The organism is Bradyrhizobium zhengyangense (assembly GCF_022012555.1).
Lineage (GTDB): Bacteria > Pseudomonadota > Alphaproteobacteria > Rhizobiales > Xanthobacteraceae > Bradyrhizobium > Bradyrhizobium zhengyangense.
This window is the reverse complement of record NZ_JAKLTZ010000002.1, coordinates 510,052-624,277: the sequence shown is the minus strand read 5'-3', so window position 1 is coordinate 624,277 and position 114,226 is coordinate 510,052. Positions and strand designations below refer to the sequence as shown.

General features: G+C 64.1%; 97 protein-coding genes, 1 tRNA gene and 2 pseudogenes (2 of these 100 running past the window's edge). 47 read left to right on the top strand and 53 right to left on the bottom strand.

All coding sequences use genetic code 11. From position 1 onward, the window contains the following. Positions 1–929: the 3' portion of an FUSC family protein gene (locus tag L6639_RS08135; RefSeq protein WP_237860572.1), read on the top strand. The gene continues 187 nt to the left of window position 1, outside the view; only the last 929 of its 1,116 coding nucleotides appear in the window; its start codon lies off the left edge, out of view; it ends in the stop codon at positions 927–929. 1 nt (position 930) lies between these two features. Here the strand turns inward: L6639_RS08135 and L6639_RS08130 are convergent, their stop codons facing one another. The 13 genes from L6639_RS08130 to rpsT form a co-directional block, all read right to left on the bottom strand. After that, positions 931–1,581 carry a 2-hydroxychromene-2-carboxylate isomerase gene (locus tag L6639_RS08130; RefSeq protein WP_237860570.1) on the bottom strand — a complete coding sequence of 217 codons (651 nt, stop codon included), beginning with the start codon at positions 1,579–1,581 and terminating at the stop codon, positions 931–933. Further along, the gene (locus L6639_RS08125; protein ID WP_237860568.1) at positions 1,578–2,066 is read right to left on the bottom strand and encodes a DUF2867 domain-containing protein; all 489 of its coding nucleotides are present in this window, start codon (positions 2,064–2,066) and stop codon (positions 1,578–1,580) included. Before L6639_RS08125 ends, L6639_RS08130 begins: the two co-directional genes overlap by 4 nt. Beyond that, complete coding sequence (locus L6639_RS08120) at positions 2,063–3,454, bottom strand: MATE family efflux transporter (RefSeq protein WP_237860567.1); 1,392 nt, start codon at positions 3,452–3,454, stop codon at positions 2,063–2,065. Before L6639_RS08120 ends, L6639_RS08125 begins: the two co-directional genes overlap by 4 nt. A gap of 208 nt (positions 3,455–3,662) precedes the next feature. Beyond that, positions 3,663–4,958 carry a UDP-N-acetylglucosamine 1-carboxyvinyltransferase gene (murA, locus tag L6639_RS08115; protein ID WP_237860564.1) on the bottom strand — a complete coding sequence of 432 codons (1,296 nt, stop codon included), beginning with the start codon at positions 4,956–4,958 and terminating at the stop codon, positions 3,663–3,665. 235 nt (positions 4,959–5,193) lie between these two features. Next, entirely contained in the window at positions 5,194–5,832 is a 639-nt protein-coding gene (locus tag L6639_RS08110; protein ID WP_271607731.1) for an LURP-one-related family protein, read from the bottom strand. A gap of 374 nt (positions 5,833–6,206) precedes the next feature. Beyond that, positions 6,207–8,642 carry a DNA topoisomerase (ATP-hydrolyzing) subunit B gene (gene gyrB / locus L6639_RS08105; RefSeq protein ID WP_237860560.1) on the bottom strand — a complete coding sequence of 812 codons (2,436 nt, stop codon included), beginning with the start codon at positions 8,640–8,642 and terminating at the stop codon, positions 6,207–6,209. Between the two features lie 282 nt (positions 8,643–8,924). After that, entirely contained in the window at positions 8,925–9,611 is a 687-nt protein-coding gene (locus tag L6639_RS08100; protein ID WP_237860559.1) for a hypothetical protein, read from the bottom strand. Between the two features lie 137 nt (positions 9,612–9,748). After that, positions 9,749–11,920, bottom strand: a complete 2,172-nt coding sequence (locus L6639_RS08095) for a hypothetical protein (protein WP_237860558.1) — start codon at positions 11,918–11,920, stop codon at positions 9,749–9,751. A gap of 99 nt (positions 11,921–12,019) precedes the next feature. After that, on the bottom strand, positions 12,020–12,769 hold the full coding sequence (locus L6639_RS08090; protein ID WP_237860556.1) for a hypothetical protein: 750 nt from the start codon (positions 12,767–12,769) through the stop codon (positions 12,020–12,022). A gap of 119 nt (positions 12,770–12,888) precedes the next feature. Further along, positions 12,889–14,025, bottom strand: a complete 1,137-nt coding sequence (gene recF, locus L6639_RS08085; RefSeq protein WP_237860554.1) for a DNA replication/repair protein RecF — start codon at positions 14,023–14,025, stop codon at positions 12,889–12,891. 134 nt (positions 14,026–14,159) lie between these two features. Beyond that, complete coding sequence (gene dnaN / locus L6639_RS08080) at positions 14,160–15,278, bottom strand: DNA polymerase III subunit beta (protein ID WP_128963055.1); 1,119 nt, start codon at positions 15,276–15,278, stop codon at positions 14,160–14,162. A gap of 300 nt (positions 15,279–15,578) precedes the next feature. Further along, positions 15,579–16,991, bottom strand: coding sequence for a chromosomal replication initiator protein DnaA (gene dnaA / locus L6639_RS08075; protein ID WP_237861308.1), 1,413 nt, complete (start codon positions 16,989–16,991; stop codon positions 15,579–15,581). A 1,320-nt stretch (positions 16,992–18,311) separates the two neighbouring features. Beyond that, a complete protein-coding gene (gene rpsT, locus L6639_RS08070) occupies positions 18,312–18,578 on the bottom strand; it encodes a 30S ribosomal protein S20 (RefSeq protein WP_092289289.1) in 267 nt (88 codons plus the stop codon). A gap of 389 nt (positions 18,579–18,967) precedes the next feature. Between rpsT and L6639_RS08065 the strand changes: the two genes are divergently transcribed. From L6639_RS08065 to L6639_RS08055, 3 genes are all read left to right on the top strand, one after another. Further along, positions 18,968–19,285 carry a hypothetical protein gene (locus L6639_RS08065; RefSeq protein ID WP_237860553.1) on the top strand — a complete coding sequence of 106 codons (318 nt, stop codon included), beginning with the start codon at positions 18,968–18,970 and terminating at the stop codon, positions 19,283–19,285. A 198-nt stretch (positions 19,286–19,483) separates the two neighbouring features. Further along, positions 19,484–20,140: a peptide-methionine (S)-S-oxide reductase MsrA gene (msrA, locus tag L6639_RS08060; protein WP_237860551.1), complete on the top strand. Its 657-nt coding sequence runs from the start codon at positions 19,484–19,486 to the stop codon at positions 20,138–20,140. A 228-nt stretch (positions 20,141–20,368) separates the two neighbouring features. Next, on the top strand, positions 20,369–21,073 hold the full coding sequence (locus tag L6639_RS08055) for a polysaccharide biosynthesis/export family protein (RefSeq protein ID WP_237860549.1): 705 nt from the start codon (positions 20,369–20,371) through the stop codon (positions 21,071–21,073). 18 nt (positions 21,074–21,091) lie between these two features. Here the strand turns inward: L6639_RS08055 and L6639_RS08050 are convergent, their stop codons facing one another. From L6639_RS08050 to L6639_RS08035, 4 genes are all read right to left on the bottom strand, one after another. Next, positions 21,092–21,574, bottom strand: a complete 483-nt coding sequence (locus L6639_RS08050) for a hypothetical protein (RefSeq protein ID WP_237860547.1) — start codon at positions 21,572–21,574, stop codon at positions 21,092–21,094. A 217-nt stretch (positions 21,575–21,791) separates the two neighbouring features. Next, positions 21,792–22,466 (bottom strand): dienelactone hydrolase family protein, encoded by a 675-nt coding sequence (locus tag L6639_RS08045; protein WP_237860545.1) that lies wholly within the window; start codon positions 22,464–22,466, stop codon positions 21,792–21,794. Between the two features lie 50 nt (positions 22,467–22,516). After that, a complete protein-coding gene (locus L6639_RS08040) occupies positions 22,517–22,858 on the bottom strand; it encodes a hypothetical protein (protein ID WP_237860543.1) in 342 nt (113 codons plus the stop codon). A 24-nt stretch (positions 22,859–22,882) separates the two neighbouring features. Continuing rightward, positions 22,883–23,647 (bottom strand): alpha/beta fold hydrolase, encoded by a 765-nt coding sequence (locus L6639_RS08035; RefSeq protein WP_237860541.1) that lies wholly within the window; start codon positions 23,645–23,647, stop codon positions 22,883–22,885. A 342-nt stretch (positions 23,648–23,989) separates the two neighbouring features. Between L6639_RS08035 and L6639_RS08030 the strand changes: the two genes are divergently transcribed. The 3 genes from L6639_RS08030 (at position 23,990) to L6639_RS08020 (ending at position 28,119) form a co-directional block, all read left to right on the top strand. Then, entirely contained in the window at positions 23,990–24,481 is a 492-nt protein-coding gene (locus L6639_RS08030) for a (2Fe-2S)-binding protein (protein ID WP_057754010.1), read from the top strand. After that, entirely contained in the window at positions 24,478–26,772 is a 2,295-nt protein-coding gene (locus L6639_RS08025) for a xanthine dehydrogenase family protein molybdopterin-binding subunit (RefSeq protein WP_237860539.1), read from the top strand. Before L6639_RS08030 ends, L6639_RS08025 begins: the two co-directional genes overlap by 4 nt. Positions 26,773–27,024: 252 nt before the next feature. Further along, a complete protein-coding gene (locus L6639_RS08020; protein WP_237860536.1) occupies positions 27,025–28,119 on the top strand; it encodes an HD-GYP domain-containing protein in 1,095 nt (364 codons plus the stop codon). A gap of 97 nt (positions 28,120–28,216) precedes the next feature. Here the strand turns inward: L6639_RS08020 and L6639_RS08015 are convergent, their stop codons facing one another. Further along, entirely contained in the window at positions 28,217–29,797 is a 1,581-nt protein-coding gene (locus L6639_RS08015) for an AMP-binding protein (protein WP_237860534.1), read from the bottom strand. A gap of 93 nt (positions 29,798–29,890) precedes the next feature. Then, positions 29,891–30,301: a VOC family protein gene (locus L6639_RS08010; protein WP_237860532.1), complete on the bottom strand. Its 411-nt coding sequence runs from the start codon at positions 30,299–30,301 to the stop codon at positions 29,891–29,893. Between the two features lie 123 nt (positions 30,302–30,424). Here L6639_RS08010 and L6639_RS08005 point away from each other — a divergent pair, with 123 nt between their 5' ends. From L6639_RS08005 to L6639_RS07990, 4 genes and pseudogenes are all read left to right on the top strand, one after another. Then, positions 30,425–31,399, top strand: coding sequence for a Bug family tripartite tricarboxylate transporter substrate binding protein (locus L6639_RS08005; protein WP_237860529.1), 975 nt, complete (start codon positions 30,425–30,427; stop codon positions 31,397–31,399). Between the two features lie 105 nt (positions 31,400–31,504). Further along, the gene (locus L6639_RS08000; protein WP_237860527.1) at positions 31,505–31,957 is read left to right on the top strand and encodes an ArsR/SmtB family transcription factor; all 453 of its coding nucleotides are present in this window, start codon (positions 31,505–31,507) and stop codon (positions 31,955–31,957) included. An 11-nt stretch (positions 31,958–31,968) separates the two neighbouring features. After that, positions 31,969–32,301, top strand: a pseudogene (locus L6639_RS07995) (SRPBCC family protein); the annotation flags it as partial. Between the two features lie 21 nt (positions 32,302–32,322). After that, positions 32,323–33,057, top strand: coding sequence for a DUF899 domain-containing protein (locus L6639_RS07990; protein ID WP_237860525.1), 735 nt, complete (start codon positions 32,323–32,325; stop codon positions 33,055–33,057). Between the two features lie 169 nt (positions 33,058–33,226). On the opposite strand, the gene L6639_RS07985 is transcribed toward L6639_RS07990, so the two are convergent. After that, on the bottom strand, positions 33,227–34,483 hold the full coding sequence (locus L6639_RS07985; protein WP_237860523.1) for a S1C family serine protease: 1,257 nt from the start codon (positions 34,481–34,483) through the stop codon (positions 33,227–33,229). Between the two features lie 198 nt (positions 34,484–34,681). On the opposite strand from L6639_RS07985, the gene L6639_RS07980 reads away from it, so the two are divergent. The 5 genes from L6639_RS07980 to L6639_RS07960 all read left to right on the top strand — a co-directional run bounded on the left by L6639_RS07980 (position 34,682) and on the right by L6639_RS07960 (position 37,683). Further along, the gene (locus L6639_RS07980) at positions 34,682–35,299 is read left to right on the top strand and encodes a hypothetical protein (RefSeq protein ID WP_237861307.1); all 618 of its coding nucleotides are present in this window, start codon (positions 34,682–34,684) and stop codon (positions 35,297–35,299) included. Continuing rightward, a complete protein-coding gene (locus L6639_RS07975) occupies positions 35,286–35,660 on the top strand; it encodes a transcriptional regulator (protein WP_237860520.1) in 375 nt (124 codons plus the stop codon). The genes L6639_RS07980 and L6639_RS07975 overlap by 14 nt, the downstream gene beginning before the upstream one ends. Before the next feature lie 31 nt (positions 35,661–35,691). Further along, on the top strand, positions 35,692–36,432 hold the full coding sequence (locus L6639_RS07970) for a di-trans,poly-cis-decaprenylcistransferase (protein ID WP_237860517.1): 741 nt from the start codon (positions 35,692–35,694) through the stop codon (positions 36,430–36,432). Positions 36,433–36,587: 155 nt separating this feature from the next. Then, positions 36,588–37,118 (top strand): GNAT family N-acetyltransferase, encoded by a 531-nt coding sequence (locus L6639_RS07965; RefSeq protein WP_237860515.1) that lies wholly within the window; start codon positions 36,588–36,590, stop codon positions 37,116–37,118. Between the two features lie 76 nt (positions 37,119–37,194). Next, positions 37,195–37,683, top strand: a complete 489-nt coding sequence (locus L6639_RS07960; protein ID WP_237860513.1) for a Crp/Fnr family transcriptional regulator — start codon at positions 37,195–37,197, stop codon at positions 37,681–37,683. On the opposite strand, the gene L6639_RS07955 is transcribed toward L6639_RS07960, so the two are convergent. Continuing rightward, entirely contained in the window at positions 37,622–38,449 is an 828-nt protein-coding gene (locus L6639_RS07955; protein ID WP_237860511.1) for a metallophosphoesterase family protein, read from the bottom strand. The two genes, L6639_RS07960 and L6639_RS07955, sit on opposite strands and share 62 nt — an antisense overlap. A gap of 208 nt (positions 38,450–38,657) precedes the next feature. On the opposite strand from L6639_RS07955, the gene L6639_RS07950 reads away from it, so the two are divergent. Both L6639_RS07950 and L6639_RS07945 read left to right on the top strand, forming a co-directional pair. Then, positions 38,658–39,344 (top strand): DNA-3-methyladenine glycosylase I, encoded by a 687-nt coding sequence (locus L6639_RS07950; protein ID WP_237860510.1) that lies wholly within the window; start codon positions 38,658–38,660, stop codon positions 39,342–39,344. Positions 39,345–39,563: 219 nt separating this feature from the next. Further along, positions 39,564–39,857 carry a hypothetical protein gene (locus L6639_RS07945; protein WP_237860509.1) on the top strand — a complete coding sequence of 98 codons (294 nt, stop codon included), beginning with the start codon at positions 39,564–39,566 and terminating at the stop codon, positions 39,855–39,857. Positions 39,858–39,961: 104 nt separating this feature from the next. Here L6639_RS07945 and L6639_RS07940 read toward each other — a convergent pair whose 3' ends face one another. The 3 genes from L6639_RS07940 to L6639_RS07930 are packed head-to-tail and all read right to left on the bottom strand — an operon-like array spanning position 39,962 to position 42,504. Further along, positions 39,962–40,555: a TadE/TadG family type IV pilus assembly protein gene (locus L6639_RS07940; protein ID WP_237860505.1), complete on the bottom strand. Its 594-nt coding sequence runs from the start codon at positions 40,553–40,555 to the stop codon at positions 39,962–39,964. Continuing rightward, positions 40,552–41,112, bottom strand: a complete 561-nt coding sequence (locus tag L6639_RS07935; protein ID WP_237860504.1) for a TadE/TadG family type IV pilus assembly protein — start codon at positions 41,110–41,112, stop codon at positions 40,552–40,554. Before L6639_RS07935 ends, L6639_RS07940 begins: the two co-directional genes overlap by 4 nt. Before the next feature lie 9 nt (positions 41,113–41,121). Then, positions 41,122–42,504, bottom strand: coding sequence for a TadE/TadG family type IV pilus assembly protein (locus L6639_RS07930; protein ID WP_237861306.1), 1,383 nt, complete (start codon positions 42,502–42,504; stop codon positions 41,122–41,124). Positions 42,505–42,933: 429 nt separating this feature from the next. On the opposite strand from L6639_RS07930, the gene L6639_RS07925 reads away from it, so the two are divergent. Continuing rightward, a complete protein-coding gene (locus tag L6639_RS07925) occupies positions 42,934–43,782 on the top strand; it encodes a GAD-like domain-containing protein (RefSeq protein ID WP_237860502.1) in 849 nt (282 codons plus the stop codon). A gap of 97 nt (positions 43,783–43,879) precedes the next feature. Here the strand turns inward: L6639_RS07925 and L6639_RS07920 are convergent. From L6639_RS07920 to L6639_RS07860, 13 genes are all read right to left on the bottom strand, one after another. After that, positions 43,880–43,956 (bottom strand) — tRNA-Arg (locus L6639_RS07920). Positions 43,957–44,022: 66 nt separating this feature from the next. After that, on the bottom strand, positions 44,023–45,090 hold the full coding sequence (locus L6639_RS07915) for a sensor domain-containing diguanylate cyclase (RefSeq protein ID WP_237860500.1): 1,068 nt from the start codon (positions 45,088–45,090) through the stop codon (positions 44,023–44,025). A 1-nt stretch (position 45,091) separates the two neighbouring features. Then, positions 45,092–48,169: a bifunctional diguanylate cyclase/phosphodiesterase gene (locus tag L6639_RS07910; protein WP_237861305.1), complete on the bottom strand. Its 3,078-nt coding sequence runs from the start codon at positions 48,167–48,169 to the stop codon at positions 45,092–45,094. A gap of 214 nt (positions 48,170–48,383) precedes the next feature. Further along, positions 48,384–49,469 (bottom strand): branched-chain amino acid ABC transporter permease, encoded by a 1,086-nt coding sequence (locus L6639_RS07905; protein WP_237860498.1) that lies wholly within the window; start codon positions 49,467–49,469, stop codon positions 48,384–48,386. Beyond that, positions 49,466–50,476, bottom strand: coding sequence for a branched-chain amino acid ABC transporter permease (locus L6639_RS07900; protein WP_237860496.1), 1,011 nt, complete (start codon positions 50,474–50,476; stop codon positions 49,466–49,468). The genes L6639_RS07905 and L6639_RS07900 overlap by 4 nt, the downstream gene beginning before the upstream one ends. Then, positions 50,473–51,195: an ABC transporter ATP-binding protein gene (locus L6639_RS07895; RefSeq protein WP_237860494.1), complete on the bottom strand. Its 723-nt coding sequence runs from the start codon at positions 51,193–51,195 to the stop codon at positions 50,473–50,475. The genes L6639_RS07900 and L6639_RS07895 overlap by 4 nt, the downstream gene beginning before the upstream one ends. Then, positions 51,192–51,968 (bottom strand): ABC transporter ATP-binding protein, encoded by a 777-nt coding sequence (locus L6639_RS07890; RefSeq protein ID WP_237860491.1) that lies wholly within the window; start codon positions 51,966–51,968, stop codon positions 51,192–51,194. The genes L6639_RS07895 and L6639_RS07890 overlap by 4 nt, the downstream gene beginning before the upstream one ends. A 65-nt stretch (positions 51,969–52,033) precedes the next feature. Continuing rightward, positions 52,034–53,218: a substrate-binding domain-containing protein gene (locus L6639_RS07885; RefSeq protein ID WP_237860488.1), complete on the bottom strand. Its 1,185-nt coding sequence runs from the start codon at positions 53,216–53,218 to the stop codon at positions 52,034–52,036. Positions 53,219–53,317: 99 nt separating this feature from the next. Further along, positions 53,318–55,357, bottom strand: a complete 2,040-nt coding sequence (locus L6639_RS07880) for an acyl CoA:acetate/3-ketoacid CoA transferase (protein ID WP_237860485.1) — start codon at positions 55,355–55,357, stop codon at positions 53,318–53,320. Positions 55,358–55,464: 107 nt separating this feature from the next. Continuing rightward, a complete protein-coding gene (locus tag L6639_RS07875; RefSeq protein WP_237860484.1) occupies positions 55,465–56,769 on the bottom strand; it encodes an MFS transporter in 1,305 nt (434 codons plus the stop codon). Positions 56,770–56,964: 195 nt separating this feature from the next. After that, positions 56,965–58,407: a sigma-54 interaction domain-containing protein gene (locus L6639_RS07870; protein WP_237860482.1), complete on the bottom strand. Its 1,443-nt coding sequence runs from the start codon at positions 58,405–58,407 to the stop codon at positions 56,965–56,967. Between the two features lie 240 nt (positions 58,408–58,647). After that, positions 58,648–60,384 (bottom strand): putative bifunctional diguanylate cyclase/phosphodiesterase, encoded by a 1,737-nt coding sequence (locus L6639_RS07865; RefSeq protein WP_237860480.1) that lies wholly within the window; start codon positions 60,382–60,384, stop codon positions 58,648–58,650. A 300-nt stretch (positions 60,385–60,684) separates the two neighbouring features. After that, complete coding sequence (locus L6639_RS07860; protein WP_237860478.1) at positions 60,685–61,650, bottom strand: sensor histidine kinase; 966 nt, start codon at positions 61,648–61,650, stop codon at positions 60,685–60,687. Between the two features lie 173 nt (positions 61,651–61,823). Between L6639_RS07860 and L6639_RS07855 the strand changes: the two are divergent. Continuing rightward, a pseudogene (locus L6639_RS07855) lies at positions 61,824–62,009 on the top strand (SDR family NAD(P)-dependent oxidoreductase); the annotation flags it as partial. 131 nt (positions 62,010–62,140) lie between these two features. On the opposite strand, the gene L6639_RS07850 reads toward L6639_RS07855, so the two are convergent. Continuing rightward, positions 62,141–63,517, bottom strand: coding sequence for a cytochrome P450 (locus tag L6639_RS07850; protein ID WP_237860476.1), 1,377 nt, complete (start codon positions 63,515–63,517; stop codon positions 62,141–62,143). A 125-nt stretch (positions 63,518–63,642) separates the two neighbouring features. Then, positions 63,643–64,878, bottom strand: a complete 1,236-nt coding sequence (locus L6639_RS07845) for an LLM class flavin-dependent oxidoreductase (RefSeq protein WP_237860474.1) — start codon at positions 64,876–64,878, stop codon at positions 63,643–63,645. Positions 64,879–65,112: 234 nt separating this feature from the next. On the opposite strand from L6639_RS07845, the gene L6639_RS07840 reads away from it, so the two are divergent. Together L6639_RS07840 and L6639_RS07835 are read left to right on the top strand one after the other, a co-directional pair. Continuing rightward, entirely contained in the window at positions 65,113–66,522 is a 1,410-nt protein-coding gene (locus L6639_RS07840; protein WP_237860471.1) for an MFS transporter, read from the top strand. A gap of 141 nt (positions 66,523–66,663) precedes the next feature. Continuing rightward, the gene (locus L6639_RS07835; protein WP_237860469.1) at positions 66,664–67,845 is read left to right on the top strand and encodes an extracellular catalytic domain type 1 short-chain-length polyhydroxyalkanoate depolymerase; all 1,182 of its coding nucleotides are present in this window, start codon (positions 66,664–66,666) and stop codon (positions 67,843–67,845) included. 12 nt (positions 67,846–67,857) lie between these two features. Here L6639_RS07835 and L6639_RS07830 read toward each other — a convergent pair whose 3' ends face one another. Further along, complete coding sequence (locus tag L6639_RS07830; RefSeq protein ID WP_237860466.1) at positions 67,858–68,529, bottom strand: MBL fold metallo-hydrolase; 672 nt, start codon at positions 68,527–68,529, stop codon at positions 67,858–67,860. Positions 68,530–68,695: 166 nt separating this feature from the next. Here L6639_RS07830 and L6639_RS07825 point away from each other — a divergent pair, with 166 nt between their 5' ends. After that, complete coding sequence (locus L6639_RS07825) at positions 68,696–70,300, top strand: alpha-amylase family glycosyl hydrolase (RefSeq protein ID WP_237861304.1); 1,605 nt, start codon at positions 68,696–68,698, stop codon at positions 70,298–70,300. Between the two features lie 143 nt (positions 70,301–70,443). Here L6639_RS07825 and L6639_RS07820 read toward each other — a convergent pair whose 3' ends face one another. Further along, positions 70,444–72,141 (bottom strand): alpha-amylase family protein, encoded by a 1,698-nt coding sequence (locus L6639_RS07820; protein ID WP_237860464.1) that lies wholly within the window; start codon positions 72,139–72,141, stop codon positions 70,444–70,446. A gap of 244 nt (positions 72,142–72,385) precedes the next feature. Here L6639_RS07820 and L6639_RS07815 point away from each other — a divergent pair, with 244 nt between their 5' ends. Continuing rightward, positions 72,386–72,877 carry an MmcB family DNA repair protein gene (locus L6639_RS07815; RefSeq protein ID WP_237860462.1) on the top strand — a complete coding sequence of 164 codons (492 nt, stop codon included), beginning with the start codon at positions 72,386–72,388 and terminating at the stop codon, positions 72,875–72,877. Positions 72,878–73,001: 124 nt separating this feature from the next. Here the strand turns inward: L6639_RS07815 and L6639_RS07810 are convergent, their stop codons facing one another. Next, the gene (locus L6639_RS07810; protein WP_271607750.1) at positions 73,002–73,556 is read right to left on the bottom strand and encodes an ActR/PrrA/RegA family redox response regulator transcription factor; all 555 of its coding nucleotides are present in this window, start codon (positions 73,554–73,556) and stop codon (positions 73,002–73,004) included. Positions 73,557–73,659: 103 nt separating this feature from the next. Beyond that, positions 73,660–74,970 carry an ActS/PrrB/RegB family redox-sensitive histidine kinase gene (locus L6639_RS07805; protein WP_237860460.1) on the bottom strand — a complete coding sequence of 437 codons (1,311 nt, stop codon included), beginning with the start codon at positions 74,968–74,970 and terminating at the stop codon, positions 73,660–73,662. A gap of 141 nt (positions 74,971–75,111) precedes the next feature. Here L6639_RS07805 and L6639_RS07800 point away from each other — a divergent pair, with 141 nt between their 5' ends. From L6639_RS07800 to L6639_RS07785, 4 genes are all read left to right on the top strand, one after another. After that, complete coding sequence (locus tag L6639_RS07800) at positions 75,112–75,915, top strand: ABC transporter ATP-binding protein (RefSeq protein ID WP_237860456.1); 804 nt, start codon at positions 75,112–75,114, stop codon at positions 75,913–75,915. Next, a complete protein-coding gene (locus tag L6639_RS07795; RefSeq protein WP_237860454.1) occupies positions 75,912–76,730 on the top strand; it encodes an ABC transporter permease in 819 nt (272 codons plus the stop codon). Before L6639_RS07800 ends, L6639_RS07795 begins: the two co-directional genes overlap by 4 nt. A 121-nt stretch (positions 76,731–76,851) precedes the next feature. Then, complete coding sequence (locus L6639_RS07790) at positions 76,852–78,180, top strand: polyhydroxyalkanoate depolymerase (protein ID WP_237860452.1); 1,329 nt, start codon at positions 76,852–76,854, stop codon at positions 78,178–78,180. 217 nt (positions 78,181–78,397) lie between these two features. Further along, the gene (locus L6639_RS07785) at positions 78,398–79,237 is read left to right on the top strand and encodes a M48 family metallopeptidase (protein ID WP_237860449.1); all 840 of its coding nucleotides are present in this window, start codon (positions 78,398–78,400) and stop codon (positions 79,235–79,237) included. 177 nt (positions 79,238–79,414) lie between these two features. On the opposite strand, the gene L6639_RS07780 is transcribed toward L6639_RS07785, so the two are convergent. Further along, complete coding sequence (locus L6639_RS07780) at positions 79,415–81,631, bottom strand: transglycosylase domain-containing protein (RefSeq protein WP_237860447.1); 2,217 nt, start codon at positions 81,629–81,631, stop codon at positions 79,415–79,417. Positions 81,632–81,797: 166 nt separating this feature from the next. Between L6639_RS07780 and L6639_RS07775 the strand changes: the two genes are divergently transcribed. Further along, entirely contained in the window at positions 81,798–82,223 is a 426-nt protein-coding gene (locus L6639_RS07775; protein ID WP_060737395.1) for a DUF1330 domain-containing protein, read from the top strand. A gap of 59 nt (positions 82,224–82,282) precedes the next feature. Here the strand turns inward: L6639_RS07775 and L6639_RS07770 are convergent, their stop codons facing one another. From L6639_RS07770 to L6639_RS07760, 3 genes are all read right to left on the bottom strand, one after another. Beyond that, positions 82,283–83,509, bottom strand: a complete 1,227-nt coding sequence (locus L6639_RS07770) for an ABC transporter substrate-binding protein (protein WP_237860445.1) — start codon at positions 83,507–83,509, stop codon at positions 82,283–82,285. Between the two features lie 177 nt (positions 83,510–83,686). Continuing rightward, positions 83,687–84,913: an ABC transporter substrate-binding protein gene (locus L6639_RS07765; RefSeq protein WP_237860442.1), complete on the bottom strand. Its 1,227-nt coding sequence runs from the start codon at positions 84,911–84,913 to the stop codon at positions 83,687–83,689. 169 nt (positions 84,914–85,082) lie between these two features. Beyond that, entirely contained in the window at positions 85,083–85,499 is a 417-nt protein-coding gene (locus L6639_RS07760; RefSeq protein ID WP_237860440.1) for a DUF1304 domain-containing protein, read from the bottom strand. Positions 85,500–85,538: 39 nt separating this feature from the next. On the opposite strand from L6639_RS07760, the gene L6639_RS07755 reads away from it, so the two are divergent. Beyond that, the gene (locus tag L6639_RS07755) at positions 85,539–86,069 is read left to right on the top strand and encodes a methylated-DNA--[protein]-cysteine S-methyltransferase (protein ID WP_237860438.1); all 531 of its coding nucleotides are present in this window, start codon (positions 85,539–85,541) and stop codon (positions 86,067–86,069) included. 115 nt (positions 86,070–86,184) lie between these two features. On the opposite strand, the gene L6639_RS07750 is transcribed toward L6639_RS07755, so the two are convergent. Beyond that, positions 86,185–88,974 (bottom strand): [protein-PII] uridylyltransferase, encoded by a 2,790-nt coding sequence (locus L6639_RS07750; RefSeq protein WP_237860437.1) that lies wholly within the window; start codon positions 88,972–88,974, stop codon positions 86,185–86,187. A gap of 188 nt (positions 88,975–89,162) precedes the next feature. Here L6639_RS07750 and L6639_RS07745 point away from each other — a divergent pair, with 188 nt between their 5' ends. The 6 genes from L6639_RS07745 (at position 89,163) to L6639_RS07720 (ending at position 95,267) form a co-directional block, all read left to right on the top strand. Then, entirely contained in the window at positions 89,163–90,134 is a 972-nt protein-coding gene (locus L6639_RS07745) for an aliphatic sulfonate ABC transporter substrate-binding protein (protein ID WP_237860435.1), read from the top strand. Positions 90,135–90,263: 129 nt separating this feature from the next. Beyond that, positions 90,264–91,109 (top strand): ABC transporter permease, encoded by an 846-nt coding sequence (locus tag L6639_RS07740; protein WP_237860433.1) that lies wholly within the window; start codon positions 90,264–90,266, stop codon positions 91,107–91,109. A gap of 4 nt (positions 91,110–91,113) precedes the next feature. Beyond that, positions 91,114–91,899, top strand: a complete 786-nt coding sequence (locus L6639_RS07735) for an ABC transporter ATP-binding protein (RefSeq protein WP_237860430.1) — start codon at positions 91,114–91,116, stop codon at positions 91,897–91,899. Between the two features lie 54 nt (positions 91,900–91,953). Beyond that, the gene (locus L6639_RS07730; protein ID WP_237860428.1) at positions 91,954–92,463 is read left to right on the top strand and encodes an OsmC family protein; all 510 of its coding nucleotides are present in this window, start codon (positions 91,954–91,956) and stop codon (positions 92,461–92,463) included. A 74-nt stretch (positions 92,464–92,537) separates the two neighbouring features. After that, on the top strand, positions 92,538–93,338 hold the full coding sequence (locus L6639_RS07725) for a hypothetical protein (RefSeq protein ID WP_237860426.1): 801 nt from the start codon (positions 92,538–92,540) through the stop codon (positions 93,336–93,338). 252 nt (positions 93,339–93,590) lie between these two features. Continuing rightward, complete coding sequence (locus L6639_RS07720) at positions 93,591–95,267, top strand: methyl-accepting chemotaxis protein (RefSeq protein ID WP_237860424.1); 1,677 nt, start codon at positions 93,591–93,593, stop codon at positions 95,265–95,267. A gap of 9 nt (positions 95,268–95,276) precedes the next feature. Here the strand turns inward: L6639_RS07720 and mutS are convergent, their stop codons facing one another. Beyond that, entirely contained in the window at positions 95,277–98,015 is a 2,739-nt protein-coding gene (mutS, locus tag L6639_RS07715) for a DNA mismatch repair protein MutS (RefSeq protein ID WP_237860422.1), read from the bottom strand. Between the two features lie 216 nt (positions 98,016–98,231). Here mutS and pcaF point away from each other — a divergent pair, with 216 nt between their 5' ends. The 6 genes from pcaF to L6639_RS07685 all read left to right on the top strand — a co-directional run bounded on the left by pcaF (position 98,232) and on the right by L6639_RS07685 (position 104,845). Further along, positions 98,232–99,440, top strand: a complete 1,209-nt coding sequence (gene pcaF / locus L6639_RS07710; RefSeq protein WP_237860419.1) for a 3-oxoadipyl-CoA thiolase — start codon at positions 98,232–98,234, stop codon at positions 99,438–99,440. 71 nt (positions 99,441–99,511) lie between these two features. Further along, positions 99,512–100,405, top strand: coding sequence for a dioxygenase family protein (locus L6639_RS07705; protein WP_237860416.1), 894 nt, complete (start codon positions 99,512–99,514; stop codon positions 100,403–100,405). Positions 100,406–100,531: 126 nt separating this feature from the next. Then, positions 100,532–101,233, top strand: coding sequence for a protocatechuate 3,4-dioxygenase subunit beta (pcaH, locus tag L6639_RS07700; protein WP_237860414.1), 702 nt, complete (start codon positions 100,532–100,534; stop codon positions 101,231–101,233). 1 nt (position 101,234) lies between these two features. After that, positions 101,235–101,837 (top strand): protocatechuate 3,4-dioxygenase subunit alpha, encoded by a 603-nt coding sequence (gene pcaG / locus L6639_RS07695; protein ID WP_237860412.1) that lies wholly within the window; start codon positions 101,235–101,237, stop codon positions 101,835–101,837. Between the two features lie 178 nt (positions 101,838–102,015). Then, a complete protein-coding gene (locus L6639_RS07690) occupies positions 102,016–103,707 on the top strand; it encodes a methyl-accepting chemotaxis protein (protein WP_237860410.1) in 1,692 nt (563 codons plus the stop codon). Between the two features lie 49 nt (positions 103,708–103,756). Further along, a complete protein-coding gene (locus L6639_RS07685; protein ID WP_237860408.1) occupies positions 103,757–104,845 on the top strand; it encodes an ecdysteroid 22-kinase family protein in 1,089 nt (362 codons plus the stop codon). Between the two features lie 200 nt (positions 104,846–105,045). Here L6639_RS07685 and L6639_RS07680 read toward each other — a convergent pair whose 3' ends face one another. Genes L6639_RS07680 through L6639_RS07670 form a run of 3 tightly spaced genes read right to left on the bottom strand, consistent with a single transcriptional unit; the run spans position 105,046 to position 108,260 of the window. Further along, positions 105,046–106,602 (bottom strand): MDR family MFS transporter, encoded by a 1,557-nt coding sequence (locus tag L6639_RS07680; RefSeq protein WP_237860406.1) that lies wholly within the window; start codon positions 106,600–106,602, stop codon positions 105,046–105,048. 4 nt (positions 106,603–106,606) lie between these two features. Beyond that, positions 106,607–107,782 carry an HlyD family secretion protein gene (locus tag L6639_RS07675; RefSeq protein WP_237860404.1) on the bottom strand — a complete coding sequence of 392 codons (1,176 nt, stop codon included), beginning with the start codon at positions 107,780–107,782 and terminating at the stop codon, positions 106,607–106,609. Further along, positions 107,775–108,260 (bottom strand): MarR family winged helix-turn-helix transcriptional regulator, encoded by a 486-nt coding sequence (locus L6639_RS07670; RefSeq protein WP_237860402.1) that lies wholly within the window; start codon positions 108,258–108,260, stop codon positions 107,775–107,777. The genes L6639_RS07675 and L6639_RS07670 overlap by 8 nt, the downstream gene beginning before the upstream one ends. Before the next feature lie 155 nt (positions 108,261–108,415). Between L6639_RS07670 and L6639_RS07665 the strand changes: the two genes are divergently transcribed. The 5 genes from L6639_RS07665 to L6639_RS07645 all read left to right on the top strand — a co-directional run bounded on the left by L6639_RS07665 (position 108,416) and on the right by L6639_RS07645 (position 112,979). Beyond that, positions 108,416–108,910, top strand: coding sequence for a Fur family transcriptional regulator (locus L6639_RS07665; RefSeq protein ID WP_237860401.1), 495 nt, complete (start codon positions 108,416–108,418; stop codon positions 108,908–108,910). Positions 108,911–108,945: 35 nt separating this feature from the next. Further along, positions 108,946–109,899, top strand: coding sequence for a DMT family transporter (locus tag L6639_RS07660; RefSeq protein WP_237860399.1), 954 nt, complete (start codon positions 108,946–108,948; stop codon positions 109,897–109,899). A 12-nt stretch (positions 109,900–109,911) separates the two neighbouring features. Continuing rightward, positions 109,912–111,189 (top strand): flavodoxin-dependent (E)-4-hydroxy-3-methylbut-2-enyl-diphosphate synthase, encoded by a 1,278-nt coding sequence (ispG, locus tag L6639_RS07655; RefSeq protein ID WP_237860397.1) that lies wholly within the window; start codon positions 109,912–109,914, stop codon positions 111,187–111,189. 99 nt (positions 111,190–111,288) lie between these two features. Beyond that, the gene (locus tag L6639_RS07650; protein ID WP_237860395.1) at positions 111,289–112,185 is read left to right on the top strand and encodes a TauD/TfdA dioxygenase family protein; all 897 of its coding nucleotides are present in this window, start codon (positions 111,289–111,291) and stop codon (positions 112,183–112,185) included. Beyond that, entirely contained in the window at positions 112,182–112,979 is a 798-nt protein-coding gene (locus L6639_RS07645) for an N-acetylmuramoyl-L-alanine amidase family protein (RefSeq protein WP_237860392.1), read from the top strand. The genes L6639_RS07650 and L6639_RS07645 overlap by 4 nt, the downstream gene beginning before the upstream one ends. Positions 112,980–112,990: 11 nt before the next feature. Here the strand turns inward: L6639_RS07645 and L6639_RS07640 are convergent, their stop codons facing one another. Next, positions 112,991–114,226 carry the 3' portion of a Na+/H+ antiporter gene (locus L6639_RS07640; RefSeq protein ID WP_237860390.1) on the bottom strand. 375 nt of this gene lie beyond the right edge of the window, so 1,236 of the gene's 1,611 nt are visible here — the last part of the coding sequence; its start codon lies off the right edge, out of view — the gene reads right to left on this strand; the stop codon is at positions 112,991–112,993.

Here is a 114,226-nt window from a genome sequence, read left to right as displayed (position 1 = left end):
AGGCGACGCGCGACTACATGCTCGGCACCATCGGCGGCGCGATCTATGGCGGCGCGATCGCCATCCTGATTCCGTATTCCAGTGAACTCGGCCTGCTGGGCTTGCTGATGCTGGCCGTGGCGCCGCTTTCCTTTCTCGCAGCGCTCTATCCGAATCTGAGCTCCGCGACGGTGACGGCGGTGATCGTGCTGGTGCTGCCGTCGATGCATCATGCCGATCCCATGGCTTCGGCGATCGACCGCGTCTGCGAGGTTTCGGTCGGCGCGGTGACGGGGCTGCTCGTCTCCTTCCTGGTGCTGCCCTCGCGCGCGGTACGGCAGATTCGCGCCAGTGCGGCGAAACTGCTGGAGCTGATTGCGGAGGCCTTCAACGAACTGCTCGCCGGCCTCACGCGCGGCCGCGACAACGATGCGCTGCATCGGATTCAGGACGGCATCGGCACCGCCATGGTCGGTATGAACACCATCGGCGCCGAGGCCGAGCGCGAGCGTTCGGCGCGGTTGTCGAGCGGTCCGGACACCGGCCCCTTGTTGCGCACGATCCTGCGGCTGCGCCACGACGTCGTGATGATCGGCCGCGCCACCGTGGTGCCGCTGCCGGCCGAGGTGCAGGTGAGGCTTGCAGGTCCCCTGGCAGAGGTGAGCACGGCGATCCTGCGCTTCCTGAAGTCGGCAGCCGAAGCCCTGCGCGAGGGTGCCGGCGCGCCGCCGATCCACCCGGTTCACGTCGCGCTTGCGCATTATTCCGAGGCGGTGGCGGCGGTGCGCCAGGACGGATTGATCCGCGGCCACACGAGCGACACCGCCGAGCGCTTCTTCGCGCTCGGCTTCTCGCTGGAGCAGATGCACCAGAATCTCTGCGACCTCGACCGCGTCGTCGGCGAATGGTCGGAGGCGGCGGCGGATGGACCGGTGAAGGTCGCGGAGTGAGTTACCTCTTCGCGAGCCCCTTGCTCTGCAAGCGCCAGAGCAGCAGGTCGATGCGGTCCTGCCCGAAGAACGGCTCGTTCTCGAACACGAAGGTCGGCACGCCCCAATGGCCTGACGCCGCGTGATCCTTTTCATTCTCCGTGATCACCTGCTCGTAGCGATCGGGATCGGCGCCGATCGCCGCATCCATCGCGGCGAGATCGAACCCGGCCTTCTCCGCGGCGCGCGGGAGGTGATCGCCCTCGTTCCAGCCCGCGACCGAGCCATCCCACAGCACGCGCGCGATCGCATCCGTGAACGCGAGTGCCCGGCCTTCGAGCTGCGCCATCGCACCCAACCGGGTCAGCCGGTGGATGTAGGGCTGCTCGGCCGCGACATCGAACGTCGTCTTGTCCTGCACGACCGGGTCGGGCCGCGGAAAGCGAAACGGAATGCCCTCGTGCTGCGCCACGCGCGTGCTGTCCAGCACCACATAGCGGATGAAGTTCGGGCTGGCCTTCTTGAAGAAGCCGGGTATGCGCACCGCGATCGGATAGACCGGCCGCAGGTTCACCGCGAGGTCGTACTCTTCGACCAGCTTCAGCGTCTTCGGCAGCGCCAGATAGCTGAACGGGCTGCGAAAGGAAAAGAACAGATCGACGGACAGCGTCATCGCGCCGGCTCCGCGATGTCTCCCATCATGCTGCGGGCCACGAGCTTGTGGAACGGTACGATCAGCGCGAGGTAGGTGCGCCCGAGCAGGTTGTTGGTCCGCACCAGGGTGGTCAACGTCACCTGCCGGTCCGCCGCATCGCCGGCGACGTCGACCACGACGCGGAAATCGAGATGGTAGTCGTCAAAGCCGGCGATCAGACGCTCCGGCGTTTCGCTCAGCACGGGAAACAGGCCGATCATGCCGTGCGGAGCCGGAGCGCCCTCGCCCGACGTCTTCAGTCCAAGGGGTTTCACCAGGATGTTGCGCAAGCGGGTCAGCACATCGACCCAGCGCGGCCCGTGCACCACCATTCTTGTGCAGGCCTCGCGGGCGCTCAATGGCCTCGCGCCGACCTCGACACGAAAGGCATCGATGAACTGGGCGCCTGAGAGCAAGGCGCCGGCATCGACCTCGGGGGTGATTTCGCGAACGGATCCTGTCATCCCGCGATTTTGCGCGTCAGCATCCGGAATCGCAAGATCAAGAGTCCGGCATAGACGAACGATCCGACCGACAGCCCGGTCCAGACCCCGACCGCGCCGAGATCGGCGTGGAAGGCGAGCATCCAGGCGATCGGAAAGCCGACGCACCAATAGCCAATGGCTGCGAACACCAGCGTCATCCTGGTGTCATTGATGCCGCGCAGGGCGCCGCCCATGATGGTCTGGAGCGCATCGGCGATGAAGAAGGTCGCGCCGACCAGGAGAAGTCTCGCAGTGAGCTCGATCGTCGGCGCGCTGGCCGCGTCGCTGCCGAAGAACAGCCGCCCCAGCTCATAGCGCCCAAGGATAATGGCGACGGTCAGGGCCGAGACAAATGCAATCCCGAGCACCGCGGCGACGAGGCCCGCGCGCCGCACGCCGGCCGGGTCGTCGCGGCCGAAGGCGTGACCGACCCGCACCGTCGCGGCCATGCCGATGCCGAGCGGGACCATGAACAGCACGGCGGTGACCTGGAGCGCGATCTGGTGCGCGGCGAGCGCGGTGGTCGAGATCAGGCCCATCAACAGCGCAGCCGAAGAGAACAGACCGTATTCCAGCAACAGCGAGAACGAGATCGGCGCGCCGATCGCGATCAGCTGGCGCATCAACGGCCAGTCGATCCGCCAGAGACGCGTGAGCGGATGGTAGTCGGCGAACGGCTTGCGCCATGCCGCAACGGCAAGCGCGGCGATAAAGGTGCCGAGATTGACCAGCGTGGTCCCAAGCCCCGCGCCGAACAGGCCGAGCTCCGGCAAGCCGAACAGGCCATGGATCAGGCAATAGACCAGCGCGAAATTCGCAGGGATCGCCGCCAGCGTAATCCATAGCGGCGGCTGCGGCCGGTTCACCGCGCTCATCATGCTGCGGATCGCGATGAAGCCGAGCGCGGGCGCGATGCCCCAGGCAAGGCCATTCAGATAGCGCTGCGCAAGCGCGGCCGAATGCGGCGCCTGTCCGAGCGCGATCAGGATGTGCTCGCCATACAGCGGCGAAGCCATCATCGGCAGCGAGATCAGCAGCGCGACCCACAGGCCGACGCGCAGGGAGAGGCGGACGCGCCTGACGTCGCCGGCCCCGAACGCCTGGGCTGCCAGCGGCGACACCGCGGCCATCAGGCCGAGCCCGAAGGTGAAGCTGACGAAATAGACGGTGTGCGCAAGTGCCGCAGCCGCGACCGAATCTTCGCCGAGCCGCCCGATCAGCGCGAGATCGCTCGTGATCATCGCGATCTGCCCGAGCTGTGTCAGCATCATCGGCACAGCGAGCCGCAGCGTCTCGACGAATTCCTGCGTGAGATGGCTTTGCACGCCTGTTTGCGGCGGCTGTTGTGGTTGGACGGTGTCGAGCATGGCCGCGTCAATAGCACAGCCGCACGTCGAAAACATGGCTCCGGTGAGGGACTCGATCCGCTAGCTCGGAATCGTAGGGTGGGCAAAGGCGCACTTGCGCCGTGCCCACGACCTATCAATGACTTCAAAAGAGATGGTGGGCACGCTGCGCTTTGCCCACCCTACGATACTGTTGTCGGGGAGAGCTCTCCCACACCCAGGTGAAGACTCACCCCTTCCGCTCCGGCACGCGCCGGATCTTCGCGCCCAGCGCGTTCAGCCGCTCGTCGATGCGCTCATAGCCGCGCTCGATCTGGTCGGCGTTGTTGATGGTGGAGGTACCCTCGCCACAGATGGCGGCGAGCAGCATCGCCATGCCGGCGCGGATGTCGGGCGAGCTCAGCGTCGCGCCGTGCAGCCGGCTGGGGCCGGCGATGATCGCGCGATGCGGATCGCACAGCACGATGCGCGCACCCATCCCGATCAGCTTGTCGACGAAGAACATCCTGGACTCGAACATCTTCTCGAACATCAGGATCACGCCTTCGCATTGCGTGGCGGTGACGATCGCGATCGACATCAAATCGGCCGGGAAGGCCGGCCAGGGCTGGTCTTCCAGCTTCGGCACGTGGCCGCCGAAATCGTCCTGGATCTTCAGCGTCTGGTTCGACGGCACGATCAGGTCGTCGCCCTCGACGCGACAGACGATGCCGAGCCGCTCAAAGCCCATGCGGATCGAGCGCAGATGCTCGACACCCGCACGCACGATCCGCAGCGGCGAGCGCGTCACGGCGGCAAGCCCGATCAGCGAGCCGACCTCGATATGGTCCGGCTGGATCCGATAAGTCGCAGAACCCAGCGTCGCCGGACCATGGATCACCATGGTGTTGGTGCCGATGCCCTCGATCTTCGCACCGAGCGCGACCAGGAAATTGGCGAGATCCTGCACATGCGGCTCGGAGGCCGCGTTGCGCAAATAGGTGACGCCGTCAGCCGCGACGGCGGCAACCAGCGCGTTCTCGGTCGCGGTCACGCTCGGCTCGTCCAGGAACACGTCGGCGCCGGTGAGCTTGGGGCAGCGGAATTCCAGCCGGTCGGTCGCGGTGACTTTGGCCCCGAGCTGCTCCAGCGCCAGCACATGGGTGTCGAGCCGCCGCCGGCCGATGACGTCGCCGCCCGGCGGCGGCAGCATCACCTCGCCGCAGCGCGCGAGCAGGGGGCCTGCCAGCAGGATCGAGGCGCGGATGCGGACGCAGAGCTCGGGATCGAGATCGGCGGCGCGGATGCTCTTGGCATGGATGTGAAGCGTGTTGCGCTCGGTCCATTCCGCGGATGCGCCGACCGAGCGGACCAGCTCGACCAGCGTCTCGGTGTCGCGGATCCGCGGCACGTTCTCCAGCGTCACCGGATGCTCGGTGAGCAGGGCGGCGGCGATGATCGGCAGCGCCGAATTCTTGTTGCCGGCCGGCTCGATCGAGCCTGAGAGCCGGTGACCGCCCTCGACGATATACTGAATGGGCGCCACGTGGATCTCTCCGTCCTGTTGCGGTGGGGCGGGCTGCTTTGGAGGCGGAAACTATAGGGAATTGAGCGCGGTAGCAATTGTGCAGGCCAGCTCCGAATTCGTTATTCGCCCCTCATGGTGAGGAGCGCGGAACGCGCGTCTCGGACCATGAAAGGCCCGGCTTTCCCCGCGGCCATCCTTCGAGACGCCCGTCGCGGGCTCCTCAGGATGAGGACCTGAGCTTGAGGCGGCCGCGTCAACTGCGGAGCAAATTGATCACGCCGCCCTCGCCTTTGACTTCGAAATACATGAGATCGATGTAGATCGCAGCTGCGAGAACCAGCGCTCGCTCATCTTCTGTCAGACTGCGTTCCAGATATTCCACCAGGAAATTGTCGCGATCGGTGAACAGTTCCGAGCCGAGGCCAGACCATTTTTTCGCAACCCGCGCTCGCTCCTGCCCGCCGCGCATGAATGGAAAGGTCCAGACGCGCCAGAATGGCGAGCTGACTTCGAGCACCACTCTGCCCTGCGCATCGTGCACGTGGAAGCTCTTGGTGAGAATCGAAAACTGACGCTCGATGGTTCCCATGAGGCGGCCGTCGCGCGAACGCAGCTCCAGGCACTGAAAGAACCAGCGGAAAGGATGGATCCCGCGCATGACTGGCTGTCGCGCGCTGTCGAAAAAATGCACCTCGAAGGAGCGCCAATGCCCGAATGCCTGCCGCCCCAGGAAGCCGAGAAGTCCCTTTTGCTGTTCAGCCGCATAGAGCAGATCGCGGCCATTTTCATCGCGAATGCGGTACTTGTTGCGGGTTTCGAAACCGAAGAGTTCGGCCATTTCGAAGACCTGCTGCACGTACATTCGGCTCTGTCCAGCTAACGTCGGCAACATTCGTTCGAACCTCTTCCAGGATTTGCCTTCAAGCCATCGCGCCGGCTCTCACTGCGGCTCCGGCGCTCTCGTCCCGCGTGCTGAGTGAAATTCGCGTCGGCAACGCCGCAGTCGTCCGATGGACCTACGCCATTTTGTCGCGATTGGCGGGGGTGAGGTTCAGGGGGGCGGGGGCTTGCTTCACCTCTCCCCAACGGGGAGAGGTCGGATTGCTTTGGCGCGTAATTGCCCGCCTGAGAATCCGGGTGAGGGAGCGCGGCATCCAGTGACGCCAGAATCCCTCACCCGGATCGCATCTGTCGATGCGCTCCTTTCCCTACGGGAGAGGTGATCTGTGCCCGGAGCTCACACCGAGCGTCACAGGCGACAAAGCCTCAGATATCGATCGTCGCGCTGAGCGAATGTTCCTGGATGAAGTCGCGGCGCGGCTCGACCACGTCGCCCATCAGCTTGGTGAAGATGTCGTCGGCCTCGTCGACCTCCTTGACCTTCACCTGCAGCAGCGAGCGCGCATTGACATCCAGCGTCGTTTCCCAGAGCTGCTCTGGGTTCATCTCGCCCAGACCTTTGTAGCGCTGCAGCGTGACGCCCTTGCGGCCGGCGTCGGTGACCGCTTCGAACAGGTCGACCGGACCGTAGACCATGTGCTCGATGTCCTTGCGCCGCAGCCTGCCGGGGCGGGCATAAACGTCCTGGAGCTTCACGGTGTATTCGTCGAGCTTGCGGGCCTCGGCCGACCCCAAGAAAGCGTCGTCGATGAAGGCGGCTTCCTTGACGCCGCGCACCGTGCGCTCGAACTGGAAACCATGGCCTTCCACGTATTGGCCGAGCCAGCCGCGTTCGACCTCTTCGGACTGATTGTCGAGGCGGCCGGCGATGTATTGCGCCGCCGCGGCAGCCTTCTCGGGATCGCCGTAAATCGCCTTGTTCAGCACGCCGGTGATCGCGGCCTGCTCGATCACCTTGCGGTTGTAGCGGCTGTGCAGGTTGCGCAGAATGCTGCGAACCACGCGGGCGTCATCGACCAGCGAACGCAGGTCGCGGCCGGTGCGGTCGCCGCCGGCACCGGGGACGAACACGCAATCATCGAGACCTGTGTCGATCAGATAGTCTTCCAGCGCCCGCTCGTCCTTCAGGTACTGCTCGGACTTGCCGCGTGAAACCTTATAGAGCGGCGGCTGGGCGATGTAGAGATAGCCGCCGTCGATGATGTCGCGCATCTGGCGATAGAAGAAGGTCAGTAGCAGCGTACGGATGTGAGCGCCGTCGACGTCGGCGTCCGTCATCACGATGATCTTGTGATAGCGCAGCTTCTCGACCGAGAACTCGTCGCCGATGCTCGTTCCGAGCGCGGTGATCAGCGTGCCGATCTGCTCGCTGCCCAGCATCTTGTCGGGACGAACGCGCTCGACGTTGAGGATCTTGCCGCGCAGCGGCAGCACGGCCTGGAATTCGCGGTTGCGGCCCTGCTTGGCGCTGCCGCCTGCCGAGTCACCCTCGACGATGAAGAGTTCTGATTTGGCCGGATCCTTTTCCTGGCAGTCGGCGAGCTTGCCGGGCAGCGAGGACACCGAGAGCGGGCTCTTGCGCGTCAGCTCGCGCGCCTTGCGCGCAGCCTCGCGGGCGGCGGCGGCCTGGATCACCTTGCCGACGATCATCTTGGCCTCGGACGGGTGCTCCTCGAACCAGGCCTGGAGCGCCTCGTTGAGGACGTTCTCGACCACGGGGCGCACTTCCGAGGACACCAGCTTGTCCTTGGTCTGCGACGAAAACTTCGGGTCCGGCACCTTCACCGACAGCACGGCGGTGAGGCCTTCGCGGCAGTCGTCGCCGGTCAGCGCGATCTTTTCCTTCTTCGCATTGGCCTCGGCATAGCCGTTGACCTGACGCGTCAGCGCGCCGCGGAAACCGGCCAGATGGGTGCCGCCGTCACGCTGCGGGATGTTGTTGGTGAAGCACAGCACGTTCTCATGGTAGCTGTCGTTCCACCACAAAGCGGCCTCGACGCCGATGCCGTTGGCTTCTGCACGCACCATGATCGGCGCCGGCACCAGGGCCTTCTTGTTGCGGTCGAGATATTTGACGAACTCCTCGACACCGCCGGAATAGTACATCTCCTCGCGCTTCTCGACTGCGTGACGCATGTCTGACAGTGCGATGTTGACGCCGGAATTGAGGAAGGCGAGCTCGCGCAGGCGGTGCTCGAGCGTCGCGAAATCATACTCGATGTTCTTGAAGGTCTCGCCCGAGGCCAGGAACGTGACCTCGGTGCCGCGCTTGCCCGGCGCATCGCCGACCACCTTGAGCGGTGCGACCGCATCGCCATGGGCGAACTCGATGTAGTGTTCCTTGTCGTCGCGCCAGATGCGCAAGCCCAGCTTGCTCGACAGCGCGTTGACGACGGAGACGCCGACGCCGTGCAGACCGCCGGAGACCTTGTAGGAATTCTGGTCGAACTTACCGCCGGCGTGCAGCTGGGTCATGATGACCTCGGCCGCCGAGATGCCTTCACCCTTGTGGATGTCGACGGGAATGCCGCGGCCGTCGTCGCGCACGGTGACGGAATTGTCGGCATTGAGCACGACGTCGACGCGCGTGGCGTGGCCCGCCAGCGCTTCGTCGATCGCGTTGTCGACGACTTCGTAGACCATGTGGTGCAGGCCCGAGCCGTCATCGGTGTCGCCGATATACATGCCGGGGCGCTTGCGAACGGCATCGAGCCCCTTGAGCACGCGGATCGATTCCGCGCCGTATTCGCTCGCGGTGGAGGGCTCGTTTTCGGCAGCTTGCTGCCGAGCAGGTTCTGTCATGAGAGGCCTTCGAGATGTCGCCCGAATCAGCCGCGCAAAAGGCGCTGATTAAGGAGCTATTTGTGCCATGAAAGAGGGTTTGCGCCTAGCGCAAAGTATCTCCCGGCAACCCTTTGATCAGATAGGATTTTTGGGCCTGATTTCAAGGCGTACGAAGGCCGATTCCGGGGGGCTCGAAAAGCCCGATTCGAGGGGCTGTTTTCGAGCCTCAAAGGCGTGGATTTTGCGGGGGTGCAGACGCTCGTTCCGCGGTGTCGTGGTGCCCTGGAACAGGCCAGGGGTTCAGTAGATCTGGGACGGCTTCTTGTCGTCGCTGAGGTCCCAGGTCTCGCCTGCCGCCAGGGTGACGGTATCGGCGCGCAGCAGAAGGCCAAACGCGCGCAGCTCGTAGGGATAGCTGCCTGGCGGCAGATCCAGCGCTTGTGGATGATTTTCGCCACCAGCGATCTCAATGGTTTGATCGTTGATGACAAGCGAAGCCACGTTTGGCCTGAGATAGCCGAATATCAGCCGCGCTTGTCCAGATATCGGCAGGAAGTTGGCCTTGGCCGCGGTCTCTGTATTCCGCTGCACCAGGTCAACCGTGGTTTCGCCCTTGGCGCGGTCGAGCGTCAGCATGCCCGGCCCCTTCGGGGAGGCGAAGACGAGCAGGGCGCGATCGGCGGCGACCATCGTGCCACCAGGTTTTTCCTGCCAGCCGCGCTTTCCGAGCTCTGCGCGGTAGAAGGCGAGCACGTCGCTGAGCTCCGCGGGCACCTGGGCTTTGAGCTCGATCCGGAGCGGGACTTCGATGCCGGACGCGTGCGTGGTGCTGAAACTTGAGTGACTGGCTCGCGTCGGCACGGGCATGTCGGCGTGCGCATCTGCTGCGGTCAGCGGCTCCCGCGAGCAGCTGGCAAGCAGAATAAGGCCGCACAGCAACAGCCGCCATGGTGCCGGGACCTTCGTCCCGCGCCTCAACCTCGTCATGCCCACTCTCCAGGGACGTTGCGGTTGTGATTTTCGCGCCGGCGCGGCTGCGACATAGTCGCCGCCGTCTCCAGACAACTAGTCGCCCCACGAACCTGACGGGTTCAACCCGGCCGTTACAGGCGAAGGCGGCGGGATCAATACATCTGCAGCGGCAGCACCTCGCCGGTCGGGCCCACCATCAGGCCCCAGGCATCGCCGGCGACGAGTTCGATCGTGGCGTTCCAGCCGGGCTGCCCTGCGACCTTCAGCGCGTATTGATACTTGCCCGGCGGCAGATCGAGCATCGGCCCTTTCGGCGATTGAGGGCCACCGGCGCCGGCCGCGACCTTGACGGTCTGCTTGTTGATGGTGAGCACGGCTTCCTGGTTACCCATATTGCCAAGCAGCAGCTTGGCCTGACCTGGCCTCGGCATGATGTCCGCCTTGGTCGCGGCATCCGGGTTCTTCTGCACGAGGTTGACCGAGGTCTCGCCGTTGGCGCGGCCGAGCTTCAACGTCGCCGGCCCCTGCGGCGAGGCGAAGGCGAGCTGGACACGATCGGCGGTCGTGATCGCGCCTTCCGGCTTCTCCTGCCAGCCGAGCTTTTTCAGCTCGCTGCGATAGAAGACGAGCACATCGCCGAGCTCTGCCGGAACGCTGGCCTCGAGCTCGCGGCGGAACGGCACCTCGATGCCCGGCAGTTTTGCCGTGCCAAGCGAGGTCGATGTGTGCTGCTTCGGCACCGGCAGCGCAGAGTCCGGATCTGCTTCCAGCGGGGCGGAGGCTTTGGCTGGCGCGCCTGCGGAATCGTTGCTCGCCGCTTGGCTGGTGGCGGCAGGCTTGGCGGCAGCCATTCTCAGGCCGGATCCGTTGGCGCTGACATTCACCTTCGGGCCCATCTGCATCAAGGTCATTGAGATCGACTTGCCGGCCTTGGAAAATTCCAGCACCGCCATGTTGGGCTGGTTGATGACGGAGGGCTGCTCCTTCCAGCCAGCGGGCTTCATTGAGGCGCGGTAGAACGCGGCCAGCGCCTTCACACTCGAGGTCGAGTTGAATTCGAGCCGGCCGTCGCCGAACTCCACCTCCTGCGCGTTCTCGGGCACCGGCAGCGGCGTGTTGCTGCCTGCGAGCGCCTGCAACGGCGCATCCGACAGCGTGGCGGCCTGCGCCTTGCGCCTGATAGCGTCGTCGGCGAGGACCTGCTTCGTCATCGCCTCGGCATCCCTCATGAATTGGTCGTCTGCGTCCTTCTTCGCCTTGGCGCGGGCGGCGAGCACGCTCTCCTTCACCTGCGCGGTCAGATGAACCATCGTGAAATCGTATTTGCGGCCGAGATGCAGCACGCCGTTTTCCTCCGGCGAGGAGAATTTCAGCGCGACCTCGTCGCCTGGCGCAAGAGGTGCATTTCCCTCTTCCGTCCAGCCCCGCGCTGCAAATTCGCGATGGTAGAAGGCTTCTACGGCGGGCAGGTCGGCAAGGGCTGCAACGATCAGTTCGCGCGTTGATGTTCGGGCGTTGCCTCGGCCCGAGGACGATTTGTATGGCTTCGGCTCCGGTAGGCCGGCCGTATCGCCGGCCTCGAGATCGGTGGGCAGCGCGAACGGTGCGATCCTGATGTCGACATTGGTGCGTCCGTCGTCACGGCGGGTCAGGGTCAGCATCACCGGCTTCTGCTTGTAGAACTGCGTCGAGTCGCCATCGGGATGGTCGTAGTACGCGCGCACGCCGTTCGGGACTGATGCGCTCAGGTCCGCATTCGGCCAGCTTCCAGCCGTCTCGGGCGTCAGCTTGCGCCAGCCGATCGCAGCCATTTCCTTCGCGTAGAAAGCCTGTGCGGCCTCGAGCGTGGCCGGCGCGATGCAGCCGAGATAGGGTCGGGTCTCGTCGAACACGAGATCGACAGCGCCCTCGGGGAAGGGGACGTTCGAATAGATGCGGTTCGGGGAGTAGGTGACTGCGGATTGGTCGGGTCGGCCGAGCCCCTGCGTGAAGGAAACGGACAGTCCCTGGCCTCCCTTCTTGAAAGCGAGGCTGGTGTTGGTCTCGTCGAGCGGGCGGACATAGGGCACCCAGCCCTCGGTGATGAGCATCTTCTTCACGGCAGCCGATGTCACCGCGACCACGGTCGGCACGACATATTGCACCCGGGAAGGGTCGGGACGCGAGGTGTCCTCGATTGCGCCGGGCAGCATCGGCACCGTGTGAGGGTCGATATAGCCGGCGTCGAATTGCGCGGCGCGTGCGGCGCTCGCCATCAGCAGAAGGCTGCAGGCCAGCAGCAGCCCACGTGCCGGGGCTCGCGTCCCGCGTTTGATCATCGACATCGGCAAAGCTCCTGGATTTCGCGAGAATTGGCGCGGCCCAGTCAGCTAGTCGCGGCGGGAACCTGACAGGTTCAACAGCGGTATCCGGCGGCGCCGAGCTCAATAGAGCTGGAGCGGCGACCACAGGTCGCCTTCTGGGCCGACCGTGACCTCCCAGGCATCGCCGGCCGCGAGCTCGATCGTCGTGTCGCGGTCCGCTCCGCCGTCGATCTTCAAGGCGTAGGCGTATTTGCCCGGCGGCATGTTGAACAACGGCGCCTCGGGACGTTCCTTGCCGGCGCGGGCAGGAAGCATGACGATGTGGTTGTCGAGCGTCACCACGGCTTCCTTGTCGCCGAGATTGGTGAACATCAGCGCCGCGCGGCCGGGCCTCGGCATCACATGCGCCATGGTCGCGGCCTCCTTGTTTCGCTGCACCAGGTTGACCGAGGTGCTCGCGCCCTTGCGGTCGAGCGCCAGCGCCGCCGGCCCCAGCGCCGTCGTGTAGGTGAGCCGGACGTGATCGCTGGCGATGACCGCGCCATCGTGCTGCTCCTTCCAGCCCAGCTTGCCGAGCTCGGTGCGGTAGAAGGCGAGCACGTCGCCGAGCTCGGCGGGAATGCGTGCCGTGAGCCTGGTCCGCAGCGGCGCGTCGATGCCAAGCATTTTCGTGGTGCCGATCTCGCGATAGCTGGCCCGGGTCGGCGCGGGCAGCACGGCGTCGGGATCCGGCGTGAGCGCGGACGAGAACAGATGCGGCGTCCATCCGCTCGCGCTTGCCGCGGCCACGCCGCTTGCGAGCAGAGCGAGGCCGCACACGAACAGCCGCCATCGTGCCGGGACTTTCGTCCCGCGCCTTACCGTCGTCATGGTCTTTCTCTCCAGGGATATCGCGCGTGTCGATCGCGCGATTGCAACGGCTGCGACACCGCCTGCGCGGCCTCACAGTCCTAGTCGCGATCCGAATAAGCCGGGTTCAACAAAACGGGCTAGCGCCGGGCGGAAACGCGTCCGCTCTCGACGTCAAAGACTTCGCCGCCCGCGCCGATCTCGGCAAACGCGGCCGGGTCCGCGCCGGTCAGCCAGACCTGCGCGCCGAGCTTGCGCAGCTCGTCGAACAGCGCGGCGCGCCTGTTGGGATCGAGATGGGCGACGACCTCGTCGAGCAGCAGCAGCGGCACGATGGCGGTCATCTCGGCCACCAGCGTCGCATGCGCCAGCACGAGGCCGATCAGCAGCGCCTTCTGTTCGCCGGTGGAGGCATCGCGCGCCGGCATGCTCTTCGGTGCGTAGATGACCTGCAGATCGGTCAAATGCGGGCCGTCGGTGGTGCGGCCGGCGATGGCGTCGCGCGGGCGGTTGTCGCGCAGGATCTGGCGGTAGCGGTCCTCGACCGAGGTCGCCGTTTCGGTCAGCAGCGCGTTCTCCATCCAGCCGTCGAGCGCGATTTGAGCGGAGGGAAACGCCGATTGCCGTGCGCGCGTGTTCAGCATGCCGGTGAGGCGTGCCGCGGTCTGGCCGCGCGTTGCGGCGACCGCGACCGCAAGCTCGGCGGTCTCGCGCTCGATCGCGTCACACCAATGGTCGTCGTAATTGCGCGTCTCGAGCAGGCGGTTGCGCGAACGCAGCGAGCGTTCCAGCGCGTTGATGCGGCTGGAATGCTCGCTGTCGATCGCCAGCACCAGGCGGTCGAAGAAGCGCCGCCGCTCGGACGCCGCGCCCATGAACAGCCCGTCCATCGCCGGCGTGAGCCAGACCATGCGGATATGATCGCCGAAGGCGGTCGCCGAATTCACCGGCTCGCGGTCGATGCGGACGCGCCGGTTCACCGCGGCATCTGCACGCGGCGGGTCAATACCGGTGCCGAGCGTAGCCAGCCCCAATGCGCCCTCGACCTGCGCGGACACCGCCCAGGAGCCGTCGCCCTGGTTGTCGGCGACATCCTCCAGCGTGGCGCGTCGCAGGCCGCGTCCGGGCGACAGGAATGAGATCGCCTCGATGCAATTGGTCTTGCCCGCTCCGTTTGGCCCGACCAGCGCCACCATGTCAGCCGCCGTCTCGAGCCCCGCCGCCCGATAGTTCCGAAAATGCGTCAGCGTCAGGCGATGGATGCGGGAGGGGGTCATGTTAGCTCGTCATTGCCGTCACCCACGTTCTCAGGCTCTCAAGACGTGGATGGCCGGGACATCTCGCGAAGACGCGCTTCGCGCTTTGGCCCGGCCATGACGAATGTAGTCAATGTGTGGCGTGAAGGTAGGCCTCACACCCGCATCGGCATCAGGACGTACAGCGCGCTCTTGTCGTCCTTGTCCTGCACCAGCGTCGGCGAGCCGGGGTCGGCGAGGCGGAGCACTGCGACGTCGCCTTCGATCTGGGCGGCGATGTCGAGCAGGTAGCGGGAGTTGAAGCCGATATCGAGCGCGTCGGAGGCATATTCGACCTCGAGCTCTTCGGTGGCGCTCCCCGAATCCGGATTGGTCACCGACAGCACCAGCTTGCCGGGCGAGAGCGACAATTTCACCGCGCGGCCGCGCTCGCTGGAGATCGTCGAGACACGGTCGACCGCGTTCTCAAAGTCCTTCTTGTCGACCACGAGCTCCTTGTCGTTGCCCTGCGGGATGACGCGGCCGTAGTCGGGGAAGGTGCCGTCGATCAGTTTCGAGGTCAGCACGACGTTGCCGATGGTGAAGCGGATCTTGGCCTGCGACAGCTCGATCGTCATCTCGGCCTCGGTGTCCTCGATCAGGCGCTGCACCTCGCCGACGGTCTTGCGCGGCACAATCACGCCCGGCATGCCCTCGGCGCCCTTGGGCTGCACCAAGTCGAGCTGGGCGAGGCGGTGGCCGTCAGTGGCAACGCCGCGCAAGGTGGCGGCCTTCGCGGTGCCGGCGGCATGCAGATAGATGCCGTTGAGATAATAGCGCGTCTCCTCGGTCGAGATCGCGAACTGTGTGCGGTCGATCAGCCGCTTGACGTCCTTGGCGGCGAGATTGAACGAATGCGAGAGGTCGCCGGCGGCAAGGTCCGGGAAGTCATTCTCGGGGAGGGTTTGCAGCGTGAAGCGCGAGCGGCCGGCGCGGATCGCCAGCACCGCGCGGTCGCCGTCGGCCTCCAGCACGATCTGCGAGCCGTCGGGCAGCTTGCGCACGATGTCGTAGAACATGTGCGCCGGCACGGTGGTCGAGCCGGCGGTTGCGGTTTCCGCCGGCAGCGTCTCGGTCACCTCGAGGTCGAGGTCGGTCGCCTTCAGCGACAATTTCGCGTTCTCGGCGCGCACCAGCACGTTGCCCAGGATCGGAATCGTGTTGCGGCGCTCGACCACGCGGTGGACATGGCCCAGCGATTTCAGGAGTTGCGCGCGTTCGACCGTAACCTTCATTGCACTACTCGCCCGATCCCCGAGAAAACTAAAGCGTTGGAGAAGCCGGGCGGCAGGACGCGCACCACGGCACCGAAGATCCCTGAAAGCCGGATCGTTCAGCCGATATGACCAAAGCCGTCAGGGTCGCGCAAGGTGGCGCGGAAAGCCATCCGTTTCAAGGGATTGGGGAGCAGTTCCCCGACATTTACAGGCAGAAATGAAGGCGGCCGTCCGGGCAAACGAAACCCGCCGCCCGGGCATGCCCGGGTCGGCGGGAGGTGGGGGGAGGAAAGCTTTAGGCGTTTATTCCTTGGGCGTTTATTCCTGCAGCTGGCGCTTGAGCGACTCGACCTCCTCGGACAGCGCATTGTCCTTGGACACCAGAGCCTCGATCTTGCGCACGGCGTGCAGCACCGTGGTGTGGTCGCGGCCACCGAAGCGGCGTCCGATCTCGGGCAGGGAGCGCAGGGTCAGCGTCTTGGCGAGGTACATCGCCACCTGGCGCGGACGCACCACATTGGCGGTCCGGCGCGAAGACAGCAGGTCGGAGCGGCTGACATTATACTGCCGTGCCACCACGCGCTGGATGTCCTCGATCTTGATCCGCTTCGGCTCCGAGGGGCGGATCAGGTCGCGCACCTCGCGCTCGGCCATCTCCAGCGTCACCGGCTGGTTATTGAGTTTCGAGTGAGCAAGAAGCCGGTTGATCGCGCCCTCGAGGTCGCGGCCGTTGTGGGTGATGGCGCGCGCCAGATAATGCAGCACCTCTTCCGGTACGTCGAAAGTCGCATGATGGGTGCGGGCAGCTGCGACGCGCGACTTGAGAATGCCATGCCGCAGCTCCTCACCGAGCGAGCCCATTTCGACCACGAGACCGCCGGCGAGGCGCGAGCGGACGCGATCGTCCAGGCTTTCCAGATCGGACGGCGGACGGTCGGCCGCGATCACGACCTGACGGCCGGCATCGATCAGCGCGTTCAGCGTGTGACAGAACTCGGCCTGCGTCGACTTGCCCTGCAGGAACTGGAGATCGTCGATGACGAGCACGTCGATGCCGCGCAGCGCTTCCTTGAAGGCCAGCGCCGTCTGCGTCTTCAGCGCGGCGACGAAGCCGTACATGAATTTCTCGGCGGTGAGATAGAGCACCTTGCGCTCATTGCCCGAATTGCCCGCCCAGGTCACAGCCTGGAGCAGATGCGTCTTGCCGAGGCCGACGCCGGCATGGATGTAGAGCGGGTTGAACATCACAGGGTCGCCGCGGCGGCCTTCTGCGACCTGACGCGCGGCGGCATGGGCCAGCGTGTTGGAGCGGCCGACGACGAAGCTCGCAAAGGTCAGGCGCGGATCGAGCGGCGAGCCGCCGAGCGCGTCATGGTTGGCGGAAACCGGCGCGGTCGCGGTCGAGCGCAGCTCCGGCGCAGGGGTGCGGCGGGCTTCGACCGGCGCAGGCGCTTCCTTCGGCTGCACCACGGGGCGCACAGCGGAACGGACGGTGAGATCGATGCGATGCACTTCCGGCATCTCCGCCTGCCAGCACGACAGCACGCGCTCGGCATAATGGGCCTGGATCCAGCTCTTCAGGAAGCGCGTCGGGACCGAGAGCCGCACGCTCTCGTCCTGCACGCCTTCGAGATCCATGCGCGCAAACCAGCTTGTATAGATGTCCTCGCCGACGTTCGAGCGCAACCTGCTCTTCACGCGTGACCAGCGATCCTGTTCCGATGTCGTCATCATTTGAAAACTTTTCTTGAGAGATAAGGTTGCGTGGTGGGCGCCATGCAGAGTTCCTGCCATGCACGGCGCGACCTCGAGCGAGTCCATCTTTTGGGCACAGCTCGACCGTTCGGCGGATAGCGCCGCGGTCAGATCAGCGATGTCGGAGATGGAGGGTTCGCGAGGTCAGCGCGTACTCGACGCCCCGTCACAGGGGGGCTGCGCACAGGACGGATTGGAAACGGCATCGTTGGAGGATGAAGCTAAAGTCAATACCGCGTTGAATCCGTAGGACATGATACCTCCCCGTCCTGCCGTGATTGCTCACGGCAAGGTCCTGCGTAAAAGAACCTCCGCGCTGTACTCAAGTCGCGGATGTCCTGCCCGTCTGCTCGTGTCGTCCGCTCGGCCACGCCATCATGCGTATCGGGGTAGTCTCAAGATGTCTCTCACATGTATCTTGCACATGCGCTTGGTGCGAGCGTGATCGCGAAGATCTCGCTTGGAGACGTCAAGACAAAGAGCTACCGTTCCCATATTGCTATGGGTTTTGATCCGACTATCGCTTGTTGAAGCGTCGCCTACGTGCACACCGCCGCCGATTTGCACGCTCGCCCCGTTTCTTAAACCGCGCTGGTCTCAAGATCGTGGGCGCCGCGAACGACTTAAGGAATACACTAAGCGGAAAGACTCGCAACGAAATTGATTCACACTTGAGGCATCAAAAAACTTGACCAGCGTTAACGCCGCGCACGAGTTGTTCACAGCCTTGAGACCAAGTTTTTGGATTCGTGCACAGATTCGAAAATCGCGCGTGTCATGTGACAACGACTCCGCCACCGCCAAAAAATTTTTACAAAATCGTCACGCACGCGACGTGCGAGCGAATTTTCCAAATGCTTGTCGCCGCTATGTCGATAAGTGATTAGCGAGACACCGTTTTTTGAGTCTCGTTTCACAGGGTAACCCGAGCAGAAAACAGGTTCCGGTGAAACTACGGTGTGCAGAACTTTGCTTCGCGCGAATTCAACTTAGGCCCGCGCCGCAGTGGTTTTTCGCACCGCACCGCAGCGCAAACCAAGGTTTCAGCTGTTGCAAAAACAACGGCAGGTAAAACTACGGACACAGCATAGCGAAGACGACGAGACTCTTCCAACGGAAGATGGCGCGCGTCAAAGACTGCAAGCGTGAAGAGACCGCAAGCGTGAATTGTGGCGGCCAACAAAAAGCCCGGCGTGAAAGCCGGGCTGATTGAGGCTTGCGATGTTGGCTTCAACAGATCGAACGAAGCGATCGGCTTCGCGCGACAAACCGACGTCGCGAGCTAGCGTCTCGAACTTACTTGGCGAGCTTGGCGATCTGCGCGGTGAGGCGCGAGACTTTGCGGCTGGCGTTGTTCTTGTGAATGATGTTGCGCTGGGCGGCGCGCATCAGCGCGGGCTCGGCGGCGGCCAGCGCCTTGGCGGCGGCGGCGCGGTCGCCGGTCTTGATGGCTTCTTCGACGTTACGCACGGCGCCGCGCATCTGGGTGCGGCGCGACTTGTTGACGGCGGTGCGGCGGGCGATCTTGCGCGTCGCTTTCTTGGCGGAGGTAGTGTTGGCCATGGTCTCAATGTCCTTTGCGGGTACCGGTCGCGTCTTGGTCGGGTAGCGCCGGCAGCTTGACCGCGGAATCGACGCTCGGATTTAGGGTGTTCGGTTGCTGGGCCGTTCCCGGAACATGAGCGATGAGCCTTGCGGCCATCTCTGAGGCCCCAAAAGAGCCTGCAACTGCTCAAAGAACAGCGGCGGCAGGATTGCGCCCGCCGCCAGTTGGCGCCCTTATAGAGGGGGTCTTTGGCACCGTCAACGCTTTAGGGGCTGGAAAAGCGGGCCCGAGGTGCCGCCAAGGAGGGCCGTAACGCCCTGATGAGGTTGAATTTCTGCCGTCTCTTGGCTATTGGCTGACGGCGTTTATAGGGGTCGTCCGATCGGGTGACCATATTGGGTGGGGCATGATCCGCGGCTTTTTCCGACTGATTGGCTTGCTGCTGCTGGCCGGCGGATTCTTCTTCATGGTCTATGACGGTGCCCGCTGGGTGGCCGACCAGACCCTCCGTTTCACCCGGTTCTGCCAGTTCTGGAATGACATCAACCAGGCCAGCCAGTCCGCCTTCCGGGCCTGGATCGAGGCCAAGGCGCCCTGGCTGTGGACCTCGGTGATCCGCCTGGTGCTGGACCAGCCGGTTTTCGCCGTCCTCGGCCTGCTCGGCATTTTGCTGATGATCCTGTTCCGCCCGCGCAAGCCGCTGATCGGCTATACCCGGGATTGATCTTTCAATTCCCGCCGGGATTGATCTTTCAATTCCCGCCGGGATTGAGCTTCAATTCCCGCCGGGACTGAGCAGCGAGCGGGCGGCGTAACAAGACTGCCGCTTCCTGCGTAGAGACCTATATTCCCACCTGATCGCGAGCCCGCCGCCAGAGCAACGAGTTCAGGCGCGCGCCAGCTCGTTTCTCGGAGATCCATCATGCTGTTCATGCGCAAGTCCACCGCATTGCCGAGCGCAGCTGACGCGCTGCCCGGTCGTGCGCAACCGATCCCCACCGCGAGCATCCATTTCGTCAACGGCAGCAAGTTGAAGCCGCCCTATCCTGCGGGCCTCGAGCAAGCCTTATTCGGGCTCGGCTGCTTCTGGGGCGCCGAGCGGAAATTCTGGGAGCTTGGCGAGGGCATCTACACCACTGCCGTCGGCTATGCAGGCGGTCACACGCCGAACCCGACTTATGAAGAGACCTGCTCTGGCCGCACCGGCCACACCGAAGTGGTGCTGGTCGTGTTCGATCCCGAGAAGATCTCCTACGAGAAGCTGCTGAAGACGTTCTGGGAGAACCACAACCCGACGCAGGGCATGCGCCAGGGCAACGATGTCGGCACACAATATCGGAGTGCGATCTATACCTCCTCCGATGCGCAGAAGCAGGCCGCAGACGAGTCGAAGGCGCTCTATCAGAAGGCGCTCAAGGCCAAGGGTCTCGGCGCCATCACCACCGAGATCGGGCCTGCCGGCGCGTTCTATTTTGCCGAGGACTATCATCAGCAATATCTGGCGAAGAACCCCGCCGGCTATTGCGGCCTGGGCGGCACCGGCGTGTCGTGCCCGATCGGTGTTGGTGTGAGCGCGTAAGGCATCCACCCGTCATTCCGGGGGCGCGCGCCAGCGCGAACCCGGAATCCAGAAATTGCAGCGCGAGATTCCGGGTTCGACGCTGACGCGTCGCCCCGGAATGACACCAAGCGGCTGGCGCCGAGGCCCCCCTCAACCCTTTGTTAACCATAACGGGTGCAAGACTGGAGCTGTCTCGGTTGTAGGGATGGTCCGGTGCGGGTTCTGCGCGCGTTTCGATGGTCGATCATGGCAGCGTCCGCCGCGCTGACCCTGGGCGGCTGCATGCAGACCACAGGCCCCGTCGCTTATGTGCAGCCCCGCCCCGATCTCGACACCATGGCCTATGGCCAGCCCTACAGCGCGCCGCCGCCGGTCGTCGTCGCCAATGGCGGTGGCGCCATCGATGCGCTCACCAATTCCTTTGCCTCGGGTCCCGCGCCCGTTCCGGTCGCCTATGCCGCGCCGATGGTGGCCGCCCCCGTCCGCTACGACGCTTCGTATCATCTCGATGCCGGCGACAAGCTGCGTGTCGTGGTCTACGGCCAGGAAGGTCTCACCAACAGTTACGCCATCGATGCCGGTGGCTCCATCACCATGCCGCTGATCGGATCGGTGCCGGCGCGTGGCCGCACCCCGGCGGGCCTTGCCGGAGAGATCGCTGCGCGCCTGCGCAACGGCTTTATCCGCGAACCGTCTGTCGCCGTGGAGATCGAGTCCTACCGCCCGTTCTTCATCCTCGGCGAAGTCGCAGCCCCCGGCCAATATCCTTACGTGCCCAACATGACGGTCGAGAGCGCGGTCGCGATCGCCGGCGGCTTCTCGCCGCGCGCCAAGCGCGACATGGTCACCGTGACCCACACCGAAGCCGGCGGCGCCATGCGCGCCGTCGTGCCGCTCGGCACGCCCGTCAGCCCCGGCGACACCGTGTTCGTCGGCGAGCGCTGGTTCTAGTCGCGCGCCTCGCGTCGTTCACCGCCTGAAATCAAGCCGCCCGTTCGGAAAGCATCCGTCGATCCTGTTGGTGTCAACCACCAGCCCGATCCATGGCCTGACGATCGCGGGATTGGTCAGGTTGATGTATTTCCCGATCAGCCCATTGCCGCTCTCGCTGATAGCATCGATCAGCCCGTGCCGTCGGCCATTGTCCCAATCGAACCGCAGATAGATCCGCTCGCGCACGATGCGCACCTCTGCGCGCCCCTGTTTCCAAAGCTCCGGTGTATCGCCCGATATGGTCGGGTCAGCACCGCCGTTCCAGCGGCTCGCCCAGGCGCCTTCGAGTGGATCGGAAGGTGCGGGAATGGAGGCCCATTGCGCCGCGTTGACGTCCGCGGCATCGCCGGCAAGCGCAACTGATATCGCGTAGTGCATGACTTCAGCGTCGCCGGGCGCAGGCACATCCATGGTGCCGAACGGGTTGCGAATGACGATATTGGTGTTGGCCTGTTGCATGACGCTCTCCCGGCGTGACCTGGCTTGATCAGCCAGCTCTATCGCCGGGCGGCGTGGTGCAGCCACCCGATTTCCGCTCTCTCCTCTCGTCATTCCGGGGCGCGACGAAGTCGCGGGCCCGGAATCCATCGCGCCACCGACTCCGAGGCCTGATGGATTCCGGGCCTGCACCGCTTCGCGGCGCATCCCGGAATGACGGAGGAGAGAGTTACGCGCGCTACTTCGTCAGATGCTTCGCGAAAAAGGCCATGCTGCGCGGCCAGGCGATCTCGGAGCTGGCCTTGTCGTAGCTCGGCCGCTCGTCGCAATGGAAGCCGTGCTGGGCGCCGGGATAGATGAAGACCTCGACGTCAGGCCGCTTTGCCTTGACGGTCTCGACGTCGGTGAGAGGAATGCCGGCATCCTTCTCGCCGAAATGCAATTGCGTCGGCACCTTCGGCGTCTCGTCGGCAAAGCGCACGACGGCGCCGCCATAATAGCCGATCGCGGCCTTCAGGCCCGTCAGTCGCGTCGCCGCGACAAAGGCGACGCTGCCGCCGAGGCAAAAGCCGATGATGCCGACCGGGCCGACACCCTTTACCGCATCGATCGCGGCTTGCGTGTCTCGCAGCATCGCCGCCCAATCCGGATTGGCGACGAACTTGCGAGCTTCCGCGATCTCATCGGGCGTGTAGCCCGACTGGAAGCCTGGCGACGTCCGGTCGAAGATCGACGGCGCGATCGCGACATAGCCCTCGCCTGCGAGGCGGTCGCAGACCGAGCGGATGTGATGATTGACGCCAAAAATCTCCTGGATCACCACCACCGCGCCCTTCGGCGCGCTGGTCGGATCGGCGCGATAGGCGCCAAGCTGGAAATTGTCCGACGCCGTCAGTTTGATGTCTTGTCCCACGCGGGTTGTCCTTCTTGGTTGATCGTTGATGCGGGGTTCGCAGTTATCAGTCACTCCCACATCCAGTTGTCGCCGTAGTCCTCTTTCCATCCTGCCAGCCGTCCATGACGGAATTGCAGGAACAGGCGGTGACGGGACGGCACCAGTCCGCTGCCACCGAGATCGCGAAGAGCGAGATAGATCTCGTTGCCGGGCCGTCCCTTGACGTATTGCAGGGGCTGGCCGAGCGCATGCGCGGTTTGGTCCGCGTCCATCCCGAACGCCAGGGGCATGTTGTTCGACAAGGTGTCGACGAAGGGACGGCGCAACGGCACCGTGCCGAACGGCTCCGCCTGCGCCGACGCCGCCATTGAGAGAAGCGCCGCGCCCGCAGCCAAGATTGCCCGCTTCATGGTCGTGAATCCTCGTCTCGCCGCCTATGCCGGCAAGTTCTTCAGGAAAGGCACCACGGCGTCAACAAAAGCCTTGGGCTGGTCGATGTTGACGGCGTGTCCGGCCGCGGGGATCACGACCTTTTGTGCGCCGGGGATCTTGGCCGCCATGTAATCCGACGCCGCCAGGAACGGCGTGTCGTCGGCGCCGACCACGATCAGCGACGGCACCTTTATATCAGGCAGCAGCTCCATCACCGCGGCATCGCGCTGGGTCAGCATACCGCGCGCGGCGAGCGCCAGCCCCTTGGCGTTGCGGTGGCTGGCGGTGGCGCGCTCGCGGGTCGCCGCCTTCAGCACAGCGAGACCTTCCTGGTCGAGCTTGTCGGCAGTGGCGAGCGCCCGCGCATTCCAGGCCTCGCGTGCGTCGTCTTTTTTGAAGCCGGGCCCGGTGTCGATGATCAGCAGTGCGCGCGTGCGTGCGGGATGGGCGCGATAGAACGCGAGCGACATGTATCCGCCGAGCGACAGCCCGCCGATGATGGCGCGCTCGGCGCCGACGGCATCGAGGATCGCCGCCATGTCGCCGACCGTCAGCGCTTCGCTGTAGGCTTTGGGATCATCGGGATAGTCGGACTGGCCGTGACCGCGCATGTCCCACAGCACGAGCTTGTGGTCTTTCGCCAGCGCGTCGACCTGCTCTTGCCACATCGCAGACGTCGAGGAATAGCCATGGGTGAGCAACAGCGGCGGCCCGTCGCCATGAACCTCGTAGTAGATGCCGACGCCGTCCCGATCGATCCTTGGCATTGCTTCCGCCTCTTCTTTCTATTGTCGAGAACTGTCGCCGCGAGGTCAGCGTTGGCTGACCTCACATCCTAGCCTGTGCGGTTACTCGGAGGAAACCGTCGCGATTGCGATGGATGCATTCCTCGCCGCGCCATCTTGTTGTGTCCAGTCGCTAACGTCAGCGCCGTTGTCGCAACGCACAACACGTGATTTCCGAGTTTGTCTCGATCGGTTCCAAATTGCATTTGCCTCTGTGCGCGAACACGATCATTCTTGCGCACAAGGCGGAGGCCAGCCCGGTGGGCGTCCGTCACTCAAGTCGCCGCCGTAAGCGGCTTCATGCACCGGCAGGGGAAGACGCCTATGCCAACGCTCACGATCAACGGGCGGAGTATGTCCGTGGATGCGGCAAACGACACGCCGCTCCTTTGGGCCATCCGCGAACAATTGCAGATGACCGGCACGAAATTCGGCTGCGGTGCCGGCCTGTGCGGTGCCTGCACCGTGCACGTCAACGGCGAAGCCGTACGCTCGTGCCAGACCATGGTCGGCGATGTCGCCGGCAAGAAGATCACCACCATCGAAGGTCTTTCCGCCAAGGGCGATCATCCCTTGCAGAAGGCATGGATCGCCGAGCAGGTGCCGCAATGCGGTTACTGCCAGTCGGGGCAGATCATGCAGGCGGCTTCGCTGCTGGCGAAGAATTCCAATCCGACCAAGGAAGAGGTCGTGGCGCATATGGACGGCAATCTCTGCCGTTGCATGACCTATTCGCGGATCCAGAAGGCGATCATGCGCGCCGCCACCGAGATGCGTACTGCATCCGCCGCCGGCAACGAGCGGAGGCCCACATGAACAAGCACGTGAAGAACGTCACACCTGAGACCACTGATTTCAGCCGCCGCTCCTTCCTGGTCGGCACGGCCGCAACCGGCCTCGTGCTCGGCTACGCCGGCGTGCCCGGTGTTGGCGAGGCGCTTGCTGCCGCGCCTGCTAATTTCGAGCCGAGCGTCTGGTACTCGATCTCGCCGGAGGGTCTCGTCACCGTGACCTGCGGCAAGGCCGACATGGGCCAACACATCGCCTCCACCATGGCGCAGATCGTCTGCGAAGAGCTGGGCGCGAAATGGAGCGACATGCGGGTCAACCTCGCCTCCAACGATCCGAAGTTCAACGATCCGGTCCTCGGTGCGCAGATCACCGGCGGCAGCTGGTCGACCATGATGAACTTCGAAGCGATGAGCCGGGCGGGTGCCGCCGGGCGCATGGCGCTGACAGAAGGCGCTGCCGCCGCCATGGGCCTGCCGCCCTACTTCAAGGACGAGCTGGTCGTGCGCGACTCCATGGTCACGCATCCGAAGTCCAAGAAGTCGATGAGCTTCGCCGACATCGTCAAGAGCGGCAAGGCAACGAAGACCTTCACGCCCGACGAGCTGAAGGCGATCAAGCTGAAGACGCCTGATCAATACACCATGATCGGCGTGTCGGTGCCGCAGATCGACATCCCCTCCAAGACCAACGGCACGGCCAAATACGGCATCGACGTGATGATTCCGGGTATGGCCTATGGCGCGGTGGTTACCCCGCCGGTGCGCTACGGCGCCACGGTGAAATCGGTCGACGACAGCGACGCAAAGAAGGTGCCGGGCTTCATCAAGGCCGTCACCCTCGACGACAAGACCCAGACGACAACGGGCTGGGTGGTCGCGGTCGCGAGCACCTACGCCAACGCCAAGAAGGCCGCGGCGGCGCTGAAGATCGCCTACGACGGCGGGCCGAATGCGAAGCTGTCGAGCCAGTCGTTGCTTGACGAAGCCAAGCGGCTTCAGGGGCTCGACGATTCCGGTCAGTTCTTCGTCAAGGACGGCGACGTGTCAGCCGCGCTGGGCTCGGCGGCCAAGGTGCTGGAGGCGGAATACACCACCAGCATCAACATCCACGCGCCGATGGAGCCGATGAACGCCACCGCGGAGTTCAAGGGCGACATCCTGCACATCTATTCCGGAAACCAGTTCGCGACGCGCTCCGGCGCGATTGCGGCGGGCGCTGCCGGGATCGATCCGAAGTTCGTGGTGATGCACCAGATGTGGCTCGGCGGCGGCTTCGGCCGCAGGCTCGACGCCGACATGATGGTGCCGGCGGTGCAGGCGGCGAAGGCCGTGGGCAAGCCGGTGAAGGTGATCTACACGCGCGAGAACGACATGACGATGGATTTCTCGCGTCCGCTCACCTACCAAAAAGTAAAGGCCGGCGTGGACGGCGACGGCAAGCTCGTCGCGCTCAGCCACGACGTGGTCTCGGCCTGGCCGACCCAGCGCTGGGGCATCCCCGACTTCCTGTCGCCCTCGGTCGACAAGAAGGGCCCGCTCGACGCGTTCACGGTGAACGGTTCGGACTTCTTCTACACGGTGCCGAACCATAACGTGCGCGCGATCAAAAACGAGATGGCGCACAACGCCACCCCGTCGGGCCAGCTCCGCTCGGTGGCGCCGGGTTGGACCTTCTGGGCGGTCGAAAGCATGATCGACGAGATCGCGGCGGCGACCGGCAAGGATCCGGCGCAATTCCGCATCTCGCTGCTCGACGGCGCCGGCAAGAACGACGGCGGCGCGCAGCGGCTGCGCAACACGCTGCTCGCCGCGATGGGCCTCGCCGGCTACGGCACCAAGAAGCTGCCGAAGGGTGAAGGCATGGGCGTTGCCTGCGTGTCGTCGCAGGAACGTGCGACCGCAAGCTGGACCGCTTGCGTCGCGCATGTTGCGGTGGCGCCCTCGGGCGAGGTGACCGTGAAGAAGCTCACGGTCGCAACCGACGTCGGCACGCAGGTGCATCCCGACAACATCCGCGCCCAGGTCGAGGGCGCGGCACTGTGGGGCCTGTCACTTGCGATGCACGAGAAGGCGACGCTGAAGGACGGTGGCATCGAGCAGACCAATTTCGATAGCTACAGGCCCTTGCGCATGAGCCAGATGCCGGAGGTCGCGGTCGCCGTGATCGCCAATGGCGAGAAGGCCACTGGTGTCGGCGAGCCCGCGGTGACGGTCGTGGCGCCTGCCATCGGCAACGCCATCTTCAATGCCTCCGGCGCCCGCGTCCGGGCGCTGCCGATCACGGCGGAAGCCGTGAAGGGGGCGATGAAGGCGTAGGCTGCTGCTTGCAGTTGTGAGCTGAGATGATCCGCCGGAGGGGCACCTCCGGCGGATTTTTCTTTGCCAAAAAGCCAGTGTTTTCAATGGCCGTTCTACGGTGCATGGGGTTGTTTTCGCCCTGGGTGGGAACCCGATCCGTAAAATTGCGTGCAATTTTGGCAGGTTCCGTTGAGCACGCCTCTTAAGAGCCGGAGAACCTGATCCGGCTTAGGCTGATGCCAAATACACTCCCGTGCTTTTGGGGAAGCCATGAACGCGCCAGCCAAATCCGCCAACAAACGCCGGCTTCTGCTTGCCTCCGACCGGAGCGATGCGAGCACCGAGCTCGCCAGCATCCTGAAGGCGGTTGGTGAGGTCTCGACGGTGACCACGCAGGAGATTCCCGAGCAGCCCTCGCGCGATCTCTCCGGCCTCGTCGTCGACATCAACCTCCGTTCGCCCGAAAGCGTGCAGCGCGTGCGCAACAAGCTGCGCGGCGAGGCCTACCGTTCGATGCCGCGGCTGTTCGTGCTGGCCGATGCGCTGCATCACGGCACCATGCAGGCCTGGGCGCTCGGCGCCACCGACACCATCTCGCGGCCGCTGCAGGCCGAGGCGATCCTGCAGCGCATCCGCGCCGCCTTCCCGGACACAGCCGTCTATGACGCGACCGATCGCGGCAAGACGCTCAACCGCGGCGTCGAGGCGGCGCACGCGGTGCTGAAGAAGATGTTCGAGAAGCTGCCGCTCGGCATTCCCTTGACCTTCGACGACATCATCGCCGCCGAGAACAAGATCCTGAAGGCGATCAAGCATTCCTCACTGCGCGAGTGGCTCACCACCGTCGGCTGCCACCATGTCGGCAGCTACAGGCACTGCCTGTTCGTCACCGGCTTTGCGGTGTCCTTCGCCCAGCATCTCGGCATGCGCGAGGACGACCAGCGTCGCCTGACACGCGCGGCGCTGCTGCACGATGTCGGCAAGGCCTTCGTTCCGTCCGCGCTGCTCGACAAGGCGGGCAAGCTCACCGACGAGGAAATGGCCGAAGTCCGCCAGCATCCCCGCCGCGGCTATGACGCGCTCGCGGCGCAAGGCGGCTTCCCACCGGAGATGCTTGACGTCGTGCTGCATCACCACGAATTCCTCGACGGAAGCGGATATCCGAATGGCCTGTCGTCGAACCAGATCAGCGATATCGTGCGCCTGACGACGATCGTCGACATCTATGCAGCGCTCGTCGAGAAGCGCGCCTACCGCATGCCCTTCACCCACTCCCGCGCCTTCACGATGATGGAAGGCATGGGCGGCAAGCTCGACCAGCAACTGCTGCAGGCGTTCCGCCCGGTGGCGCTGGGATCGTTCTGACAATTTAGTCCGTCATTCCGGGGCGATGCGTAGCATCGAACCCGCAATCTCGAGGTTCCGGGTTCGGTGCCTTTGCACCGCCCCGGAACGACTGAGGCTACTCCACCATCTTCCGCAGCTCCGCCTTCGCCACCTTCTCCAGGGTCGAGCGCGGCATGTCGTCGACGAGCCTGATCTCGCGCGGCACCTTGAAGTCGGCAAGGCCCTTGCGGCAGGCCGCCATCACGCGGTCCTGCAGATCAGGCGGCGCATCCGCGACGCCGCCATGCGGGATGATGAAGACGACGGGCACCTCATCCAGCATCGGATGCTTCTTCGCCACCACCGCGGCCTCGCGCACGCCCGATACAATTGCGATGACCTGCTCGATCTCGGAGGCCGCGACGTTCTCGCCGCCGACCTTCAGCATGTCCTTGGCGCGGTCGCCGAACTTGATGAAGCCGTTGTCCAGCCGCGTGACGCGATCGCCGGTGAGGAAGAAGCCGTGCTCGTCAAAGCTCTCGCGTGTCGCCTTCTCGTTGTGAAGATATTCGGCGAACAGCGACAGGCCCGGGATTCCCTTGATCGCGAGATTGCCGGTGTCGCCGACCGCGGTCCGCCGGCCGTCATCGTCGGTGACGCGGATCTGATACTCGGGCGCGGCACGGCCGATCGACATCGGGATGTTTGGCTGATCGACCTCGCCGATGATGCCGTGGGTGATGGTCTCGGTCATGCCCCACCAGCCGATGATCTTGACGCCGAATGCGGCAAACGGCGGGGGCTCGTTCACCGCCGTGCCCCACAGGCGGAATTTGTGATCCCGCGGGATCTCCTGCTCGAGCAGCGCCTTCATGCAGAACGGAATGGTCGAGGTCCAGGTCGAGCCGAGCTCGCCCGCAACGTTCCAGAACCGGCTTGCGGAGAAGCGCGGCTGGATCACGCAGGTCGCCCCGACCCACAGCGTCGCCAGCATGGAATAGGCCAACGCATTGGTGTGGAACAGCGGCAGATAGGTCTGGTGCACGTCGCTTGCGTGAAGGTCCTCATGCGCAGCATTGATCTTGGCGCCCCACAGCGCGTTGGCGTGGGTCCACAGCACGGCCTTCGGCCGCGAGGTCGTGCCTGACGTGTACTGCACGCTGCATGGCGCGAGCGGATCGGTCTCGCGCTTCGGCCGATCGGCGCTGTCCGCGAAAAGTGACTTGAAACTGTCGCCGCGCGAGACGACCTGTGCCGGCGCGGCGCCCGCATCGTGCGAAATCACCGCCATCCAGCTGAGGTTGCGGCAGTTCTGCGCGACGACTTCCGCATAGGCCGGCTGCGTGATCGCGGCGACCGCACCGCAATGATTGGAGAAATACTCCATCTCCGCCGGCGCCGAACGCGTGTTGGTGGTGACGGCGATGGCCCCGAGTTCAACGCAGGCAAACCAGGCCAGCAGCGCTTCGATGCAATTGTCCAGGTGAATGAGCACGTACTCGCCCGGCTTTACGCCCCGCTTCGCGAGCCCCGCGGCGAGTGCGCCGACCCGCTCGTGAAACTCGCCATAGCTCCAGTGTCGCGCCGGCGCATCGAACGGCGCCCAGATCAGGAACGGGTGGTCACGCCGCACTTCGGCGCGCATCCTCAGCAGCCAGGGTACGTCGAGCCCGTCGAACGGGCCCACGATACCGGCTGCGGTTTGTTGGATAGCCATGTGTCCTCCCGTGCGGCCTGCATCCTGATGGCGGCCGCTTATGGATTATTGCGTCTTCCTGCCATTGGACGGCGCGGGGCGCAAATGGAGGCGTCAATCCTCGTACGACGAAATTTCGATCAGGCTGCCATCCGGATCCCGGCAATAGACCGAGCGCAGCGTGCCGCGGGCGCCCTGCCTTGGAACGGGGCCTTCCTCGATTGCGACGCCGTGGGCCTTTAGATGCGCCACCACCTCGTCGGGCGTTGAGGAGGTGAGAAAGCATAGGTCCTCGCTGCCGGCAGTCTGGTGGTCGGCCGTGAACCACTCCACCTTGTCGGCGTCACGCGGCCGCACGTTGATCTTCTGCTGGCCAAATTGAAGCGAGGTCCGCGGCGCTTTGCCGCCACCGGGGTCGAATACCTTGACTTCCATCCCGAGGATCTTGCGATACCACTCGGCGGTCGCAGCGACGTCGACAACGTTGATGACGAGGTGATCGAGGGCCTGAACCTTCACCGGCATGCCTTATCCTTTCGTCACCGAGGACCTTGCGGACTTTCCGCAGCAGATGGGCTTTGTTACAACGCCGCCGACGCAGCTTTCAAGATATCAGGCTTCAAGAACAACACTGGGAGAACCCTTGAGATGATCACTCGCCGTACCGCGTTGGGCCTGCTCGCCGCGACTCCGCTTGCAGCCAGCCCGCTGTCGAAGGCTCTTGCAGCGGATTATCCGTCCCGACCGGTGAAGTTCGTGGTGGGTTATCCGCCCGGCGGCGCCACCGACATTTTGGCGCGGCTGATCGGCCAGCGCCTGTCGGAGCGGCTCGGCCAGCAATTCGTGGTCGAGAACAAGCCGGGTGCCGGCAACAATATCGGAACCGAATCCGTCGTGAACGCCGAACCCGACGGCTACACGGTGCTGCTGGTCAATCCGGCGAATTACATCAACGCGACGCTCTACGCCAATCTCAAATTCAACTTCATTCGTGACATCGCGCCGATCGCCGCGTTCCAGCGCGTGCCGAACGTGATGACCGTCAACAAGGATGTGCCGGCCAAAACCGTTGCCGAGTTCATCGAGTATGTGAAGGCTAATCCCGGCAAGGTGAACATGGCTTCGTCAGGCAATGGCACCTCGGTGCATCTGTCGGGCGAGATGTTCATGGCGATGACCGGCTGCAAGATGCAGCACGTGCCCTATCGCGGCGCCGCGCCCGCGATCACCGACATGCTCGGCGGCCAGGTGCAGGTGATCTTCGACAACATGCCCTCGATCATCCAGCATATCCGCTCCGGCTCGCTGCGTGCGCTCGGCGTGACCACGGCGCAGCGCTCGCCGCAACTGCCTGATGTGCCTGCGATCGGCGAGACCGTGAAGGACTACGAGGCGAGCGCGCTGTTCGGCATGGGCGCACCGAAGAACATGCCCAAGGACCTGATCGCCAAGCTCAACAACGAGGTCAACACGCTCATGAAGGAGCCCGAGATGACCAAGCGCCTGGTCGAGCTCGGCGGCGATCCGCTGGTGGAGACGCCAGAGGCGTTCGGCAAGGACATCGAGGCCGAGACCGCCAAGTGGAAAAAGGTCGTCGAGTTCGCCGGCCTCAAGGTCGAGTAGCAGTCTCGTGATCGACACCACGAATGAAGCCCCGCCGAAAGGCGGGGCTTTTTTCTTGCGTGGTTCCCGATTGACAGGAGGGCCTCCGCGCCTATACTAAACCTTATGGTTAAGTATAAAGACGAGGCACTCGATCGCACCTTTGCGGCGCTGTCCGATCCGACGCGGCGGGCGTTGCTGGCGCGGCTTGTCGAGAACGAAAATCTGTCGGTAAGCGAGCTGGCGGCGCCGTTTCCGGTCTCGCTGCCGGCGATCATGAAGCATCTCGACGTGCTCACCGACGCGGGCCTGATCGTGCGCGAAAAGACCGGGCGCACCGTGTCCTGCCGGCTCACCGCGCAGCCGATGGAGCAGGCGATGAACTGGCTCAATCGCTACGCACAGTTCTGGTCCGAGAGCTTCGACCGACTTGCCGCCTTTGTGGAGGACAAACCATGGTCAACGCAGTCGCCAATGCAGCCGAACGGGCAGATGAAGGTCCAAGCCTCACGCTCACGCGCCGGCTCCGCGCGCGGCCGGAAAAAGTCTTCGCCGCCTGGACGCAAGCCGAACAACTAGTTCAATGGTTCGGGCCGCCGAACATGAAGCCGGCGACGCTGAACGCCGAGCTCGACGTTCGCGCCGGCGGTCGCTACCGCATCTCGTTCACCCGCGACGACGGTGAATATTTCGAAGCCGGGGGGATCTATCGCGAGGTCGTGCCGCATGAGCGGCTGGTTTTCACCTGGGCCTGGCACTCGACGCCGGAGCGCGAATCGCTGGTGACGATCACGTTGAAGCCCGACAACATCGGCACGTTGATGATCTTCCATCATGCCCAGTTCTTCGACGAGACCGCGCGCGACAACCACCAGCGCGGCTGGAGTTCATTCTTTAATAAGCTCGATAGCTTCGTCGCCTGATCCCTGTCAGAGGAGGATATTATGCAGCAACATCAGATCGTCTCGCGCGAGCAATGGGTCGCAGCCCGCAAAGCCCATCTGACGCATGAGAAGGAATTTTCGCAGGCCCGCGAACGTCTGGCCGAGGAGCGCCGGGCCTTGCCCTGGGTGAAGGTCGACAAGAGTTATGTATTCGACGGGCCGAACGGCAAGGTGACGCTTGGCGATCTCTTCAAGGGGCGTCCGCAGCTCGTGGTCCAGCACGTGATGTTTGCGCCGGATTGGGAAGCCGCTTGCAAGAGCTGTTCGTTCTGGGTGGATGGCTTCGAGCGCATGGTGCCGCATTTGGTGGCGCGCGACACCACCATGGTCGCTATCTCGCTGGCACCTAGCGCAAAACTCGAGGCCTTCAAGAAGCGCATGGGCTGGACCTTCGACTGGGTCTCATCAGGCAACAGCGACTTCAATTACGATTACGAGGTCTCGTTCACGCGCGAGCAGATCGACCAGGGCGTGCCGAAATACAATTTCGGCACCACGCCGTTCTATGGCCCGGAGCTACCCGGCATCAGCGTGTTCTTTCGCAACGAGGCCGGCGAGATCTTTCACACCTATTCCTGCTTTGCCCGCGGCCTCGACATGATGAACGCGGCTTACCAATATCTCGACCTCACTCCGCTCGGGCGTCACGAGGAAGGCCTGCCCTATCCGATGGACTGGGTGCGTTTGCGCGACCAGTATGAGCCGCAGGCGAAAGGCGCGTGCTGTCACGGGTGAGGGCGATATTCGGTCTACACCAAAGGTGTCATCGCCCGGCTCGACCGGGCGATCTAGTACACCGAGACGGGAGTGACTGAAATCGAGAAGCCGCGGCGTACTGGATTCCCCGCTTTCGCGGGGAATGACAGCGAAGGGCGGCGTGGCGGTGTGCTTCAATCCGTCCTAGCTACTTCTTCGCGTCGGCCTCTTCCGCACCTTTGCACGAGATCAACATCGTGTAAGCCCGCGCGTTGCCGGCGATCTCGGGGGTCTTGAGCTCGCCCTTCGGTTCGGCCGTCTGGTACGGCACCACCGAATTATCGAGGAAGTCGCGCAGCGCGCCGGTCTTGATGGCGAAGTTGATGTTCTCAGGAATATCGCCGGTCAGCGCTGCAATGCGCAATCCGGGGATCTTCCCGGTGACAACGCCCACGATCTGGCCGCTGGTGTCGAACAACGGGCCGCCGCTGTTGCCGGGCTGCACCGGAGCGCTGATTTGCAGGAAACGCGTGTCGTTGCGCATGCCGCTGAGCGAGCCCACGATCCCGGTCGTCACGGTGAAGTCCGACGTCAGCAGGCCATGATAGGGAAAGCCGATGGCCACGACGGAATCGCCGGAGTGGAAGGAGCGATCGCGAATCCGGGCAAAGTCCTTGAATGTCGCCGTTGACGTGGGCTGCAACAAAGCCAGATCGTTGTTCGCATCGGCAGACACGACGCGCAACACCATCGCGGCTTCACCGGTGAGATTGCCCTTGAGCTCTGTGCAACCGTCGATCACGTGGTTGTTGGTGACGATGTGCCCGCTGGCGCTCACCACAAAGCCGGTGCCAAAGCCGCCGCTAGTCCTGGTCCCTTTGCCCGATTTGCTGGCTGGCGGCTGACCTTGCTTCTCTGCCGTGGCTGCCGGCTTCGCCGCGCCTTTGGTGAAGTCACCGGCCTTGTCGAGCCCATCGGCTTTCACCCTGGTCACGCAATTGGCCAATGCGGCGATCACCGGCCCGGTCGACCTTAGGTCGAAGTTCAGAACAACGTGGCCGGCCGTCGCCACCATCAAGCTCGCCTTCTGAAATGTACGCACGACGTTGAGCGGCATGACGGCCGTGAGCATGTCGGGCCGGTACGCCGTGGCGAACAGCCTGGCTTGGTCCTTACCGTCAAAGGTCACGTCGATTGCGGCGTTCTCGCCCTTGTTGAAGTGATAGCTGGGACTTGCAAAGGCGAGCGACCATATGCCGGCGGCATTCTGGCTCACGACGAGGATGACGCCGTTCGCGTAAGGCGCCGTCGCGGCACAATGGGAGAAGGCGCCCGTCTCGTCGTTGCTGAAGGCGCCGCCGACCCAGCCGCCGACATTGGCGGTGCCAAATGGTCCCTTCGCGTGCGCTGTCCCAACAAGACACACCTGCAGCAGAGCTGCAGCGACGAACGACCTTAACCTCATGACTTCCCCCAGGGCACCTTGGCGGCATCTTAGCTGGGCCGACGGCCGAGACGCAACCGGCAGTTGTCCGCGGGCGCCACGCCCCGGGCGGTCGACTTCCGGCTTGCCTTTACTTTGTAACGCGGTATACTTTGCAATACAAAGTGACTGGGCAAGCCGGTCCGTGAGCGTGGGTGGAGCGGAGTTTTGGCATTGCCGATGCGCGATCTCGACAAGGCACTGGCCGACATCGTGGCGATCCGCAGCCAGATTGCGGCCGGTACGGCGTTCCGCGGTTACGGCCCGGCGACGATGGCTGCGACCGGCGCCGTCGCGCTTGTCACCGCCATCCTGCAATTCTGGTTGATCGGCGATCCCACGAGCGAGCCGCTCGGCTTCTTTCTCGGCTGGTTCGCGGCGGCGACGCTGTCCGGCCTGATGATCTGGACCGAGATGCGTGCGCGTTCGCGTCGTCATCATTCCGGCCTCGCCGACGCGATGATTCATCAGGCGATCGAGCAGTTCCTGCCCGCGGGCGTCGCCGGCGTCCTGCTTGCGGTCGTGATGTGGAAGTTCGCTTCCGAGGCGCTGTGGCTGCTGCCGGGGCTGTGGCAGATCCTGGTGTCGCTCGGCATTTTCGCCTCCGTTCGCTCGCTGCCGCGCAGCGTGGCGTTCGCCGGAGCCTGGTACTTCATGTCCGGCTTCGCCGTGGTCGTGCTGGCGAGCCGGACTCACATGTTGTCGCCATGGACGATGGGGCTGCCTTTCGTGATCGGCCAGTCGGTGATGGCGGCCATTCTGTATTTCGCGTCCGGAGACAATGATGTCGAAGACTGACAGCGCGCCTTTTTCTTACGAAGGCCTCGACCGTGTGATCCACGAGAAGGCGAGACTCGGGCTGCTGACGTCGCTGATGGCTCACCCGAAGGGACTTGCGTTCGCCGATCTGAAGCAGCTCTGCGGTCTCACCGACGGCAATCTCAGCCGGCACCTCGCCGTGCTCCAGGACGCCGGCCTCGTCGAGGTGACCAAGGGTTATGAAGGCAATCGCCCGCACACGACCTGCCGTCTGACCAAGAGCGGCCGCCGGCGCTTCCTCGATTATCTCGCCGTGCTCGAACGCCTCGTGCGCGACGCCGCCAAGGCCGCCGGCCGCGAGGCGCCACCGCTCGGCCGTCTCGGCATTCTCCCGACCTGATCGTCCCCCTTTTTTGACTGGAGACTTTGCGATGCAAAGTGACGTCACGTCCCACAACGAGAAGCTTCATGTCGGCATCATCATGGACGGCAACGGGCGATGGGCGACCCGGCGCGGCCTGTCGCGCGTCCGCGGCCACGAGGCCGGCGTCGAGACGATCCGCCGCATCGTCGAGGCCGCGCCCAAGCAGGGCATCGGCACGCTGACGCTCTATGCGTTCTCGACCGACAATTGGCGCCGGCCCAAGGCCGAGGTCGCAGCACTGATGACGCTGCTGCGCTTCTATCTCGCCATTGAAGTGCAGAGCCTGGTGAAAAACGGCGTGCGGCTCAACGTGATCGGCCGTCGCGATCGCCTGCCTGATGGTATCGCCAGCGCCATCGCGCGCGCTGAGGACGCCACCGCAAACGGCAGCACGCTGCATCTGCGGATCGCGGTCGACTATTCGGCGCGCGAGGCCATCCTCAACGCCGCGGCCAAGGCGGCCGCGCTGACCAGCCTCACTCGCGAAGCCTTCTCGCAACTCGTCACCGGCGAGGCCGGCTTGCGCGACGTCGATCTCATCATCCGCACCTCTGGCGAAAAGCGGTTGTCGGACTTCCTGCTCTGGGAGGGCGCCTATGCCGAGCTGCATTTCACAGAGCGGATGTGGCCCGAATTCGACGCGGGCGATCTCGCCGCGGCGTTGGCCTCCTTCCACGGCCGCGAACGCCGCTTCGGTGGCCTCCAGGCCATCATGCCCGAGGAGGTGCCGTCGCTCTCGCGGGCGTAAGGCTGGCTAGGTCGCATGACAGCGGCCCGTGTGTGACGCCTGGCACAGGGCAACGGCAGTTCGTTTCCGACCGCAAGATTGGCGGTCGTGTCCAAGCGGCAGGAGCGCGGCCTCGGTTAAGTGTTCGGTCATTGCAACCTGCCGAGGCCTCGCGCATGTCACAGCTATTTTCAGATACCGTTGTCGGGTCGAACCAAACGAAGGGCACTGTCTGCATCAGAGCCGCCAATGCGTGTGACGTGGAAAGTCTCTCGATCTATTTCACGGGTCTTTCCACGACAAGCCGTAACAAGCGCTTCATGGGCGCGCGAGCCGACGTCGCATTGCTTGCGGCTGAATGCGTCGCCAAGGTCAGCCATCCCGATCACTTCACCCTGCTCGCCGAACTCAGGCAGGAGGAGGGCCAGAGCACGATCATCGGCGAAACGCGATACGCCTACGATGCGGCTGCGCGGTACGGTGATTTCGCCATCTCCGTTGCCGACGTGTTTCAGCGCAAAGGCGTCGGCCTGCAAATGATGAATGCGATGGAACGGCATGCGAGCGATCGCGGTCACGAGGTGATTGCGGCGGAGACTGCGCGGGCGAACGCCGAGATGCGCGGCCTCGCAAAAAAGGCCGGCTTCGAAGATACCGGGCTCGGCGACTGGCAGTCGGTCCACCTCGCCAAGCGCCTGGCGCGATAGCCTTCCGCGCGTTGCCGGGTGGCACGGATCGTGCTCTAGTATCGCCTGACATCCCCAGCAATGGGAGCTTTTGGCGATGCGCGCAGTTCTGGATCATTGCACCGGCGGCACCGAGCGGCAGGTTCCGGCCGGCACGACTGTCATCAGCGAGGGCGGCGCCAGCAGCGGTCACCTTTACGTCTTGATGCAGGGCAGGCTCGATGTGCTCAAGAGCGACATGGTGGTCGCCACCATCGCCGAGCCCGGCGCGGTGTTCGGCGAGATGTCCGTGCTGCTCGGGTTGCCACATACGGCAACGGTGCGCGCCAGCTCGGATTCGGTGATTTACGAGTTCGAAGATGCAGCGTCGTTCCTCGTCCAGCGGCCGGAGGTGGCGCTGATGCTCGCGCGCACGCTGGCGCAGCGGCTCAACGTCGCCAACACTTATCTCGCCGATCTCAAGCGGCAATATGCCGGCCACGGCACGCATCTCGCCATGGTCGGTGAGGTGCTCCAGAGCATGATCAACCTGCCGCCGCTCGAGGTCTCGCCAGGCTCGGATCGGCAATCCGACCCAAGGATGTGAGCCAGTCCGGCGGCTCCTCGATGTAAGACGCGGGCCGTTTCAGCGGCGCGTCGAGATCGATCCATTGCGTCTCACCTGCCGCCAGCCAGAACGCCTTGTCGGCATCGAGATCCAGCACGATATGCGTCGGCGGTCGTCCCGGTTGTTTTCCTGCGTTGAACACCCAGGTCTGGCCCAGCCGATCGAACCAGGAGCCGTCCCTGATGAAGGGCGATTGATGCACATGGCCGGAAATGACCATCGATGGCTGATACTGCATGACCCACTGCACCAACTCGACATCACCGAAGAAGCGCTTGCCGCCCCAGCTTGTCGGCGAATTGGCCGGCGGCGCGTGATGCGCCCAGATCCAGCGTCGTGGATGGTTGAGCGAGGCGTCGCGCAGCTGGTCGGCGATGCGCTGCTTGACCAGCGGCCCGTCCCACCATGGGCACACCGTGAAGAGCGTGTCGCCGATGGTCAGATTGTCGCCGTCGCAAGCGATGCCAAGTTCGCGCACCTCAGAGATCCAGCGCGAGATCTTCTCGCCCTCCGCATTGCGCTCGTCGAGATCGTGATTGCCGGAGCAAAGGATCACGCGGGTCTGCGCCGCGATCAGTGCGAGGTACTTCTTCACCACCACGATCTGCGCGCGGAAATCCACCATCGAGCCGATGTCCAGCGCATCGCCCGCGAAGATCACCAGATCGAATTGCGGCGCGGCGCTGACCAGCCAGTCGAGCTGCGGCAGCGAGTAGTGCAGATCGGCCACGACCAGGCAGCGCATTGAGAGTCCGTCGGTAAGAGAATGAAAATATCCGCGAATTCCAAAATCTTGTGAAGCAAGAAGTAGACCAGCATCGCTGTCGCCGATCCAGGCAAGCAGGAAGCATGCTGCGGCGGCCGGCGGCGCGCAAGCGCAGGTCCGGTTTGCGGGTCTGGACCCGATCGCGGAATTCTGCTGTCGTAGCGTGCCTTCAACCCCGGGTGATCGCATGCCCTCCTTCAAGTCCATTCGCGCCCGCGCCGAGAAGCGCAAAGGTGGGCCCAAGGCGCTCGAAAAGCTGATGCCCGACAAGCCGGACTTGAAGCGTCTGGCAAAACTCGGCGACGACCGCATCCTTGCCGAGATGACGAAGCGAGTGTTTTGCGCCGGCTTTGCCTGGAGCGTGATCGACGCGAAATGGGACGGCTTTGAAGACGCCTTTCTGCGCTTCCAGCCGGCCAAGCTCAGCTTTCAGCCGGAAGATTTTTGGGAAGGCCTGCTGCGTGATGCGCGGATCGTGCGCAACGGCGCCAAGATCATGTCGGTGCGCGACAATGCCGCTTTCGTCCAGGAGATTGCCAAGGAGCACGGCAGCTTCGGCAAGTTTCTGGCCAAATGGCCGCCGTCCAACGAGATCGGCTTGCTCGATCTCCTGGCCAAGCGCGGCAGCCGGTTAGGCGGCAACACCGGCCAGATGCTGCTGCGCTTCGTCGGCTGGGACGGTTTCGTCACATCGAAGGACGTGGTCGCCTGCCTGCGTGATGCCGGCCTCGACATCGCCGAAGAGGTCAAGTCCAAGGGCGATCTCGCCAAGGTGCAGGCGCAGTTCAATGCCTGGGCGGAGGAGACGGGCCTGCCCTACACCCATCTGTCGCGCATCTGCGCGCTTTCGGTCGGCGAGAATAGAAGCGAGTAGCAGGCGGTTGGCGTCCTGCCGCCTCGAACCGTGGACACCGTGTGGCGATCCCGCGCCATTGGTGCGGCAGATGCAACGCGCGATCACGAAATGCATCGTGCAGGAACATTTGTGCGCAGCACCCGTTCGGAAGCTTGAGCCAGGCGATACACGGGAACACGCGCTCCGGCCAAAACCTGGTTCAAGCCACGAAACTCGAACGATAGAACGGAGCAGCTCATGAAGCTCACGTCCGAACAGGTGAAGCAGACCATCAACCAGCTCGGCGCCCAGGTGCTGCCCGACGAGCATCCCGCCATGCCCCAGCTCAACAGCATGTTCGGCGAACACACGTTCTTCGTCGACGAGATGGGCTTGAAGGTCCTCGAGCCGACGCCGTCGCTCAATGCGGAACGACAGACAGGTGAAGTCGTCAGCCTCGCCGACTGGAGCGATGCCGATCTGACGCGGCTGATGGCGCACGAGCCCGAGCCGACCGGCGTGATCGTCGTGTTCGAGCATGTGAGGCACTGACACGGGACACACAAGCAGCCACCCTTCGCGGTGCCGAAGGGTGGTTGGAGACGGGTGGTCGGATCAGGCGTATGATTTATCGCTGATAGATCCGGTCGCCGTCATCACGACGTCGGACAGGACGCTGCCGGGACGGGCGGCGTCGACCCGCTCGTGATGGTCGGGACGAAGTTCGTCTGGCGCGGGTACAGATAGTAGCTGTCGCTGAGCATGACGGTGCCGCTGATCGTGTAGCCGAGATTCGGCGTGTAGGCATAAGTTGCCTCACCGAGGATGAGCCCGCTGTTGGTCGGCACTCCGGTCAGGGATGTCGGCAGGTTGACGGTGGTCCCGGCGGTTCTTGCGGTGCCGTTAAGCGACTGGCTCCAGATCACTTTGGCCGTAACGTGGTCGCCGGTCGGCTGCACCTCCGTGAGGGTCACGACCGCCTTGGTGATGTCGTACGGGGAGAGGACTTTCGACGAGGCGCTGAGAATGCCGGTGACATCGCTGGTGGTCACGCACTTATTCTGCGACAGGATGTCGGCAATGGTGTGTACCGTGGCCGTGACCTTGACGTTGATCGAGAGGGCGTTGCCGAGTTCGACGCCGCCCATGCACAGCAGCAGCATGAACGGCAGCACGATGGCAAACTCGATGGCTGCCACGGCATCTTCGTTGGCTCGAAACCGCCTCAGGCGCACGGGCAAGCGGGTCATTGATAGGGCTCATTCTGGAAAGCGGCGGTCGCCGTGATCTGACGATTGCCGTTCGGCAGGTTTGCCAGGGTGAAGCCGAGCGGCCCCCCGAAGACCGGCCATTGGTAGATTACCTCCAGGACGACCTTGTCTGAAGGACCGCCCGGACTGTAGGGCCAGTTGTTGGAGACAGTGCCGTCGGCATTGAACGTCAATGTCGGTGAAGCCGCGCTCATCGCCGACCAGCTGCTCCCGGACTGGAGGCTGATCATCAGATTGCTGCAGTTGAAGATGATGCGGACCTGCGAGCAGACCAGGGTCGAAAACTGCGTCTGCGTCATCCCGGCCGTCTGCACTTGTCCGGTCATGACCTGCCGGGCGGACTGCTGCACGACCTGCTGAAGCAATTGCTGGCCGAAGAAAACCAGGAAGATCTGGATAATTCCGACCAGCAACGCGATGAATATCGGCGCGACCAAGGCGAACTCGACGGCGTTCGCGCCGTTCTCGTCGTTGCGGAACGCCGCGAGCGTCTTGTGAAGGCGTCGCTTTCCGGATACCGCTCGCAGCTCGGGCATGACGCTCGCTCAGTTGGTCAGGTGAGGGGCCGTTTCCACGACCAACAGGAACAATTGCCTGAGCGCCGCGGAAATGTCGCCGCCCGACTGTACGTCGTAGAACAAGCCGGGCGATGCGCAGGATTTCAGGTTCTGCGCGATCTGTCCGGCTGACGAGGAAGGATTATTGAATGTCGCGATATAGGAATTGTACCAGCCATTGCTCGTGAGCGGCAGGTACTCGGTATAGAGCACCGCGATACGAATTCCCCGGTTCTTGATCGTCGTGCAGTTCGTGGTGTTGACCGGTTGCTGACACCGAAAATTGGAGCCGGTGGCAATCGGCGTTCCGCTACAGGACGAGCTCATCGATACGATCTTGTCGTCAACGCCGTCGGTCACGAGGAACACCACTTCCTGAGGCGTGTCTCCGGTCTGGTTGGATCCCCCGCCGGGTGCGGGCATGATCGCATTGACGCTTGAGAGCGCGTTCTCGATGTCGGTGCCATAGTCGGTGCTGATGGCGCATCCCGAGACCACGCAGTTCTGATGGTCGACGGTGACAAGCGAAATATTGTTGGCGGCCTGGGTCGCGGCCGTCGACAAGTCGGAGGATGGCAGCCCCGACGGCGCATAGATCGTGTTGAAGCCGTAGTCGAACGTGTAGATCGCGGCCTTGTAGGTGTTGTTCTGCGTCGCCTCGGTCTGTTGCGCCGTGGTCATCAGGCTTGCGGTCGCCTGGGCCACGAGGTCGATACGCAGCGTGATGTTCTTGGTGCGTGCGATGCTGAGGTTGTCCTTGGTCGACGCGTTCGCGCCGGAGTCCTTCTCGGGATGCGACTCGTGACAGGCGAACGCGCAGCTCCTCGAGCCGGAGGGCTGGCTAGCGGTCGCGGTGATCATGTTGGTAATATCGGTCGACGTCGCTGCGATGCCCATCGACGGCGAGTCGTCCAGCAGAAGATAGAAGTTGATGTTGGGCGCGCCCGAAGCGCTGGCCGTCGCTGAGCCCTTGATCGGCCACACGGGGGCGCCGAGCAGGGTCGGGAAGGCGTTGCTGGAGTTTGCGGTGTAAGTGACGGTCGCGGTGCGCACCAGGCCGGTATTGCCGACATTGACCGTCAGCGCGGGACTCCCTGACAGGCCGCCGGCGATCGCGTTTGCCGTCGCATTGAAGATGTTCGTGGCGGTCGTCTGCGCGACCGTCGTGCTCTGCGCCATCATCGACGGCGTCACCGCCGCGATCGCGGCGGCATCGGCTGCGGCGTCCAGCTGCGATTGCCGGCGCTGGGCCTGCGTGTAATCGAGCGTCATGCCCAGTAGATAGACGGTCGGGAACAGCAGGATCGCGAATATGACGGCAACGTTGGCCTTGCGATCCCTGATAAAACGACAAAGCGAGGCGCGCAGCATGACCTTCATCCTAATCGCCGTTAACCACGGCACAGGCAATTCCCCGTCAGTTCAGGTATCGCTTGCCGGAAGCGGGCGGATCGAAAAGCCTCCGCCTGTCTCTCGGCAGGGGGAACTTTGAAGGCTGGCTGTTTAAGTAATACTTACTTGCACCGCGCGAACATGGAGTGCCCGATGTCGCCAATGTCAGATTGAAGCGACGCAATTAACCGGCCGTAAAGACGTCACCGCAAAACGGCGGTATTGAAGGCCGGGGGCCGCGGATGCCTGCGGCCTTGTCGGCCATTGGCGTATCACGGCCGAAAGGCCAGACGCTGAAATCAGCGGAACGGAACGTCGTGAGATCAAGTCCCGCGCGGGTGTTGCAGTCGGAATAAATGCGCCGCCGCGATGTTTTGACTGAGTTGGCGTCAGCCAGAACGGCACGGGATGACCTTTAGCGGCTCAGCCGGCGAGATCGAAGGCACGAGGCATTTTGCCTCACGTCGCGCCGTGCTTGGCTGGGCGGCATCCGCCGCTATGCTGACATTCTCGCGGCCGGTATTGGCTCAGGATCCGCCGAAAGCTCCGGGGGAGGTGGATCTACTGGCGTCGATGGTCCAGAAGCTTGGAGAGCCGGAGCACGCAAGCAGGATCAGCCCCGAGGAGGCCGCGCGCTATGCGGATCGCGTGCCGCAGGCCTTGATCCGCTTCTGGCGCGAGCATGGGCGTGGGGCCTATTTTGACGGATTGTACTGGCTCTGCGATCCCGCGCCGTTCGACGCCGTGCTCGACCTCATCTTCAGGAATGATGACGAGTTCAACCCGTCGGATATGACGGTGATTGCCTATACGGCATTTGGTTATCTGAAAGTATGGCACCGGCGTCGGCGCCAGATGAGTGTTTCACTCCTGCTCTCCTCAGTGTTCAACCCGCCAGCGAGTTCGTGGCACGACCGTGTCACAGGTCAGCCGTTCTCCGAGGACTACAGCGTGTCCGCTTTTGCGAGCACCAGGAAATCGGAATCTGATCGGGACGACCTCGAACTCCTTGCCGCTGCCGCCGCCCGGTGCGGCGCCCTCGAACCGGGCGAGGTCTACGGCCTCTTTCCTGCGCTGCAACTGGGCGGGGCCTACGCGGTCGAGAATCTCAAACGCGTGAGAGCTGCCGAGCATTTTCAGATCCTTGCGCAAATCGATCGTTTCAAGCTGACGCGTCTGACGCCACCCGATCCGCCGGGCTATCCCTATGGCCACGTCGAGTTCGTGCGCTACATCGGACAACGGGACAAGCTGTAGGCGCCCGCCGGGCGGCAGAAGCCCCGTTCGCGCGCATTCTGGCTACCGCATCTGGCGCAAGGCGGCGGGTTCTGGAGTAGACGGTCTTCCACCGAGATGGCGCACCCGACACGATTCGAACGTGTGACCTTTGCCTTCGGAGGGCAACGCTCTATCCAGCTGAGCTACGGGTGCAGCGAGGCCTCATTTAGCCTAATGGCGAGGGGCGGGCAACCGGTCCACCGCGGCAATATCAGCGCTTTAGGCCGATTTGCGTGGAGCGGCGGCAGGAACTTGACCGCTAACTGGCCCATTATCGCTGCCGAGAGCCGCAAATTCGGCCAGCACCCGCTCGGAGCAGACCACACGGTTGCGGCCGAGTCGCTTGGCGGCATAGAGGGCTTGATCGGCCGCACCGAGCAGGCCGTTGGGGGCGTCATCGGCCTCGCCGGGGATATGGCAGGCGACGCCGACACTGAGGGTCACATGGTCGCCGGCGCCATGGGCGCCATGGGCGATCTGCAAGGCCATCACGGCCCGGCGAATCTCCTCGGCGATGGCGCAGGCATCGTCGCGGCTCATTTCCGGCAGGATCAGCGCAAATTCCTCGCCACCGTACCGGCCGGCGAGGTCGAGCGGACGCACCGCGTGGCGGCTGACCACGCGCGCGATCGCGCGCAGGCACTCGTCGCCGGTCTGGTGGCCGTGCTCGTCATTGAACAGCTTGAAATGATCGACGTCGACGAACAGCAGCGCCAGCGGCTTCTGCGTCCGCTGCGCGCGCGCCCATTCGCTCATCAGCATCTGGTCGAACGAGCGACGGTTCGACAGGCCCGTCAGCCCGTCCTTGGTGGCGAGCTCCTTCAGCGCCATTTCGGCGCGCTTCTGGTCGGTGAGGTCGCGCAGCGTCTCCACCACGGCGATCAGATTGCCCGCCTCGTCATGGATCGGACCGGCGTCGATCGCGAGATAGAGCTGGCTACCGAGCTTCGGCATCACGCACCAGTTTTCCGCGGAAAAGCCAAGCCCGTTATGGCCGCGCGCGGCATATTCCGAATAGAACTCCGGCAGCTGCTCGGGCTGGTCGAGCGCAACCAGATCGGCAAGGCAAGGGCGCTTGGCCTCGTAGAAGGCCTGCCAATGCTTGTTGGTGCCGATCACCTCGGAGGCGGCAACGCCGGTCAGCCGTTCGCAGGCCTTGTTCCAGATCACGACGCGTCGTTTCGGATCGATCACGAAGGTCGGCACCACCAGATGCTGCATCAGCCGCACTGCGTAGGAATCGGCGACATCGACGGTCTTCGCGGGAGTATTGCCGAGCTTTGCCATCTCAGGCCACCGCCGCTACAGGAATGGCATCGCCAGGGCCGAACAGCTCGCGGACCTCGGCCGCCGGCTTCGGTCTGCTGAACAAATAGCCCTGCATCTCCGTGCAGCCGAGGGCACGCAGCATCTCACGCTGGGCCTCGGTCTCGACGCCTTCGGCGACCGTGGTCATGTCGCTGGCGGAGGCGATGTTCACCACCGCCTGCACGATAACAGGCGCGCCGCCGGCGTCGGCGATGTCGGCGACGAAGCAGCGGTCGATCTTGATCTTGTCGAACGGGAATCGCTTCAGATAGCTTAGCGAGGAATAGCCCGTGCCGAAATCGTCGAGCGCGATGCGCACGCCGATCGAGCGGAGCTGATGAAGGATCGAGAGCGCCGCCTCGTCGTCGCGGATCAGCACAGCCTCGGTGATCTCGAGCTCCAGCCGGCGCGGCTCCAGCCCGGAGGCGGCAAGTGCGCCGGCAATCCGCAGCGCCAGCGTATCGCATTTGAGCTGCACGGGCGAGACGTTGACGGCGAGGCGGATATGGGCGGGCCAGGTCGCGGCCTCGTTGCAGGCCGTGCGCAGCACCCAGTCGCCCAGCTCGTTGATCAGGCCGGTATCCTCGGCGATCGGAATGAATTCGGCGGGCGAGACCATGCCGCGTTCGGGATGGCGCCAACGCAGCAGCGCCTCGCAGCCGGAGACCTTGCCCGAGTGCAGATTGACCAGCGGCTGGTAGTGGATCTCGAAGCCGCCATTGACCAGCGCCTGCCGCAGATCCTGCTCCAGCGAGAGGCGGGCCTTGGCGCTCGCATCCATCTCCGGCACGAAGAAGCGATAAGTGCGCCGCCCTTCCGCCTTGGCGCCATACATCGCAAGGTCCGCGTTCTTGATGAGCTGGTCGAGATCGGCACCGTCCTGCGGCGCCAGCGCGATGCCGATGCTGGCGTCCGTGGAGAGCTGGTGGCCGAGGCAATGATAGGGGCGGCGGATCGCTTCGTGGATCTCAGTCACGAAGGCCAGTACGTCGGTAGAGGATTCGATACCCGTCTGGATCACGGCGAACTCGTCGCCCCCGAGTCGCGCGATCAGATCGCCTGGCCTCAGACAGGCGCGGATGCGGCCCGCGATCGCCATCAACAGCTCGTCGCCGACATGGTGGCCGAGCGAATCGTTGATGCCCTTGAATTCGTCGACGTCGATATAGAGCAGCGCGAACTGGGCGCCGCCGGCGACCTTCTCCAGCTCGCGCTCGATCTGCTCGCGGAACAGCGCGCGGTTGGGCAAGCCGGTCAGCGCGTCATAATGCGCCATATGCGCGATCTTCTCGGCGGCGTTGCGCTGTTCGGTGACATCCTCGATGACGTTGATGATGTAGCGCGGGTCACCGGCCTTGTCGCAGATGCCGATGCGCTTCGAAATGGTATGGCGCTGGCCGTCGGTCGGAGTTTTCCAGCTCTGCTCTCTTTGCAGCAGCCGTTCCGGTGATTGCAGCACGGCGTCATCGTCGCGCGTGACGACGTCGGCGTCCGCTTCGGGCAAAATATCGGCCGCCGTCTTGCCGACGATCGTCTTGCCGCCTTCCCCGAAAATGTCCTCGGCTATCCGGTTGACCAAGAGGTAGCGCCGCGTGTGGGCGTCTTTCACCGTGATCTGCGAGGGAATGTGGTCGATGATCTCGCGGAGAAAGGTGTAGTTGCGGTCGCGCTCCTGCTCCAGATTGCGACGCTCGGTGATCTCCTCGATCGTGGCAACCCATCCGCCTTGCGCGAGCGGCGTGTTGATGACCTGGAAAGCGCGCCCGTTGGGCAATTGATGCTGTTTGGTGGCGACCTTGCCTTCGGCGACGCCCCTGAAGACCTCGGCGCAGAACTCTTCGACGTTGCCGCTGAACGCGTTGCGCTCCTTGCGGTGGTACATCGCCTGGTGGATGTGGCAGCCGGGCTTGATGACGTCGTGGGAGAGACCGAACATGTCGGCATAGCGGCGATTGCAGGTGACGATATAGCCGTCAGCGTCGTACAGGATCAGCCCTTGCGACATGTTGTTGAGGGCGGTGTCGAGCCGCAGCCGTTCCGCTTCCAGCCGCTTCTGAGCCTCGCGGTTCTGCCTGATGATCTGGCGGATGATCATGAACAGGATCAGCGCGATCACCGCCGCCGACAGCGTCGCGGTGGTGACCATGAAGCCGGTCTGCTGTCGCCAGTCGGCCAGCGCGGACGACATCGTGTTGGTGGCGACGATGACAAGCGGAAAATGGGTCAGCGATGCCGCGGAGCCGAGTTTATCGGTGCCGTCGACCGGGCTCTTGACGCGAAGTGTGTGCTGACCGCCGAAGGTCAGCACCTTCTGCATCAGAGGCGCGCTCTTGTAGCTTCTGCCGATCATCGATTCGACGTTGGGGTAGCGCGCCAGCATCACGCCTTCGCGGTCGAACAGCGAGATGGCGGCGCCCTCGGCCAGCGCGACCGAGGCGAAATAGCGTTGATAGCTGTCGGGATCGATCCGCCTCACCAGCGCGCCGACGAAAGTGCCGTCCGGCAGGCTCAGCCGCCGCGCCACGACCGTCGTCCATTTGCCGATCAGAAAGCTGCGCACGGATTCCAGCAGCACCGGCTCCGACATCGGATTGGTCTTGAAGGTCTGGAAGTAGGCGCGCGAGGAGATGTTGATCTTGGGCAGCGGCTGCGCACGTGACCAGGAGATGATCTCTCCGTCAGCGTCGTAGATCGCGATGTCGCCGAGATAGGAGACGGCGCCAATCTTGCTCCGCAGCATCCTGTTCGCTTCGGGTCCGGACATGCGCTCGCGGAACATCTGCGGCGACGTGATCTCAGGCAGGTGCATCTGCCCGATCAAATCGGCCGCGACGACGTCGGAATCTTCAAACTGCTGATCGAAGTGCCGCGCAATCAGCTGCACGGTGTTTTCCAGCTCGCGCTCGCGGTTGGCCAGCGTGCGCTCGCGAAACTCGCCGACGGCCATCGCGGTCACGGCGAAGATGCCGGCGACCAGCAGCATGCCTGAGAGTGTCAACCACAGCACGGGGCCGCGCCGCATGGCGGCGTCCCAGCCGCCTTTCGCGGCCCGGAACATTGCAGCTGCCATCCCTGACAAAAACTGGCGCATCCCTCTCCCCTGGAAGAGCAGAAATACCATCGACAGATGGCGCAATGCTTAGGAAAGCCGGTTACCCATGGCTTAAACCGGTTGCGGATTTCTACGGATATCCAGCAGAGGCGAACCGCTTGGCGTTGCCCCGGTTGCGCCGCGTCTGCGAAGGACGCTGCGCCGCATCGTTACCGGAAGCCTAATGCGAGGCGCCCGCATTCTTCTCGCCACGGCCGTTACGCAGCCGTCCGACCACGCCGGTCGGGAAGAAATACACGCTGGCAATGAAGAGCAGCCCGAGCCAGAGCAGCCAGCGGTCCGGGTGCAGCAGCCCCGGCAGCAGTGGCAGGCCGGCTTCGCCCGCGGCCTTGGAGGCGACGCCCATGAGGGATTGCAGATAATTCTGGGCGAGGATGAAGATCGTGGCGCCGATGATCGCGCCGTAGATCGTGCCCATGCCGCCGATCACCACCATCAGGAGAATGTCCAGCATGATGGAGAAACTGAGCGAGGTGTCCGGGCCGGCATAACGCAGCCACAGCGCGTTCAGGATGCCGGCGCTGGCGGCGACGAGGGCCGCAAGGCAGTTGGCGTAGGTCAGATGGAACACGGTGCGGAAGCCCAGCGCCTCGGCGCGGAATCGGTTCTCGCGGATCGCCTGCAGCACGCGGCCGAACGGGGAGTTCACCACGCGCAGCAAAGCGAGGATCATCAGGGCCGAGATCGCGAACACCAGATAGAAGGTCAGGATGCGGCCGTTGACCTCGAAGCCGAACAGGTTTTTGGAGATCAGCACCGTGCCGGGGCGCAGCAGCTCCGGCAGCTGGAAGCTGCGCCCGTCCTCACCGCCCGTGAGCCATGACAATTGCGAGGCCAGGACCTGGAAGGCGGAGGCGACAGCGAGTGTGATCATCGCAAAGAAAATCGCGGCCACCCGCAACGAGAACAGGCCGATCGCAAGCGCAAGCAGCGCGGCCAGCGGCAGTCCGACGACTATGCCGGTTGCAACCGCAGCCCAGTTCGGACCCATGCCATACAGCGCGATCGCGATCGCGTAGCTGCCGATGCCGTAGAACATGGTGTGCGCGAACGACACCGTGCCGGTGTAGCCGAGCAGCAAATCGTAGGACGCCACCAAGGCGGCAAAGACGCAGATCTTGGCCGCAACGTTCAGTGCCTTTGCACCCGGAAACAGGAACGGCGTCGCCGCCAGCGCCAGGATGATGACGACGAGAATGAGCGTGAGCACGCGGCTCCGCGGCGGATCGCCCGAGAGAAGCATCATCGGCTGGTCACCGCATAGAGGCCGCGCGGCCGCCACATCAGAACGGCGACCATCAGCAGGATGTTGGAGACGAGGGCGAGTTTTGGCACCAGGAAGCCGCCGTAGTTGGCGACCATCGCCACCAGGAGCGCGCCGATGAAGCAGCCGCCGATCGAGCCGAGGCCGCCGATGATGACGACGACGAAAATCAGGACGGTGAGCTCGTCGCTCATCGAGGCATGGACCTGCTCGCGATAGAGCGCCCACATCACGCCGCCGAGGCCGGCGAGCGCCGATCCCGTCATGAACACGCCGAGGAACAGGCGGCGGATGCGATAGCCGAGCGCCTCGACCATCTCGCGGTTCTCGACGCCGGCACGGATCAGGAGCCCGAGCTTGGTGCGGTTGAGCACGAGCTGGATCGCGATGAAGACGGCCAGGCCAATCAGCATCGCCAGCACGCGGTATTTGGCGATCGCAACGTCGCCGAGGATGAAGGAGCCGCGCAAAGAGGCCGGCAGCGGCATCGGAATGATCTGCGGTCCCCACAGCGCATAAAGCGTCTGCTCGGCAACGATGAGGCCGCCCGTCGTCATCAGGATCTGCTTCAGATGCTGACCGTACACAGGAAGGATCAACACGCGCTCGACGACCAGGCCGAGCGCACCTGATACCGCCATCGACAGCAGCGCCGCCGGGGCCAGCACTGCGAGGTTGACCCAGAGCGAATCCGCCTGCACGGAGGCAGCGAACGGCGCGAACACAAGGGTTGCGACATAGGCGCCGACCGCGATGAAGGCGCCATGGCCGAAATTGAGCACGTCCATCAGGCCGAACACCAGCGTCAGGCCCGAGGCCATGATGAAGATCATCATGCCCATGGCGAGGCTTGCCGCCGTCAGCGTCAGCCAGGTCGAGGGCGAGCCGACCAGCGGAATCATGATCAGCGCGAGCGCGATCGGCAGCAGGATCGGCGCAAGGTCGCGCTTCGGCTTCGGCAGCGGATCCGACGCGGCAAGGTCTGTCACTGATGTGCCTCCAGGCTCAGGCCGAGCAACCGTTCCTGCAGCGGCACGTCGGCGGCCAGCGCCGCCATCTCACCGCGATGGACGATGGTGCCGTTGTCCATCACCAGCACGCTGTCGCCGAGTTCGCGGGCTGCAAAGAAATTCTGCTCGACGAGGAGAATGGTCGCGCCCTTGCGCTTGATCTCCTTCAGGCATTCGATCAGCGCCATCACGATGGCGGGCGCCAGACCCTTGGTCGGCTCGTCGATCAAGAGCAGCTTGCGCGGCTCGATGATGGCGCGCGCGATCGACAACATCTGCTTCTGTCCGCCCGAGAGGCTCCCGGCGCGCGACAGCCAGAACCGGCGCAGCGCCGGGAAGAAGCCGAATATCCACTCCAGCTGTCTGTCGTCCATCGCCGCATCGCGAGCCGCCAGAACGAGATTGTCCTTCACCGTGAGATCGGAGAACACCGCCATGCTCTCGGGCACATAGCCGACGCCGAGCCGCGCGATGTCGGGCGTGGCGAGGCGCTCGATGCGTTCGCCACTGAGCGTAATCTCGCCGGAGGAGGCCTGCCACAGGCCCATGATAGTGCGCAGCGTCGTGGTCTTGCCGGCGCCATTGCGGCCGAGCAGCATCGTGACCTGCCCTTGCGGGACGGCGAGGTCGATGCCCTGGAGGATGTGGTAGCGGCTGATATGGGTGTGCACGCCGGAGAGTTTCAGGAGGTCGGTCATGCGGCACTCCCTGCAGCGTTCTTGGGAGCAACGCCGAGATAGGCTTTCTGCACGATTGGCGAGGCGATCACCTCGGCCGGTAGGCCGTCGGCGACGAGCTGGCCGTTATGCAGCACGATGATGCGGTCGGCGAGCGAACGCACCACGTCCATCTTGTGCTCGACCAGCAGGATGATCTTGCTCTTGTCCTGCTTGAGCTGCGCGATCAGGTTCAGCACGACGGGCACCTCGTCGATGCTCATGCCGGCCGTCGGCTCATCGAACATGAATACCTTCGGCTCCAGTGCAATCATCAGCGCGACTTCGAGCTTGCGCTGGTCGCCATGCGACAGCACGGTTGCGGCGACGCTGCGGCGATTGCCGAGCGCGACCTGGTCGAGGATGGCGTCAGCGCGTGCGATCAGATCGCGGCGGACCATCCAGGGCCGCAGCATGTCGTAATGGGTGCCGTTGGTTGCCTGCACCGCGAGGCGGACGTTCTCTTCGACCGTCAGGTTCGGAAAAAGATTGGTGAGCTGGAAGGCGCGCCCCAGTCCCGCACGGGTCCGCAGCGGTGCGGAGTGATGGGTGATGTCGGCACCGTCGAACAGGATGCTGCCGCTGGAGGCGCGCAGCTGGCCCGAGATGAGGTTGAAATAGGTGGTCTTGCCGGCACCGTTCGGCCCGACGATGGCGGTGAGCTCGCCCGGGCGGAACGTGCAGCTGACGTTGTTGACGGCGACATGCCCGCCGAAGCGGATGGTGAGGTCGCGGGTTTCGAGAGAGAGGGACATTGAAGCCAAATTCGTCGCCGGTTGTGACACCTCTCCCGCAAGCGGGAGAGGTGAAGCAAGAAAGCTCAGCGCTTGTTCTTGATCGGAACGTCCATGTCCTCGATCTTCAGCTCGCGCACCGGCTCGAGCACGGCCCAGGCGACGTTCGGATCGACCTTGACCTTGAAGTGATACATGCTCTGCAGCGCCTGATGGTCTTCCTTGCGGAACACCATCTTGCCCTTCGGCGTGTCGAACTCCATGCCTTCCATCGCCGTGATCAGCTTCTCGGTGTCGGTCGACTTCGCCTTGGTGACGGCAGTCACGACCGACATCGCGGCGGTAAAGCCGCCCGCGGTGAAGAAATCCGGCGGCGAGTTGAAGCGCTTCTGGTGCTCGGCGACCAGCCAGTCGTTCACCGGGTTCTTCGGGATGTCGTAGTAATAATAGGTCGCGCCTTCCATGCCGGGCAGGCTCTTATAGGCGGCGAGCGCCGGCAGGATGTTGCCGCCGGTGGAGAGCTCGATGCCGTAGCGCTTCGGATCCATGTCCTGGAGCTTTGCCAGCGGATTGCCGGCGCCGGCCCAGATCACCCAGATCACCTTGCGGCCAGGCTTATCCTTCAGCGCATCGAACAGGCGCTGGCCGACGGCGGTGAAGTCGGTGGTGCTGGTCGGAGCATATTCTTCAGCTCCGAGCGTCGCGCCGGTCTTGGCCAGCGCTTCCTTGAAGGCGGCGACGCCGTCGCGGCCGAAGGCGTAGTCCTGCGCCAGCGTCGCGACAGTGACGCCTTGCTTGCCGATCGCGACCGCGTTCGAGATCGCGTCCTGCGACGAATTGCGCGCGGTGCGGAAGATGTAGCGGTTCCATTTCTCGCCGGTAATCTGATCCGCGACCGCGGGCTCGACGATCAGAATCTTCTTGTTCTCTTCCGCAACGGGGAGAATGGCGAGCGCGGCGGCCGAGGAGGTGGTGCCGATTGCGATATCCGCCTTGTCATCCTGATAGGCTTCGGCGAGCGCGGCCTTCGAGAGGTCCGGCTTGCCCTGGTCGTCCTTGGTGATGATGACGATCTTGCGGCCGTCGAGCGTCATGGTGCCCTTGGTGGCGTATTCGAAGCCCATCTGCAGGCCGGTCTCGGTCTGCTTGGCATAGGCTTCGAGCGGGCCGGTCTTGCCGTAGATCAGCGCGACCTTGAGGTCGTCGGCGTGCGCGGAGGCGACCGCGGCGAGACTGAGAATAGTTGTTGTTATGATGAGTGATCGACGCACGATGGTCCCTCCTGACTTAATGTGTTGGGCAATAGCGATTTGCATAGCCTGATGGACATTGCAATTCGACGTTACGGCTGAGGCTGCTCTGCATTATTTTTAGCCTTGTCGTGCCGCGAGCCGCGTGCCGCCATTCGCGCCGCCGGCCTCGATCTGCCAGTCCGTCCGCGCCTCTTCGGCACTCTCGAAGATGTGCGGCGCGACGCCGCGCTTTTCGAGCGCTTCGCCGAGCTTGATGCGCAGGAAGCCCGAAGTCGTGTAGCGCGACACGCCGGTATAGAAGCGATCGACCAGGCTGCGCACCATGGCCGAGTAATCGTCCAGCAGCTCCGGCAGAATCGAGAAGTTGTCATAATTGACGATGGCGTAGACCTTGCGGCCGAGCGGCGCGAGCCTGGCTTCGACGATGCGCGCGATCGCGTCGATATCGGCCTTGCTGCGTAGCGGATAGCGCTCCAGGTTGATGAAGAACAGGTTCTGCTGCTCGTCCAGCGCAAAGCGCTGGTCGAGCGGAATGGTGAGCAGCCGCTCGCGCAGATCCATGGGACCGTCGCGGAAGATGCGCGCATCCATCAGGGTTGGCTCGCGCGGGATCAGCGGCTTGAAGTCCATCAGGCGCAGGATGTCGCGTTCGATGTCGATGCCGGGTGCGACCTCGGTGAGCTCAAGTCCGTCGGGCCTCAGCGCGAAGACGCAGCGCTCGGTGACATAGAGCACGCGTTGCCCGCGCGTCGCGGCGAAGGGGCCGCTGAACGTCACGTGCTCGACGTGATCGACGAATTTGCGGGATTTCGCTTCCTCGACGACGGCGAGCTTGCCGTCGTTGACCGCGATGCGTTGCCTGCCGGCGGCAAAAGTGCCGACGAACACGACCTCCTTGGCATTCTGGCTGATGTTGATGAAGCCGCCGGCGCCGGCCAGCTTCGGCCCGAACTTGCTGACGTTGAGATTGCCGGTGCGATCGACCTGCGCAAGCCCGAGGAAGGCGACGTCCAGCCCGCCGCCATCATAGAAGTCGAACTGATAGGGCTGGTCGATCACCGCTTGGGTATTGATCGCCGCGCCGAAATCGATGCCGCTTGCGGGGATGCCGCCGATCACGCCGGGCTCCGCAGTCAGCGTGATCAAGTCGATGATGCGCTCTTCATTGGCGACGGAGGCTATGCCCTCGGGCATGCCGATGCCGAGATTGACGACGCTGTTGGCCTTCAGCTCGAAGGCCGCGCGGCGGGCGATCATCTTGCGCTCGCTCATCGGCATCTCGGGCAGCGAGGTCGTGCGCACCTTGATCTCGCTCGAGAAGGCGGGATTGTATTGCGTGCCAAACGTCTGCCAGTGATGTTCGGGCTTGGCCACGACCACGCAATCGACCAGCACGCCGGGGATCTTGACCTGACGCGGATTGAGGCTGCCGCTCTCGGCGACGCGTTCCACTTGGGCGATGACGATGCCGCCAGAATTGTGCGCGGCCATGGCAATCGCCAGCGCTTCCAGTGTCAGCGCCTCCTTCTCCATGGTGAGGTTGCCGTCGGGATCGCCGGTGGTGGCGCGGATGATCCCGATATTGATCGGGAACGTCCGATACAGCAGGCATTCCTCGCCGCGCAGCGTGATCAGCTCCACCATGTCCTCGGTGGTGCGCGCATTCAGCTTGCCGCCGCCATGCCTGGGGTCGACGAAAGTGCCGATGCCGACGCGGGTGATGTGAGCCGGGCGATGCGCGGCGATGTCGCGAAACAGGTGCGTGATCACGCCCTGCGGCAGATTATAAGCCTCGATCTGGTTTGCGATCGCGAGCTGCTGGAGCTTTGGCGCAAGGCCCCAGTGCCCGCCGATGACACGGCGGACCAGGCCCTCATGCGCGAAGTGGTTGAGGCCGCGATGCTTGCCGTCGCCCTGGCCCGCGGCATAGACCAGCGTGAGGTTGCGCGGCTTGCCTTGCGTGTAGGGCGCATCGTCCTCGTTCGCCAGATAAAGCTCCTCCAGCGCGATCGCGATCTCCTCGGCAAAGCCGATGCCGACGAAGCCGCCGGTGGCGACCGTGTCGCCGTCACGGATCAGCATGACGGCTTCAGCGGCCGTGACGATCTTGCCCTTCTCGGAATTGGGCAGGTAAGCCAAGGCAGGATGCTGGCTCATCGCATTCCCTCCCATGTTTTTTGCGGATCCTATGGTCCGCTCTTCTTGCTTTGTTTGATCTGCATCACGGGAGCGGCGCGCCGCTCCCGTGCCGTAAGCATTCAGGGCTAGCCGACCTTGCGCGTTTCAGTGGCGAAATAGACCGAGACCACCGTGATGATCGCGAGCGCGACCATGTAGAGCGAGATTGGCCAGGTCGCCGGCGCGTAAGCCGTCATCAGCCCGGTCGCGATCAGCGGTGACAGCGCGCCAGCGAAGATCGAGGCGAGGTTGTAGCCGAGCGAGACGCCGCTGTAGCGCACCTTGGTGCCGAATAGCTCCGACAGGAAGCTAGCCTGCGGCCCGTACATTGCGGCATGCCCGATCGCGAGGCCGAGCGCGATCGCGATCCAGGCAAGGTGCGGGTTCTTGGTCGCCAGCAGCATGAACAGCGGGAACGACATCAGTGCCGAGAACACCGCGCCGAAAATATAGATCGGCCGGCGCCCAACCTTGTCGGAGAGCGCACCGAACGCCGGAATGGTGAAGGTCTCGATGGCGGCCGCGATCAGCACGCCGTTCAGCATGTCCTGCTTGTTCATGCCGAGCGATTGCGTCGCATAGGCGAGCACGAAAGTGGCGTAGATGTAGAAGAAGCCGTTCTCCGCGAAGCGCGCGCCCATCGCCAGCAGGATGTTCTTGGGATACATCCTGATCGCCTCGAGGATCGGCATCTTCACTTCCTGCTTGGTGTCCTTCACCTTCTGGAATTCCGGCGATTCCGCGATGGTGAAGCGGATCCAGAGGCCGACCAGCACCAGCGCGATCGAGAACAGGAACGGGATGCGCCAGCCCCAGGCATAGAGCTGCGCGTCTGATAGCGTCGAGGACACCACCGTGAACACCAGCGTGCCGAGCACGAGGCCGAGCGGCGCGCCGAGTTGTGGCCAGCTGCCGTAAAAGCCCTTCTTGTCCGCAGGCGCATGCTCGACCGCCATCAGCACCGCGCCGCCCCATTCGCCGCCAAGACCAAAACCCTGAACCAGACGGCAGGTGACGAGCAGCACCGCGGCCCAGACGCCGGCGGTCTCATAGGTCGGAAGGAATCCAATCGCCGCGGTGGCCGCACCCATGATCAGCAGGGTGAGATAGAGCATGGTTTTGCGGCCGATCTTGTCGCCGTAGTGACCGAACACGACCCCGCCGAGCGGACGCGCGATGAAGCCGAGCGCATAGGTCGCGAACGCCAGCAGCGTGCCGATCATCGGATCGAAGGTCGGAAAGAACAGCTTGTTGAAGATCAGCGCCGCGGCGGTGCCGTAGAGGAAGAAGTCGTACCATTCGATGGCCGTGCCGATCAGGCTCGCAGTAGCGACCGTGACGTGCGACGGCTGTCTGGTCTGAAGCTGACGGACTGAGATCGCTTCACTCATCTGGCGTCCTCCCTGGTTGCAAATGCGCATGTGCAGCATGCGTCATTGTGCAAAGCGAAGAGCAAGGTCCGCGCCAGATGCTGTCGCTTTACGCAAAATGGCGGAAAGTCCAGCAGATTCAGTGCAAGCGTCGGGAAAGAGGCGCAACGCGCCGTGTCCGGAATCCGAGACTCCGGACACGCGCTGTCTCGAATCTCAGATCGAGGCGGCGCCCGAGGCGAGGCCGAACTTCGCGAGCTTCTTGTAGAAGGTCGCGCGCGAGATCTGGAGCATCTTGGCTGCTTCCGAGATCTGGCCGTTGCTGGCGGCAAGCGCCTGTTCCAGCGTGTGCTTCTCGAACTCGGCTTCGGCTTCCGCATAGGGCAGGACGAGACCGGTCGGCCGCATTGGTGCCGCTTGTATCATCTCCGCGCTCACGGGGAGAATGCGATCGAAATCGTCGCTGGTGAGGCGTCCCGAATCGCTCAGGATCAACGCGCGTTCCAGGATGTTGCGCAGCTCGCGGACATTGCCGGGCCAGCCGTACCGCGCCAGCGCAGTCAGACCGCTCGGCGTGATCCTGGCATTGAGATAGTCGCCGGATGCGCTGATGTCTTCCAGCAGCCGGCCGCAGATCTCCGGCAAGTCGTCCAGGCAATGACGCAGCGGCGGCAGCACGATCGAGAGCACGTTGAGCCGGTAGTAGAGATCGGCCCGGAATGTCCCCTCGCTGACCCGCTTGTGCAGGTCGACATTGGTGGCAGCAATTACGCGCACATCGACCTTGGTGACCTTGTCGGAGCCGAGCGGTTCGATCTCCCGCTCCTGCAGAACGCGCAGCAGCTTGGCCTGCAATTGCAGCGGCATCTCGCCGATCTCGTCGAGAAACAGCGTACCGCCGTCGGCGACCCGGAATTTGCCGTCGCGGCCCTTGCGGTCCGCACCGGTGTAGGCGCCCGGCGCCGCCCCGAAGAACTCCGATTCGATCAGCGTATCCGGGATCGCCGCGACGTTGACGCTCACGAAAGGCTTTTCGGCGCGCGCGGACGCATTGTGGATTGCCTGCGCCAGCATTTCCTTGCCGGTGCCGGTCTCGCCCGTGAGCAGGACGGTGACGCTTTGGCGCGCTGCACGGCCTGCGAGCTTCTTGGCCTGCGCGATGCCTGCGGTGCTGCCGACATAGTCCTCGAAGGTGAAGCGTGCGGCGCGCGCGTGCGACAATTGTCGTCGCGCCAGCCGCAGGTCGTTCTCGAGCTGGGCGACGCGACCGAGCAGCGGCTTCAGGCCTTCGAGGCGATCGTAGAGCACGAAGCCGATTGCACCGATGATGTTGCCCTTCTCGTCCTCGATCGGCATGCGGGTGACGACGAGCTGCTCTCCCCCAAGCTCCATGATGTCGAGGATGATCGGCTCGCCCGTCTCCACGACCCTGCGCATCAGGCTGTTGGGGATGACCTCCTCGATCGGACGGCCAAGCGCCTCGGATTCATGTGAGAGGCCGATCGCGGTCACGTATTTCTCATTGACATAGACCACGCGCCCGCTGCGATCGATCGCGATGGCGCCCTCGCACAGATGCTCCAGCCGCTCGAACAGCGTCTCCATCGCGCGGGCGCGGATATAGGCGGGGTCACTGACGACGGAAGAGGGACCAGACATGGCGTACCTCGGGGAGGTCTGCCTGTGTATTACCAAAAAGGCTGTAATTTCAAAGAGCGAAAACGGGGTCTAGCCAGCTCGCAAAGTCTGTCCACCGTCACCCTGAGGTGGCCGCTTCTTCAGCGGCCTCGAAGGGCGACGGCCCGGCTGGCAGTTCGGCCTTACATCCTTCGAGGCTCCCCATGCGCCGCGTTGCGCCGCACGGCTCGTACCTCAGGATGACGGATCAGTCTTGCGCCCCTACCGCCGATACCCGCTCGCCCGCGAATAGCCCTGGCGGTTCTGCTGCATCGGGCGGGCGGAGACGCTGCCGCGCGATTCGCTGGACGCGGGGGTGGCGAGCTTCAGCTCCTCCAGGAAGATGGGCCGCGCGAAATAATAGCCCTGCGCGTAGCGGATCTTGGTCGCGGCCTGGAGATAGGCGAGCTCCTCATAGGATTCGATGCCTTCGGCAATGACCGTCATGCCGAGCGCTTCGCTCAAGGATTCGATCGCGCGCAAAATGCCCTGGCTGCGCGGCCGCTTATGGATGTCGGTGATGAAGGAGCGGTCGATCTTGATCTCGTCGGCGGTGATGTCGGCGAGCGCCGACAGCGACGAATAGCCGGTGCCGAAATCGTCGATGGAGATGCCGACGCCGAGCTTGCGGAACATCGGCAGGATCTCGGCCTGGAAGTGGTTCTTGGCGACGAAGGCATCTTCCGTCACCTCGATCATGAATCGCCGGGGAAAGCCGGTGTCATCGAGCGCCTGGGCGAAATTGCGCATGAATTCGGGGTTGCCGGCCTGCTTGGCGGCGACGTTGATGCTGATGGTCGCTTCCGCGCCAAAGGTCTCGTTGATCAGGTCGATCGACTTGACGATCTCGGCGAGCACGAGATGAGTGAGCTCGTCGATCAGACCGAGCTCGCCGGCGAGATTGATGAAGGAGCCCGGTGCCTGGATGACGCCCTCGTCGTCGCGCAGGCGCACCAGCGCTTCGATGCCCTTCACGGCTTGCGTGCGGATGTCGACCTTGGACTGGAAGGCGCAGCAGAAGCGTTTCTCGAGGATGGCCATCCGCAGCGACTGCTCGATCTTCATCCGCGCCAGCGCCTCGCGCTCCATGCCGGTATCGAAGAAGGCGGCGGATCCCTTGCCGTTGTTCTTGATGCGGTACATCGCGATGTCGGCGTTCTGGCGCAGCGTCTCGAAGCTGCTTCCATGGTCGGGATACAGGCTGATACCGACCGAGGTCGAGGCGAACACTTCCGAATTGTCGATGAAGAAGGGAGCCGTCAGCCGCTCCAATGTCGAGGTCATGAATTCGGCGACTTCCTCCTGGCTCCGGATAGGCGAGAGCAGCAGCAGGAATTCGTCGCCGGAGATGCGCGACAGCATATCGGACTCGCGCAAGTCGCGCCCGAGCCGTTTCGAAAGCTCGACCAGCAGCGCGTCGCCGACGGCGTGGCCGTAATAGTCGTTGATGTGCTTGAAATTGTCGACGTCGAGAAAGGCCAGCGCGAAGCGCTCGCCGCTGCGATCGCGGCCGAGCAGGCTGTTGGCGCGATGCTCGATGACGCGCCGCGAGGGCAGTCCGGTCAACTCGTCGAAATAGGCCGAGCGAAACAGCTGGTCCTCGAAATTTTTCTGCTCGGTGATGTCGGCGGACGCCGAGATCAAGAGTTCGCGGCCGGCGAGCTGCACCGGTCGGTGGGTGGTCAACAACACCTGGCGCGCAGGACCGTCCTGAAGCGCTTCTTCGGAGACGACAGGCTGCCCGGCCCGGAGCGCGCGCTCACAGGCCTCGCGACGCTGCGCGAGATCCGGCGACGGACGGCTGCCGTCCATGCCGAGCTGGGCGGCGGCGACATCGTTAACCAGGAGAAGCTTGCCTTGCGCGTCCTGCACGGTGAGGCCGGCAGGCAGCATTCTAACGATTTCCTTGAGAAATCCGAGTTCGGCTTCGCTGGCGCCGTTATGTGTATTGTCGTTCATAGAAGTCATGAATCTTGTTGTTTCAGCGCCTTTGCAATGAGCGCGATCATGCGCAGTTCCCTCTTAGGTTTGGTTAAGGAGTCCGCTGAAATACGGGGGTGTTCCGGGGAGAAACGTCGTGCCGCGAGGCGCGCCGTCGATCGTCATTAACAGAACGTCAACGGCACTTGCGAAAGCGCGGGCGAAGCGCGCGCTTGTCTTTCGTTTGCGGCGAGGTGAGAGGCGTCACGAGCGCTGATTGAATCCGATGTGAGCTCCGGGGGCGGTCCACCTCTCCCCGCCGGGGAGAGGTGACCAGCTCTATTCGCTCCTGGGAATGCGACACTGCATGATGCAGTGCAGCCCAGTCTTCAAATATGAGATCTCGGTCTTGCCGTCGAAGGCTGACAGCGCGGACTTCAAGAGCTTGGTACCGAAGCCCGGCGTGGAGATTTCGCCAACGGTCGGCCCCTCGGTTTCGTCCCACGTGATGGTCAGACGATCGTCATTGAGGGTCCATGACACCTGCAACAATCCGCGCGGTGCGGAGAACGCGCCGTATTTGCCGGCGTTGGTGGCAAGCTCGTGAAACATCAATGACAGTGTCACCGCGAGCTTCGGCGGCAGGAACAGCCGCTCTCCGTTGAGGGTGAAGCGGACATGGCCGTACGGGCCGAGCTCGGAGATCAGGAGATCGCGGATGTCGCAACCGCCCTTGTCGATCCGCGAGATCAGATCGTCGGTCGCGGCCAGCGAACGCAGCCGCGGGTCGATCCGGGCCCAGACCTGCGGCTGGTCGTGCAGCACCTGATGCAGCACGGCGTGCACGGTCGACAGCTTGTTCTTCAGCCGGTGCTGCAGCTCGTCGACCAGCAGCTTGCGATACTCTTCCTCTTCGATCAGCCGCCTGGAGATCCGGCGCTGCTCGGCAAGCATCGTTCGATAGTGCTCGACGCCCCAGATGGTCAGGGCGCAGACGCCCCAATAGAGCGTCAACAGCGCGAAGCGCGCACGATCGGCAGACACATCGTCGAAATTCAGGACGACACCGAGCACGCCGCCGACCAGCGCGGTCACGATACCGACCCGAAATCCTCCGAAGGCCGCTGCAAAGAACACGGCGGGGAAGTACGGCGTGAAATAGACGTCGGGGCGCACATGCGCGAGTCCCCAGCGCGCCAAAGTCGAAAGCAGCAGGCAGGCCAGCGCGAACGCAAGGCTCAGGCCCAGCGACGGCGTCGCCACGCCCCGCCAGCCCTTGCGGAATTCGTCGATTAGCTTCCCCATGCGCGGCCCGGTTGCGATCTCCGTCCGAAAATCGAGAGGCGGGCCACGATGTTACGCATCTCGGATGCGCAAGCAAAGCTTGCCTTGTCGCTATCAGGCTGGAACAGCGATGGTTGCGGCGCTTGATGTCGCAGCGATGTCATCGATCGGTGTCCGCCATTTGGCATCAAATCATTCGAAAACAGGCCCATTCCAGGGCCTGGCTTGACGGCGTGGTTACGGTGATCACGGGTGCGACGAGCGGGATCGGATTAAGTACCGCGCAAGTCTTGGTTGCCGAAGGTGCCAAAATTGTGATCGCGGGCCGGCGTCTACCGGAGAGCGAGGCGGTGCTGTGCGTAAGGCGTTTGATCGGGGAGTGTAGCGGCGCGCGAGGTGCCGTCGGGTGGGCAAAGGCGCGCCCCTCGCGCGCCGTGCCCACCAACTTCCTCTCATTGAGAAATGGTGGGCTCGGCGCTCTGTGCCTTTGCCCACGCTACGAGAGCGGCGGCTACACCGCCTTCATCCTCACCCTCAATCCATCCCGCGGCTTCGGAATCGGCCACATCTGCCACTCCGGCTTGTAGCCAGGCTCCAGCGACACCTCGATGTTCTGCAGGAAGTGCCGCGCGAAGCATTTCGCCTGCATGTAGGCGAAATGCAGGCCGAGGCACATATGGGCGCCGCCGCCGAACGGAATCCAGGCGAAGCGATGGCGATTGCGCTGGGCCTCCTCGGTAAAGCGCAAGGGATCGAAGCGATCAGGCTCCGGCCAGATATCCTTCATGTGGTGCGTGTAGAGTGGATTGACGCCGACAGCGGTTCCGGCGGGAATCGCATAGCCCTTGAAGGTGAAATCGCGCATCGCGCGCCGCGGCATCGAGGGCACCGGCGGCTTGATCCGCAGCGCTTCCTTGAAGGCCATTTCCGACAGCGGCATTTTTTCGAGATCATCGAAGCTGCTGGCTGCATCCGGCGCGAGCCCCAGCGCGAGAACTTCGCTGCGCAGCCGGCTCTGCCAGTCGGGATTGGCGGCGAGCTCACCGATGAAAGACGTCAGCGACGAGGTCAGCGTGTCGTGCGCGGCCATCATCAGGAAGCTCATATGGTCGATGATGTCCTGGTCGGACAGCAGCGCGCCATCCTCATGGGTGGCGCGGCAGAGATGCGAGAACAGATCATCGCCGCCGTGATTGCCACGTCGCAGCGGAATCTGCTCGCGGAAATAGGCGATGATGCGCTTGCGCCCCCTCACGCCTGCCGCCATCTGCGTGCCGGGAAGGGGACGGCGGATCGGGGCGACCGCAGCCGCCACCATGTCGACGAAGGCGCGGTTGATCTCGTCGACCTCCGGTCCGATGTCGGCGCCGAGAAAGGACGTCGCGGCGAGATCGAGCGTGAGCTGCTTCATCGCCGGATAAAGCCGCATCTCGCCCGGCTTGGCCTTCCATTGCGCGACGCGCGCGGAGATGCCGCGGTCGAGATCGCTGAGATAGGACTTCATCGGCCCGGACTTGAACGCGACCGACAACGCCTTGCGATGCAGCCTGTGCTCGTCGAAATCGAGCAGCATCAGCCCGCGCGGAAACAACAGGCCAAGCACGTTGTTCCAGCCATGGGTCGAGGAGAACAGCTTTTGCTGGTCGAACAGCACGAGCTCGTTGGCCTCGGGGCCGAGCAGCACGATGTTGGTCTCGCCGAAAATATGGGTGCGGTAGACCGGGCCGTATTTCGCGCCGTTTCGCTCGATATGCCCCTTGGGATCGGCGAGGACCTGAAACGTCTTGCCGATGACCGGCCAGCCTTCGTCGCCGGGGATGTGCGTCAGCTCATTGCGTTTCGGCGCGGTGTACTGAAGCGCGGATGTGGCCACATTCTGCATCGACATGACGATTGCTCCGGATGGCTGACCCCGACGACATAGCACAAAACCGGCACGATGACGTGGGTGTCGTCACATACTCCGCGGGTCGTCCCGGCCTTCCGGGACGACCACTGGATAGTCTTGCGCGCCTACCGCTTCGCCGCTTCCTTCTGCAAATCCGGCGCGTTGACGGCGGGAATCGCGACCCGGCCGGGGCCGGTGACCTTCAATGCCTCGGCGGCCTTCTCGTTCTGCATGATCTTGGCCATCACGGCCTGACCGGCGCGCTCGAAAATCGCGCGGTTCTCGATCACGAATTTTTGCGACCTGCGCAGGCCGTCGATATAGCCGTTGATTTCCGGCACGACATAGCGCGCCACCATGTCCCAGCTCCGGCGCGTGGCTTCCGGATTGGCCCAATCGTGCACGAAGCCGATGATGGCACCGACGCCGCCTGATACCTCCATCACGTTCTTGATGGTTTTGACGAGATCGTCGGGCGTGCCGATGGTGGACGCGGCACCTTCGACGAAGGCGGTCTTGTCCACGGCCTCGTCAGGCGAGGAGAAGGCGGTGAGGCCCGGCCGCTGCAGCGTGCCGACATTATATTCGTTGTGCCAGCGCATCAGCCCGGCGCCGGCCTCCTTGCGGGCCTGTTCGCGGCTTTCGGCGATGTGGAAGGTCAGCAGCACGCGCCAGTCGGCGCGGTCGACCTTCGTGCCGTGCTTCTTGGCGGCATCCTCGGCGAATTGCCATTGCTGCTGCAGCGACATCAGCCCCTGCGTCGTCATCGAGCCCAGCGAGATGATGCCGATGCCATATTTGCCGGCGAGGGTCATGCCCGACGGCGAGATCTGCGAGGCGACGACAAACGGCATCTCCTCCTGCAACGGCAGAAGCTGGAGCGCGGCGTCGTTCATGGTGAACCACTCGGTCTTGGCGGTGACACGCTCGCCATTGAAGAGGCGACGGATCACGTCGATCGCCTCATCCTGGCGATCGCGCTGCGTCATCGGGTCGATGCCGAGCGTATGTGCGTCCGAGGCCAGAGCGCCGGGGCCGGAGCCGAAGATGGCGCGGCCGCCGGTCATGTGGTCGAGCTGCACCATGCGCTGGGCGACGTTGAAGGGGTGGTGATAGGGCAGCGAGATCACGCCGGTGCCGAGCCTGATCCGCTTGGTGCGCTCGCCGGCCGCGGCCAGGAACATCTCGGGCGAGGCGATCATCTCCCAGCCGGAGGAATGGTGCTCGCCGCACCAGAACTCGTCATAGCCGAGCGCGTCGAGCTGCTCGACCAGATCGAGATCGCGCCGAAACTGGAGCATCGGATGCTCCCCGATCGGGTGATGCGGGGCAAGAAAGGCTCCAAACTTCAAGCGCGCCATGGCGTTCTCTCCGGCTGAGTTTTTTGTGTGTTGGTGGCGAGAGGCTACGTGTCCGACGGCACGAACGCAATCACGCGATGTCCCGCGCAGCGGAATGCAGGCATGCGCTCATCATCTCCCTCTCCCCGCTTGCGGGGAGAAGGCAAGGGGCCCGCAAATCTGACCTCCGAGGTAATGGCGGAGAGACCTGAGGGCTGAAATCATCAGTCCGGCAGTTCGAAGGGGCCCGCGCCGATGCATCAAACCGTCACAAAGCCCGTCGATTCGACCCGGCGCTGGTGGGTGCTGGCGATTGTCGTCGCCGCGCAATTCATGTTCGGCGTCGACGCCTTCATCGTGAACGTCGCCATCCCCACCATCGCGGTCGATCTGCACGCGAGCCCGGCGCAGATCGAATCCGTCATCGCGATCTATCTGATCGCCTATGCGACGCTGGTCGTCACCGGCGGCCGGCTTGGCGATATCCACGGCACCAGGAAGGTGTTTCTCGTCGGCGTGCTCGGCTTCACCGCGACGTCGCTGTGGTGCGGGCTCGCACATTCAGGCATGGAGCTGATCATCGCCCGGCTGGCGCAGGGTGCCACCGCAGCGCTGATGGTGCCGCAGGTGCTGGCGACCCTGCATCTGATGTTCACGGACGAGTCGCGCAGCCGCGCCTTCGCCATCTATGGCATCGTGCTCGGGCTCGCGGGTGCCGCCGGCTTTCTGCTTGGTGGTCTGCTGGTCACGATCGACCTTGCCCATACCGGCTGGCGTTCGGTGTTCTTCGTCAACGTGCCTTGCGGCCTCGTCATCGCCGCGGCTGCCTGGCTGATCATGCCGACGGTGCCGCGGCGAGCGGGCACAAGGCTCGACATCAAGGGCAGCGTGGTGTTGTTCGCAGGGCTGTTGTGCCTGATCGGCCCGCTGCTGTTCGGCCACGATGTCGGCTGGGCGCCGTGGTTGTGGGCGGTGATGGCAGGCGGCGGCGTGATCCTCTTTGCATTCGTCAAGCTCGAACACGCGGTCGCGCGCGCCGGCATGCCGCTGATCGATCTGACGCTGCTGGCGGATGCCGCGTTCCTGCGCGGGCTTGGCGCCGCCTTCTTTTTCTTTGCCGCCAATCTCTCGTTCTATCTGGTGATGACGCTGTTCATGCAGCGCGGCCTGAAGATCCCGCCGCTCGCGGCCGGCCTCGCCTTCATTCCGCTCGCGCTGGCCTTCGTCGTCGCCTCGCGCCATAGCGGCGCGCGGGCAAGGCATCGGGGTACCAGGGTTTTGCTCGAAGGCTGCGCGTTGCAGATCGCGGGCCTCGCCGCGCTTGCGCTTGTCGTAGACGCGCTCGACGCGCCGACGCCGATCGCGCTCGCGCTGATCATGCTCATCTTCGGCTACGGCCAGGGCCTGGTGATGGCGCCGCTGTCGGGCGCCGTGCTCTCGACCGTCAAGCCTGTCGCGGCGGGCTCGGCGTCGGGCATATACGGCACGACAGCGCAGATCGGAAATGCGGCCGGAGTGGCCGCGATCGGCGCGGTGTTCTTCGCAATCGAATCGTTGCAATCAGCGCGCGCAGGTTTTCTCGTCTCGCTCGCGCTGTTTGTGACATTAATCATGATGTCAGCCGCATTCCTGACGTGGATGCGCCGCGCATCTGCACGAAGTTGAGGCATTGGGGTTAATACATGCGGTTTTTCGCGGGATTTGGCGTGATTCCGCAGGGATCGGCAGCACACGGCCTTTTCATTTTGCACTGCAGCAACTATCTGGTCTGGGTAAACGTTGAAAGTCGCCCACCAGGAATTTGCCGTGTCGCTAGCCCGAAATGTCGATCTGTTGAGACGTTTGCCAAGGATGGACGGTCTGCGCCTGCCCGACTTCGGCGCAAGCGCTGACTCGTCCAGCCCGCTGCAGGAGGTCACCGGCTTTGGCGACAATCCCGGCGCCTTGCGCATGTTCGCCTTCGTGCCGGCGCAGTTGCAGAAGCCGCGCGCGCTCGTCGTCGTGCTGCACGGCTGCGGCCAGACGGCAGCGGCTTACGACCTCGGTGCGGGCTGGTCGACGCTCGCGCGTCACTATGGCTTTGCGCTCGTCATGCCCGAGCAGCAGCGCATCAACAATGGCAACACCTGCTTCAACTGGTTCAACCCTGACGACACCGCGCGCGACTCTGGCGAGGCGCGTTCGATCCGCGAGATGATCGCGCATATGGTCGGGGCGCATCGCGTCGATCCCAGGCGCATCTACATCACCGGTCTTTCCGCCGGCGGCGGCATGACCTCGGTGATGCTTGCGACCTATCCGGAGGTGTTCGCGGCCGGCGCGATCATCGCGGGTCTTCCCTACGGCATCGCGTCGAACTTGCGCGAAGCGCTCGACGGTATGTTTCACTCGCCTGAGCGGCCCGAGCGCGAGCTCGGCGATTTCGTGCGGCGGGCGTCCAACCATCGCGGATCCTGGCCGAAAGTGTCGGTGTGGCACGGCAGCGCCGACCGCACCGTCAATCCCGGCAACGCCAACGAGATCGTCAAGCAGTGGCTCGATCTGCACGACCTGCCGATGATCCCGATGGCCGAGACCGTCGTCGACGGCTATCCGCGTCAGGCCTGGTGGAACAGGGACGGCGAAACGCTGGTCGAGTCCTACGCCATCACAGGCATGGCGCACGGCACGCCGCTCGGGCTTGCCGACAACGATCAGCGCTACGGCGTCGAAGGCGCGTTCCTGATCGAGGCCGGCATTTCCTCGTCTTATCACATCGCAAAATTCTTCGGCCTCACCGGCTGGATTCAGGAGGCGAAGAAGGATGAGGCGAAGCCCGTCGCTCCGGCAAAGGCAGCCCCCGTGCGTTCGCCGGCGCCGCATCTCGCCCGCACGATCCGTGTGAAGGTGGCCGAGGAGAAGGCCGAGCCGAAGCGCGAGCAGGCTAGCCGCTTCGATCTCGGCCAGGTCATCACCCGCGCCATGACGGCGGCGGGATTGATGAAGTAGCGCGCGGCGCGCTCACATCTCGCCGGTGATGAACGGATTGGTCATCCGCTCCTGGCCGATGCTCGAGCCGGCGCCGTGGCCGCAGATGAAGCCGACGTCGTCGCCGAGCGGCAGCAGCTTCGTCATGATCGAGTTGATCAGCGTGGCGTGGCTGCCGCCGGGCAAATCGGTGCGCCCGACCGAGCCGGCGAACAAGACGTCGCCGACATGGGCAAAGCGCAAATCCCCGTTGAAGAACACCACGCTGCCCGGTGAGTGACCGGGGCAGTGCAGGATGTCGAACGTCAAGTCGCCGATCGATACGCTGTCGCCTTCGTCGAGCCAGCGGTCTGGCTCGAAATTGCGCACATCAGTCATGCCGAAGCGCGCGCCGCTCTCGACCACGTTGTCGAGCAGATATTTGTCCGCGACATGCGGGCCCTCGATCGGCACTTTCAGTGCATCGCGCAAGTCGGCCGCGCCGCCGACATGGTCGATATGGCCGTGGGTCAGCCAGATCTTCTCCACGGTGACGCCGGTCTGCTTGATCGCGTCCAGGATCTTCGGCACGTCCCCGCCGGGATCGATCACCACGGCCTTCTTGGAAGGCTCGTCCCAGATGATGGTGCAGTTCTGCTCGAACAGCGTCACGGGCACGATGATCGCGCCGGCTTTGGCTTGTTGGGTGTCGGTTTGCTCGCTCATGGCCTCACAATGCCGATTTTTGCTGCGCCGCCAAGCAAAATAGTCGTGGTCGGCCTGCGGAACAGGCTGATGTCACACGGTCGTCCCAATTGGTGTGGCTGTTTGAACCGGGGGCGTTGCTTCCGCGTTCTCTCGCGCGAAGCAGATTTCCAGGCGGATGTCCGAGATGGCACAGGGCGGCGACTTTTGGTGGCGCGACGGCATCTTCTATCAGATCTATCCGCGCTCCTTTCAGGACTCGGACGGTGACGGCGTCGGCGATCTCGCCGGCATTTTGCGACGACTGCCTTATGTGAAATCGCTCGGCGTCGATGCGATCTGGCTGTCGCCGATCTTCCCCTCGCCGATGGCCGATTTCGGCTACGACATCTCCGACTATACGGGTATTGATCCGCTGTTCGGCACCATGACGGATTTCGACGCGCTGCTCGCCGCCGCGCACGACAACGGATTGAAGCTGATCCTCGATCTCGTCCCGAACCACACCTCCGACCAGCATCCCTGGTTCGTCGAGAGCCGCGCCTCGCGCGATAACCCCAGGCGCGACTGGTACATCTGGCGCGATCCGGCGCCCGATGGCGGCGTCCCGAACAACTGGCTGTCCGAGTTCGGCGGCAGCGCGTGGCAATTCGACGAGGCCACCGGCCAATATTACTACCACGCCTTCCTCGCCCAGCAGCCGGACCTCAACTGGCGCAACCCCGATGTCCGCGCGGCGATGTACGACGTGATGCGGTTCTGGCTCGAGAAAGGCGTCGACGGCTTTCGCGTCGACGTGATCTGGCACCTGATCAAGGATGCCGCGTTTCGCGACAACCCGCCGAACCCGCGCTATGTCGAGGGCCGGCCGCCGAACGAGAAGATCCTGACGCAATACTCCACCGACCAGCCGGAGGTGTTCGACGTCATCGCCGAGATGCGGCGCGTCACCGATGCCTATTCCGCGCGCGTCTTGATCGGCGAGGTCTATCTGCCGCTGCACCGCCTGATGGCCTATTACGGCAACGATCTCACCGGCGCGCAAATGCCGTTCAATTTCGCGTTGCTCTCGACCTTCTGGAGCGCGCGCTCGATCGAGAAGATCATCGAGGATTACGAGAAGGCGCTGCCCACAGGCGCCTGGCCGAACTGGGTGCTCGGCAATCACGATCGCCCGCGCGTTGCGAGCCGTGTCGGTCCCGAGCAGGCCCGCATCGCCGCCATGCTGCTGCTGACACTGCGCGGCACGCCGACGCTCTATTACGGCGACGAGATCGGCATGCATCAGCTCGCGATCGCGCCGGAGGACGTTCGCGATCCCTTCGAGAAGAACGTGCCCGGCATCGGCGTCGGTCGCGACGGCTGCCGTACGCCGATGCAATGGGATTCGTCGCAGTTCGGCGGCTTCTCGGACGTCAGACCATGGTTGCCGCTGCCCGACGACCATATCCATGAGAACGTCGTCAATCTCGAAGCCGACGCGCGCTCGATCCTCAGCCTGTGCAAGCGTCTGATCGCGCTGCGGAAGAGTTCGCCCGCGCTTGTCGCCGGCGACTATCATCCGATCGCCGCGCAAGGCGACCTGCTGATCTATCGCCGTGAGGCCGAGGGCAGGGCGCTCATCGTGGTGCTCAATCTCGGCCCCGAGCCGATTGCGGTGACCACCAGTTCGATCCGCTTTGGCAGCGAGATATTGCTGTCGACGTTCCTGGATCGCGAGGGGGAGAGGCTTGAGGGCGTGCTGGATCTGCGTGGCAATGAGGGCGTCGTGGTGGCGCCGCCTCATACCTAGCCGTCGTCCTGGAACAGCGAAGCGCAGATCCAGGATCCATTACCCCAGGGATGAGTTTGGCGAAGGCCGGTGGTTACTAGCTCGGGCGACGACGAACCCTTGGGGTGATGGGTCCTGGCTTTCGCCAGGACGACGCTGTGACACTATCCCGGATGCTTGTTCCCAGCGTTGCTCTCGTCGATATCGCTCCGTTTCAACAGATAGTCCAGCCCGCCAACGCGATACCAGCGATAGCCATACGGCTCCAGCACGACGCGGTGCTGGCCGCGCTTGTCGGCGTGGCTGTGGTCTTCCGCCAGCAAATTGATCAGGTGCTCACCGGCATCGCCGGGCAGTCCCGCCGAGAACGTGGTCTCCCGCGGCTTCTCATCCAGATTGTGCACGAACAGCACGGAATTGTTGCGCCAGTCGTAACGCATGATGAAGACGGCGGGATCGCGCGTCGCGATGATGGCGAAATCGCCCCAGCCGATCTCCGGCACTTCCTTGCGCATGCGCACGATACGCTCGGTCCAGTTCAGCATCGAATTCGGATCGCGCCGCTGTTTTGCGACATTGAGGTGCTCGAAGCCGTAGGGCCCCTTATCGATGACGGGGCTCGCCGGCTTGCTGCTCTTGGTGAAGCCGCCCTGCGGCTCGGTCGACCATTGCATCGGTGTGCGCGCGCAATTGCGCTCCGGCAGCGAGAGATCGTCGCCCATGGCGATCTCGTCGCCGTAGCGGATCACAGGCGTTCCCGGCAGTGTGCACATCAGGCTGTAGGCGAGCTCGAGCCGCCGTCGGTCGCCGCCCAGCATCGGCGCGAGCCGGCGGCGGATGCCACGGTCGTAGAGCTGCATGTCCTTGTCCGGACCAAAGCGCTTGAAGACCAGGTCGCGTTGCGCCTTGGTCAACCGGCCGAGATCGAGCTCGTCGTGATTGCGCAGGAACAGGCCCCATTGCGCCGCGGCCGGCCGCGGCTTGGTCGCCTTCAGCGCCTTCGCCAGCGGACGCGAATCGCCGGACGCTAGCGCATAGAACAGGTTCTGGTTGGCCTGGAAGTTGAACATCATGTGCATGCGGTCGCCATCGCGGCCGAAATAGTCCATGTCGGTTTCCGGCTTCACGTTGGCTTCGGCGAGGATGATGGCGTCGCCCTGCCGCCATTGCAGGAATTCGCGGAAGGTGCGCAGCATGTCGTATTGCTCGACGGGCTTCCTGACCTTCGCGCCCTTGGTGGCGATCACGAAGGGCACGGCGTCCATGCGGAAGCCGGAGACGCCGAGCTGGATCCAGAAGCCCATGATCTTCAAAATCTCGGCCTGCACATCCGGATTCGAGGTGTTGAGATCGGGCTGGAAATCGTAGAAGCGATGGAAGAACCAGGCGCCGGCTTCCTTGTCGCGGGTCCATGTCGACTTCTGGACACCGGGAAACACCATACCGGTGTTGGCGTTGGCCGGCTTCTTGTCGGACCACACATACCAGTCTCGGTAGGGCGAGTTCTTGTCGCGCCTCGCTTCCTTGAACCATTGATGCTGGTCCGAGGTGTGGTTGACGACGAGGTCGATGATGACTCGGATGCCGCGCTGCTTGCAGCCATGGGTGAACTCGACGAAATCGCCGAGCGTGCCGTAACGGGAATCGACGCTGTAATAGTCGGCGACATCGTAACCATCGTCGCGGCCGGGCGAGGTCTGGAACGGCATCAGCCAGATCGTGGTGATGCCGAGCCCGTGCAGATAATCGAGCCGGCGCAGCAGGCCCTTGAAGTCGCCGATGCCGTCGCCGTTGGCATCCATATAGGTGCCGACCGACAGGCAATAGATCACGCCGTTTTTGTACCAGAGATCGTCGATCATGCGCGCGCAGCCTCATTCGCTCCGTCCGCAACTGTCGGCGGCTGCGTGATAAGCGATTTGAGCTGGCCTGGTTCCCACGCTGGAGGTGTCGTCCTGGACAAGCGAAGCGCAGATCCAGGACCCATCATCCCAGACGCAGTTTGGCGAAGACTCGTAATTGCAGCCGGCGTGCTGCACCCCCCGGGGGTAACGGGTCCTGGCTTTCGCCAGGACGACAACGGAGGAATCGGCTAATCTGCCCCACATGGACAGCCCCGCCCGCAACATTGCCCTTGTTCCACCGCCTGACCGCCGTCAGTCGGAGACAGCGCTCGCGATCGCGCGTGGCACGGCGCGGCTGTTACGTTCGCTCGGCTTTTCCTGCATCAGCGAATTGCCGCTGCCGTCGGGCCGGCGCGCCGATCTGGTGGCGCTGAACGAGCGCGGCGAGATCTGGATTGTCGAGATCAAATCGTCGGTCGAGGATCTGCGCGCCGATCAGAAATGGCACGAATACCGCGCTCATTGCGACCGGCTGTTCTTTGCCTTCACGCAGGATCTGCCTTGCGAGATCTTTCCGCAGGACACCGGCCTGATCATCGCCGATGCCTATGGCGCGCACATGCATTGCGAAGCGCCCGAGCACAAAATCGCCGCCGCCACGCGCAAGCAGATGACGGTGCGGTTTGGCATGGCGGCAGGCTTGCGCATCAACCGCCTGCTCGATCCGCAGGGGCACGCGGATTTTTGGGAGTAGCGGCGTCCCAATAAGGGTGCCGTAGGGTGGCCAAAGCGAAAGCGTGCCCACCCAATTCATCGATGAAATTCAGAGAGAAGCGGTGGGCACGGCGCTGTGCGCCTTTGCCCACCCTACGGCAACATTACCTCGGCGCGCGCTTGGCCAGGATCCGCTGCAAGGTGCGGCGGTGCATGTTGAGGCGGCGCGCCGTTTCCGAGACGTTGCGATTGCACATCTCGTAGATGCGCTGGATGTGCTCCCAGCGCACGCGGTCTGCCGACATCGGGTTCGCCGGCAGCTCGGATTTTTCAGCGCTGGTCGAGAGCAGCGCGGCGACGACGTCGTCGGCATCCGCGGGCTTCGAGAGATAATCGATCGCGCCCATCTTCACCGCGGTGACGGCGGTGGCGATGTTGCCATAGCCGGTCAATACGATGGCGCGGGCTTCGGGACGCTTCTTCTTCAGCGCGGAGACGACGTCGAGACCGTTGCCGTCCCCGAGCCTGAGATCAACCACAGCGAAGGCCGGAGCGGACTTGCCGATTTGTGCAAGACCATCCGAGACCGTGTCACATGACGTCACCGCAAAGCCGCGTGTCTCCATGGCGCGCGACAGGCGCTCCAGGAACGGCTTGTCGTCCTCAACGATGAGAAGCGAGCGGTCGGTCTGTTCATTCAGTTCGGCGATGGCGTTCAAGGTTTTGTCCTCTCTCCTGCACATCTACATATGGCGTCGCAATCAGGCGGTGCCAAGGCCGCCAATAGTCGATCGGGCCTCGCATGCGACGCAAGGTCGCGGCCTATCCTATTGTTTCCTCGAAGCTCTCGATAGCCTCAAAACGCTCGCGCGGCCACGCAATCTGCACCACCGCGCCGTGTTCCGGAAAGGTCCGGTTGGTAAACGAGACCTTGGCGCCGGTGCGTTCGAGCAGCGTGCGGGCGATGAACACGCCAAGCCCGAGGCCGCCGCCGGAATCCTGGGCGCGCCGCCGCGACAGATAGGGTTCGCCGATGCGGTTCATGAGATCGGGCGGAATGCCCGGGCCGTCGTCGGAGATCACGATCTCGATCGTGTCGTTGTTCCACCAGGCATTCACTTCCACCGCGGAGTTGGCGAAATCGACCGCGTTCTCGATGATGTTGCCGACGCCGTAGAGCACCGCCGGATTGCGCGATCCGACCGGCTCGGCTGTTGCGGCCACGGCAATCCGCACCTTGATGTCGACGCCGAAATCGCGATGCGGCGCCACCACTTCCTCGATCAGCTCGGACAGTTTCATGCGGTCGAACGGCGCGCCGGTGGAGGAGAGCTGGGTGATCTTGCTCAGGATGTCGCGGCAACGCTGCGTCTGCTCGCGCAGGGTCTTCAGGTCGGCGGCAAACACTGGATCCTTCACCGTCTTCTGCAACTCGCGCGAGATCAGGAAGATGGTCGCCAGCGGCGTGCCGAGCTCGTGCGCTGCGGCGGCGGCCAATCCGTCGAGCTGGGTCAGATGCTGCTCGCGCGTCAGCACCAGCTCGGTCGCGGCGAGCGCGTCCGCCAGCTTGCGCGCTTCTTCGGTCACCTGAAACGAGTAGAGGCTGGTGACGCCGATCGCGAGCACGATCGAAAGCCAGACGCCGACGAGATAAATCGGCGGCAGCACCACCGGATCTTCCGAGTCCCACGGCAGCGGGAAATGAACGAAGAACAGGATCGAGGCGCAGGCGACGGCGAGGATGCCGAGGCCAAAGGTCAGCCGGGCCGGCAAGGCGGTGGCCGAAATCAGGACAGGCGCGAGGAACAGGAACGAGAACGGGTTCTGCAATCCGCCGGTGAAGAACAACAGCCCGGCCAGTTCCACGATGTTGAGCGCCAGCAGCGCGGCTGCGTGGATCGGCTCCAGCCGCTGCATCGGATTGACCGCAGTCTGGAGTACCAGATTGAGCATGGCCGACAGGCCGATGATGCTGACGCAGGGAACAATGGCGACATCGAACTCGAGCCCCTGCGCCACGATGAAGATCGCAGCTAACTGGCCCAGCACCGCAAGCCAGCGCAGCCGCAGGATGGTGTCCAGGCGGATATGTCGTTGCGACGGGCGGAAGTCGGAAGCGGCGGTCTCGGTCATGACAGGCCAATCTAGCGGTGCGCGTGTCCTATCACAAACACGCTGGCCCACGATTCCAACGAGTTACAAGTCCAATGCGTTACAAGCCTTCGAGTTACAAGTCTTGCGCTCCACCGCGCAATGGCGGAGAACGCCTCCAGCATGACTGAGAACTCCAAGGCTTCAAGCTGGCCGACTGTCGCGGAGGGCATTTCGTCCGCGGCCATCGAGGTCGATCGTCTCGTCAAGGTCTACAAGCAGACCCGCGCGGTCGACGGTATCTCCTTTTCGCTTCCCCGCGGCAGCATCACCGGGCTGCTCGGCGGCAACGGCGCCGGCAAGACCACCACCATCGCCATGATCATGGGGCTGGTGCTGCCGACCTCCGGCCGTGTCCGCGTGCTCGGTCATCGAATGCCGGAAGAGAGTGCCGAGGTGCTGGGGCGGATGAATTTCGAAAGCCCCTATGTCGACATGCCGATGCGGCTGACGGTGCGGCAGAACCTCACGATTTTCGGCAAGCTCTATGCAGTCAGGCACCTTGCTGACCGCATCGCAAAACTGGCCGACGATCTCGATCTCAACGATTTCATCGACCGCGCCAACGGCAAGCTCTCGGCCGGGCAGAAGACCCGTGTTGCGCTGGCGAAGGCGCTGATCAACCAGCCCGAGTTGTTGCTGCTGGACGAGCCGACCGCCTCGCTCGATCCTGATACGGCCGACTGGGTGCGGAGCCATCTGGAGCGCTATCGGAAGGATAACAACGCCACCATCCTGCTTGCGTCGCACAACATGCTCGAGGTCGAGCGGCTCTGCGACCGCGTCATCATCATGAAGCGCGGCCGCGTCGAGGACGACGACACGCCCGACGCCATCATGGCCCGCTACAACCGCACCACGCTGGAAGAGGTGTTCCTGGACGTCGCGCGCGGCCGGGTCAATGGTGCGCAGGAGGCAGCGCGATGAGCGAGCTCGCCCTGCACCGCGGCATCTCCGTGCAACGCATCGGCGCGATGATCCTGCGCTACTGGTATTTGTTGATGTCGTCCTGGCCGCGGCTGCTCGAGCTGTTGTACTGGCCGGCGCTCCAGATCATAACCTGGGGCTTCCTTCAGCTCTACATCGCCCAGAACGCCAATTTCTTTGCGCGCGCCGGCGGCACGCTGATCGGCGCTGTCATTCTCTGGGACATCCTGTTCCGCGGCCAGCTCGGTTTCTCCATCTCCTTTCTGGAGGAGATGTGGGCGCGCAACCTCGGCAACCTCATGATGAGCCCGCTGAAGCCGATCGAGTTTCTGCTCTCGCTGATGGCGATGAGCCTGATCCGGCTTGCGATTGGCGTCATCCCGATGACGCTGCTCGCGATCGCGTTCTTTCACTTCAATGTCTACAGCCTCGGCCTGCCGCTGATCGCCTTCTTCTGCAACCTGATCTTCACCAGCTGGTCGGTCGGCATCTTTGTGTCGGGGCTGGTGCTGCGGAACGGCCTTGGCGCCGAGAGCATCGTTTGGACCTTGATGTTCGGGATCATGCCGCTCGCCTGCGTCTATTATCCGGTCAGTGTCTTGCCGCACTGGCTGCAAGCCATCGCCTGGTCGCTGCCGCCGACTTACGTGTTCGAGGGGATGCGCGCACTCCTGATCGAGAGCACCTTCCGAACCGATTTGATGCTGGAAGCGTTAGCCATCAACGCTGGGCTCCTGCTGGCTTCTTTTGGGGCATTCCTTGCCCTTTTGCGCAGCGCCAGAAAGCACGGCTCGCTGCTCTCGGGTGGCGAATAACGTCACTTTCTCGTGGATTCAGGCTGGTTTGGCCGGTCTGGCCACGTAGATGTACGGAACCATGCATTGACGCAATATTACGCATTCGGCAGTATGCTGCGATGCGAAGAGGAATTTGATCATGCCTATTGGTGAGTTTGGCGGCGCGCCGCCCCTGGCGGCAGAAGGCAGCCCGGTCCTGACCACGCCGATGTACTGGATGTACGAGATGGCCCACGCCTCTCTCAATCCGGCGCGCGCAGTCACCGATGCGACAAAGCTGCTGTTTCAGAATCCGCTGAATCCCTGGGCGCGTACCGAAGTCGGCAAGTCGGTCGCCGCGGCCTGCGAATTGTTCGAGCGCACCACGCGCCGCTACGGCAAGCCGGAATGGGGCCTCAACGACACCGAGGTCAACGGCATCCGTGTCCCTGTCGAGGTCCGCTCGGTCTGGGAAAAGCCGTTCTGCAGCCTGCTTTACTTCGATCGCAAATTCGCGCGCCCGCTGCGCAGCCCGCAGCCGCGTGTGCTGATCGTGGCGCCGATGTCCGGCCACTACGCGACGCTGCTGCGCGGCACAGTCGAGGCCTTGCTGCCGGCGCATGAGGTCTACATCACCGATTGGGCCGATGCGCGCATGGTGCCGCTCAGCGAAGGCCGTTTCGACCTCGACGATTACATCGACTACGTCATCGAGATGCTGCATGTGCTTGGTGGCAACACCCATGTGATGGCGGTGTGCCAGCCTTCCGTGCCTGTCGTCGCCGCGGTCTCGATCATGGAAGCGCGGCGCGATCCATTCGTGCCGACTTCGATGACGCTGATGGGCGGTCCGATCGACACGCGCCGCAATCCGACCGCCGTGAACAATCTGGCACAGGAGCGCGGCATCGACTGGTTCCGCAACCACGTCATCACCAAGGTGCCATTCCCGCATCCGGGCATGATGCGCGACGTCTATCCGGGCTTTCTCCAGCTCAACGGGTTCATCAGCATGAACCTCGACCGCCACATGGACGCCCACAAGCAGCTCTTCGCCCATCTGGTGAAAGGCGACGGCGACCTCGTCGACAAGCATCGCGAGTTCTATGACGAATATCTCGCGGTGATGGACCTCTCGGCCGAGTATTACCTGCAAACGGTCGACACCGTGTTCGTGAAGCATTCGCTGCCGAAGGGCGAGATGACCCATCGTGGAACGCGCGTCGATCCCTCCAAGGTGACGCGCGTTGCGTTGATGACGGTCGAAGGCGAGAACGACGACATTTCGGGTCTCGGCCAGACCGAAGCAACACACGCATTGTGCAGCTCGATCCCGGATCATCGCCGCGTTCATTACGTCCAGAAGGGCGTTGGACATTACGGCGTGTTCAACGGCTCGCGCTTCAAGTCGGAAATCGTGCCGCGTATCCACGATTTCATGGTCTCGGCTGCGAATCCGAGCTCGTTGCAGGCGCTTGCAGCCGAATAATCCCGGATTTCGGCTTTCCCGTCGAAATTTCGGGCTCTCCCAGACCTTCCGGGAGGGCCTGGTTCCCGTCAGATTCGAGGTATTTAGGTAGCGTTATAGGAGTGAGTCTGCCCTCACCCCTTGGGGGTGTCGCATGCGTCCAACGGGGGCGAAAAAAGCGGGTTCCAACCCCAGTCTGTAGGGTCTCCCGGACGTCAGACCCCTGTATATTGGGCAAATGATTTGTTTTTGCGCCGAGCGCTTTCCCTGGCGGCGGTTATGGCAGAATCCGGGCGATCTCCTGCTCCCCGGACTGACAGACATGGCCACACGCGCACTCCTTTATCGGCGGCCCCACGAACCGAAGACCCTTGTCATCAGCCATGGATCGCAATTCTTTGCGATTCGGCTGCGCAGACACCGGCGGGCGCGTCGTTACACGCTTCGAATCCATCCGAGTGATCGTGAAGCCATCCTCACGATGCCGCCGCGCGGCACGCTCGCCGAAGCCAAGGACTTCGCGCAGCGTCATGGCGCGTGGATCGCGGCACGTCTCGGTCGTCTGCCGAAGGCTGCGCCGTTCCAGCCTGGCACAGTGATACCGCTCCGCGGCGTTCCCCATCGCATCGTGCATCGCGCAGGCAGCCGCGGCACGGTGTGGGCAGAAATTCGCGACAGCGGTGAACGCATTCTCTGTGTCGCCGGTGGCCATGAGCATGTCGATCGCCGCGTCAACGACTTCCTCAAGCGCGAGGCGCGCAAGGATCTGCAGCGTTCGGCGGAGATCCACGCCGCCGAGCTCGGCGTCAAGGTGAAGCGGCTGTCGATCCGCGATCAGTCCAGCCGCTGGGGCTCCTGCACCTCGGCCGGCTCGCTGTCATTCTCCTGGCGCCTGATCCTCGCGCCGCCCTATGTGCTGGACTATCTCGCCGCGCATGAAGTGGCCCATCTCGTCGAGATGAACCATTCGGCGAAGTTCTGGCGCGTCTGCGGCAAGATCTGCCCGTCCATGGAGCGCGCCAAGAAGTGGCTCGACACCTGCGGCAACGACCTGCACCGGTACGGGGTCGAGGATTAGGCTGCGCAACTAGCATCTTGGAATGTGTCATCGCCCGCCTTGTGCGCATTTGCGCACTGGAGCGGGCGATCGCATTTTTGCCCCATCGCATCAGCCCCTTCGACCGATCCACCTCGCATCACGCCGCGACACGCCGGCTACTGTGCATGGGGTTGTTTCGCGGTCTTGGTTTTGCGGCTACCGATTTCCGCCAAACAGCCGGTCCATCAGCCAGCCGTCAAGCCCTGCAGCCGGCTCCGGCCGCACATTGGCGCGCGTCGGCGGCGGGGCGCGATAGCCGCCATTGCTGACCGGCGCAGGTGAAGCTCCGGGTGCCGCCTGGGTCGGCGGCGATATCTGCGATGAGATCTGCACCAGGTTCGACGGCCCCCAATTGCCTTGCAGGTTCGGCAGGGCCGCGACCTGCACGCCCTCGTGCGCGGCGCGCATGAAGCGGGTCCAGACCTCCACGGGCAGGCCGCCGCCGGTCGCCTTCTTGGTCGGCGAGTTGTCGTCGTTGCCGAGCCAGACGCCGGTGACGAGGTTCGACGTGTAGCCGATGAACCAGGCGTCGCGATAATCCTGGCTGGTGCCGGTCTTGCCGGCCGCCTGCCAGCCGGGGATATCGGCCTTCTTCGCGGTGCCCGAGATCAACGTCTCCCGCATCATGCTGTTCATCATGCCGACATAGCGCGGCTCGACCACCTGGTTGTGCTCGTCGGGCTGGCGCATGTAGAGCAGCTTGCCGTCGAGCGTCTTGATCCGCGTCACCACATGCGGCGTGGCCGCGAAACCGCCATTGGCGAACGGCGCATAGGCGCCGACCAGCTCGACGACGGAGACTTCCGAGGTGCCAAGCGCGATCGAGGCGTTGGGCTCGAGTTTGGAGGAGATGCCGAGCCGGTGCGCGGTGCGCACCACGTTCTTCGGTCCGACCTCGAGGCCGAGGCGGATGGCGACGGTGTTGAGCGACATCGCCAGCGCCTGCGTCAGCGTCACCGGGCCGAAATACTCATGGGTGTAGTTCTCGGGCTTCCACCCTTTGACCTCGATCGGCGCGTCCTGGCGGATGGTGTCGGGCGTCAGCCCCTGCTCCATCGCCGTCAGATAGACGAACGGCTTGAAGGACGAGCCCGGCTGGCGTTTTGCGGTCACCGCGCGGTTGAACTGGCTCTCGGAATAGTTCCGACCGCCGACCATTGCGCGCACCGCGCCGTCAGGCGTCATCGCCACCAGCGCGCCCTGGCTGACATTGAACTTCACGCTCTTGGCCGCGAGCTCGTCGATGATGGCGGCTTCCGCCAGCGCCTGGAGCTTCGGATCGATCGTGGTCTCGACCTTGATGCTGTCGTCGATCTGCCCGACGAGATCATCCAGCACCTCGCCGATCCAGTCGGCGACGTAGTTCACGGTGCCGGCGCCGACCGGCTTCACATTGTAGGAGGGGTGGCCGATCGAGGCCTGCGCCTGGGCTTCGGTGATGAACTTGGCATCCGCCATCGCGGCCAGCACGACCTGCGCGCGCGCTTCCGCGCCTTCCGGATTGCGGTTGGGCGCAAGCCGCGAGGGCGATTTGACCAGGCCCGCCAGCATCGCGGCTTCCGCGATCGTCACGTTCTTGGCCGGCTTGCCGAAATATTTCTGCGCGGCGGCCTCGACGCCGTAGGCGCCGGAGCCGAAATAGACCCGGTTGAGATAGAGCTCCAGGATCTCGTTCTTGGAATGCTTGCGCTCCAGCCAGATCGCGAGCTCCGCCTCCTGCAGCTTGCGCGCCATGGTGCGTTCCTGGGTCAGGAACAGGTTCTTGGCGAGCTGCTGCGTCAGCGTCGAGCCGCCCTGCGACACGCCGTGATGGAGCAGATTGGTGACGAGCGCGCGCAGGATGCCGACGGGATCGATGCCGAAATGCGAATAGAAGCGGCGGTCCTCGATCGCGATGAATGCCTTCGGCAAGTACGGCGGCAGATCCTTCAGCGACACGTTGGCGCCGGCCATCTCGCCGCGCTGCGCCAGCAGAGTGCCGTCGATGCCCACGATCTGGATCGTTGGCGGGCGTTTTGGAATCTCCAGCGACTGGATCGGTGGCAGATGGGCGCCGACCCAGATCACGACGCCGATCACGGCGATGACGCCCCACAGGCTGAGTACGGCGCCCCAATAGACGAGGCGGCCGAGGCCGGCGCTGATGGATGATCGCGACCGGCGCTTGGCGCCGCTGCTCTTGGCCGGGGCCTTGCGCTCGCGCGGGGGCTCGTCGTCGGAGGGTTCGGCCTTGCGCTTGCTGGCCGATTTCTTCGGCTTGTGGTCGCCGCCGCCGGGAATGCGATCCGCCGCCGTCAGGCGCAGATCGGCGAGCGCCGCGGGCAAGCCGAACAACGGCTCCTTCCGCCCACCCTTTTTCTTTGCCGACCCCATACGCAAAACGCCCGGTCACCCCGCCCCGCCGCACGCTAGCGGTCGCTGTTTAAGGCCCGGTTACCCTGAGGTTAACGCGTGATTAGGAGGTGCGGCATTCGCCCGCCGCAGTTCCGCTTCCAGCGCGCGGGCAGTAGGATCGAACGCATAAGAAGAGGAAACGGCTATGGGCCACATCGATCCGACCAAGGAGATCTTCGCGCAATTCCGGGACAACGACCGCCCCGGCCCGATCCACATGCTCAATCTGGTGCGCTTACGCAAAGAGGCCGCCTACCCCGACGGCCGCAAGGCCAGCGGCGCTGAGGCCTATGCGGCCTATGGTCGCGAAAGCGGCCCGGTGTTCGAGCGCCTCGGCGGCCGCATCGTCTGGCAAGGCCGGTTCGAGCTGATGCTGATCGGCCCGCAGGACGAACGCTGGGATCATTGCTTCATCGCGGAATACCCGAGCGTCGCCGCCTTCGTCGAGATGATCCGGGACCCCGTCTATCGCGAAGCGGTGAAGCACCGGCAGGCGGCGGTGGAGGATTCGCGCCTGATCCGCCACGCGGTGCTGCCGGTGGGGAAGAATTTTGGCGAGATACCGGAATAGACGCTCGCAAAGAAAATCGGCGGCCCTTGGGCCGCCGATCGCATTCCAAAGTTCGATCACTAGCCCGCCGGGCCCGCGTCCTCGAGGATCGGGCCAAACAGCTCCCAACGCTCGCCGTTGAACTTCATCATCTGAAGCTGCTTGTTGACGCGATAGTCGGTCGGCGATGTGTTGGCAACGATGCCCGGCAGCGAGAGGTCGAGCTGCACGTCCTTCAGGCTGGTGGCAACCTTCATGACGTTCTCGCGGGTCAGGTTGTCACCGCACTTCTGAAGCACGTAGATCATCAATTGCGAGGTTGAGTATCCGTAGCTGTTGAAGCTCGAGTCCTTGTCGCCTTCGGGATAGTACTTCGCCATGAACTCGAAATACTTCTTCATGCCGGGGTCGTCCTTCCAGGTCGGGTCCAGCGGATCCTTGCCGTAGTTGACGCTGATCACCCCCTTGGACGCCTCGAGCCCTGCGGGCTTCATCACCGCACCGACCGAAGTGGCGTTGATGTCGAGGATCTGCACCGGGTGCCAGCCGAGCTCGGCGATCTTCTTGATCGCCTGCGCGGCCTGTTTCGGCGTCGTCGCGCTGAAGAACAGGTCGGCACCGGCGTCCTTGATCTTGAGGATCTGCGAATCGACCGTGGGATCGGAAACCTCGTAGGACGTTTCCGCGACGATCATGCCAGCCGCCTTGTCGCCGAGGCCGGCCTTGATGCCGTTCAGATAGTCCTTACCGAGATCGTCGTTCTGATAGAGGATGCCGATCTTGGCGTTCGGATGGTTCTTGATGATGTATTGGCCGTAGATGCGGCCCTCGACGAAGTAGTTCGGATTGAAGCCCATCGTCCACGGGAAGTTCTTCGGGTCGGTGAACTTGGAGGCGCCGGTGGCCGCGAAAAGTTGTGGCACCTTCTTGGAGTTGAGATATTTCTGCACCGCCGCGTTCGAGGGGGTGCCGAGAAGCTGGAACGTGAGCAGCACCTCGTCGCTCTCGACGAGCTTGCGCACCTGCTCGACCGCCTTCGGCGGCGAATAGGCGTCGTCGTACTGGATCAGGTTGATCTTGCGGCCGTTCACGCCGCCCTGATCATTTATCATCTTCATATAGGCGGCCTGCGTCTTGCCGATCGTGGCATAGGCCGAGGCCGGTCCGCTGAACGGATTGGTCTGGCCGATCTTGATTTCGGTGTCGCTGGCGCCGGGATCATATTTCTTCTGGGCATTGGCCGCAGAGGCCGAGAGCGCAAGGGTGAGCGCCGTCGCCGTGACCAGATGCAAAAGTCCGTTCCTCATTCGCAATTTCCTCGGTTTGTTATTTGCAGATGGTCTTGCCGGACGGCACTGCCGCGCACCCGACGCCATCGCTGGGCGCGAGTGTGAAGGAACCGTTGTTGCAACGCAAGGCGGGGGGCGCTGGCAGTTCGTAGGGTGGGTTAGCCATGCGGGGCGTAAACCACCCTACGCCGTTAACTAACCTGCCGGACCCGAGTCCTCGATGATGGGTCCGAACAGCTCCCAGCGTTCGCCGTTGAACTTCATCATCTGCATCTGCTTGTTGACCCGGTAGTCGTTCGGCCCGGTGTTGATCTTGATGCCGGGTAGCGCGAAGCTCGGGGTGAAGTCCTTGATGTTGGCGACCTGCTTCATGACGTTCTCGCGCGTCAGGTCGTCACCGCATTGCTTCAAGACCTGCACCAGCAGCTCGGCCACCGAATACCCATAGGTATTGACCGTGTTGAGCTTGTCACCCTCCGGAAAATACTTGTCCATGAAGGCGAAGAAGGCCTTCACGCCGGGATCGTCCTTCCACTGGGGATCGCCGGGCTCCTTGCCGTACTGCGTCGAGATGATGCCCTTGGAGATATCGAGGCCGGCCGGCTTCAATGTCGCCGAGATCGGGCTCGCATTGATGTCGAGGATGTGCACCGGCGTCCAGCCGAGGTCGGCAAGCTTCTTGATCGCCTGCGCCGCGAACTTTGGCGTGGACGCGTCATAGAACAGATCGGCGCCCATCGACTTCAGCTTCACCACCTGCGAGTCCACCGTCGGGTCGGTGACCTCGTAGGAGACCTCGCCGACGATCATGCCGGCGGCCTTGTCGCCGAGCCCGCTCTTGAGGCCAGCGAGATAGTCGCGGCCCATGTCGTCGTTCTGGTAGAGCACGCCGATCTTGGCGTTCGGGTGTTCCTTGAGAATGTATTTCGCGTAGATCCGCCCTTCGGAGATGTAGTTGGGATTATAGGCGATGGTCCAGGGATAGTTCTGCGGATCGTTGAAGCGCGCCGCCCCGGTGGAGGCGAGCAGCTGCGGGACCTTCTTGCCGTTGAGATATTTTTGCACGGCGGCGTTGGCGGCCGTGCCGATGATCTGGAAGGTGAACAGCACTTCGTCGCCTTCGACGAGCTTGCGCACCTGCTCGACGGTCTTCGGCGGCGAATAGGCATCGTCATACTGGATCAGGTTGATCTTGCGGCCGTTGATGCCGCCCTGGTCGTTGATCATCTTGAAGTAGGCCGCCTGGGTCTTGCCGATATTGGCGTAGACGGAGTAGGCGCCGGAGAACGGCACGGTCTGGCCGATCTTGATCTCGGTGTCGCTCGCGCCGGTGTCGTATTTTTTCTGGGCGAGGGCCTGGTTGGCGGAGAACGCGAAGGCGAGCGCCGCCGTGGCAGCTATCAAGGCTCTGCGAGTGCTCATGTTGGGTTGTTCCTCCTGACGGAATTTTCCGGCCGACGGTCTTTTCCCGTTGCTTGCAACGGTCGCCATCGCTGCTGGCGAGTGTGGAGGAACGGCGGACGCCGCGCAAGGATCGCGGCGTCGCGCTGAAGCGTCTCAGGCTAGGCCAGAGTCTTTCGCCGGCAGCGTCTTACGCCAGGAACAACGCAACCAGCGCGATCGCGGCCGGCAGCGCCTGCACGATCAGGATGCGCGTGCTGACGGTGGCCGCGCCATAAGCGCCGGCCACGATCACGCAGAGCAGGAAGAACACCTTGATCTCGAACGCGAAGGCCGGATTGCCATGCAGCAGCCCCCAGATCAGGCCGGCGGCGAGGAAGCCGTTGTAGAGCCCCTGATTGGCCGCCAGCACTTTCGTGATCTCGGCCTTCTCAGGCGTGTTGCGGAATGTCTTCAAGCCGAGCGGCTTGTCCCAGAGAAACATTTCCAGGATCAGGAAATAGGCGTGCAGTGCGGCGACCAGCGCCACCAGGACATTGGCGACAAGAATCAAGTTGAGCTCCCCCAAAAGCGTCAGCTTTCGGGTGGACGTTAGCACGGCCGGCATGGCAAGTGCGATGCCGTGTTTCGATGCAATGGTGCCGCCATGCCCGCGCGATCAACCAGGACTCTTGAACGCTTCGGTCTCGATCGGCTGGCGACGCCGATCGGGACCGCGCTGCTCGTCACCGACGCCGAAGGCCAGTTACGCGCGCTCGATTGGGACGATTACGAGCATCGGATGCGCGAGTTGTTGCGCCTGCATTACGGCGCGGTGGAGCTCTGCGATCAGTTAGCGCCGACGGCGATGAAGACCGCGCTGTCGGCATATTTCGAGGGCGATCTCGATCAGCTCTCGCGTGTCGCATGGCGCATCGCCGGCACGCCGTTCCAGCAAAAGGTCTGGACCGCGCTGGCGCAAATCCCGGCAGGCACGACGATGAGCTATGGCGCGATGGCCGCAAGGATCGACATGCCCAGGGCCATCCGCGCCGTCGGCCATGCCAACGGCTCCAACCCGATCAGCGTGGTGCTGCCGTGCCACCGCCTGATCGGTGCAGACGGTTCGCTGGTGAAGTACGGCGGCGGGCTGGAGCGGAAGAGGTGGCTGCTCAGGCATGAGGGCGTGGAGGTTTGAAGCCTCGGTCGTTCCGGGGCGCCCATAGGGCGAACCCGGAACTTCGAGATTCTCAGGTGCGCAATTGCGCACCATAGTTCGATGCCGCGCATCGCCCCGGAATGACGGAAGAAGATCACGCCGCCGGCTGAACCGCCTTGTCGCCGGCCATCACATGGGTCAGCGCGCTCTTGATCGCGGACTGCCGCGTCGGCGCGTTGATCTGCGCGCCGAGGAGATCGGTGACGTAGAACACGTCGCGGGCGCGCTCGCCGAAGGTTGCGACATGGGCCGAGGCGATGTTGAGGTTGAGCTTCGAGATCGCGGTGGTCAGCTCGTAGAGCAGGCCGGGGCGGTCGAGGCCGGAGACCTCGATCACGGTGTAGCGGTCGGACCATTGGTTGTTGATGGTCACTTCCGGCTCGATCACGAACGGCCTTGCCTTGCTGCGCACGGTGCGCCGCGCCACCACCTCGGGCAGGCGCAGCTTGCCTTCAAGCACGTCCTCGATCATCTCGCCGATGCGGGTGGCTCTGCGGCCTTCGTCCTCGTCACGATCGTATTCACGCGAGATCGAGATGGTGTCGAGCGCGCGGCCGTCGGTCGTGGTGTAGATCTGGGCGTCGACGATGTTGGCGCCGGCCGAAGCACAGGCGCCCGCGATGATCGAGAGCAGCCAGGGATGGTCGGCGGCGAAGATCGTGAGTTCGGTGACGCCGCGCACCTCGTCGAAGCCGACATTGATCGCGAGCTTGTGGCCGGCCTGTTCGCTCGATCGCACGAAGCGTGCGTGGCGAATTTTTCGCGGCAGCTCGACCTTGAGCCAGTAGGCCGGATAGTGCCGGCCGACATAGGCGTCCAGCTCGTCGGCCGGCCATTCGGCGAAGGCGTGACGGAATTCGGCGTAGGCGGCCGTGAGGCGCTTGCCGCGGTCGACCTCCGAGAAGCCGCCGGTCAGCACCGGCTCGGTCTCGTAATACAGCGAGCGCAATAGCTGCGCCTTCCAGCCGTTCCACACGCCCGGACCGACGCCGCGAATGTCGGCAGTGGTCAGGATCGTCAGAAGCTTCATCTGCTCGACCGATTGCACGACGGCGGCAAAGTTCTCGATGGTCTTGCGATCGGAGAGATCGCGCGACTGCGCGACCGTCGACATCGTCAGATGTTCCTCGATCAGCCAGGCCACGAGCTCGGTGTCGGACGCGCTGAAGCCGAGCCGCGGGCACAGCCGCCGCGCCACCTTGGCCCCTGCGATGGAGTGGTCTTCCGGCCGACCCTTGGCGATGTCGTGCAACAGCGTCGTGATGTAGATCACCGCACGGTGCTCGGGACGGATTTTGCGCATCAAATCGCTGGCGAGAGTGAATTCCTCGATGCCGCCGCGCTCGATGTCCTGGAGGAAGCCGACGCAGCGGATCAGGTGCTCGTCCACGGTGTAGTGATGATACATGTTGAACTGCATCATCGAGACGATCTTGCCGAAGGCGCGGATGAAGTGGCCGAGCACGCCTGTTTCGTTCATCCGCCGCAGCACGATCTCGGCGTTGTCGGAGGTGAGAATCTCCATGAACAGCCGGTTGGCCTCGGGATTCTCGCGCATCTGCGCGTTGATCAGGCCGAGCGAGCGCGTCACGTCGCGCATCGCGTCCGGATGGAAGGCGAGGTTGTTCTTCTGCGCCAGGCGGAAGATGCGGATCAAATTGACCGGATCGTGCTTGAAAACGTCGGGCGCGGCGACGTTGATGCGGTTGTTGTCGACGATGAAATCGTCGCTCTCGGGCACGCGCCGCTTCGCTGGCGTCGGGCGCAGCCGCGCCATCATCCGGCTCAGCACCGGGGCGGGCTTGGCCTGCTGGTCCTCGAGCTTGGCGCAGAGGATGGCGGTGAGATTGCCGACTTCCTTGGCGACCAGGAAGTAGTGCTTCATGAAGCGCTCGACGTCCTGCATGCCGGGATGCGAGGTGTAGCCGAGCCTGACAGCGATCTCGCGCTGGAGGTCGAAGGACAGCCGCTCCTCCGGCCGCCCGCAGTAGAAATGCAGATTGCAGCGCACCGACCAGAGGAAGTCGGCGCAACGGCGGAAGCTGCGATATTCCTGCGCGTCGAACACGCCGCGTTCGACGAGCTCGTCGGTGTCGCGGACGCGATAGACGTATTTGGCGATCCAGAACAGCGTGTGCAGGTCGCGCAAGGCGCCCTTGCCGTCCTTGACGTTGGGCTCGACCAGATAGCGCGACTGGCCGCCGCGGCGATGGCGCTCTTCGCGCTCGGCGAGCTTGGCGGTGACGAATTCGGAGGCGGTGCCCTGCACCACTTCCTTGTCGAAGCGCGCGACAAGCTCGTCATAGAGCGGCTGGTCGCCGGTGAGGAAGCGCGTCTCCAGAATGGCGGTGCGGATGGTCATGTCGCCACGCGCCTGCCGGATCGACTCGTCGACCGAGCGCGTGGCGTGACCGACCTTCAGACCCATATCCCAGAGGCAATAGAGGATGGCCTCAGCCACCTGCTCGCCCCAGGCGGTCTGCTTGTAGGGGAGGATGAACAAGAGATCGATGTCGGACTCGGGCGCCATCAGGCCGCGGCCGTAGCCGCCGGTCGCAACCACCGCCATGCGTTCGGCGCCGCTCGGGATCGGTGAACGATAGAGATGGCGGGTCGCGGCCGAGTAGAGAATGCGGATGATCTCGTCCTGCACGTGGCACAAGCGCTCGGCGCAGCGGCGGCCGTGGCGGTCCTTCAGCAGGATCGCCTGCGCGGCGGCCCGCGCGGCGATGAGTTCCGCCTTGAGCAATTGAGCAACTGCGGTGCGGAACGTGTCCTCACGCCCCTGATGCTTCTCGGCAAGCGCATCGACCGCGGCGGTGATCCGCGCAGTGTCGAAACGATCATCCACCTGTGGCTTATGCTCGGTCGCAACGCTATCCATGTCTCACCGGATATAAGAGGCGGCAGGCGCTGTCATCAGCCATTCGCCAGCAATAGTCGTTCCATGCTGGAAATCGCCGGCTGGAAGCAAAATTGTTCTCAGGCCACGCGCTTTCAAGGGCGGGATTTTCTCGTTGACCTCTAGGCATAACTCATTGAAAAACAATGAAGTTTTTGAGGAGGCTGGGCATGGCTGACATCACACGACGTATTCTGCTGGCGGGAGCCATTGCGCTCGCCATAGCCCCCGCGGCGCGGGCGGCCGATCCGCTGAAGGAAATCCGCATCGACTGGGCGACTTACAATCCGGTGTCGCTGGTCCTGAAGCAGAAGGGGCTCCTGGAGAAGGAGTTCGCCAAGGACGGCATCACCATCACCTGGGTGCAGTCGGCGGGCTCCAACAAGGCGCTCGAATTCCTCAACGCCGGCTCGATCGATTTCGGCTCGACCGCCGGCTCGGCGGCGCTGGTCGCGCGCATCAACGGCAATCCGATCAAGTCGATTTACGTCTACTCACGCCCTGAGTGGACCGCGCTTGTCACGGGCAAGGATTCCAAGATCGCTGATGTCGCTGATCTCAAGGGTAGGCGCGTCGCGGTGACGCGCGGCACCGATCCGCACATCTTCCTGGTGCGTGCGCTGCTGGGCGCGGGGCTCACCGAGAAGGACATCACGCCGGTGCTGCTGCAGCATGCCGACGGCAAGACCGCGCTGATCCGTGGCGACGTCGATGCCTGGGCCGGTCTCGATCCGATGATGGCGCAGGCCGAGATCGAGGAGGGCGCGAAGCTGTTCTATCGCAAGGCCGACGCCAACACCTGGGGCATCCTCAATGTGCGCGAGCAGTTCTTGAAGGACTATCCCGACGTCGCCCGCCGCGTGCTCGCAACCTACGAAGAGGCGCGGAAATATTCGCTCGCCAACTACGATGATCTGAAGAAGACCTTCATTGCGGTGACAAAACTGCCCGAGGCCGTCGTCGACAAGCAGCTCAAGGAGCGCACCGAGCTCACCCACAGCCGTATCGGCGTGCCCCAGCGCGAGTCGATTCTCGCCGCCGGCCTCGCGCTGCAACAGGCCGGCGTCGTCGATGCCAAAGTCGACGTGAAGGCGACGCTGGATGCGCTGATCGACGACCAGGTCCCGCTGCCGGCGAATTAGTAAGAGGCAGACCGGCGCCACACACACTGCGTCGTCCCGGGCTCGCGCCGCGCGCGCCCCGGGGACGACAGCGGAGAGCGCGGCAAGAGTCATGTTGCAATCCCTCGCCAGACGCGTTTCCTACCGGGCATGATCTCCGACGCACCAGTGCTGCAACAATCATCGGAACCAGCCGAGAGCGCCGGCGCGGCCTCGCGGTTGTCGCGCCATGCGCGGCCGGTGCTGGGGCTGCTGCTGCCGGTGATCCTCGCGCTCGGCTGGGAGCTGGTGGTCTGGTCCGGCTGGTCCAATGGCCGCCTGGTGCCGCCGCCCTCGCGCGTCTTCGCCACCATCGCTGATCTCGCCCGCTCCGGCGAGCTGCTCCGCCACATCGCCGCGACGTTGTGGCGGGTCGGGCTCGGCTTCGCCTTCGGCGTCGTCGCTGGCACGGTGCTTGGCGCCCTCTCGGGCTATTGGTCGCTGGCGCGGCGGCTTCTTGATCCCACTGTACAAGCGTTGCGCGCGATCCCGTCGCTCGCCTGGGTGCCCCTGTTCATCCTCTGGCTCGGCATTTTCGAGACATCGAAGATCGCGCTGATCGCGGTCGGCGTGTTCTTCCCGGTCTATCTCGGCGTGATGGGCGCGATCCTCTCGGTCGATCGCAAGATCGTCGAGGTCGGCCGCACCTTCCGCCTCTCAGGCTTCGCGATGATCCGCCGCATCCTGCTGCCCGCCGTGCTGCCGGCCTATGTCGTATCCTTGCGCGTTGGCCTTGGTCTCGGCTGGATGTTCGTGGTCGCCGCCGAATTGATCGGCGCCTCCGAAGGCCTCGGCTATCTCCTGCTCGACGGCCAGCAGCTCGGCAAGCCGGCGCAAATCCTCGCCGCCATCGTGATCTTCGCCATTCTCGGCAAGCTGACGGACTGGCTGATCGAGGTCGCCGCGGCACCGTTCCTGCGCTGGCAGGACGCCTTCGGCCGCGCGAAGGGAGCTTGAGGCGATGCTGGCGCTCGACCGGGTCAGCAAGACCTATCCCAACGGCGTCGAGGCGCTGGCGCGCTTTTCCGCCGAGATCAGGCAGGGCGAGATCATCGCAATCATCGGGGGTTCCGGCTGCGGCAAATCCACATTGCTCCGCGCCATCGCGGGTCTTGACCGCGCCAGTTCCGGCACGGTGACGCTCGACAGCGAGGCGATCGCCTCGCCGCACGCCAAGATTGGCATCATCTTTCAGGAGCCGCGGCTGCTGCCCTGGCTCAGCGTTGCCGACAATATCGGCTTCGGTATCGCCGAGTTGCCGGCGGCCGAGCGGCGCGACAAGGTGGCGCGAGCGCTGGCACGCGTTGGCCTCGCCGACAAGGCGCAGGCCTGGCCGCGCGAGCTCTCGGGCGGACAGGCGCAGCGGGTCGCGATTGCGCGTGCGCTGGTGCCGCAACCCGAAGTGCTCCTGCTCGACGAGCCGTTCTCCGCGCTCGATGCCTTCACCCGTCGGGACCTGCAGGATCATCTGCTCGACCTCTGGGCCGACACGCGGCCGACCTTGATCCTCGTCACACATGACGTCGACGAGGCCGTCGTGCTGGCCGATCGCGTGCTGGTGATGCGGCCGCGGCCCGGTCGGCTGTTCGACCAGATCGAGATCAATCTGACCCGTCCGCGCGACCGCAATTCGCCGCTGTTCGAGAATTTCAAGCGAAGTGTGCTGACGTCACTCGACCGTTCGCTCGACCGCAACGTGCCCGACCGTGACGCAACCCAGGGTCCCGGTCAGGCCATGTGGTGGTGACATTTTCGCCCCGAGCCGGTACATCGAGAGACAATTTTCCCGGGAGAGAACAAGATGGATGCCGCAGAGCTGCGCCAGATGCAGGCCCCGATCAAGGAACGCTACAAGTCCGATCCCAAGACCGCGATGATCACGCTGAAGGCCAAGGGCTCGACCGAGAGCGAAGGCATCGCCTGCAAGGTTGAGACCGGCCGCGCCATCGCGACGGCTGGCCTGCATCCGGCCACCGGCGGTTCAGGGCTCGAGCTCTGCTCCGGTGACATGCTGCTGGAAGCGCTCGTTGCCTGCGCCGGTGTCACACTGAAGTCGGTTGCGACCGCGATCGAAGTGCCGCTCAGAAGCGGCAATGTCTACGCCGAGGGCGATCTCGATTTCCGCGGCACACTCGGCATCGACAAGGAGACCCCGGTCGGCTTCGCCGAGATACGCCTCCGCTTCGAGGTCGACACGCCGGCACCGCAAGACAAGCTCGATCTCCTGCTCAAGCTCACCGAGCGCTATTGCGTGGTCTATCAGACCATCAAGAACGGCCCGAAGGTTTCGGTGTCGATGCAGCGGGTGTGAGGCGCAGGTCGTAACCGCAGCAATTGGTGTCGTTCCGGGGCTCGCGCTTCGCGCGCCCCGGAATGACAGACAAAATGTCCCTCGACCTCCACTTCATCGTCTTCCTCCTCCTGCGCATGGCGATCGCGGCGGCGTTCGTCGTGTCGGCGTCTGTCATCACCGAGCGCTCGGGGCCGGCGATCGGAGCGCTGGTTGCGACGCTGCCGGTTTCCGCCGGCCCCTCCTACGTCTTCCTCGCGATCGACCATGACGCCGCCTTCATCGCGCAGGGCGCGTTGTCGAGCTTGCCGGTCAACGCCGCAACGATCTTCATGGGCCTCACTTATGTCGTGCTGGCGCAGCGGCACAGCATGGCGGTGAGCTGCGGCAGCGCGTTCGCGGTCTGGATCGCGATCGCATCGGTCATCCGCATGTTCGACTGGACACTCACCGCGGGCCTCACCGCGAACTTCATCGCGTTCGGCATCTGCATTCCGCTGCTCTCAGGCTATCGCCACGTGAAGATGCCGCTGGTGACGCGCCGCTGGTACGACATCCCGATGCGGGCCGCGCTGGTCGCGACTCTCGTCGCCATCGTCGTCTCGACGTCGAATTGGGTCGGCCCTCGCATCAGCGGCATCATTGCGCTGTTCCCCGTGGTGTTCTCCAGCATGATGGTGATCCTGCATCCCCGCATTGGCGGCCCGCCGACCGCCGCCGTGCTCGCCAATTCCGCGTGGGGCCTGCTCGGTTTCGGCATGGCGATCGCGGTCATGCACGTTGCAGTGGAGAAATTTGGATCGGGGGTTGGCCTTTTCCTGGCGCTTGCAACCTGCGTGACGTGGAACCTGACGCTGTGGTGGAATGGGCGTAGAGCGCGACGCATTGGAACGTAAGCGTTGCGTACGGATATTTTGCGGTGATCCGCCTCGTACTTCTCCGGTGTTCGGCCGCCGGTTTTCGACAGCGTCGTTAATTTAATCTTTGCGCCTTGCCCGTAAATGTACTCGTCGGTTGTTGAGGTGGCCCACGTTGAATGCGGGCCTGCAGTTTCGAAATCCAAGTGGCGAGCGAGCCGAAAATTTTCGAGCGTGAGGGCAACGGTGCCTGCGTCATGCAAAACCATTTCTCATCGAGGAGATATTTGAATGTTCGGTCGCAAGTCCCATTCTGATGCCCAGGCGCGGCTCGATGCCATCGGCCGTTCCCAGGCGATGATCGAATTCAATCTTGATGGGACGATCATCACGGCCAACAAGAATTTCCTCGATGCCCTTGGCTATCGGCTCGACGAAATCCAGGGCAAACATCACTCCATGTTCGTGCCGGCCGACCAGCGCGAAACCGCTGAGTACAAGGCGTTCTGGGCCGCACTGAATCGTGGCGAGTATCAGGCGCGCGAGTTCAAGCGAATCGCGAAGGACGGCCACGAGATCTGGATCGAAGCATCCTACAATCCGGTGCTCGACGGCAACGGCAAGGCGGTGATGGTCGCCAAGATTGCGACCGACATCACCGAGAAGAAGATCCGGAGCATGACGGACGCTTCGAAGATCGCCGCCAGCAGTCGTGCCCAGGCGGTGATCGAGTTCAAGCTCGACGGAACTATTGTCGCCGCCAACGAGAATTTCTGCAATGCGCTCGGCTATTCGCTGGCCGAGATCCAGGGCAAGCATCACAGCATGTTCGTGGCGCCCGCCGAGCGCGATGGCGCGGCCTATCGCGAATTCTGGGCGAAGCTCAATCGCGGTGAGTACCAGGCCGGCGAGTTCAAGCGTATCGGCAAGGGTGGCCGAGAGGTCTGGATTCTCGCCTCTTACAACCCGCTGCTCGACGAGAGCGGCAAGCCGTTCGGCGTGGTCAAATACGCAACAGACGTCACCGCGGAAAAGCTGAAGAACGCCGACCGCGCCGGCCAGCTCGAAGCCATCGACAAGGCGCAGGCCGTGATCGAGTTCAACATGGACGGCACGATCATCACAGCGAACTCGAACTTCCTCGCAGCCCTCGGCTATTCGCTGGCCGAGATCAAGGGCAAGCATCACAGCATGTTCGTCGAGCCCGGTGAGCGCGACGGCGCCGCCTATCGCGAATTCTGGGCCGCGCTCAACCGCGGTCAGTACCAGGCAGGGGAATACAAGCGCATCGGCAAGGGCGGCAAGGAAGTCTACATCCAGGCCTCCTACAACCCGATCTTCGATCTCAACGGCAGGCCCTACAAGGTCGTGAAATACGCCACCGATGTCACGAAGCAGGTGCTGGTACGCATGGGCAACGAACGCGTTCGCGGCATGATGGAATCGGTCGCCGCCGGATCAGAGGAGCTGAATGCCTCGGTGCGGGAGATCTCGGAGGCCATGACAAAGTCGCGCGAGACGGCGATGAGCGCGGTGGATCAGGTCGCTACCGCCGACGCGCAGGCCCAGCGCCTCACCGAAGCCGCGCAGGCAATGAGCGGCATCGTCGAGCTCATCAACAACATCACCGGGCAGATCAACCTGCTCGCGCTCAACGCCACGATCGAATCGGCGCGCGCTGGCGAAGCCGGTCGCGGCTTCGCCGTGGTCGCCTCGGAGGTCAAGAGCCTCGCCAACCAGGCCAAGCAGGCCACGGACAAGATTGGCGCGGAGATCGGCAGCCTCAACGGCATCTCCGGCGACGTCGTCACCGCTCTGGCTTCGATCAAGACGGCCATCAACAACGTCAGCGAATATGTCACGTCGACGGCCGCCGCAATCGAGGAGCAGAGCACGGTCACGAACGAAATGTCGACCAGCATGCAGCGCGCCGCCGCGGAAGCTGCGGCGATCGCGGCGAGGGCGTAAACGGCATCGTCACTGCTTCGGCAGCTTGGCCTTCAGCGCATACAGCGCATCCAACGCCTCGCGCGGCGACATCTCGTCGGGGTGGAGCGCCTTCACGGCGTCCATCAGCAGTTCAGCCTCGGTCGGCGGTGCGGCTTCCGCGGCGGCGCGCGAGGGGACGGCGAACAACGGCAGATCGTCGGCGAGCGCACGGGCGGTCTGGCCGCGGTCTTGCGCTTCCAGCTTTGCCAGCACCGATTTGGCACGCGTAATGACGGCGGGCGGCAGGCCTGCGAGCTTGGCGACCTGGATGCCGTAGGAGCGATCGGCCGAGCCCGGCAGCACCTCGTGCAGGAACACGACATTGCCCTGCCATTCCTTCACCCGCACCGTCGCATTGAACATGCGCGGCAGCTTGGCCGAGAGCGCGGTCAGCTCGTGATAATGCGTCGCGAACAGCGTGCGGCAGCGGTTGCTCTCGTGCAGATGCTCGATCGCGGCCCAGGCGATCGAGAGACCGTCGAAGGTCGCGGTGCCGCGGCCGATCTCATCTAAGATCACAAGCGCGCGCTCGCCGGCCTGGTTCAGGATCGCCGCCGTCTCCACCATCTCCACCATGAAGGTCGAGCGGCCGCGGGCGAGATCGTCGGCGGCGCCGACGCGCGAGAACAGACGGTCGACGATGCCGATCCGCGCGCGCGTCGCCGGCACGAAACTGCCGATTTGAGCAAGAAGCGCAATCAGCGCGTTCTGGCGCAGGAAGGTCGACTTACCCGCCATGTTCGGGCCGGTCAGCAGCCAGAGCTGGCCGGATTTTTGCGCCGGGCTCGGCGAGAGATCGCAGGCGTTCGCAATGAACGGCTCGCCGTTGCGCTTCAAGGCTTGCTCGACCACGGGATGGCGGCCGGCCTCGATCGCAAAGCCGAGCGAGCCATCGACCTCGGGTCGCACATAGTTCTCGTCGACCGCGAGCTTGGCCAGCGACGTCGCGACATCGAGCAGCGCAAAGCCTTGCGCGGCCGCACGCAGATCGTCGCTGATTTCGATCGCCCTGGCGCAGAGCCGCTCGAAGATCTCGAGCTCGAGGCCGAGCGCGCGGTCGCCGGCATTGGCGATCTTTGCTTCGATCTCGCCGAGCTCCGACGTCGTGAACCGCACCTGGCCCGCCAGCGTCTGGCGATGGATGAAGGTCGCATTCAGCGGCGCCGACATCAGCTTGTCGCCGTGCTGCGCGGTGACCTCGACGAAATAGCCGAGCACATTGTTGTGGCGGATCTTGAGCGCCTTGACGGAGGTCACGTCGGCGTAGCGCGCCTGCATCGAGGCCACGACCAGGCGCGAAGCGTCGCGTAGGTTTCGCGCTTCGTCGAGCGCCGGCTCATAGCCGGCACGAACGAAGCCGCCATCGCGCTTGATCAGCGGCAATTGCTCGTCGAGCGCGCGCGCGAATTCGGCGGCGAGCTCGCGCGAGGGACGCTTCAGCGCCGCCATCACTGCCGTGATCTCCTGCGGCGGCTGGTCGAGCTCGCCAAGCCGCGCCAAAACCTGGTCTGCGGCGATGATGCCGTCGCGCAAGCCCGCAAGGTCGCGCGGTCCGCCGCGGCCGACGGAGAGGCGGGCCAGCGCGCGCGACATGTCGGGCGCGCCGCGCAAGATGCTGCGGATGTCCTCGCGCGTCGCCGAATCCGCGACGAAGGCACTGACGGCATCGAGCCGCCGCGCGATCGCCGGCGCGTCGGTCAAGGGCGCGGCCAGCCGCTGCGCCAGCAGGCGCGAGCCGGCCGAGGTGACCGTGCAGTCGATGGCATCGAGCAGCGAGCCGCGGCGTTCGCCGGCGAGCGTCCGCGTCAGCTCGAGATTGGCGCGGGTGGCGGGATCGATCGCCATGGTCGCGCCGGAGGCTTCGCGCGCGGGCGGCGACAGCGGCGGATGCTTGCCGACCTGGGTGCGGTCGACATAGGTGACGGCGGCGGCAGCAGCGGTGGCTTCCAGCCGCGACAGCTGCGCCAGCCCGTCCATGGTCGCGACGGCAAAGTAGTCGCAAAGGCGTTTCTCGGCGGTGGCGCCGTCGAAGACATCGCGGGTCACCGGCGTCACCGCCGGCAGCTCGCGCAAGGTCTGCCCGAGTTCGTTATCGCCATAAAGCGCGTCGGTGACGATGGCCTCGTTCGGGTTGATGCGTGCCAGCGTCGCGGCGAGCTCGCCGCCCGAGACTTCCGTCACCGTGAATTCGGCGGTCGAGATGTCGATCCAGGCAAGCCCGAAACGGTCGCCGCCGGCGGACGAGCGCGCCCGCGCGATCGCCAGCAAATAATTGTTCGCGCGCGCATCGAGCAGCGTGTCTTCCGTCAGCGTGCCCGGCGTCACCAGCCGCACCACGCCGCGGCGCACGACGCTCTTGTTGCCGCGCGCTTTCGCCGCCGCGGGATCCTCGGTCTGCTCGCACACGGCGACCCGGTGGCCGGCGCTGATCAGGCGGTGCAGATAATCCTCGGAGCGCTCGACCGGCACGCCGCACATCGGGATATCGTTGCCCTGATGCTTGCCGCGCTTGGTCAACACGATGCCGAGCGTCCTGGAGGCGATCTCGGCGTCCTCGAAGAACAGCTCGTAGAAATCGCCCATCCGGTAGAACAGCAGCAAGCCCTGATGCGCCGCCTTGATCTCCAGATACTGTTCCATCATCGGCGTCACGCGCGCGGCGGCTTCCGCTGGCGCCGCGGGTGCTTCGTCGGGGGGCGGGACGGGGATGGGCTGTTGTAGGGTCATGGGCGGCGCAACCTACAAAATTTCGCCTCCTGCTCCTATCGCTTTGGCCCGACAGCAGGGGTTTTCCACGTTGTCCGCACCGCGGCATGCGCCGGCGGCGTGCTGGTCCCACGGAACACGCAAGCAACCGTCAATTGACCTGCCGCGGGCGCCCTCCTAAAACTCCGCCGACATTGAAGAATTTCCGCCAAACCGCGGCATTCAGGGAGAACAACGATGCGTGACGTCTTTATCTGCGATGCCGTGCGGACCCCGATCGGCCGTTTCGGCGGCTCGCTGGCCAAGGTGCGTGCCGACGACCTCGCCGCCGCTCCCATCAAGGCGCTGATGGCCAAGCACCCCAATCTCGACTGGGCGCAGGTGGACGAAGTCTTCTTTGGCTGCGCCAACCAGGCCGGCGAGGACAACCGCAACGTCGCGCGCATGGCGCTGCTGCTGGCGGGGCTCCCCGACTCGGTTCCCGGCCAGACCCTGAACCGGCTCTGCGCCTCCGGCCTCGATGCGGTCGGTGCGGCCGGCCGTGCCATCCGCTCCGGCGAGATCGAGCTTGCCATTGCCGGCGGCGTCGAATCCATGACCCGCGCGCCCTTCGTGATGGGCAAGGCGCAGGAAGCGTTCTCGCGTTCGGCCGAGATCTTCGACACCACCATCGGCTGGCGCTTCATCAACCCGCTGCTCAAGGCGCAGTATGGCGTCGACGCGATGCCGGAGACCGGCGAGAACGTCGCCGAGGAATTCCAGGTCTCGCGCGCCGACCAGGATGCCTTCGCCATCCGCTCGCAGCAGCGCGCCGGCAAAGCGATCGCCGCCGGCTATTTTGCGGAAGAAATCACGCCCATCACCATTCCTGGCGGCAAAGCCGGTCCGATCACGGTCGACAAGGACGAGCATCCGCGTCCCGAGACCACGCTGGAAGGTTTGGCAAAACTGAAGCCGATCGTGCGCAACCCCGGCACGGTGACCGCCGGCAATGCCTCCGGCGTCAATGACGGCGCCGCCGCGATGATCCTTGCGTCCGAAGCCGCTGTGAAGAAGCACGGCCTGACGCCCCGCGCGCGCATCCTCGGCCTTGCCTCGGCCGGCGTGCCGCCGCGCATCATGGGCATCGGCCCGGTGCCGGCGACCCGCAGGCTGATGGAGCGGCTCGGCAAGAAGATCACCGATTTCGACCTGATCGAGCTGAACGAGGCTTTCGCCTCGCAGGGCATCGCCTGCATGCGCCAGCTCGGCGTCGCCGACGATGCCGACTACGTCAATCCGCATGGCGGCGCCATCGCGCTCGGCCATCCCCTCGGCATGAGCGGCGCGCGCCTCGCGCTCACCGCCGTGCACGGCATGGAAAAGCGCGGCGGCAAGCTCGCGCTCGCCACCATGTGCGTCGGCGTCGGCCAGGGCGTGGCCGTCGCGATCGAGAAGGTGAACTAAGACTCTGTCCTCTCCCTCTCCCCGCAAGCGGGGAGAGGCGAAGAGTCCTCGGGAGATGAGAGGATCGTTCCATGATCATCGAGCGCGAGCAGGACGTCACGGCCGCGGCACTGGCGGTGATGGAGCGAACGTCCGATCCGCGGATGCGGCAGATCATGGTCTCGCTGGTCAAGCATCTGCACGGCTTTGTCCGTGACGTGCGCTTGACCGAGAAGGAATTTCGCGACGCGACCGCAATCATCGCCGAACTCGGCAAGCTGACCACCGACACGCATAACGAAGTCGTGCTGATGGCGGGCTCGCTCGGGGTCTCGCCGCTGGTCTGCCTGCTCAATAATGGCGATCAAGGCAATACGGAAACCGATCAGTCGCTGCTCGGGCCGTTCTGGCGGCTGAACTCGCCACGGGTGGAGAATGGCGGATCGATCGTCCGCTCCGGGACTCCGGGCGCGCCGCTGTTCGTCAATGGCCGTGTCGTCGACAAGGACGGTCGCCCCGTCGCCGGCGCGGAAGTCGATGTCTGGCACGCCTCGCCGGTTGGGCTGTACGAGAACCAGGACCCCGAGCAAGCCGACATGAACCTGCGCGGCAAGTTCACGACAGATGCAGACGGGCGCTTCGCCTTTCGCTCGGTGATGATGACAGGCTATCCCATTCCGACCAATGGCGTGGTCGGTCGCCTTCTGGAAGCGCAGAGCCGGCATCCCTATCGTCCGGCGCATCTGCATGCCCTGATCTTCAAGCCCGGCTTCAAGGTGCTGATCTCGCAGGTCTACGATCCCAGCGATCCCCATATCGACAGCGACGTGCAGTTCGGCGTGACACAAGCGTTGATCGGCAAGTTCGTGCGCCACGAGGCGCCGCATCCGACCGCGCGTGACGTTTCGACCCCCTGGTATTCGCTCGATCACACCTACCGGCTCGAGGCCGGGGAGGCCGTGCTGCCGCGTGCGCCGATCAAATAGGGCGCTCGTGCCGAATGCCGGGCGCGAAAGGGGTGCGAAAGCCGCTTCCCTAGATTAGTTATATTCTATAATGATTGGCGCAAATTTGGTCCGGCCGAACCGAAATGGCCGGGGAGGAGTTCGCCAATGACGTTCATTTATCCCACAGACAGCAACACGGCGCATCCGCTGCCGCTGTCGCCCGAGTACAAGAGCTCGATCAAGCGCGCGCCGAACAAGCCGTTGATCCCGATGCGCCACACGCTGTCGGAACTGACCGGCCCGGTCTACGGCCACGAGACCGTGCGCGAAGGCGACAACGATCTCACCACCCAGCACAAGGGCGAGCCGCTCGGCGAGCGCATCATCGTGCATGGTCATGTCCGCGACGAGGATGGCCGCGGCGTGCCCAACACGCTGGTCGAGATCTGGCAGGCCAATGCCTGCGGCCGCTACGTCCATGTCCGCGATCAGCATCCGGCGCCGCTCGATCCCAATTTCACCGGCGCGGGCCGCACCGCGAGCGATGCCGCCGGCTACTATCGCTTCGTCAGCATCAAGCCCGGCGCTTACCCCTGGGGCAATCATCACAATGCCTGGCGCCCCGCGCACATTCATCTTTCGGTGTTCGGTCATTCCTTCGTCAGCCGCCTGGTGACGCAGATGTATTTTCCGGGAGATCCGCTGTTCCCGTTCGATCCGATCTTCAATTCGGTGCCGGATGAGAAGGCGCGGATGCGCATGGTCTCGTCGTTTGACCTCGAGAATACCAAGCCCGAATGGGCGCTGTGCTACCGCTTCGACATCGTGCTGCGCGGCAAGAACGCCACCCCCATGGAGAACCACTAACGTGCAGGATTCTGTGAAGCCCGATGGGATCACGCCGTCGCAGACCGTCGGCCCGTTCTTCAAATACGGCCTGACGCCGACAGGCGATTACGCCTGGAACGACGCCTTCACCAATTCGACGCTGACGCCTGACGTCTCCGGCGATCGCGTCCGCATCGAGGGCCGCGTGCTCGACGGCGACGGTGCCACCGTGCCCGACGCCATGCTGGAGATCTGGCAGGCGGATGCGCAGGGGCGCTACGCCGATCCGCAGGACAAGCGCGCGCTGCCGAACGCCAGCTTCCGCGGCTTCGCCCGCTGCGGCACCGACAAGGACGGCAATTATTCCTTCGACACCATCAAGCCGGGCACGGTGCCCGATGCCGACGGCAAGCCGCAGGCACCACATCTCGTCCTGGCGGTGTTCGCGCGCGGCATGCTGCGGCATCTCTATACCCGCATCTATTTCGGCGACGAGGCCGGCAATACAGCCGATCCCGTGCTGGCGCTGGTTCCAGCCGACCGCCGCGCCACGCTGATTGCGGTGCGTGACGCGGGCAAGGCGGTCTACAAGCTCGACCTGCGCCTGCAGGGCGACAACGAGACGGTGTTCTTCGACGTGTGAAGCCAAGCGCATGCCGGCGACATCAGGTCGCCGGCAGACGTCAAAGGATCGATTGCCGTATCGCATTCCCCGTATTTTCCCGGGGTGATCGCGACGCAATTTCCGCGCGAAGAAAGTCCGTGTTTACCGCAATCCTTTAGGCTTCGCGTTGATTTGGCGCTGGCTATCGGATTGTTTCATGAAAATTCGTCTTTCGCTGTCTTCAGCAATCATTGCATTTGGCATTGTTCTGGCCATCGGCTTCACGGCGGTCGTCTCCACCAGCCTCTATGCGCTACGCGAGCTCAAGGTCGGTGGTCCGCTCTACTCCGACATCAAGCTCGGCAACGATTTGATCGCCGACATCCTGCCGCCGCCGGAATATGTCATCGAGGCCTATCTCGAAGCCACGCTCGCCATGCGTGAGCCGGACCAACTGGCAGCCCATGGCGAACGTCTGGTCCAGCTCCGCAAGGATTATGACGAGCGCAAGGCCTATTGGACCGCGTCCAGCCTCGCGGCCGACCTGAAGACGGCCCTGGTGTCCAAGTCCGACGCCGAGGTGCAGAAATTCTGGAAGCTGTTGTCCGATCAGCTCCTGCCGGCGCTCAAGGCCAAGGACGCGGCTGCGTCCGAACGCGCCTATGCGCAGCTCAAAGCCGCCTACACCGCGCATCGCGCCGTCATCGACAGCATCGTCGACAGCGCCAACAAGCAGAACGCCGACATGGAGAAGCTGGCCGCCGAGCGCGACAGCGCGATGCTCTATATTCTGCTTGGCGTCTCCGCGGCCGTGCTCGCCTTCATTGCCGCCGGTCTGCTCGGCGTCGCGTTCGGCGTGGTGCGTCCGATCGTGCGCATGACGGACACGATGCAGAAGCTTGCGACCGGAGATCTCGCCGCCGACATCCCTTTCGCGCAACGTCAGGACGAGGTCGGCTCGATGGCCGGCGCACTCCAGGTGTTCAAGCAGGGAGCGATCGAGAATTCGCGCCTGCGCGAGGAGCAATTGCAGAAGGAACAGGAAGCGGCGCTGGCCAAGCGCAGTGCCCTGCACCAGATGGCCGAGACCGTCGAGCGCGAGACCGGCCGTTCCGTCGATACCGCGAGCTCTGCGACGCAGGGCGTGGAGCGGGCTGCCGTGAGCCTGTCCGAGATCGCGCGATCCCTGTCTTCGGAATCGCAGGCGGTCGCCGCCGCCTCCACCCAGGCCCTCGGCAGTTCGCAGACCGTTTCGGCCGCCGCCGAAGAGCTGAGTGCCTCGATCCGGGAGATCGCAACGCAGGTCGGACGCACCTCGACTGTCACCAAGTCGGCGGTCGCAGGCCGCGAGCAGGCGCGCTCGACCATCCAGGCGCTGGCGGGCGCAGTGAAAAAGATCGCCGAGGTCTCCGACCTGATCGGCGGCATCGCCGGCCAGACCAATCTGCTCGCGCTCAACGCCACGATCGAGGCGGCGCGTGCCGGCGAGGCAGGCCGCGGTTTTGCGGTCGTCGCGGCCGAAGTGAAATCCCTGTCCGACCAGACTGCGAAATCCACCGAGGAGATCGGGCGCCTGATCGCGGAGATCCAGACCTCGACGCAGGCCGCGGTCGATGCCGTCGAGACCATGGGTGGCCACATCGTCGAGATCGACGGCGTGGCGACCTCGGTCGCCGCCGCGATGGAAGAGCAGGATGCCGCGACGCGAGAGATCGCCCGTTCGATCTCCGAATCGGCGTCTGCCGCGAAGGAGGTCTCTGCCAAGATCGCCAATGTCAGCCGCGACGCCGCGTCCGTGAACGACCGCGCCACGGAGGTCAGGCAGGCCATCGCGGGCATGGCGGCCAATCTGGAATCGCTGCGATCGGTTGTGGTCCGCACCGTGCGAGACTCGACCGCAGCGGCTTAACGTCCGACACCAACTCGGCCGCTGGCGCGTGGGGGCGTGATCGTGCAGTATGGCACGGGGCAGGGGCATCAGGGCTATGACACCTCCACAACTGCCGGCGGTCGCTGAACCCGGTTACCTCACGGCCGCATTGCGCAAGGCCGGCGCGCTGGACGCCGGCGCCGTGCGCGAGGTGACGGTGCTGCATGAGCGCGACACCGTGGTGTCGCACATCGCCCGGATCGGCCTGCGCTATGTCGGCGAATCAGCCGGCGCGCCGCAATCCCTGATCCTGAAGACGCCACATGCCGATTTTGCCAAGACGCTCGCCGATGGCGGCCGGCATGAGGTGGCCTTCTACACCAAGCTCGCACCGAACATGCCGCGAGGGCTGGTGCCGCGCTGCTTCGACGGACGTTTCGACGAGCTGGGCGAGACCTGGCATCTCCTGCTCGAAGATCTCACCGACAGCCACGAGATCGTGACCCAATGGCCGCTGCCGCCGTCGCGCGAGCAGACATTCGCGATCGTCGCTACGCTTGCACACTGGCATGCGGCCTGGTGGGACCATCCCGATCTCGGCCACACCATTGGCACCTGGGCGAGCCCGGACGACAGCGCGCAGCATTTGGAGACCTTTGCCGGTCATTACGACCGTTTCGCCGATATGCTCGGCGATCGCCTCAGTGAGGAGCGCCGGCTCCTTTATCGTCGCCTGATCGATCAGTCGGCCCGGCTATCCGACCGTTACCATTCGCGTCGTAACCTCAGCATCACCCACGGCGACGCCCACACCTGGAATTTCTTCCTGCCGCGCGCCGGCGTCGCTGACACCGTGCGCATCTTCGATTTCGACCTGTGGGGCGTCAATGTCCCGACCAACGACCTCGCCTACATGATGGCGCTGCATTGGTTTCCGGAGCGCCGGCAGGCCCTGGAGCGTCCGCTCCTCAATCTCTATCACGAGACACTGCTCGCAAGCGGCATCACCGGCTACACGCGCGGCGCGCTCGATCGTGACTACCGCCTGTCGGTGCTCTGGCACATCACCAAGCCGGTCTGGCAATGGGCCATCAACATCCCGCCAGGGATCTGGTGGCATCATCTGGAGCGGATCATGATGGCGGTCGAGGATCTGGGGTGTGAGGAGTTGTTGTAGGGAGCGCGCTACGCACTCGCTGTCGTCGCCCGGCTTGACCGGGCGACCCAGTATTCCAGAGACGTCTGTGGGATGCGGAAAAGCCGCGGCGTACCGGATGCCCCGGTTCCGGCTCCGCCAAGGCTACGCCGAGGCCCACACGGGCGCTCGGCACGCCGAAGCTTCAGCGAAGGCGGCAGGCCGGGGCATGACAGATGCTCCTACTCCATCACCGCATGTTCCGGCCCGGCCGCCTGCTTGCGCAGCGTGGCCTTGGTTGAGCCGATCATCAGCGCCAGCGGGATGGTGCAGAGGATGAAGACCATCACCAGCATATAGTCGTGCGAAAAGGCGATGATCTGCGCCTGCACGCTGACCATGCGGTCGGCCATGGCGCGGCCGGCGTCGGTGGAGAGGTTGATCAGGCCGCGCACGTCGGGCATCTGGAGCGCGTGGTTGAACGGGTTGATATGCTCCGAGAGGATCGCATAGGTCCTGCGCGTGCCCTGCGTCAGCTGCGCGATGACGATGGAGATGCCGACCGAGCTTGCGACGTTGCGCAAGAGCGTCAGCATCGAGGTGCCGTCGGTGCGCAAATGGTTCGGCAGCGTCAGGAACGACACCGTCGAGAGCGGCACGAAGACGAGGCCGAAGCCGAAGCCCTGCATCACGCTGACGATGACGATCTCCGGCACCTGGGTCTGGTCGGTCCAGCCGGTCATCTGGAACAGCGAGGCCGCCGTCAGCGTCAGGCCGCAGATGATCAGCGTGCGCGCCTCGATGTACTTCATGATGCGGCCGACCATCATCATGGCGAAGAAGGTGCCGAAGCCGCGGCTCGCCAAGAGACCGCCGGCGGTCATGATGGGATAGCCGATGACGTTTTGGAGGTACGGCGAGGCCAGCGCCATGGTCGAATACAGCACCAGGCCCATCACCGTCATGAAGATGCAGCCAGTGAGGAAGTTGCGGTCCTTGAACAGCGCGAACTGGATGAACGGACGCGAGGTCGTGAAGGAGTGGGCGAAGAAGTAATAGAACGCGACGCCCGAGATGACGAACTCGGTCACGATCTCGACCGATTCGAACCAGTCGAGCTGCTCGCCGCGGTCGAGCGCGAGCTGAAGCGCGCCGATCGCGATCGCCAGCGCGCCGAAGCCGAACCAGTCGAATTTAAGGCCGAGGTCCTTCTTGGTCTCATCCATGAAGACCATCAGTCCGAACACGGTGATTGCACCGAACGGCAGATTGACGAAGAACACCCAGTGCCAGGAATAGGTTTCGGTCAACCAGGCACCGAGCGACGGGCCCATGATCGGCCCCATCATCACGCCCATGCCCCAGATCGACATCGCCTTGGCGCGTTCCTGGAGCGTGTAATAGTCGAGCATGACCGACTGCGACAGCGGCACCAGTGCGGCGCCAAACACGCCCTGCAGCAGGCGGAACAGCACCATCTGGTTGATGTCCTGTGCAAGGCCGCAGAGCACGGAAGCAAAGGTGAAGCCAGCAGCGCAGATGATGAAGATGCGCTTGCGGCCGAAGCGGTTCGAGATCCAGCCCACCGGTGCCGTCATGATCGCGGCGGCGACGATGTAGGAGGTCAGCACCCAGTTGATCTGGTCCTGCGAGGCCGACAGCGTGCCCTGCATGTAGGGCAGGGCGACGTTGGCAATGGTGGTGTCCAGCGCCTGCATGATGGTCGCCGTCATGGCGCAGATCGTCACCATGTTCCGGCGCAGGCCGGGGACCATCAGGGCGGGATTGGACTCCGCCATCGGATCAGTCCTTGTCCTGGTCTTTATCTTGGCTTGCGGTCGCCGACAGGCCAAGCAGGCCGGCGAGCGAGCGCTGATGACCGGTGTCGATGGTGGCATAGACGCTCATGCCGGCCTTCAGCTTCTTCACGTATTTGTCGCTCTCGTCGAAATAGATCCTGACAGGCACGCGCTGCACCACCTTGACGAAATTGCCGGTGGCGTTCTGCGGCGGCAGGATCGCGAATTGCGCGCCGGTGCCGGGCGACAGCGAGCCGATCTTGCCCTTGAAGACGTGGTTCGGGAACGCGTCGACCTCGAGCGTGACGGGCTGTCCCTCGGTGACGTAGGTGAGGTCGCTCTCCTTCGGGTTGGCATCGACCCAGGGATGGGCGATGTCGACGATGGAGAACACCGCCGTTCCGGCGGCGACATAGCGGCCAAGCTGGATCTGCTCGACCTGGGTCGCGATGCCATCCATCGGCGCGCGCAGCACGGTGTGATCGAGATTGCGCTGGGCGTCTTCGAGCTTGGCCTTGGCCTGGACGTAAGGCGGGAATTCTTCCAGCGGCAGTTTGGGATTGCCGAGCAATTGCGTCTTGGCGTTGGAGAGCTGCTGCTTGATGAACTGCGCCTGCGCGCCTGCGGTGACCATCGCGTTCGAGGCGTTGTCGAGGTCGAGCTGGGAGCCGAAGCTGTTCTTCACCAGCGCCTGCTTGCGTTCGACATCGCGCTTTTTCAGGTCGACGCCCTGCTGGGCGAGATCGAGCATGTCGCCGTAGATCTTGATGTTGGCGATGAGATTGTCATAGGTCGTCTGCGCCTGGGCGAGTTGCGCCTTGGCTTCTTCAGCTGCGAGGCGGAACGGCACGGGATCGATCTCGAACAGCTCGTCGCCCTTCTTGACCGACTGTCCCTCCTTCACGACGACCTTCTGGATCTTGCCGGAGATGTCGGGCGTCACCAGCACTTTCTGGGCGCCGACATAGGCGTCGTCGGTGCCGACGTAGCGGCCGCCATTGAGATAGAAGGTCAGGCCGGCGATGACGGCCACGATCGGCAGCACCACCATCAGCAGGAAGCGGCGATAGCGGCGCAAGCCCGCGACGAAGCGGCGGCGCGGGTCGGTGCCGGCCTTCTTGGTCGGCTTGCCGCTGTCGATCTTTTGCTCCGGCTGGAATTTGAGAACCTGATCAGCCATAGCGCTGCTCCTTACGTGCTTGTTCCGCGCCAGAGGTCTGAATCGCAGTTCGCACGTTTTCTTTGATGGTTTCGAGTTGGGTGAGGAGGCGGTGGGCGTCCGCCGGGCTGATGCCGTCGAGCGCGTTCGCCGTGAGCTCCGATTTCAGGCCGCTCATCTTGCCGAGCAGTGCACGGCCGGCCTTCTTGAGATAGAGGCGCTTGACGCGGCGGTCGCTGGCGTCGCTGCGGCGCTCGATCCAGTCGCTGTCGCAGAGCTTGTCGATCAGCCGCGTCAGCGTGATCGGCTGCATCTCCAGCAGCTCGGCGAGTTCCGACTGCTTCATGCCCTCGCTGCGCTCGACCTTGGCCAAGACAGCCCATTGCGCGCGGGTGATGCCGAAGCGCGAGGCCTCCTTGTCGGCATAGACGCGCAACAGCCGGTACAGCTCGCCGAGCGTGAACAGGAAATTCTGGTCGACAGACGACCCGCGGGTCATGAGCTTGGTCTCCAATAAGCTTGAATATAATAAGCAAGCTTATGATTATTTCATGGCGGGTTAACGCGGTGCTGTCCCGCAGCAAAAGCATGGCTGACCGCCGCTGCGCCGGTCGTGCTTTGGGTTCCCCGGCCGAAATGCTAGAAGCGGGCCGAATGACCCTCGCAAAGCCCACCTTTCCGACGCCCGACCATGATCACGGACGCTGCACCGCGGATGCGCTGGCGCATGCGGAAGCTGTTTGCGAGCAGCGCGCGCAGAAATTCACGCCGATCCGCCGCCTGGTGCTGGGGGCCTTGCTCTCCAGCCATCGCCCGCTCGGCGCCTATGAAGTGATCGACGAGCTCGCCAAGTCCATGCCGCGACCGGCGCCGATCACGGTCTATCGTGCTCTCGATTTCCTGATGGCGAACGGCCTCGTGCACCGCATCGAGAGCCGCAACGCCTATCTCGCCTGCGCCGCGCACGATCATGACGCGACCTCGGCGGTGGCGTTCCTGATCTGCGAGCGCTGCGGTCTGGTCGGCGAGATCCCGTCAGGGTCGTTCGCCAGGGAGCTCAACGCCGCGGCGCGCGCGTCAGGCTTTGCACCAAAACTGTCTGTGGTGGAGATCGCGGGCGTCTGCACCCATTGTCAGAAAACGTCCTAAAGCAACAACGGCGCAAAGCCGGATTCCAGGAAGACATGTCCTCACCTCAAGCCATCCCGTCCGCCGGCCGCCCTCTCAGTGCCGGCGCCATCGCCCTGATGCTGATGCTGTGCCTGACCTGGGGCTTCAACCAGATCGCGGTGAAGCTCGTCATCCCCGACATCCCGCCGATGTTGCAGGCGACCATCCGCTCGATGGGGGCGCTGCCGGTGCTGTTCATCATCGGCAGCTTGCGCGGAGTAAGGTTCTTCGAGCGCGACGGCACACTCGCGGCAGGTCTGTTTGCCGGCTTGATGTTCGGCGTCGAATTCGTGCTGATCTATGAAGGTCTGCGCTTCACGCCGGCTTCGCGCGCGGTCGTGTTCCTCTACACCGCGCCGTTCTTTGTCGCGCTCGGTTCGTATCAGGTGCTGGGGGAGCGGCTGATGGGCTCGCAATGGTTGGGGCTGGCCTTGAGCTTTGCCGGCGTCGCGCTCGCGATCGGCGTGCCGCAGCCGGATGTCGACGCCAAAGTGCTGCTCGGCGATCTCATGATCGTCGGCGGTGGCGCGCTTTGGGCCGCGACCACGCTGGTCGTCAAGGCGACGCGGCTGCGCTTTGCCCCGCCGGAGAAGGCGCTCGGCTACCAGGTCGCGATGTCGATCCCGATTCTGGGGCTCGCCGCCTATCTGTTCGGGGAGACCATCCCCCACACCCCGAGCCCGCTCTCGATCGGGCTGATGGTGTTCCAGGCGGTCTGGGTGGTGGGAACCACGTTCACGCTTTGGTTCGCGCTGGTGAAGACCTATTCGGCCAGCAAATTGTCGGCTTTTACCTTCATCACCCCTTTGTTTGGCGTGGTGGGTAGCTATTTCATCATGCACGACACCCTGAGTCTGGCCTTTGGGGCGGCAGCCATCCTTGTAATCGCTGGACTTTTCCTGGTTAACCGTCCCAGCCAATCCGCTGCGGCGCCAGCTGATGCATTGCTGAATGTCACCAAAACCTGATATTTGGACCCCATGAACAAGCTCGAAAACCCCCTCGATTCCGACCTCGCGGGCCCCGCGCCCCGGCACAAGACCACCCAGGTGAAGGTGGGCAACGTCGCCGTCGGCGGCGGCGCGCCGATCGTCGTGCAGTCGATGACCAACACCGACACCGCCGACATCGACGGCACCATCGCCCAGGTCGCAGCGCTCGCGCGCGCCGGCTCCGAAATGGTCCGCATCACCGTGGACCGCGAGGAGGCCGCTGCCGCCGTCCCGCACATCCGCGATGGTCTCGCCAAGCGCGGCATCACCACGCCGCTGATCGGCGACTTCCATTATATCGGCCACAAGCTGCTCGCGGCCTATCCGGCCTGCGCCGAGGCGCTGGCGAAGTATCGCATCAATCCCGGCAATGTCGGCTTCAAGGACAAGCGCGACACGCAGTTCGCCGACATCATCGAGATCGCCAACAAGAACAACAAGCCGGTCCGCATCGGCGCCAATTGGGGCTCGCTCGACCAGGAGCTCTTGACCAAGCTGATGGACGAGAACGCCGCCTCCGCCAATCCGCGCGACGTGCGCGCGGTGACGCGCGAGGCGATGGTGCAGTCGGCGCTGCTCTCGGCCGCGCGGGCCGAAGAGCTCGGCATGCCCAAGGATCGCATCATCCTCTCCGCCAAGGTTTCGGCGGTGCAGGACCTGATCGCGGTCTATCAGGATCTCGCCAGCCGGTCCGACTACGCCATCCATCTCGGCCTCACCGAAGCCGGTATGGGCTCGAAGGGCATCGTGGCCTCGTCCGCCGCGCTCGGCATCCTCTTGCAGCAGGGCATCGGCGACACCATCCGCATCTCGCTGACGCCGGAGCCTGGCGGCGACCGCACCCGCGAGGTGCAGGTGGGCCAGGAACTGCTCCAGACCATGGGCTTCCGCACCTTCGTGCCGCTGGTCGCCGCGTGCCCCGGCTGCGGCCGCACCACCTCGACCACGTTCCAGGAGCTGGCACGCTCGATCCAGGACTTCATCCGCGACGAGATGCCGAGCTGGAAGAGCAAATATCCCGGCGTCGAGGAGCTCAACGTCGCGGTGATGGGCTGCATCGTCAACGGCCCCGGCGAATCCAAGCACGCCAATATCGGCATCTCCTTGCCCGGCACCGGCGAAGCCCCGGCCGCGCCCGTCTTCGTCGACGGCAAGAAGTTCCGCACGCTGCGCGGTCCGACCATCTCCGCCGACTTCAAGGCGCTGGTGATCGACTATATCGACCAGCGCTACGGCCAGGGCGCCAAGGCGCCGGCGGCGGAGTGATTCCACTCCGCTAGATGTGACCCGCGTTTAGCCCGGATTGCGCTTCGCTCCATCCGGGCTACGATGCCTCCCAATCAACAATGATTGGGAGCAACACCCATGAGCTCACTCGCCGGCAAGCAAGGTCCGCGTTACCGCCACACGGCTGACGACGGCGCGCCGTACGAGACCATCGCGGTCGAAAAGCTCACCCCCATCATCGGTGCGGAAATCTCCGGCGTCGATATCGGCAAGCTGGTCGAAGGCGACAGCGGCTCCAACCAGCAGATGGACGAGATCCATCGCGCGCTTGCCGAAAACCTCGTCATCTTTTTCCGCGACCAGGCCATCACGCCGAAACAGCATCTCGCCTTCGGCCGCAAGTTCGGCGAGCTGCATTTTCATCCCGCAGCCCCGCACGAGGATGAAGACCCGGCGCTGATGAAGATCTACGCCGATAAGAACTCGCCCCGCGCCAACGGCGAGGGCTGGCACTCCGACGTCTCCTGCGACCTCGAGCCGCCGATGGGCTCGATCCTCTACATCAAGCAGTGCCCGCCGCGCGGCGGCGACACGCTGTTCGCCAACATGTATGCCGCCTATGAGGCGTTGTCCGATCGCATGAGGGCCTATCTCGACGGCCTCACCGCGCTGCACGACGGCGAGCCGATCTATCGCGGCCTTTACGCGAACTATGGCGTCGCCGATCGCCCGTCCTATCCGAACGCCGAGCATCCGGTGGTGCGCACGCATCCGGTCACCGGCAGGAAGGCGCTTTACGTCAACCGCGGCTTCACCAGGCACATCAACGGCATTCCGCGCGACGAGAGCGATGCGATGCTCGCCTATCTCTACCAGCACGCCGAGAACCCCCTGTTCCAGTGCCGCTTCCGCTGGACCGAGAACGCCATCGCCTTCTGGGACAATCGCTGCACCCAGCATCGCGCCATGTGGGACTACTGGCCGCATACGCGCTCGGGCACGCGCGTGACGGTGAAGGGGGAGCGGCCGGTGTGAAAATCTCGTGGCGCATCACCGCCGCTATTGCTGTTGCGCTGATCCCGCTTGTGGCCGTGCCGGCTGACCATGGCGAGGCGGCCGCGCGAGCGAAGATCAAGCCTGCAACGCCCGAGACATGCGATCCCCACAAATTCCGGCTCATTCTCGATGTCGGACACACCTCCGAATCGCAAGGCGCGACCAGCGCGCGCAACGACGTCGAATTCGGCTTCAACCTGCAGCTAACGAAGCTGATCGGAGAGCGCTTGAAGTCGGCCGGTTTCGCTGCAACCCGCGTGCTCGTGACCGACGGCAAGGCGCGTGCCAGCCTGCTCAAGCGCGTCGGCACGGCGAACGACGCGCATGCGGATTTTTTCCTGTCGGTCCACCACGATTCCGTGCCGGACAAGATGCTCGAGGAATGGGAATTCGACGGCGCCAAGAGCTATTTCAGCGACCGTTTCAGCGGCCATTCGCTGTTCGTGTCGGAGCGCAACCCGCATTTCTCCGCCAGCCTCGCCTTCGCCAAGCTGCTGGGACGGGAGTTGAAGGAGAAAGGCCTGCAATACGCCACCCAATACACCCTGCCGCTGATGGGGCATTACCGGCATCCGTTGCTCGACAAGGATGTCGGCGTCTACCGCTATGACGGGCTCGTCGTGCTGTCGCAGACCCGAAGCGCCGCGGTCTTGCTGGAGGCTGGTTCCATCATCAACCGCGACGAGGAGATGGCGATGAACTCGCCGGAGCGACGGGAGCTGATTGCAGCGGCGGTGACGAGGGCGATGCGGTCGTATTGCGAGAAGCGGTAGCGCGCGGGAATCTACAGTGGCGCGCCCCGATATTCCCGGTTCGCCAAGCTTGCCTCTTCCAGATCCAGATCGCGCTCGATCCTGCGCCGCGTCTCGTCGGTGATCTGCCCGTCGCGCAAGAGATCATGGATGAATTTGCGCTCGGCTTCGATCAGGTCGCGCGTGAGCGCTGTGCCGGCGGCGGAGACGTCGTGATGGGCGGGATCGAGCGAGTCAGGCAGCTGGTTGACGCGGATCTCGTGGCGGGCGCGCAACAGCCGCATCACCTCGTCCGACACCTCTTTCTCCTCGGTCAATGCATCCAGCGATTTCAGCGCGGCGTCGAGCGCCTGGCGCCGCGCCGAGATCTCGGCCTCGTGCTCGGCGACATGCTCGACGCGGCCGGCTTCGGCGATGCCGAGCCAGCGCACCACCGGCGGCAGCGTCAGGCCGACGCCGATCAGCGTGATGAAGATGACGCCGAAGGCGACGAACAGGATCAGGTCGCGATAGGGGAAGGCCTCGCCGCCGGGCAGCGTGAATGGCAGCGCCAGCGCGGCGGCCAGCGACACCGCGCCGCGCACGCCGGTGAAGGCGAGCGCGAACGGCCATTGCCAGGGCGGCGACGGGTCGCGCGCGCGCAGCGACTTGCTCAGCATCCGCGGCAGATAGGTCGCGGGGTAGAGCCAGGCAAAGCGCGCCAGAACGATGATGGCCATGACCACCGCGGTCGCGATCATGATGTCGTCGAGCGGGAACGCCTTCGACTTTTCATAGAGCGCGCGCATCTGAAAGCCGGTGAGCAGGAACAGCAGGCCCTCGATCAGGTAGATGATGAGGTCCCAGAAGAAGATGCCCTGCAGGCGCGTCGACGCCGAAATCAGCAACGGTCCGTTCCAGCTGACATAAAGGCCGCAGGCCACGGTGGCGATCACGCCGGAGCCGCCGACATGCTCCGGCAGCCAATAGGAGACGTAAGGCGTGATCAGCGACAGCGTCAGCTCGACCCGCGGCTCGCACGACCATTTGCGGAACCGTAGCGAAAGCCAGCCGACGCCGATGCCGAAGGCAATCTCGCCGGCAACAATCAGGACAAATTCGCCCGCCGCCATCGGCAGCGAGAATTGCCCGACCATGATCGCGGCGAGCGCGAAGCGGTACAGGATCAGCGCGGTGGCGTCGTTGGCGAGCCCCTCGCCCTCGAGGATGACAAGCAGCCGGCGCGGCATGTTGAGGCGCCGGGCGATCGCGAGCGGCGCCACCACGTC

Excerpts from the sequence above, each read along its gene's own strand:
- L6639_RS08130 (WP_237860570.1), bottom strand. The coding sequence starts at position 1,581 with ATGACGCTGTCCGTCGATCTGTTCTTTTCCTTTCGCAGCCCGTTCAGC.
- L6639_RS08125 (WP_237860568.1), bottom strand. The coding sequence starts at position 2,066 with ATGACAGGATCCGTTCGCGAAATCACCCCCGAGGTCGATGCCGGCGCC.
- L6639_RS08120 (WP_237860567.1), bottom strand. The coding sequence starts at position 3,454 with ATGCTCGACACCGTCCAACCACAACAGCCGCCGCAAACAGGCGTGCAA.
- L6639_RS08110 (WP_271607731.1), bottom strand. The coding sequence starts at position 5,832 with ATGTTGCCGACGTTAGCTGGACAGAGCCGAATGTACGTGCAGCAGGTC.
- gyrB (WP_237860560.1), bottom strand. The coding sequence starts at position 8,642 with ATGACAGAACCTGCTCGGCAGCAAGCTGCCGAAAACGAGCCCTCCACC.
- L6639_RS08100 (WP_237860559.1), bottom strand. The coding sequence starts at position 9,611 with ATGACGAGGTTGAGGCGCGGGACGAAGGTCCCGGCACCATGGCGGCTG.
- L6639_RS08095 (WP_237860558.1), bottom strand. The coding sequence starts at position 11,920 with ATGTCGATGATCAAACGCGGGACGCGAGCCCCGGCACGTGGGCTGCTG.
- L6639_RS08090 (WP_237860556.1), bottom strand. The coding sequence starts at position 12,769 with ATGACGACGGTAAGGCGCGGGACGAAAGTCCCGGCACGATGGCGGCTG.
- recF (WP_237860554.1), bottom strand. The coding sequence starts at position 14,025 with ATGACCCCCTCCCGCATCCATCGCCTGACGCTGACGCATTTTCGGAAC.
- dnaN (WP_128963055.1), bottom strand. The coding sequence starts at position 15,278 with ATGAAGGTTACGGTCGAACGCGCGCAACTCCTGAAATCGCTGGGCCAT.
- dnaA (WP_237861308.1), bottom strand. The coding sequence starts at position 16,991 with ATGACGACATCGGAACAGGATCGCTGGTCACGCGTGAAGAGCAGGTTG.
- rpsT (WP_092289289.1), bottom strand. The coding sequence starts at position 18,578 with ATGGCCAACACTACCTCCGCCAAGAAAGCGACGCGCAAGATCGCCCGC.
- L6639_RS08065 (WP_237860553.1), top strand. The coding sequence starts at position 18,968 with ATGATCCGCGGCTTTTTCCGACTGATTGGCTTGCTGCTGCTGGCCGGC.
- msrA (WP_237860551.1), top strand. The coding sequence starts at position 19,484 with ATGCTGTTCATGCGCAAGTCCACCGCATTGCCGAGCGCAGCTGACGCG.
- L6639_RS08055 (WP_237860549.1), top strand. The coding sequence starts at position 20,369 with ATGGCAGCGTCCGCCGCGCTGACCCTGGGCGGCTGCATGCAGACCACA.
- L6639_RS08050 (WP_237860547.1), bottom strand. The coding sequence starts at position 21,574 with ATGCAACAGGCCAACACCAATATCGTCATTCGCAACCCGTTCGGCACC.
- L6639_RS08040 (WP_237860543.1), bottom strand. The coding sequence starts at position 22,858 with ATGAAGCGGGCAATCTTGGCTGCGGGCGCGGCGCTTCTCTCAATGGCG.
- L6639_RS08035 (WP_237860541.1), bottom strand. The coding sequence starts at position 23,647 with ATGCCAAGGATCGATCGGGACGGCGTCGGCATCTACTACGAGGTTCAT.
- L6639_RS08030 (WP_057754010.1), top strand. The coding sequence starts at position 23,990 with ATGCCAACGCTCACGATCAACGGGCGGAGTATGTCCGTGGATGCGGCA.
- L6639_RS08025 (WP_237860539.1), top strand. The coding sequence starts at position 24,478 with ATGAACAAGCACGTGAAGAACGTCACACCTGAGACCACTGATTTCAGC.
- L6639_RS08020 (WP_237860536.1), top strand. The coding sequence starts at position 27,025 with ATGAACGCGCCAGCCAAATCCGCCAACAAACGCCGGCTTCTGCTTGCC.
- L6639_RS08015 (WP_237860534.1), bottom strand. The coding sequence starts at position 29,797 with ATGGCTATCCAACAAACCGCAGCCGGTATCGTGGGCCCGTTCGACGGG.
- L6639_RS08010 (WP_237860532.1), bottom strand. The coding sequence starts at position 30,301 with ATGCCGGTGAAGGTTCAGGCCCTCGATCACCTCGTCATCAACGTTGTC.
- L6639_RS08005 (WP_237860529.1), top strand. The coding sequence starts at position 30,425 with ATGATCACTCGCCGTACCGCGTTGGGCCTGCTCGCCGCGACTCCGCTT.
- L6639_RS08000 (WP_237860527.1), top strand. The coding sequence starts at position 31,505 with ATGGTTAAGTATAAAGACGAGGCACTCGATCGCACCTTTGCGGCGCTG.
- L6639_RS07990 (WP_237860525.1), top strand. The coding sequence starts at position 32,323 with ATGCAGCAACATCAGATCGTCTCGCGCGAGCAATGGGTCGCAGCCCGC.
- L6639_RS07985 (WP_237860523.1), bottom strand. The coding sequence starts at position 34,483 with ATGAGGTTAAGGTCGTTCGTCGCTGCAGCTCTGCTGCAGGTGTGTCTT.
- L6639_RS07980 (WP_237861307.1), top strand. The coding sequence starts at position 34,682 with ATGCGCGATCTCGACAAGGCACTGGCCGACATCGTGGCGATCCGCAGC.
- L6639_RS07975 (WP_237860520.1), top strand. The coding sequence starts at position 35,286 with ATGTCGAAGACTGACAGCGCGCCTTTTTCTTACGAAGGCCTCGACCGT.
- L6639_RS07970 (WP_237860517.1), top strand. The coding sequence starts at position 35,692 with ATGCAAAGTGACGTCACGTCCCACAACGAGAAGCTTCATGTCGGCATC.
- L6639_RS07965 (WP_237860515.1), top strand. The coding sequence starts at position 36,588 with ATGTCACAGCTATTTTCAGATACCGTTGTCGGGTCGAACCAAACGAAG.
- L6639_RS07960 (WP_237860513.1), top strand. The coding sequence starts at position 37,195 with ATGCGCGCAGTTCTGGATCATTGCACCGGCGGCACCGAGCGGCAGGTT.
- L6639_RS07955 (WP_237860511.1), bottom strand. The coding sequence starts at position 38,449 with ATGCGCTGCCTGGTCGTGGCCGATCTGCACTACTCGCTGCCGCAGCTC.
- L6639_RS07950 (WP_237860510.1), top strand. The coding sequence starts at position 38,658 with ATGCCCTCCTTCAAGTCCATTCGCGCCCGCGCCGAGAAGCGCAAAGGT.
- L6639_RS07945 (WP_237860509.1), top strand. The coding sequence starts at position 39,564 with ATGAAGCTCACGTCCGAACAGGTGAAGCAGACCATCAACCAGCTCGGC.
- L6639_RS07940 (WP_237860505.1), bottom strand. The coding sequence starts at position 40,555 with ATGACCCGCTTGCCCGTGCGCCTGAGGCGGTTTCGAGCCAACGAAGAT.
- L6639_RS07935 (WP_237860504.1), bottom strand. The coding sequence starts at position 41,112 with ATGCCCGAGCTGCGAGCGGTATCCGGAAAGCGACGCCTTCACAAGACG.
- L6639_RS07930 (WP_237861306.1), bottom strand. The coding sequence starts at position 42,504 with ATGCTGCGCGCCTCGCTTTGTCGTTTTATCAGGGATCGCAAGGCCAAC.
- L6639_RS07925 (WP_237860502.1), top strand. The coding sequence starts at position 42,934 with ATGACCTTTAGCGGCTCAGCCGGCGAGATCGAAGGCACGAGGCATTTT.
- L6639_RS07915 (WP_237860500.1), bottom strand. The coding sequence starts at position 45,090 with ATGGCAAAGCTCGGCAATACTCCCGCGAAGACCGTCGATGTCGCCGAT.
- L6639_RS07910 (WP_237861305.1), bottom strand. The coding sequence starts at position 48,169 with ATGTTCCGGGCCGCGAAAGGCGGCTGGGACGCCGCCATGCGGCGCGGC.
- L6639_RS07905 (WP_237860498.1), bottom strand. The coding sequence starts at position 49,469 with ATGATGCTTCTCTCGGGCGATCCGCCGCGGAGCCGCGTGCTCACGCTC.
- L6639_RS07895 (WP_237860494.1), bottom strand. The coding sequence starts at position 51,195 with ATGACCGACCTCCTGAAACTCTCCGGCGTGCACACCCATATCAGCCGC.
- L6639_RS07890 (WP_237860491.1), bottom strand. The coding sequence starts at position 51,968 with ATGTCCCTCTCTCTCGAAACCCGCGACCTCACCATCCGCTTCGGCGGG.
- L6639_RS07880 (WP_237860485.1), bottom strand. The coding sequence starts at position 55,357 with ATGAGCCAGCATCCTGCCTTGGCTTACCTGCCCAATTCCGAGAAGGGC.
- L6639_RS07875 (WP_237860484.1), bottom strand. The coding sequence starts at position 56,769 with ATGAGTGAAGCGATCTCAGTCCGTCAGCTTCAGACCAGACAGCCGTCG.
- L6639_RS07870 (WP_237860482.1), bottom strand. The coding sequence starts at position 58,407 with ATGTCTGGTCCCTCTTCCGTCGTCAGTGACCCCGCCTATATCCGCGCC.
- L6639_RS07865 (WP_237860480.1), bottom strand. The coding sequence starts at position 60,384 with ATGAACGACAATACACATAACGGCGCCAGCGAAGCCGAACTCGGATTT.
- L6639_RS07860 (WP_237860478.1), bottom strand. The coding sequence starts at position 61,650 with ATGGGGAAGCTAATCGACGAATTCCGCAAGGGCTGGCGGGGCGTGGCG.
- L6639_RS07850 (WP_237860476.1), bottom strand. The coding sequence starts at position 63,517 with ATGTCGATGCAGAATGTGGCCACATCCGCGCTTCAGTACACCGCGCCG.
- L6639_RS07845 (WP_237860474.1), bottom strand. The coding sequence starts at position 64,878 with ATGGCGCGCTTGAAGTTTGGAGCCTTTCTTGCCCCGCATCACCCGATC.
- L6639_RS07840 (WP_237860471.1), top strand. The coding sequence starts at position 65,113 with ATGCATCAAACCGTCACAAAGCCCGTCGATTCGACCCGGCGCTGGTGG.
- L6639_RS07830 (WP_237860466.1), bottom strand. The coding sequence starts at position 68,529 with ATGAGCGAGCAAACCGACACCCAACAAGCCAAAGCCGGCGCGATCATC.
- L6639_RS07825 (WP_237861304.1), top strand. The coding sequence starts at position 68,696 with ATGGCACAGGGCGGCGACTTTTGGTGGCGCGACGGCATCTTCTATCAG.
- L6639_RS07820 (WP_237860464.1), bottom strand. The coding sequence starts at position 72,141 with ATGATCGACGATCTCTGGTACAAAAACGGCGTGATCTATTGCCTGTCG.
- L6639_RS07815 (WP_237860462.1), top strand. The coding sequence starts at position 72,386 with ATGGACAGCCCCGCCCGCAACATTGCCCTTGTTCCACCGCCTGACCGC.
- L6639_RS07805 (WP_237860460.1), bottom strand. The coding sequence starts at position 74,970 with ATGACCGAGACCGCCGCTTCCGACTTCCGCCCGTCGCAACGACATATC.
- L6639_RS07800 (WP_237860456.1), top strand. The coding sequence starts at position 75,112 with ATGACTGAGAACTCCAAGGCTTCAAGCTGGCCGACTGTCGCGGAGGGC.
- L6639_RS07795 (WP_237860454.1), top strand. The coding sequence starts at position 75,912 with ATGAGCGAGCTCGCCCTGCACCGCGGCATCTCCGTGCAACGCATCGGC.
- L6639_RS07790 (WP_237860452.1), top strand. The coding sequence starts at position 76,852 with ATGCCTATTGGTGAGTTTGGCGGCGCGCCGCCCCTGGCGGCAGAAGGC.
- L6639_RS07785 (WP_237860449.1), top strand. The coding sequence starts at position 78,398 with ATGATTTGTTTTTGCGCCGAGCGCTTTCCCTGGCGGCGGTTATGGCAG.
- L6639_RS07780 (WP_237860447.1), bottom strand. The coding sequence starts at position 81,631 with ATGGGGTCGGCAAAGAAAAAGGGTGGGCGGAAGGAGCCGTTGTTCGGC.
- L6639_RS07775 (WP_060737395.1), top strand. The coding sequence starts at position 81,798 with ATGGGCCACATCGATCCGACCAAGGAGATCTTCGCGCAATTCCGGGAC.
- L6639_RS07770 (WP_237860445.1), bottom strand. The coding sequence starts at position 83,509 with ATGAGGAACGGACTTTTGCATCTGGTCACGGCGACGGCGCTCACCCTT.
- L6639_RS07765 (WP_237860442.1), bottom strand. The coding sequence starts at position 84,913 with ATGAGCACTCGCAGAGCCTTGATAGCTGCCACGGCGGCGCTCGCCTTC.
- L6639_RS07760 (WP_237860440.1), bottom strand. The coding sequence starts at position 85,499 with ATGCCGGCCGTGCTAACGTCCACCCGAAAGCTGACGCTTTTGGGGGAG.
- L6639_RS07755 (WP_237860438.1), top strand. The coding sequence starts at position 85,539 with ATGCCCGCGCGATCAACCAGGACTCTTGAACGCTTCGGTCTCGATCGG.
- L6639_RS07750 (WP_237860437.1), bottom strand. The coding sequence starts at position 88,974 with ATGGATAGCGTTGCGACCGAGCATAAGCCACAGGTGGATGATCGTTTC.
- L6639_RS07745 (WP_237860435.1), top strand. The coding sequence starts at position 89,163 with ATGGCTGACATCACACGACGTATTCTGCTGGCGGGAGCCATTGCGCTC.
- L6639_RS07740 (WP_237860433.1), top strand. The coding sequence starts at position 90,264 with ATGATCTCCGACGCACCAGTGCTGCAACAATCATCGGAACCAGCCGAG.
- L6639_RS07735 (WP_237860430.1), top strand. The coding sequence starts at position 91,114 with ATGCTGGCGCTCGACCGGGTCAGCAAGACCTATCCCAACGGCGTCGAG.
- L6639_RS07730 (WP_237860428.1), top strand. The coding sequence starts at position 91,954 with ATGGATGCCGCAGAGCTGCGCCAGATGCAGGCCCCGATCAAGGAACGC.
- L6639_RS07725 (WP_237860426.1), top strand. The coding sequence starts at position 92,538 with ATGTCCCTCGACCTCCACTTCATCGTCTTCCTCCTCCTGCGCATGGCG.
- L6639_RS07720 (WP_237860424.1), top strand. The coding sequence starts at position 93,591 with ATGTTCGGTCGCAAGTCCCATTCTGATGCCCAGGCGCGGCTCGATGCC.
- mutS (WP_237860422.1), bottom strand. The coding sequence starts at position 98,015 with ATGACCCTACAACAGCCCATCCCCGTCCCGCCCCCCGACGAAGCACCC.
- pcaF (WP_237860419.1), top strand. The coding sequence starts at position 98,232 with ATGCGTGACGTCTTTATCTGCGATGCCGTGCGGACCCCGATCGGCCGT.
- L6639_RS07705 (WP_237860416.1), top strand. The coding sequence starts at position 99,512 with ATGATCATCGAGCGCGAGCAGGACGTCACGGCCGCGGCACTGGCGGTG.
- pcaH (WP_237860414.1), top strand. The coding sequence starts at position 100,532 with ATGACGTTCATTTATCCCACAGACAGCAACACGGCGCATCCGCTGCCG.
- L6639_RS07690 (WP_237860410.1), top strand. The coding sequence starts at position 102,016 with ATGAAAATTCGTCTTTCGCTGTCTTCAGCAATCATTGCATTTGGCATT.
- L6639_RS07685 (WP_237860408.1), top strand. The coding sequence starts at position 103,757 with ATGGCACGGGGCAGGGGCATCAGGGCTATGACACCTCCACAACTGCCG.
- L6639_RS07680 (WP_237860406.1), bottom strand. The coding sequence starts at position 106,602 with ATGGCGGAGTCCAATCCCGCCCTGATGGTCCCCGGCCTGCGCCGGAAC.
- L6639_RS07675 (WP_237860404.1), bottom strand. The coding sequence starts at position 107,782 with ATGGCTGATCAGGTTCTCAAATTCCAGCCGGAGCAAAAGATCGACAGC.
- L6639_RS07670 (WP_237860402.1), bottom strand. The coding sequence starts at position 108,260 with ATGACCCGCGGGTCGTCTGTCGACCAGAATTTCCTGTTCACGCTCGGC.
- L6639_RS07665 (WP_237860401.1), top strand. The coding sequence starts at position 108,416 with ATGACCCTCGCAAAGCCCACCTTTCCGACGCCCGACCATGATCACGGA.
- L6639_RS07660 (WP_237860399.1), top strand. The coding sequence starts at position 108,946 with ATGTCCTCACCTCAAGCCATCCCGTCCGCCGGCCGCCCTCTCAGTGCC.
- ispG (WP_237860397.1), top strand. The coding sequence starts at position 109,912 with ATGAACAAGCTCGAAAACCCCCTCGATTCCGACCTCGCGGGCCCCGCG.
- L6639_RS07650 (WP_237860395.1), top strand. The coding sequence starts at position 111,289 with ATGAGCTCACTCGCCGGCAAGCAAGGTCCGCGTTACCGCCACACGGCT.